The sequence below is a fragment of the Prosthecobacter sp. genome (assembly GCF_044222565.1).
Taxonomy (GTDB): Bacteria; Verrucomicrobiota; Verrucomicrobiia; order Verrucomicrobiales; family Verrucomicrobiaceae; genus Prosthecobacter.
This window is the reverse complement of record NZ_JBGANA010000007.1, coordinates 230,686-346,028: the sequence shown is the minus strand read 5'-3', so window position 1 is coordinate 346,028 and position 115,343 is coordinate 230,686. Positions and strand designations below refer to the sequence as shown.

At 58.1% G+C, this 115,343-nt stretch carries 88 protein-coding genes and 1 pseudogene (1 of these 89 running past the window's edge); 24 read left to right on the top strand and 65 right to left on the bottom strand.

Annotated features, from left to right (window positions below; all coding sequences use genetic code 11):
• Window positions 1–4 precede the first annotated feature (4 nt).
• The 28 genes from ACILSR_RS13060 to ACILSR_RS12925 all read right to left on the bottom strand — a co-directional run bounded on the left by ACILSR_RS13060 (window position 5) and on the right by ACILSR_RS12925 (window position 31,654).
• Entirely contained in the window at window positions 5–994 is a 990-nt protein-coding gene (locus ACILSR_RS13060; RefSeq protein WP_395750218.1) for an NAD-dependent epimerase/dehydratase family protein, read from the bottom strand.
• A 229-nt stretch (window positions 995–1,223) separates the two neighbouring features.
• Window positions 1,224–2,393 carry a glycosyltransferase gene (locus tag ACILSR_RS13055; RefSeq protein ID WP_395750217.1) on the bottom strand — a complete coding sequence of 390 codons (1,170 nt, stop codon included), beginning with the start codon at window positions 2,391–2,393 and terminating at the stop codon, window positions 1,224–1,226.
• The gene (locus ACILSR_RS13050) at window positions 2,390–4,738 is read right to left on the bottom strand and encodes a glycosyltransferase (protein WP_395750216.1); all 2,349 of its coding nucleotides are present in this window, start codon (window positions 4,736–4,738) and stop codon (window positions 2,390–2,392) included. The genes ACILSR_RS13055 and ACILSR_RS13050 overlap by 4 nt, the downstream gene beginning before the upstream one ends.
• On the bottom strand, window positions 4,701–5,606 hold the full coding sequence (locus ACILSR_RS13045) for a glycosyltransferase family 2 protein (protein ID WP_395750215.1): 906 nt from the start codon (window positions 5,604–5,606) through the stop codon (window positions 4,701–4,703). The genes ACILSR_RS13050 and ACILSR_RS13045 overlap by 38 nt, the downstream gene beginning before the upstream one ends.
• Before the next feature lie 15 nt (window positions 5,607–5,621).
• On the bottom strand, window positions 5,622–6,785 hold the full coding sequence (gene glf / locus ACILSR_RS13040) for a UDP-galactopyranose mutase (protein WP_395750214.1): 1,164 nt from the start codon (window positions 6,783–6,785) through the stop codon (window positions 5,622–5,624).
• A gap of 7 nt (window positions 6,786–6,792) precedes the next feature.
• Window positions 6,793–8,352, bottom strand: a complete 1,560-nt coding sequence (locus ACILSR_RS13035) for a hypothetical protein (RefSeq protein ID WP_395750213.1) — start codon at window positions 8,350–8,352, stop codon at window positions 6,793–6,795.
• A complete protein-coding gene (locus ACILSR_RS13030) occupies window positions 8,353–9,069 on the bottom strand; it encodes a glycosyltransferase family 2 protein (RefSeq protein ID WP_395750212.1) in 717 nt (238 codons plus the stop codon).
• A gap of 78 nt (window positions 9,070–9,147) precedes the next feature.
• Entirely contained in the window at window positions 9,148–10,596 is a 1,449-nt protein-coding gene (locus tag ACILSR_RS13025) for a hypothetical protein (RefSeq protein ID WP_395750211.1), read from the bottom strand.
• Between the two features lie 101 nt (window positions 10,597–10,697).
• On the bottom strand, window positions 10,698–11,657 hold the full coding sequence (locus tag ACILSR_RS13020; RefSeq protein WP_395750210.1) for a glycosyltransferase family 4 protein: 960 nt from the start codon (window positions 11,655–11,657) through the stop codon (window positions 10,698–10,700).
• A 347-nt stretch (window positions 11,658–12,004) separates the two neighbouring features.
• Window positions 12,005–12,850, bottom strand: a complete 846-nt coding sequence (locus tag ACILSR_RS13015; RefSeq protein WP_395750209.1) for a hypothetical protein — start codon at window positions 12,848–12,850, stop codon at window positions 12,005–12,007.
• Window positions 12,851–12,982: 132 nt separating this feature from the next.
• Entirely contained in the window at window positions 12,983–13,768 is a 786-nt protein-coding gene (locus ACILSR_RS13010; protein WP_395750208.1) for an FkbM family methyltransferase, read from the bottom strand.
• Between the two features lie 162 nt (window positions 13,769–13,930).
• Complete coding sequence (locus tag ACILSR_RS13005; RefSeq protein WP_395750207.1) at window positions 13,931–14,827, bottom strand: glycosyltransferase family 2 protein; 897 nt, start codon at window positions 14,825–14,827, stop codon at window positions 13,931–13,933.
• A 167-nt stretch (window positions 14,828–14,994) separates the two neighbouring features.
• Window positions 14,995–16,083 (bottom strand): acyltransferase family protein, encoded by a 1,089-nt coding sequence (locus ACILSR_RS13000; protein ID WP_395750206.1) that lies wholly within the window; start codon window positions 16,081–16,083, stop codon window positions 14,995–14,997.
• A 25-nt stretch (window positions 16,084–16,108) separates the two neighbouring features.
• Window positions 16,109–17,170 (bottom strand): glycosyltransferase family 4 protein, encoded by a 1,062-nt coding sequence (locus ACILSR_RS12995; protein WP_395750228.1) that lies wholly within the window; start codon window positions 17,168–17,170, stop codon window positions 16,109–16,111.
• A 2-nt stretch (window positions 17,171–17,172) separates the two neighbouring features.
• Window positions 17,173–18,417 carry a glycosyltransferase family 4 protein gene (locus tag ACILSR_RS12990; protein WP_395750205.1) on the bottom strand — a complete coding sequence of 415 codons (1,245 nt, stop codon included), beginning with the start codon at window positions 18,415–18,417 and terminating at the stop codon, window positions 17,173–17,175.
• Window positions 18,414–19,553: a hypothetical protein gene (locus tag ACILSR_RS12985; RefSeq protein WP_395750204.1), complete on the bottom strand. Its 1,140-nt coding sequence runs from the start codon at window positions 19,551–19,553 to the stop codon at window positions 18,414–18,416. The genes ACILSR_RS12990 and ACILSR_RS12985 overlap by 4 nt, the downstream gene beginning before the upstream one ends.
• 27 nt (window positions 19,554–19,580) lie before the next feature.
• Window positions 19,581–20,225: an FkbM family methyltransferase gene (locus ACILSR_RS12980; protein ID WP_395750203.1), complete on the bottom strand. Its 645-nt coding sequence runs from the start codon at window positions 20,223–20,225 to the stop codon at window positions 19,581–19,583.
• 236 nt (window positions 20,226–20,461) lie between these two features.
• The gene (locus tag ACILSR_RS12975) at window positions 20,462–21,067 is read right to left on the bottom strand and encodes an FkbM family methyltransferase (RefSeq protein ID WP_395750202.1); all 606 of its coding nucleotides are present in this window, start codon (window positions 21,065–21,067) and stop codon (window positions 20,462–20,464) included.
• Between the two features lie 202 nt (window positions 21,068–21,269).
• Window positions 21,270–22,283: a glycosyltransferase family 2 protein gene (locus ACILSR_RS12970; protein ID WP_395750201.1), complete on the bottom strand. Its 1,014-nt coding sequence runs from the start codon at window positions 22,281–22,283 to the stop codon at window positions 21,270–21,272.
• A 46-nt stretch (window positions 22,284–22,329) separates the two neighbouring features.
• Window positions 22,330–23,337, bottom strand: a complete 1,008-nt coding sequence (locus ACILSR_RS12965; protein ID WP_395750200.1) for an NAD-dependent epimerase/dehydratase family protein — start codon at window positions 23,335–23,337, stop codon at window positions 22,330–22,332.
• 74 nt (window positions 23,338–23,411) lie between these two features.
• The gene (locus ACILSR_RS12960) at window positions 23,412–24,194 is read right to left on the bottom strand and encodes a TylF/MycF/NovP-related O-methyltransferase (protein WP_395750199.1); all 783 of its coding nucleotides are present in this window, start codon (window positions 24,192–24,194) and stop codon (window positions 23,412–23,414) included.
• 3 nt (window positions 24,195–24,197) lie between these two features.
• Window positions 24,198–24,947, bottom strand: coding sequence for a class I SAM-dependent methyltransferase (locus tag ACILSR_RS12955; RefSeq protein ID WP_395750198.1), 750 nt, complete (start codon window positions 24,945–24,947; stop codon window positions 24,198–24,200).
• Window positions 24,944–26,257, bottom strand: a complete 1,314-nt coding sequence (locus ACILSR_RS12950; protein ID WP_395750197.1) for a lipopolysaccharide biosynthesis protein — start codon at window positions 26,255–26,257, stop codon at window positions 24,944–24,946. The genes ACILSR_RS12955 and ACILSR_RS12950 overlap by 4 nt, the downstream gene beginning before the upstream one ends.
• Window positions 26,258–26,272: 15 nt before the next feature.
• Entirely contained in the window at window positions 26,273–27,742 is a 1,470-nt protein-coding gene (locus tag ACILSR_RS12945) for a hypothetical protein (RefSeq protein ID WP_395750196.1), read from the bottom strand.
• 70 nt (window positions 27,743–27,812) lie between these two features.
• The gene (locus tag ACILSR_RS12940; RefSeq protein ID WP_395750195.1) at window positions 27,813–28,571 is read right to left on the bottom strand and encodes a glycosyltransferase family 2 protein; all 759 of its coding nucleotides are present in this window, start codon (window positions 28,569–28,571) and stop codon (window positions 27,813–27,815) included.
• Between the two features lie 21 nt (window positions 28,572–28,592).
• Window positions 28,593–29,654, bottom strand: a complete 1,062-nt coding sequence (locus tag ACILSR_RS12935) for an NAD-dependent epimerase/dehydratase family protein (RefSeq protein ID WP_395750194.1) — start codon at window positions 29,652–29,654, stop codon at window positions 28,593–28,595.
• On the bottom strand, window positions 29,654–30,700 hold the full coding sequence (locus tag ACILSR_RS12930; RefSeq protein ID WP_395750193.1) for an NAD-dependent epimerase/dehydratase family protein: 1,047 nt from the start codon (window positions 30,698–30,700) through the stop codon (window positions 29,654–29,656). The genes ACILSR_RS12935 and ACILSR_RS12930 overlap by 1 nt, the downstream gene beginning before the upstream one ends.
• Before the next feature lie 33 nt (window positions 30,701–30,733).
• Window positions 30,734–31,654, bottom strand: a complete 921-nt coding sequence (locus ACILSR_RS12925) for a class I SAM-dependent methyltransferase (protein ID WP_395750192.1) — start codon at window positions 31,652–31,654, stop codon at window positions 30,734–30,736.
• Between the two features lie 110 nt (window positions 31,655–31,764).
• On the opposite strand from ACILSR_RS12925, the gene ACILSR_RS12920 reads away from it, so the two are divergent.
• A complete protein-coding gene (locus ACILSR_RS12920; RefSeq protein ID WP_395750191.1) occupies window positions 31,765–32,478 on the top strand; it encodes a glycosyltransferase family 25 protein in 714 nt (237 codons plus the stop codon).
• Window positions 32,479–32,501: 23 nt separating this feature from the next.
• Here ACILSR_RS12920 and ACILSR_RS12915 read toward each other — a convergent pair whose 3' ends face one another.
• The 10 genes and pseudogenes from ACILSR_RS12915 to ACILSR_RS12870 form a co-directional block, all read right to left on the bottom strand.
• Window positions 32,502–33,788 carry an ABC transporter ATP-binding protein gene (locus ACILSR_RS12915; protein WP_395750190.1) on the bottom strand — a complete coding sequence of 429 codons (1,287 nt, stop codon included), beginning with the start codon at window positions 33,786–33,788 and terminating at the stop codon, window positions 32,502–32,504.
• Window positions 33,785–34,759 carry a glycosyltransferase family 9 protein gene (locus ACILSR_RS12910; RefSeq protein ID WP_395750189.1) on the bottom strand — a complete coding sequence of 325 codons (975 nt, stop codon included), beginning with the start codon at window positions 34,757–34,759 and terminating at the stop codon, window positions 33,785–33,787. Before ACILSR_RS12910 ends, ACILSR_RS12915 begins: the two co-directional genes overlap by 4 nt.
• A 17-nt stretch (window positions 34,760–34,776) precedes the next feature.
• Window positions 34,777–35,394: a methyltransferase domain-containing protein gene (locus ACILSR_RS12905; protein WP_395750227.1), complete on the bottom strand. Its 618-nt coding sequence runs from the start codon at window positions 35,392–35,394 to the stop codon at window positions 34,777–34,779.
• A gap of 390 nt (window positions 35,395–35,784) precedes the next feature.
• Window positions 35,785–36,192: pseudogene (locus tag ACILSR_RS12900) on the bottom strand (glycosyltransferase family A protein); the annotation flags it as partial.
• 21 nt (window positions 36,193–36,213) lie between these two features.
• On the bottom strand, window positions 36,214–37,041 hold the full coding sequence (locus ACILSR_RS12895; protein WP_395750188.1) for an ABC transporter permease: 828 nt from the start codon (window positions 37,039–37,041) through the stop codon (window positions 36,214–36,216).
• Window positions 37,041–38,084 carry a dTDP-glucose 4,6-dehydratase gene (rfbB, locus tag ACILSR_RS12890; protein WP_395750187.1) on the bottom strand — a complete coding sequence of 348 codons (1,044 nt, stop codon included), beginning with the start codon at window positions 38,082–38,084 and terminating at the stop codon, window positions 37,041–37,043. Before rfbB ends, ACILSR_RS12895 begins: the two co-directional genes overlap by 1 nt.
• Window positions 38,084–38,815: a class I SAM-dependent methyltransferase gene (locus tag ACILSR_RS12885; RefSeq protein ID WP_395750186.1), complete on the bottom strand. Its 732-nt coding sequence runs from the start codon at window positions 38,813–38,815 to the stop codon at window positions 38,084–38,086. The genes rfbB and ACILSR_RS12885 overlap by 1 nt, the downstream gene beginning before the upstream one ends.
• A gap of 119 nt (window positions 38,816–38,934) precedes the next feature.
• Window positions 38,935–39,822: a glucose-1-phosphate thymidylyltransferase RfbA gene (rfbA, locus tag ACILSR_RS12880; protein ID WP_395750185.1), complete on the bottom strand. Its 888-nt coding sequence runs from the start codon at window positions 39,820–39,822 to the stop codon at window positions 38,935–38,937.
• The gene (locus ACILSR_RS12875) at window positions 39,819–40,115 is read right to left on the bottom strand and encodes a hypothetical protein (protein WP_395750184.1); all 297 of its coding nucleotides are present in this window, start codon (window positions 40,113–40,115) and stop codon (window positions 39,819–39,821) included. Before ACILSR_RS12875 ends, rfbA begins: the two co-directional genes overlap by 4 nt.
• 126 nt (window positions 40,116–40,241) lie before the next feature.
• A complete protein-coding gene (locus ACILSR_RS12870) occupies window positions 40,242–42,023 on the bottom strand; it encodes a carbamoyltransferase (RefSeq protein ID WP_395750183.1) in 1,782 nt (593 codons plus the stop codon).
• A gap of 272 nt (window positions 42,024–42,295) precedes the next feature.
• Here ACILSR_RS12870 and ACILSR_RS12865 point away from each other — a divergent pair, with 272 nt between their 5' ends.
• Together ACILSR_RS12865 and ACILSR_RS12860 are read left to right on the top strand one after the other, a co-directional pair.
• On the top strand, window positions 42,296–43,969 hold the full coding sequence (locus ACILSR_RS12865) for a formylglycine-generating enzyme family protein (RefSeq protein ID WP_395750182.1): 1,674 nt from the start codon (window positions 42,296–42,298) through the stop codon (window positions 43,967–43,969).
• 16 nt (window positions 43,970–43,985) lie between these two features.
• A complete protein-coding gene (locus ACILSR_RS12860; RefSeq protein WP_395750181.1) occupies window positions 43,986–45,764 on the top strand; it encodes a tetratricopeptide repeat protein in 1,779 nt (592 codons plus the stop codon).
• 543 nt (window positions 45,765–46,307) lie between these two features.
• Here ACILSR_RS12860 and ACILSR_RS12855 read toward each other — a convergent pair.
• The 3 genes from ACILSR_RS12855 to ACILSR_RS12845 all read right to left on the bottom strand — a co-directional run bounded on the left by ACILSR_RS12855 (window position 46,308) and on the right by ACILSR_RS12845 (window position 51,545).
• Window positions 46,308–46,688 carry a RidA family protein gene (locus ACILSR_RS12855; protein ID WP_395750180.1) on the bottom strand — a complete coding sequence of 127 codons (381 nt, stop codon included), beginning with the start codon at window positions 46,686–46,688 and terminating at the stop codon, window positions 46,308–46,310.
• Between the two features lie 211 nt (window positions 46,689–46,899).
• Window positions 46,900–50,952 (bottom strand): von Willebrand factor type A domain-containing protein, encoded by a 4,053-nt coding sequence (locus tag ACILSR_RS12850; RefSeq protein WP_395750179.1) that lies wholly within the window; start codon window positions 50,950–50,952, stop codon window positions 46,900–46,902.
• A gap of 29 nt (window positions 50,953–50,981) precedes the next feature.
• The gene (locus tag ACILSR_RS12845) at window positions 50,982–51,545 is read right to left on the bottom strand and encodes an RNA polymerase sigma factor (RefSeq protein WP_395750226.1); all 564 of its coding nucleotides are present in this window, start codon (window positions 51,543–51,545) and stop codon (window positions 50,982–50,984) included.
• Window positions 51,546–52,012: 467 nt separating this feature from the next.
• On the opposite strand from ACILSR_RS12845, the gene ACILSR_RS12840 reads away from it, so the two are divergent.
• From ACILSR_RS12840 to ACILSR_RS12820, 5 genes are read left to right on the top strand one after another with little or no spacing between them, the layout of a single operon-like run.
• Window positions 52,013–52,402: a nuclear transport factor 2 family protein gene (locus ACILSR_RS12840; protein WP_395750178.1), complete on the top strand. Its 390-nt coding sequence runs from the start codon at window positions 52,013–52,015 to the stop codon at window positions 52,400–52,402.
• Window positions 52,403–52,426: 24 nt separating this feature from the next.
• Window positions 52,427–52,888: a DUF5069 domain-containing protein gene (locus tag ACILSR_RS12835; RefSeq protein ID WP_395750177.1), complete on the top strand. Its 462-nt coding sequence runs from the start codon at window positions 52,427–52,429 to the stop codon at window positions 52,886–52,888.
• A complete protein-coding gene (locus ACILSR_RS12830; protein ID WP_395750176.1) occupies window positions 52,885–53,331 on the top strand; it encodes a GNAT family acetyltransferase in 447 nt (148 codons plus the stop codon). The genes ACILSR_RS12835 and ACILSR_RS12830 overlap by 4 nt, the downstream gene beginning before the upstream one ends.
• On the top strand, window positions 53,321–54,016 hold the full coding sequence (locus ACILSR_RS12825) for an alpha/beta hydrolase (protein WP_395750175.1): 696 nt from the start codon (window positions 53,321–53,323) through the stop codon (window positions 54,014–54,016). The genes ACILSR_RS12830 and ACILSR_RS12825 overlap by 11 nt, the downstream gene beginning before the upstream one ends.
• 5 nt (window positions 54,017–54,021) lie before the next feature.
• Window positions 54,022–54,780 (top strand): HAD family hydrolase, encoded by a 759-nt coding sequence (locus tag ACILSR_RS12820; protein WP_395750174.1) that lies wholly within the window; start codon window positions 54,022–54,024, stop codon window positions 54,778–54,780.
• A gap of 91 nt (window positions 54,781–54,871) precedes the next feature.
• Here ACILSR_RS12820 and ACILSR_RS12815 read toward each other — a convergent pair whose 3' ends face one another.
• Both ACILSR_RS12815 and ACILSR_RS12810 read right to left on the bottom strand, forming a co-directional pair.
• A complete protein-coding gene (locus ACILSR_RS12815) occupies window positions 54,872–55,909 on the bottom strand; it encodes a P-loop NTPase (RefSeq protein WP_395750173.1) in 1,038 nt (345 codons plus the stop codon).
• A 215-nt stretch (window positions 55,910–56,124) separates the two neighbouring features.
• Window positions 56,125–57,141, bottom strand: coding sequence for a glutamine synthetase beta-grasp domain-containing protein (locus ACILSR_RS12810; RefSeq protein WP_395750172.1), 1,017 nt, complete (start codon window positions 57,139–57,141; stop codon window positions 56,125–56,127).
• A 254-nt stretch (window positions 57,142–57,395) separates the two neighbouring features.
• Here ACILSR_RS12810 and ACILSR_RS12805 point away from each other — a divergent pair, with 254 nt between their 5' ends.
• The 5 genes from ACILSR_RS12805 (at window position 57,396) to ACILSR_RS12785 (ending at window position 62,901) form a co-directional block, all read left to right on the top strand.
• On the top strand, window positions 57,396–57,794 hold the full coding sequence (locus ACILSR_RS12805; RefSeq protein WP_395750171.1) for a serine/threonine protein phosphatase: 399 nt from the start codon (window positions 57,396–57,398) through the stop codon (window positions 57,792–57,794).
• Window positions 57,791–58,606, top strand: coding sequence for a PP2C family protein-serine/threonine phosphatase (locus ACILSR_RS12800; RefSeq protein WP_395750170.1), 816 nt, complete (start codon window positions 57,791–57,793; stop codon window positions 58,604–58,606). The genes ACILSR_RS12805 and ACILSR_RS12800 overlap by 4 nt, the downstream gene beginning before the upstream one ends.
• A 150-nt stretch (window positions 58,607–58,756) precedes the next feature.
• Entirely contained in the window at window positions 58,757–59,176 is a 420-nt protein-coding gene (locus ACILSR_RS12795; protein ID WP_395750169.1) for a CBS domain-containing protein, read from the top strand.
• Window positions 59,177–59,244: 68 nt separating this feature from the next.
• Window positions 59,245–61,866 carry a tol-pal system YbgF family protein gene (locus ACILSR_RS12790; protein ID WP_395750168.1) on the top strand — a complete coding sequence of 874 codons (2,622 nt, stop codon included), beginning with the start codon at window positions 59,245–59,247 and terminating at the stop codon, window positions 61,864–61,866.
• 297 nt (window positions 61,867–62,163) lie between these two features.
• A complete protein-coding gene (locus ACILSR_RS12785; protein WP_395750167.1) occupies window positions 62,164–62,901 on the top strand; it encodes an endonuclease/exonuclease/phosphatase family protein in 738 nt (245 codons plus the stop codon).
• Window position 62,902: 1 nt separating this feature from the next.
• Here ACILSR_RS12785 and ACILSR_RS12780 read toward each other — a convergent pair whose 3' ends face one another.
• Both ACILSR_RS12780 and ACILSR_RS12775 read right to left on the bottom strand, forming a co-directional pair.
• Window positions 62,903–64,204: a phosphatidylserine/phosphatidylglycerophosphate/cardiolipin synthase family protein gene (locus ACILSR_RS12780; protein WP_395750166.1), complete on the bottom strand. Its 1,302-nt coding sequence runs from the start codon at window positions 64,202–64,204 to the stop codon at window positions 62,903–62,905.
• Between the two features lie 39 nt (window positions 64,205–64,243).
• The gene (locus ACILSR_RS12775; RefSeq protein ID WP_395750165.1) at window positions 64,244–64,552 is read right to left on the bottom strand and encodes a plasmid stabilization protein; all 309 of its coding nucleotides are present in this window, start codon (window positions 64,550–64,552) and stop codon (window positions 64,244–64,246) included.
• Between the two features lie 326 nt (window positions 64,553–64,878).
• On the opposite strand from ACILSR_RS12775, the gene ACILSR_RS12770 reads away from it, so the two are divergent.
• Together ACILSR_RS12770 and ACILSR_RS12765 are read left to right on the top strand one after the other, a co-directional pair.
• Window positions 64,879–65,325, top strand: a complete 447-nt coding sequence (locus tag ACILSR_RS12770; RefSeq protein WP_395750164.1) for a cadherin-like beta sandwich domain-containing protein — start codon at window positions 64,879–64,881, stop codon at window positions 65,323–65,325.
• A gap of 9 nt (window positions 65,326–65,334) precedes the next feature.
• Window positions 65,335–65,562 carry a hypothetical protein gene (locus ACILSR_RS12765; protein ID WP_395750163.1) on the top strand — a complete coding sequence of 76 codons (228 nt, stop codon included), beginning with the start codon at window positions 65,335–65,337 and terminating at the stop codon, window positions 65,560–65,562.
• Here the strand turns inward: ACILSR_RS12765 and ACILSR_RS12760 are convergent.
• Window positions 65,549–65,767, bottom strand: coding sequence for a hypothetical protein (locus ACILSR_RS12760; protein WP_395750162.1), 219 nt, complete (start codon window positions 65,765–65,767; stop codon window positions 65,549–65,551). The genes ACILSR_RS12765 and ACILSR_RS12760 overlap by 14 nt on opposite strands.
• Window positions 65,768–66,157: 390 nt before the next feature.
• Here ACILSR_RS12760 and ACILSR_RS12755 point away from each other — a divergent pair, with 390 nt between their 5' ends.
• From ACILSR_RS12755 to ACILSR_RS12745, 3 genes are read left to right on the top strand one after another with little or no spacing between them, the layout of a single operon-like run.
• Window positions 66,158–67,387 (top strand): acyltransferase family protein, encoded by a 1,230-nt coding sequence (locus tag ACILSR_RS12755; RefSeq protein WP_395750161.1) that lies wholly within the window; start codon window positions 66,158–66,160, stop codon window positions 67,385–67,387.
• Entirely contained in the window at window positions 67,384–68,835 is a 1,452-nt protein-coding gene (locus ACILSR_RS12750; protein WP_395750160.1) for a sulfatase, read from the top strand. The genes ACILSR_RS12755 and ACILSR_RS12750 overlap by 4 nt, the downstream gene beginning before the upstream one ends.
• A gap of 54 nt (window positions 68,836–68,889) precedes the next feature.
• Window positions 68,890–71,535 carry an alginate lyase family protein gene (locus tag ACILSR_RS12745; RefSeq protein ID WP_395750159.1) on the top strand — a complete coding sequence of 882 codons (2,646 nt, stop codon included), beginning with the start codon at window positions 68,890–68,892 and terminating at the stop codon, window positions 71,533–71,535.
• A 103-nt stretch (window positions 71,536–71,638) separates the two neighbouring features.
• On the opposite strand, the gene ACILSR_RS12740 is transcribed toward ACILSR_RS12745, so the two are convergent.
• The 6 genes from ACILSR_RS12740 to ACILSR_RS12715 form a co-directional block, all read right to left on the bottom strand.
• Window positions 71,639–72,538: an HAD-IIA family hydrolase gene (locus ACILSR_RS12740; RefSeq protein ID WP_395750158.1), complete on the bottom strand. Its 900-nt coding sequence runs from the start codon at window positions 72,536–72,538 to the stop codon at window positions 71,639–71,641.
• 112 nt (window positions 72,539–72,650) lie between these two features.
• Window positions 72,651–73,895, bottom strand: a complete 1,245-nt coding sequence (locus ACILSR_RS12735) for an MFS transporter (RefSeq protein WP_395750157.1) — start codon at window positions 73,893–73,895, stop codon at window positions 72,651–72,653.
• A 145-nt stretch (window positions 73,896–74,040) separates the two neighbouring features.
• Complete coding sequence (locus tag ACILSR_RS12730; protein WP_395750156.1) at window positions 74,041–75,021, bottom strand: hypothetical protein; 981 nt, start codon at window positions 75,019–75,021, stop codon at window positions 74,041–74,043.
• 177 nt (window positions 75,022–75,198) lie between these two features.
• On the bottom strand, window positions 75,199–75,432 hold the full coding sequence (locus ACILSR_RS12725) for a hypothetical protein (protein WP_395750155.1): 234 nt from the start codon (window positions 75,430–75,432) through the stop codon (window positions 75,199–75,201).
• A gap of 31 nt (window positions 75,433–75,463) precedes the next feature.
• Window positions 75,464–79,996 carry a beta strand repeat-containing protein gene (locus ACILSR_RS12720; RefSeq protein ID WP_395750154.1) on the bottom strand — a complete coding sequence of 1,511 codons (4,533 nt, stop codon included), beginning with the start codon at window positions 79,994–79,996 and terminating at the stop codon, window positions 75,464–75,466.
• Between the two features lie 78 nt (window positions 79,997–80,074).
• Window positions 80,075–81,322: a substrate-binding domain-containing protein gene (locus ACILSR_RS12715; protein WP_395750153.1), complete on the bottom strand. Its 1,248-nt coding sequence runs from the start codon at window positions 81,320–81,322 to the stop codon at window positions 80,075–80,077.
• A gap of 248 nt (window positions 81,323–81,570) precedes the next feature.
• On the opposite strand from ACILSR_RS12715, the gene nagB reads away from it, so the two are divergent.
• Window positions 81,571–83,460, top strand: coding sequence for a glucosamine-6-phosphate deaminase (gene nagB / locus ACILSR_RS12710; RefSeq protein WP_395750152.1), 1,890 nt, complete (start codon window positions 81,571–81,573; stop codon window positions 83,458–83,460).
• A gap of 62 nt (window positions 83,461–83,522) precedes the next feature.
• On the opposite strand, the gene ACILSR_RS12705 is transcribed toward nagB, so the two are convergent.
• The 5 genes from ACILSR_RS12705 to ACILSR_RS12685 all read right to left on the bottom strand — a co-directional run bounded on the left by ACILSR_RS12705 (window position 83,523) and on the right by ACILSR_RS12685 (window position 94,025).
• Entirely contained in the window at window positions 83,523–87,227 is a 3,705-nt protein-coding gene (locus ACILSR_RS12705; RefSeq protein WP_395750151.1) for a polysaccharide lyase family 8 super-sandwich domain-containing protein, read from the bottom strand.
• A 155-nt stretch (window positions 87,228–87,382) separates the two neighbouring features.
• Complete coding sequence (locus tag ACILSR_RS12700) at window positions 87,383–88,828, bottom strand: DUF1501 domain-containing protein (RefSeq protein ID WP_395750150.1); 1,446 nt, start codon at window positions 88,826–88,828, stop codon at window positions 87,383–87,385.
• Window positions 88,829–88,861: 33 nt separating this feature from the next.
• The gene (locus ACILSR_RS12695) at window positions 88,862–91,909 is read right to left on the bottom strand and encodes a PSD1 and planctomycete cytochrome C domain-containing protein (RefSeq protein WP_395750149.1); all 3,048 of its coding nucleotides are present in this window, start codon (window positions 91,907–91,909) and stop codon (window positions 88,862–88,864) included.
• A 77-nt stretch (window positions 91,910–91,986) separates the two neighbouring features.
• Window positions 91,987–93,012 carry a PIG-L deacetylase family protein gene (locus tag ACILSR_RS12690; RefSeq protein ID WP_395750148.1) on the bottom strand — a complete coding sequence of 342 codons (1,026 nt, stop codon included), beginning with the start codon at window positions 93,010–93,012 and terminating at the stop codon, window positions 91,987–91,989.
• 35 nt (window positions 93,013–93,047) lie between these two features.
• Entirely contained in the window at window positions 93,048–94,025 is a 978-nt protein-coding gene (locus ACILSR_RS12685) for a DUF1080 domain-containing protein (protein ID WP_395750147.1), read from the bottom strand.
• A 379-nt stretch (window positions 94,026–94,404) separates the two neighbouring features.
• Between ACILSR_RS12685 and ACILSR_RS12680 the strand changes: the two genes are divergently transcribed.
• Together ACILSR_RS12680 and ACILSR_RS12675 are read left to right on the top strand one after the other, a co-directional pair.
• On the top strand, window positions 94,405–96,870 hold the full coding sequence (locus ACILSR_RS12680) for a PSD1 and planctomycete cytochrome C domain-containing protein (RefSeq protein WP_395750146.1): 2,466 nt from the start codon (window positions 94,405–94,407) through the stop codon (window positions 96,868–96,870).
• Between the two features lie 17 nt (window positions 96,871–96,887).
• Window positions 96,888–98,336: a DUF1501 domain-containing protein gene (locus tag ACILSR_RS12675; RefSeq protein ID WP_395750145.1), complete on the top strand. Its 1,449-nt coding sequence runs from the start codon at window positions 96,888–96,890 to the stop codon at window positions 98,334–98,336.
• A gap of 47 nt (window positions 98,337–98,383) precedes the next feature.
• On the opposite strand, the gene ACILSR_RS12670 is transcribed toward ACILSR_RS12675, so the two are convergent.
• The 7 genes from ACILSR_RS12670 to ACILSR_RS12640 form a co-directional block, all read right to left on the bottom strand.
• On the bottom strand, window positions 98,384–102,067 hold the full coding sequence (locus ACILSR_RS12670; protein ID WP_395750144.1) for a PVC-type heme-binding CxxCH protein: 3,684 nt from the start codon (window positions 102,065–102,067) through the stop codon (window positions 98,384–98,386).
• A gap of 7 nt (window positions 102,068–102,074) precedes the next feature.
• A complete protein-coding gene (locus tag ACILSR_RS12665; RefSeq protein ID WP_395750143.1) occupies window positions 102,075–103,595 on the bottom strand; it encodes a sulfatase in 1,521 nt (506 codons plus the stop codon).
• A gap of 22 nt (window positions 103,596–103,617) precedes the next feature.
• Window positions 103,618–104,937, bottom strand: a complete 1,320-nt coding sequence (locus ACILSR_RS12660) for a Gfo/Idh/MocA family protein (RefSeq protein ID WP_395750142.1) — start codon at window positions 104,935–104,937, stop codon at window positions 103,618–103,620.
• Window positions 104,938–105,012: 75 nt separating this feature from the next.
• Entirely contained in the window at window positions 105,013–106,533 is a 1,521-nt protein-coding gene (locus tag ACILSR_RS12655) for a sulfatase (RefSeq protein WP_395750141.1), read from the bottom strand.
• Window positions 106,534–106,545: 12 nt separating this feature from the next.
• Window positions 106,546–109,101, bottom strand: a complete 2,556-nt coding sequence (locus tag ACILSR_RS12650) for a polysaccharide lyase family 8 super-sandwich domain-containing protein (protein WP_395750140.1) — start codon at window positions 109,099–109,101, stop codon at window positions 106,546–106,548.
• A gap of 69 nt (window positions 109,102–109,170) precedes the next feature.
• A complete protein-coding gene (locus tag ACILSR_RS12645) occupies window positions 109,171–110,625 on the bottom strand; it encodes a FecR domain-containing protein (protein WP_395750139.1) in 1,455 nt (484 codons plus the stop codon).
• A complete protein-coding gene (locus tag ACILSR_RS12640) occupies window positions 110,622–111,197 on the bottom strand; it encodes a sigma-70 family RNA polymerase sigma factor (protein WP_395750138.1) in 576 nt (191 codons plus the stop codon). Before ACILSR_RS12640 ends, ACILSR_RS12645 begins: the two co-directional genes overlap by 4 nt.
• A gap of 244 nt (window positions 111,198–111,441) precedes the next feature.
• On the opposite strand from ACILSR_RS12640, the gene ACILSR_RS12635 reads away from it, so the two are divergent.
• The 3 genes from ACILSR_RS12635 to ACILSR_RS12625 all read left to right on the top strand — a co-directional run bounded on the left by ACILSR_RS12635 (window position 111,442) and on the right by ACILSR_RS12625 (window position 114,671).
• Window positions 111,442–112,467: an alkaline phosphatase family protein gene (locus ACILSR_RS12635; protein WP_395750137.1), complete on the top strand. Its 1,026-nt coding sequence runs from the start codon at window positions 111,442–111,444 to the stop codon at window positions 112,465–112,467.
• Window positions 112,468–112,534: 67 nt separating this feature from the next.
• A complete protein-coding gene (locus ACILSR_RS12630) occupies window positions 112,535–112,849 on the top strand; it encodes a transposase (protein ID WP_395750136.1) in 315 nt (104 codons plus the stop codon).
• Between the two features lie 397 nt (window positions 112,850–113,246).
• Window positions 113,247–114,671 carry a tyrosine-type recombinase/integrase gene (locus ACILSR_RS12625; RefSeq protein WP_395750135.1) on the top strand — a complete coding sequence of 475 codons (1,425 nt, stop codon included), beginning with the start codon at window positions 113,247–113,249 and terminating at the stop codon, window positions 114,669–114,671.
• Between the two features lie 255 nt (window positions 114,672–114,926).
• Here ACILSR_RS12625 and ACILSR_RS12620 read toward each other — a convergent pair whose 3' ends face one another.
• A protein-coding gene (locus ACILSR_RS12620) for a phospholipase D-like domain-containing protein (RefSeq protein WP_395750225.1) crosses the window boundary here: on the bottom strand, window positions 114,927–115,343 show its 3' portion. 408 nt of this gene lie beyond the right edge of the window; only the last 417 of its 825 coding nucleotides appear in the window; the start codon falls outside the window, past its right edge; its stop codon occupies window positions 114,927–114,929.

The window sequence follows — 115,343 nt, the reverse complement described above, 5'->3', positions numbered from 1 at the left end:
CGGCTCAAAGCGATTTCGCACCCTGCTGGATCTGATCGTAAATCCACTTGTAGGTGATCTCCAGGCCGTCGCGCAGGCGGGTGCTGGGCTCCCAGTTGAACACCTGCTTGATCAGCGTGTTGTCGCTGCTGCGGCCATTGACGCCCTTTGGCGCACTCAGATTGTAGCGGCGGTTGAGCTTGATGCCGGCGATGTCTTCCGCGATGTCCACCAGCTGATTGATGCTGACCATCTCCGCACTCCCGATGTTGATGGGTTCCACGAAGTCGCTGTTCAGCAGCATCTGCGTGCCAAAGACGCAGTCGGTGATGTACATGAAGCTGCGGGTCTGATCTCCGGTGCCCCAGATTTCGATGTCGTGATCGCCGCTGATCTTGGCCAGCGCAACCTTGCGGCAGATGGCGGCGGGAGCTTTTTCGCGGCCCCCATCCCAGGTGCCCAGCGGGCCATAAACATTGTGGTAGCGCGCCACACGCGTGGCGATGCCGTAGTCCTCGCGGAAATGGCGGCACATGCGCTCAGAGAAGAGTTTTTCCCAGCCGTAGCCATCCTCTGGAAGCGCAGGATAGGCATCCGACTCCTTGAGCGCGGGGATGTCATAGTTCTTCTGCTTGTCGCCATTGTAAACGCAGGCGGAGGAGGCGTAAAAAAAGCGCTCCACCCCGGCATCCTTGGCCGCCATGCAGAGGTGGGTGTTGATCAGCACGCTCAGCATGCACAGCGCCTTGTTGTTTTCAATGAAGCCCATGCCGCCCATGTCCGCAGCGAGATTGTAGATCGTGTGCGCCCCTTTGGCCGCCACCCGGCAGTTGGCCAGGTCCGCGAGATCAAGCTGCAGATTTTCCACTTCCTCAAATTTTTGATACCACTCGCTGAACGGCTTGATGTCGATGGCACGGATGCGCGTGTGCCCTTTGCGAAGAAGATCCGCGACAAGCGCGCCGCCGATGAATCCGCCGGCGCCGCCGACGGTGATGAGATGGTCTTGTGACATGTGGTTGAATTCCTAACTGCTTGGTGAAGATGGCTTTAGCCTAACGCGCTGCATGCTCAAACGAATTTCTAGGCGGCAGGGGCTGCGAATGAAAGCTTCTGATTCAGGGAAAAAGAAAGACAAAAACGGAGCGGACCTGATTTAGATATGGGAACAGCCTTTGTAGCGTCATCCGGCGGCTGCTCTTCCCCAGTGCATCGGCGCATTGGCGCGCAAGTGCCAGCCCGCATCAGACACGGGCTGCCGTTGCCTCGACCACCTCCAGAAAACGACGGCGTGCCTGCTCCACGCCGAACTGCTCCTTGTAAAGGCGGCGGGCACTGACTCTGGCAGCAGCCTTCTCGGCAGTGGACATTCGCTGCCAGATCTGGAGCAGTCGCAGCGTGCCCTCCACGGTGTCATCCGCCATCACCCCTGCCCCATTCGCGGCCACAGCAGGCGCGGTGTTCACCTTGTCGGACAGGAGCACGGGCACAGAGCAAGCCAGCGCCTCGGCTACGACGATCCCAAAATTCTCCTGATGCGAAGGCAGCACCAGTACCTCGGCGGCGGCCAGTTCGCGCCACTTGTCCCGCCCGGCCGCGTTCCCAGCGAAGGAAACGTCCTGCTCGATTTGCAGCCCCAGCGCCCGGCATTGCTGCTCCAGCTCGCACTGATACTGCGGGCTGTGCGGCGGCCCGACCAGACGCAGATGCACTGACCTGTCCGTATCTCCAATCGCTCTCCACCTGGCAAAGGCCTCCAAAAGCATGTCACAACCTTTTTTGGGATGCAGCCTGCCTAGAAAGACAAAAATCCGCCGTCCCGCGAGGGCTGCATGGGCGGCATCAAACTCAGCCTGTAGGACGGCGGGCGAGTCCGGCGGCTCCTCAACCCCGAGAGGCACGATGAACGGCTCTCCTCGAATCCTGCCCAGCTTTGGTGCAGCCAGACGGCGCTCATCCTCAGTGGTAAAACAAACACCGGCAGCCTCTTGGAAGACCTTGCGGTTAAACGCCCACCACGTCACGAGCTTGAGCCATCGCGACTGCCGCAGGGCCCAAGGGTCCAGCATCCCGTGCGGATAAATCAGCACCGGCACGCCTGCACGTCGCGCCGCTCTAAAGGCCGCCAGCACATGGTACTGCCACAACCCATGCACCACCAAAACCGCCCCTGGTTTCAGCAGATCGCGCAACCCTGCATCCCAGTTTCGAGTCCAGCCAAACTTCGTCTTCGCCGGCCCAAGCAGCCTCACCGGACAGGGCCATTCCTTTCCCCAGCCACACGCCGGATCATCCGCACTCAGCACCACCGACTTCACCGGCTCCAGTGTCCGCGCCAGCAGCCGCACAGCCTCCGTCGTCCCCCCATGGGCGGGATCGATGGAGTGGATGGCGTGGAGGATCGACAAACTCATTTCACAAAGTCTTGGCCCGGCTGAGGTGTCTTCAGCACAAGATCATAGACCTCGCACATCTGGGCGCAAAAGCGGGTCGTTGAGAACTCTTTGGCTCGCAGACGGCCCTCGACGGACTTCTGCTCTCGCCAAGCCTCCCCCTGATTCAGGCAGTCAGCGATGACTCCAGCGGCTTGCTCCACGTTCTCGGGGTCGATATACTCGACAGCTTCCCCGCCGACTTCCGTCAGAGGCGCACGGTTGGAAGCAAAGACCGGACAACCCCGGGCCATGGCCTCCAGCACCGGCCAGCCAAAGCCTTCTTCCAGCGAGGGAAAGATCAGCGCCTGCGCCCGATCATAAGCAGCCGTAATCCAGGATGTCGGAGGTCGGGGAACCCAGCAAACGCGGTCTTCAATCTTCAGCGACGCAGCGAGAGCAAGCTCGATGGGCGTGGCGGGCGCCCCCATCATGACCAGAGCAGGAACGTTCTCCGTGCTCATGCGCCGTCTCAGCGCGGCATAAATACACAGCACCCCATTCCGGTTTTTGTACCAGAGCCCGTTCCCGACGTGCAGCAAAAACGAAGCCGGCAGCGCACTGGTAACCCCAGCATGACCATGTTCCTCAAAAGCTGGATCAAGGGGATTGAGCACGACATGAAAGCGATGATCATGCCCCACAAGACGCTCACAGTCCTGGCGCGTTTTTTCAGAAACACAAACAATGGTGGAGGGAAACCTGAGCGCCCAAAAAATGTACCGCTGGAACCCCCCGCGCCACCAGCCCGCCCGGGGGATACCAGAGATATCGCCGATGGCGGCGCGCACGGCGATCAGATCGTGCACCGTCACGATCACACGAAAGCCTTTCATCCAGGGAATCAGCGGACCCATCCCCTGATCGGTGACGTGGATCAGACATTCCCCGCCCTGCCGAGACTGAAATACCGCATGCAGCCGGAGGCTAAGCGGAAAGAGAACATATTTGTCCACGTAACCGAGCTGCTTGCGCCAGCGCTCGGGCAGCCATCTCAGCCCGCCCAGCACCACCGGGGGCTCCATGCGCTCGACGACGCCCGAGAAGGTTGGTCTGACCGCAGCCTCCACGAGATCCGCGTATCTTTGCATGCTCTGCAGCCGGTCCGGCGCGTAGGTCCCGGTGATCAGCAGATGCCGTTCTTTGTCCTGCCTCCCTGCGCTCCGGCAGTGGAACTCCGCCATCGCCTCTCGTGCTGCCGCCACGAATCTGGCGCTTCCTTCTTTCAGCGTGTGGTCTTTGACGCTGTCCCGCGCTGCCACGCTGGTGCGGGCCAACTCCGTCGCAGGCAGCTCCGCGAGGTGGCGCAGGGCAGCCTCGATCTCCCCAGCCTCTGAACTTCTCAGCAGCCAGCCATTGACCTCATGAGTGACAAGCTCAAGCGCCGCCCCTGCATCCATTGTGGTGATCACCGGAACGCCTGCAGCCAAAGCCTCTGGAACCACCATCGCCCAGCCGTCATGACGCGTAGGAAGGCACAGTGCATCCGCCTTGGAATAAAATATCGGAAGTTCATGCCATTCACGGAAGCCTTCCCAGGTTACCTGAGCTGCCACAGGTGCGAGAATCCGACGCATCTGCTGCTCCAGAGGCCCGGCGCCCAGGATGATCAGGCGCAGATTGGGATGATCCCCCGCCGCTGCCAGAAACCCCTCTGCCAGCCCGACTACTCCTTTGCGAGAATTTAGCAGCCCGGAATAGAGCACCACCCGTTCCGGAGCATGCGCCACGCGCGGCTGATCGCGAAACCGGCTCAGGTTCGAGAAATAGGGCAGATTCACATAAGTCTTGTCAACGCCCCAGTCATTCATGTAGCCCACCACTCCGGCACGGCCAATGGCCCAGATCGGAGCGGCGCTTTGCGAAATCGGATACAGCAGGAGCAACCTGGCGAGCCGTCCGAACCAGCCCAGACGAAGGAAGCCCGGTCGCTCTCCCCAGAACACCCACGGGCGCGCACTGAGGTGCCGCATGTGCAGGGCAGCCAGCGCAAACCAGTGCGTATAATAATTGCAAACGGTCAGCGCCGCAACCAGCACCCACTTGAATGCCAGCCCGATAACCTCCGGGTGACCTTCCAGCACCAGATGCTCATGCTTCAGCGTTACCCTGCCCCACGGATGCTGCCCATGCTGACGCCGCAAGTAGATCACCCTCAGCCGAACCTCGCCCTTGGCGGCGATCTCATTAAAAAACTCCACCTGATACGGGGATGTGAGATAGGTGACGACACAGACGCTAAAGCGCTGCTCACCCGGCTGACCAACCTGAGACTCACGCGAAGCAGATTCAGTCATGCGAAAAAGAGAAAATGAAAGCAGCCGCACCAGCCACCCTCTGCGGTGCACGCCGCAGCAGCAGCCACGACCATACAGTGGCCGCGTGCACAGGCGCACGCAAAGGAAGATACCTGCGCAAGGCCCCGGGCAGCGCCCCCAGCGAACGCAGGATCACACGCCATTCCCCATGCAGCGCCAGGCGCAGCAGACGGCGCAGAACGCTGCCAAAGGCCTGCGGCAGCACTGTCATCGGATAACGCAGCAGCGGAAACACCACCGTATTGATCATCATCGCCACCTGGACTTCCTCTGTTTCGCGGGTGGGAACAGGATGATCGTGAAACACACGCAATGCGCCCGATTGCAGACAACGTCCGCCCAATTCGTGCAGCTGAATGCTCACATCCACCTCTTCAAGATTGTAAGCCAACGGCAGCGGCAGATACCCTTGAGTGCGCAAAAACCAATCCCGGTTCATCACATGCCCGCAGCCGATGTACATTGCGTGCAGCCACAAGCCCTGGGGATCAGGCGGGTTATCGACCGGCAGAATGGTGGCGGCAAAAACCGCTGTTTCCGGAAATCGATCGATCACCCGCCAGACTCGCGCGAAAAAATCCAGGTCTACCGGAAATGAATCGTCATCAAAATGAGCCACCCAAGTATTACGCGCCTCGTTCATCAGCCGGTTGCGTGCTCCGCCGGGCCCGAGGAGCACGTTTGAGTGCAGCAGTTTCACCTGGGGAAACTCTTCCTCCACCAGTCTTCGCAGACCCGAATCATTGCCGTCCAGATGCACCAAAATTTCCGCTGGCCGTGGCACACAAGCCTCCAGCCGCGACAATGTCAACCGTAGCTGGTCCAACCGCCGGCACGCCGGAACCGCCACGCTTATGGGGATCCTGGACACGGCCATCCTCCCCCCGTAGTTTCAGTATGGTTTCGCATTCAGCAACGGCTGCACCTTTTCAAACTCATGCAGGGCCATGCCCACCACCTGATCCATGTTATAATAGCGATAGGTCGCCAGTCTCCCGATGAAACTCACCCCCGCCGTCGTCGCCGCAAGTTCTGCATACTGAGCATACAGCCGGCTGTTCTCCGCCGTCGGCACAGGATAGTAGGGCTCCTTCCCCGACCGGTAATCGTCCGGGTATTCATAAACAATGGATGTGTTCTCACAGCGTTGTCGCGTGGCATGCTTGATCTCCACGATTCGGGTGTAATCATGCTCGTTCGGATAATTGACCTGCATCGCAGGCTGCCAGAATCCCTGCTTGCCTGCAATGCCTGACCGTGATGCCAGTTCATCACCTTCAAACGACTTCGTCTCGAATCGCAACGAGCGATAAGGCAGCGCGCCAAACCGGCAGTCAAAATACTCATCCACCGGCCCGGTGTACACCATGTGGCGAAACTTTACGTGCAGCAGCAGCTCCCGGTAATCCGTTCGAAGCATGATCTGCACACCAGGGCTCGCCTCAACCATGTTTTGGAACAGGCGGTGATATCCTGCTGCCGGCAGCGCCTGGAAAGTTTCCTGGAGGTAGCGGTTGTCGCGGTTCGTACGAATAGGGATGCGGCCGCAGACACTCGCATCCAGTTCGCGCGGATGCTTCTTCCACTGCTTGAGAGTGTATCCCCTGAAAAACTTCTCGTACAACTCCCACCCTACCTGGGAAACAATCACCTCTTCCGAGTTTTGTGGTTTGGGAATCGGCACTCGTTTGTTCTCCAGATACTCCTTGAACTCCTCCTCCGTCGCCGGCTTGCCGATCAGCTCCTCAAAGGTGTTAAGGTTGATGGGAAAGTGCCAGTAGCGTCCCTCCGCAAACGACCGGATTTCGTAGCTCGTCGGCAGCCACTCCGTAAACTGCGAGAGATAGTCCACCACCTTCGTGCTGTTGGAACGGAAGTAGTGCGGGCCGTAGACATGCGTTAGCACCCCGGCATCATTGTAGGCGTCATGGGCATTGCCTCCAATGTGCGCCCGCTTGTCCACCACCAGACAGCGCAGCCCCAGCACGTTGGAAAGCCGCTCGGCCATCACAAGTCCAGCAAAGCCAGCACCGACAATCAGAACATCCGGATTCATAGGGCGATCAAGGCACAGAGATTTTCCGAAAATGCACCACCACCAGCCGAGCACGGTCGATGGGTTCGGCCTTGTCGCCCGTGCCTGGATGGTGCTTCAGGTAACTCGCAGAAGCCATGGCCATCGGCACCACCTCGCCCCTCACGAACCCGGCCGCCTGCATCTGGCTCTCAACCCATGGCATGACAGTTGAATAGCTCACACTCGAACTGTCATGAATATAGACAGCTTCGGTTTTTCGCATGAGCTTGTCCTTGACCACCCTCATCGCATCTGCGGTCAAGCTTGAATAAAAGGGCAGCATTTTCATCTCTGCAACACGGTCAGGAGAGTGGCTCGCGACATTCATACCTACCGGGTCTTTACAATAAAATGCCACCACATTCGAATTGGACAAAATCACGCCATCCGGTTGTTGTCTTTCAATGTCGGCCACAGCTTGTCCAGTCGGGACCAGCCAGCGGTAGGTGAGCCAGCCCTCACGACGAACGAGATTGATAAGGCTTCCGGTCAACATGAGCCCCGCCGCAGCCAAAAACACCGTCTTAACCCTTTGCTGCCCACGATGGCTGCTGCGTGAGATGGACGCCAGCGCAGCACCCGTCATCAAGGCCAAAAAAGGCGTAAAAATCAAAAGGCGCTTGGTCCAGATAACGTTTTTAACCACCAACACTCCCAAAATGACCACCACCACGACAGTCAGAAACTGGGTCACTCGACGGGTTTGGACAGCCATCATTGCGACGGATAGTGCCGACACGACCACAGGAAGCGAAACCCACCAGTCATACGGCGTCGAGACTTCACCGGCCACGATGGCATAAAGAGAAGCCGCTGTAAGCGGGAATGAAAAGACCGAGCCCGAGAGGCCAAGCTGGCGGAAAAACACCGGCAACCAGGGTAGATAGCACACGCCAATGACCGCCCAGGCAGCAATGGTCCACAACCAGGGACCTTTCTTCAGCCCCATGGCCATTAACAAGGCTGCCCCCTGCCCCAGAAACACCACTGGCGCGCTGTAATTGCAGTACCACATCGCCGCTCCCGAAAAAACATACCCAGCAAAGGCCGGCCCATGAAATCGAAAGGGTTCCCTGGATCGATCATGGGGCAGATTCAGAGCACACAGCAGGCCGTATAAATTCCACACCGTCAGACCTGCAAACATTGAATACCAGCGTATGGCAGCAGGAAACATCCAATGGTAAGGCATCCACACCGCCACCGCCAGGACTATCCAACCAGCCCGCTCCCCGCCCCAGCGCATGCCACATTTAAACAGCCCCCACAGGGCGCCCAGCCAGCAGAGGATCGAAAGCAGGCGCAGTTTGAAAGGTTCAAAACCCGCCCACAGCTGCCAGTAATGCAGCGTCAGATCATACAGCGGCGGGTCCTCATGGACATTGGCAGACATCAGTTTCAACAGTTTCGGTAGCGGTTCCTTGGCTAGAAAAAAACCGTTGGTCTCATCATCCCAGACTGTTGTGTTCCCGGCATTCCAGCACAGCAGCGCCAGTCCGGCGAAGGTAATGAGTTGCAGCCAGCGGTTGGAGTATGGATTCTTCATTCAACGCAGGAGATCACGCAACTGGCGCACCATTTCGACGGCACGCGTGGCGAATTTGCCCAGAGGGACGGAAGGCTCGCCGCCATAGCGCTCCCGGAAGCGGATTGGCACCAGCCCCTCCATAATACCGGGCTGGTGCCGCAGGAGGACAGTCAAGCCGACATTCGCCAGGAAGAACTGCGCATGGATGCGGTTGATCGTGTCGGCGCACGCCGCCGTCCGCATGAGCCGGTAGGGCACGTTCGCGTCCGCGCAGTTCACACGAGTGAATACCAGAAGTGTCAGCCGCAGCACCATGCTGGCTATCACTCTCCGCCAACCATCGTCACGGCGCTTGCGCACCCCGTAAATCACATCAAATTTATTCCTATCCCGCCAGAATCTAAAGAAATATTGCGGATCGCATTGGCCATCTGAATCAAGCTGGAAAATAAACGGAATCCCCCGCTCAATCGCCAGTCGATAGCCCTGCAGGCAGCTCTGGCCGTGTCCACGGTTTTCACGGTCCACAATTTCCAACCGCTCGCCAAATTTTCCCCGCAACTGCAGCAGAATGTCACCCGTCCCGTCCGTCGAACCATCGTTGATGGCGAGGAAGACAAACTTTCCTGTCCAATTCTCGATCTCGGTAAACCATTCGTTCACGACCTTGCGAACAGACGCTGATTCATTATACACTGGCATCACCACCAAAAGCTCAGGAGGATCACTGCTCATGCTGGAATTGATCGGACTGAATTTCGTTGTTGGGAAGGCATGTTGGAAATGGTCAAATGATGAGACATGTCACAAAAACTAGCTGTGCAGCCTTGGGACACGGGAGCCACGCCCACGAAGAACCTGCCGCTGAGGTAGCGGATCCGGAACCGACCGTGCCCGCCGCACCAGTGTCTCAAGATTGGGAATCATGCAAAAGCCCCAGGCAGCGCAGGCAAACACATTGGCGGTGTGGTTGAGAATAAAGCTTCCCGTCAAAAGGAGCAATTCGTAGCAGAAAAATCCTAGCGCCAAGGAGCGAAACATGGAAGGCGGAGAACGCCGAAACGCCAGCCAGCACTGCCAGACCATTGCTGTGCGAAAAACGTACCAGACCAGAAAGCCTGGCCAGCCCAATTCAGCCAAAACCTGGCCGGTTTCAGCATCATAGACGGGACAGCGCTTTTTTGGCGGGTCGATCTTCAATGCACTGCGCATAGCTCCGGAAGCCGGATGGGACATGCCAATGCCAAAGCCCATCAAATCCACCTCTTTAGCCGCCTCCAGTACTGAATTGACCGGATACATGATTCGCCCAAGCGTGGTATCATCGGAATAGGTGCGTCGTGTCTCGAAAGCTTTCAATGCCTTGCTAAAGAATACATTCACCCCGATCATGATCAGGACCGCGCCGAGCAGAAGGTAGGGGAGGGTACTGCGGCTCTTGCTCATTTTGGAGACAGTGGAAGTGGCTCCCACCACAGCCCCCACGATGAGCATGCTGTACACGGCACCACGCGAACCCGCCATCAGTCCATTGGCCACCAGCAGGGGCAAATTGCCCAACAGCAGAATCCAGCGGCGCTTGTCATCGATGCCTGTCAGCAAGCCCAAGGACAAAATGAAAAAGAACTGCACAAACACAGCATGGCCGGAAATATAGGAGAAGGTCCCCGTGATACGAGCCGTTGCCTCCTGCCCTGCTCCAAAGGTGGCCACTTGCATTTCCACATAATCAGTAGCCGCATACACATTGAGCCAGGACCCCGGTCCAGCCACAAACTGCGCCGCCCCCAGCAGGCAGATGGGAATGGCAAACAGGGAGTAACGGAACAGCATTGTGGTCATTTCCGCCTCATTGCGGAAAAGCAGCGGCAGCATGAAGCCCAGGGGGATGTACCAGAGGTAGATTTTGAGACCATATCCGGCCAGCACAATGGAACCAATGTTCGGATTCAATGCCCCAAACATCACCAGAGTGATACAGACGATGGAGATCAGCGTAACCGGCCCGTTTACCCGCCAGGCCCGAATGTCGGGATCGGGAAACATGAAAAACTTGATGTAGGCCCCGAACAGAATGATGTCCTTGAAGAAATAAACCAGTTCCGAAGCCTGAGGTAAAATCCATTTGCGAATGGCCCCTTCGAACAGCGCCACGATCAAAGCGGCATAGACCGCCCTACGCCAGTTCATCATGGCCAGAAGGACGATGACTGCCGTGCCAAAAGCACCCAGCATCATCATTTGTTGAACAGTCAGCTTCATGTCAAAAGGAGTTAACGCATATGAACCACATTGAGTTCATCCTGCAATTTGTCATTGCCTGCAAATTTCAGGTGAAAAACAGCACCTTTCGCGAGCAGGGGTTAACTGGTTGCTGACGTTATTAGGGCTAGGAGATCCTCCCGGTAACGCCGCCATGAATGTTTCTGGCTCCACACCTGAGCCATTTGTCTCATGCGTTTCAGGCAATCCGCATCTCCCACCAACTGTCTTAAGCGGTCATGGATGGCGGTGGCGTTGCGAATGGGAACGAGAAAAGCCTCCTTGCCATCCTGGATCAAACCCGCCAGACCTGAATGCGGTGTGGTGATGACCGTCATGCCACAGGTCATGGCCTCCAGCAGCACCAGCGCCAGTCCCTCATAGAGGGTCGGCAGCACCAGAACATCATGCTGCCGCATTTCCGCCAGTACCTCCTCGTTACTGAGACCGGACCGGTGCCGATTGGCCGAGAGAAAACGATCGAGCGCCGCACAGGGTTCAACGCTGGTGCGCGAGCCAATCACGGTCAGCGTGGCCACCTCCTCCAGTCCAGTCATCCCTTCAGCCAGATAAGCCAGGCCCTTTCCCTGATTCAAACTGCCCACGTAAAGAACGCGAAGGACCGAATGCGGCTGCGCCACGGGCGAAGGGAGATCGGAGATCGGAACTGGAAACTCCGGACAGCCATAGGGGACTACGTGGACCTTGGCTTTAAAAGGAGGAGCCAGGTTGAGGCTGTCACGCACCAGATCACTTGGGACAATCACCCAATCCGCCAGTTGCAGTTCGCGATCCCGCCGCCGCATGGACTCACTATTCTCATCCATCACCGGCAGCGTCACGGCCCACTCAGGCTGGTGTTTAGTTTCCGATGCGACGATATCACGGGTGAAGCGCCAGTAAGGGGTAGGCAGTTCGTAAATTGTGCGGATACCACGCTGCCGTGCCGCCAAAAAGGTCTGCTCTGCCGTGTCCATGTAGGCATGCACCGTACTCAACCCGCTTCTTCTTTCGACAGCCCGACTGACGGCTAAATCGAAACGCCGCACGGCCTGGTCCAAGGTCCCGTACCGCTTCCCCACAGGACTGCTTCTTAATCGGGCAGAACTCCGGCAGGCAAGTCGCAGCAATTCGGGGAACGGATGCGCACGCAGCATCGGGCGGACCTCATTCGGAAACAGACGCCTATTCCAAACTCCCTTTTTCCAGCCCAGTCCCACACTCAACCTCCGCAGCCAGCATGGAATCACAAGGGAAGTATGGAACTCAGCCAGCATACCAGCTTCCGCATAAGCCTGGGCGGCGGCATAACTGTTCAAATTCCCGGTAAGATGAGAGATTAAAACCTGCACGAAATTGATAATGTAGCTTCGCGGCCATGCTCTTCATGGAAGCGCCCCCTCTATTTTCAGAGGGAATCTGCCGCTTTAGGTCTGATAAACAGCCACTTTTGCCAAGGGTAACGCGGCTCACCTACTGCCAAGGTAAGTTCAGAAGGGTTTAAAAATGACAAATCCATACCCGTTCTTTTGCTTCGATCACCCGGGTCAAATGAAATTTCGTCCACCTCGTGCGTGTCCCGAAAACGCTCGATTAGCTTACCGTGTTTCTCCCAGGGGAAAGCGTCGTGTGATTCAATGATCATTGTCGCAGTTTTCAAATTCGGAATACTCTCCGGATGAAACAAAATAAACTCGTACCCTTCACAATCGCTGATGATGAGCGAATTGGGAAGCAAATGAGATGACATCCACTTTGGAGAGCAATAACCCAGCGCTTCCACGTTGTGAACGTTGTTCATCTGAGCAAAATCGCGCGTTGCCTTCTGCGCCCATGGGTCCGTATCAAATGCAATCACTCGGGTCGGCGGAAACCATTGTGCCAGACCAACCGCATAAAATCCAAACTTAGAACCAATATCAAGAATCATCGAAAACTGGCGCGATTTCAGCAAAATGAACCAGGGCGCAATTTCCTGCTCGTAAGTTCCAAGCAAGAAGGGGCCCATCTGTTCGCTACGAAGAAAGTTCGGCAAAACCATGTCAGGAAAAAGCCCTTGCACACATCGATTGCCAAAAGCTTTAAGCAACTTATCATTGACCTCCGGCATACCCCATTCACGAAGTCGTGCATGGCTTAAGCGCCTTGATCGCACTGACCAAAAAAGCACCTGGATTCGCTCCGGAACAAACCAGTTGAATAGCGTTTTCAACCACCCACGAATCGCTGCGGTGTTAATTTTTATGTTGGTCACTTCCCGATATATTTAAAGTTTTGGCACTTCGATAAACTGGGAGAATAAACGCAGAGAATATTAATGTTTAAATCGCCAGCCATCCAGTAGCAGACAGTCTAGAAGACTTCAAATCTGGTAAATCCACGTGGCTCACTTCCACACAAAAATATTTTCACCGACCCATTTTTCGTTGGGCAAACTATTAATTGAATTATAAAAAACGCGACTGCAACCCACTTTATAGCAGTCATGTAGTTCTATGACGATTGCTCCAACTTTGTGAATCCACGCTTCGCTCGATTCAAACACCTCTTTTTCCGCACCTTCAATATCCACCTTGAGGAGATCAATCTGACCGGTGACGAAGTGTTTCAATAATGAAGGCATTGAGATAGCAGGCACAGCGCCTTGATTGCCATGATCCTCGGCTCGTTCGTTCACCTGCATCCCCCAGGCACCGATACCCGGGTCAACCAAGTTGATTTCACCATCATTTTTCCAGACTGCCGCTTGAATCAATGTGACGCCTGGCAAGCCAGCCAGTTGCCGCTGCAACAAAGCATAATTAGCCGGGTCTGGTTCGACAGCCACGATTTGCGCAGCTGGGAATTGGATATGGAAAAAGAGGGAGGCGAGCCCAGTGTTGGCACCAAGATCCAATATGGTTTTCGGCTGGAGTTCAAAGGGCAAATCGTATTCCCGATTGATGAAGATTTTCTTGTATACTTCGAGATCTGAACTGCCGGCGCGCAATGCGATAGGGCTTTGCAATCCTGAAACATCGATAAAAATCTCAAATTGCTGTTTTAGCACTCGAATGCGGAACCAAGCTATCAACCCTCGTACTACTCCAAGAGACAAGACATGGATATAACACTCTCGAATCCGAAGATCAACCCAGCAGGCAAAGCGGCGTAAATGGTTATTTGAAGGCATTTAGTGAGTGATGTATAATTTCAATGAATTTAATCTCAAAAGAGGTGCTGTACTTTTTCACAGACGAAGGCTTATGACAATTCGACAGGAATTATTTCGATAATACTAGAAATCACTTGAGACGAAACCGGGGCATCAGCAGAGCGCACAGAAAAGATGCCGTCATCTCGCATAGTCCTTCGTAACCGAAGTCAGAAGTTGCCAGCGCGTATTGAGTTTAGGCCTGAGTCGCCGGGCCAATGGCGTAAGACAGATAACTGCAAGCGCAACCACCTCCATGCTATGACGCAACATCAGAAGCAGTTTGGCGGGCACCAGCCAATGCACACGCCCATGTTTGCAAAGGAGGCGCCATCGATTGCGATGAAAGCGCAGGACACGCTGACCTGTACTTTGCGGGCTACCGCCGCCAGGATGAAAGCACAGGATCTCAGGTGTGATCCTTGTATTCCAGCCATGCTCCAGCAGTGACCAACTAAAATCCATGTCCCCATCCAAAAAATCAAAGCCCTCGTCGAACCCACCCACCTGAAGGAACGCTGACCGGCGGACCGCCATGCAACAGGAATGGATGCACAGACGCCTGCCTGCAGGCAACATCCGCCGCCCGATAAAAGCTGGCAGGCGGCTAAAAAAAGCTGGACCGATCAGGAACTCAAGCAATGTGGGCGTGGGTTCACCCGAAGGCCGCAGGAGCTGTGAATCGTCTGTCTGGGTGAAACCCAAAGCACCGAGTTTTTGGTCCACGTCGAACTGACGCCGCACCTCCTGTGCGAACGCAGTGAGCGGGCGTGCATCACAGTCGAGCAGGATGACAACATCCACCTCCATCAATGCCATTCCCACATTCACGCTGCGAACGTACCCGAGATTTTGAGAATTACAATGAATGGTGACCCGCTTATCCTTTTCCCACATGGAAGGAGCATCCGAAGCATCATCAACCACAGTGATCTGAGCCAGTTCAGAATCATTCGGACAAAGCTCGATCACAGCTTCAAGCGTGGCCAGAGTTGTTTGCCAAGCTCGGTAGTTCGTAACAAGGACGCCTAATGTCATAATATTAACTTCGATCCTTCATGTTTCCACCTACAACAGCAGCCAATGCCCCGGTCTAGAGGCAAGCGATTGGCAGACCAAGCATTCGGGATGCACAGACTGTTTAACAGCAACCTGCTTACCACTAGACAGAGCGTAGCCATACAAACATAGAATCGGTCCGGCATTCACGGCATAAACCGACTTCGTGAAGGAAACATGCGCTCACGAAAACGAATAACTGGCATTTCGACACATTTAGAACAGAAAATTCCGAGAGTGAGAGAGCCGCAAATGTAGGCTGTAAGATATGCCATCCACCAAAAGAAATTTTTTGGCAATTGATTAAAATAATTCGAAGCCCCAATTTCTACTACCATATGCCAAAGATAGATCGAATAAGAATGGGAGCCTATGTAAGCTATGGCCTTAACACCTGTGCGCGTCGAATTTTTTGAATTCGCGGCCACCAAAACCAAGCAAGCACTTCCAATATAGGCAAGTGTATAACCCCACGTGTAGATGAAGGGCGAAGACTCAAGGTCAGCTATAAACGGCAGTGACAACAGCGCAGTTCCTACTCCCACCAAAAAAATCTTGTGTCTTGCGATGCGTTCAACAACTCTCAACTTGTACTGGCACAAATACGCCAAATAAACACCAATCCCCAGGCTGTCCATCCGCAGATGGGTCGGGAATGTGTGCGTCATATACTCAAAAGCATGCTGATTAGCATTTGAAATACGAAGATACAGGCAAGCCGCTGCCACAAATGCCAGCACCCCGGGTAGAAACCGAAACGGTCGATCTCGATACATTCGAGTCATCCAGAAAATTCCCACCGCGGACAAGAGGTAGAAATGCTCTTCAACCGCCAGCGTCCATGTTTGCCGCCAGATGCCCGGCCAATAGTTTTGAAAAAACAAAAGTTCCGCTCCGATTTTATCCCATTCCAAACTCTGATGCCGAATGACTCGGAGGCAGATAATAAAAACCATCAAAGCCCAAAATGGAGGGTAGATCTTCAGGGCTCGACGAAGAAGGAATCGCCCGATTTGAATTCGCCCCCAAACGTTATACTCTTTAAAAAGAAGGCCTGATATCAAAAAGCCGCTCAAAACAAAAAATAGATCGACGCCGACCCACCCCCCTCTATGCCAAAATTCAACTATCGTTAGCACGAGGTCTGACTGCGTTGGAAATATATCGATATGCCGACCGAGAACGAGAATCACGGCAAAGGCTCGAAGAATATCGAGGTAATAATTACGATTCACACAGCCTGTTCATAAAGAAGTTTTTTTAATTATTACTTGTTCGGCATTGAGCCAGCACCGTCGGAGAGTTTTGTCGAAGAGCCGACGAAAACACAGCGATGTATTTCTGGGCAACCTGGAAAGGTATGTGTTGGGCGAGATGAGCGCGAGCAATTTCAGGATTTGTGATCTGACCCGGGAAGTCATTGAGCAAATGCAGCAGTTCCGAAGCTAGAGCTTTGACATCACCATTTGGAAAGTTAGTTCCACATTGACCTATCGCTTCCGGCAGTCCGCCCCCCGACGAGCCGATCACAGTGCAACCACTGGCAATGCCCTCAAGTGCCACTACACCGAAAGGCTCGTTCCAACGCGAAGGGACCACCATGATGCGGTGTTCATTGAGCAATTGCACCAATTTCTCTCCCGACTGAGCCCCCAAAAAAGTGATTTGGTCGCCCACTCGGCATTGGACAGCCAGTTCTTCCAAGGGCTTACGCTCTGGACCGGAACCGATGATCGTGAGGCTTGGGCGCACGCCTTGTTCGCCCAGAAGAGCAAGCGCCCGGATGAGCAGATCCGCTCCCTTGTCAGAGACAAGGCGACCGAGAAAAACCAAGTCCCGCGTTTTGGGTATGTTCTCCAGGCGGCGAAATTGCCGGCTGTCATACGGATTGGGAATGACCACACCCTTCACACCGAGAAATTGATCCACCGCATGGCTCACTGAAATGTTAACGGCGGCAAAACGGCAGAGCCACTTTTTAAGCCGGTTGAGCATGGTCACCGGCCTGCCAAAGTCCTCATACCAGCCATGGTGGGTTGCCACCCAGGCGGGACGCCGCCAACCGCAAAGCAGCCAGGGCAAAAAACCCCAGAGACTCACGTTAGCATGCACAAACACGTCACATCCTCTTACGGCATTGACGACTTCAACAATGCCTGCACGGCGCAGCACCTTGAACGGGAAAACGTCCGGCTCAGTATTCACTGCATTCGTGACCACCGTCACCGCATGCCCCAGACGGCTCCACTCCGCTGCCAGCACTTGCACCACCGTTTCCAGCCCCCCGAGCATCGGATGGAATGCCGGCGAATAAATCACCATTTTCACCGTAAAGAAGCCTCCGGAATTCCATCGAGCAGGCCACGGTACACTGCTTTGATCTGGTCTCGATAACGCCGAGGTGTAAACTGCGCGGCAAACAAACTGGCCTCAAGACCGTCCTTACCTGCACGTTCACGATCCTCTGCATACCAGTTCAGGCGTTCCGTGATCGCGCCACTGTCGAGCGCAGGCACCCGCCAGGCGGGATCCGGCACGGGCAGCCCGCAGTGCGTAGTGACGATCACCGGAAGCCCGCAGGCCATGGCCTCCATGGCCACCAAACCAAAAGAGTCTCCGAGCGAAGGCATGACAAGCACGTCTTGAGTATTGAAGAAGTCACGCAGTTGTGGCCGGCTCATGTAAGGCAGGCGCTTGGGCGGCACCGGACAGCGCTGAAGCAGGGGCAACATCACCGCATCCACGTGCCCCACCAAGGTTAAAGAGATGGAACCCTTCAATGGCGCAGCAGCGGTAAGCAAATAGGGCAGCCCCTTGGCGAGGCTGCCGCAGCCGACAGCTGCCACTTGAAGAGGCTGATCCATGCTCCTTTTTCGCGGCAACGGTTTCCAGAATTCGGTATCCACCCACAGGGGCGCGGTTTGACACTTTTCCGCAGGTACGCCTAGGCGCACCCAGTGTTCCCGTTGCAGTTCGGAACAAAACAGGATCACGTCAGCCAATGCTCGTTCCTGCTCCTTGTGAGCGGTCATTGCGGCAGAGTCACTTGGCGGAGGAATCGACAAATCAAATTCAGCGGCAGCCCGCTGCACGGCAGCATCCAGAAAAGGCGCAGGAATGCCGTGACTGTCCAGCATGCAGCGCATGCCAAGCTCCTTGGCCGCACGAAAATACCCGAGTGCGCAAGTCTCCGCCGCCACAGCAATGCGGGCATTGCTGTGACGCAAGCGCCGCGCCGCCTGTCGCTCAAAAGCCTGGAGGTAAGGCAGCGGATCAGCACGGCGGCGTTTGAACACTTTCTGCATCATCTGCCGCGCCATTTGGGGCAGCGGTAATTCATGAACCTTGCCCGGTGGCAGCGCCTTACTACCCAGGGGGAAAGCAGAAGGCAGGTAGGCAAAGCGGGAAAGAAAATGCCCCCACTTGCCCGGTGCATCAAAGACCGAGCATTGGAGACCAGAGAGGCACCCCAGTTCCTCCGCTGCAATGGCCATCTGGAATATTTCGTGTACACCGATGTAGGCAAGCTCGACCCCACCGGAAGGATCGGATGCCAATGGAATGCTCATACCCCTCCTCCCACAAGTCGATGGCCATCCAGCAAGCCACCATAGACTTCAGCAGTGGCCGCAAGGCTGTGGGGTAGATACCACGCCTGCACATTGAGGCGGATCTGCTCAAAATAGGCGGCAGCATCGGCAGGCAGCGAGTGCCGGAGTGCGTGAAAGGTTTTGCCTTCAATCAGACCGTCCGGTAGCACATCCGAGTTTGTTTGAATCAAAGGCACTACTCCATGAGCGGCAAAAGCCGCAAACACGCCCGACTTTCCCAGCAACAGCGGGCCATGAAACACATAGCCGAAGGCTGAGTCCGCCAGAATCGCCGAAACCTCCTCTGCTGCCAGAAAGCCGGGCTGCACTACTTGAAAACTCAATCCGGGCGGCACCTCCACAGGACGTCCAATCATTGTCACTGTCGAGGCTGTGACGATGCCCGCAGCAGCCGCTAGTTCCAGCCAAAATCTGGCAGTAGGTGCCTGTTCGCCAAAATTGGAATTGAACACCACGATTCGGCGTACTCGCTGCACCCATGAGGCTCCACTGCTAACCTCACCAAAATTGGAATACACCGGCTGAACGACCAATTTCCGGCGCTTCATTCCTGGCAGGGTTTCCAACACACGGGCATTCACCTCACAATTGGTCATCTCCCTGTCGGACAGCGCTCTCAAACAGAGGGCCACGTAGAGTTGTAACGGGCGCAGCCAAAAGGAGCTCGTGGACACCGGCCCCGCAGCCGCCACCTCATGAAACATCGTGATCAGCGGCACCTGCGGAAAACGCCTTCGAAAGGACCGCAGCGTGCGCACCAGCCATAGTGGAGCCCCCCGCCGGGCATAGCCGTAACCCGAATACTGAAGTACAACGCCCGAGAGCGGTTGTCCAACCAAGTCCGTCCAGTCTTCACAGACAGAACGCATCATTCGCCGAGCCCCTCCGCTCTCCGGCTGCTGAGAGCCGGACCAATGCTCGTCGGCCACCAGAAAGCTTGATACCAAGCCCGGGCGGCGCTGCCATTCAGCAGCGAGCAAGCGCGCATAATCCCCCACTCCGCAGGCAGTGGGAAAAAATCGTGGGACGATTTGGACCACATGGCGCGTTGCATTCATTGGCTCGACGCCGTCCAAGCAAAGAATTTTTTTCACCACTCGGCCAGCGCGGCCCCACCCCATTCATTTTTTGTGAGCATGCCAGTCGTTGGCGTCGATCTGCTCGCAGCAAAACCCCAATCCCCGCAAGATTTGTTGAGATGCATCCATGGGTATTCCCAATGCCAACTGCCGGGGTTCGTTCACTTCAAAAAAGACATTTCGCACCATTGGTCGCGAGAGCAATTCCTTAGCTCCTTCCATCACCCAAGAATCAGCGCCTTCGCAGTCGATTTTAACCGTGATCGGACCATCCGTTTCATTGAACATTGGATCAAGACGCCGCACTGGCACTTCAATAATTGCCTTGGATTCAGCCGATGCAATGCCGCCCCATCCCGACTGCTCTGACTGGCCAGTTTCGAAGGCGATCACGCCATCGGTCCTTCCAAGAGCATGAGCATGCAGACGAATGAGGTCCTGCATTTCATTTATCTCAATGTTCTTTCGCAGGCGGTCCACATTTGCCGGAAGTGCTTCGAATGCCTCCGCGTGATTGGCCCTGTTTAAGCCGCACCAAAGCAGGGAAAAATACCCGGCATTGGCCCCCACATCGACCAAGCAGCCTCCCGCTCTCGCCAGCTTAGCCATGCGTTTGGTTACAGGCCATTCGTAGATTCCCGTGTAAGCAATTGGCTGATGGCCGCAATCCTTTGGAAGAAGATTCATTGTCACTTCCGGAACCAGAGCCAAAGGCGCCCTTGCAAAGAGCTGAGGCCGGCTTGCTGCAGCGTGTGTAAACATCCGATAAAAAACAGGAAGTCGAACCGCACATGGAAGGTAACGAAAGAAGGGTAACATATTCAAGAATGGTTGGCAATCATCAGGACGCCGCCTAGGGGGCGCAGTTTTTGCGGATGTTGGAGCCTTTGCGGATGGGCGTTCGGCGCTGCATCACTCCTAAATCATCGCGTATGAGTCGCCCAAACGAGTCCAAAACCCTGCTGGTCGATCTGGCGGGTGATGTCAAACGAGAGGGCGTTCAAAGCGTGTCGAACATCTGCGACAGTGCGTCCGTTCGTCAGGTGGTATTCCATGCGCAACTCACGGACGCCGTGCCAAGCATCCACGGCTTTAAAAATATCCCATTCAGCCCCTTCGCAGTCCATTTTCAACAAATCCACCTGCCCCCCGAGCCGCTCAATGGCCGTTGCTAGATCCACCTGTGCAATCCCCCCTTGGTCGGCGCTTCCGAGCGCTGAAGTTTGCGCCTGATTGGAATCGGACTGGTCGATCATCGACACCCATCCTGCAGCAGCCCCCACCGCTTCCGGATAGAATTGAAAACCACCCGCGAGCGAATTTGCGTGCAACGCGTCCAGGACACGGGGATTGGGCTCGTATGCGTGAATTTGAGCTTCGGGGAAAATACCCCGGGCGGCCAACGAGAAAAAGCCCACGTTTGCTCCGATATCTAGAATAGTCCGTGGTTGCGGAGCAAGCTTTGTCAAACCGTAGACATCATCAACGAAACAGCTGAAAAAGTCTTCTTTGGTGCCATGATCGCCCATGTGTTGAAGGGGAACCCGACGGCCATCAAGACGAATGGAGGAAGGGACCTGAAAAGATCCGCGGCGCAAAGCCACGACTCCGAACCGGCTTGACCGCCAGATTTCAACCATTCGACGGATAAAATGAGATAGGTATGTCATTTCTGGCAGATCATTATCAGCTATGAAGCATGGGTCAAAGCGTCCAGGTGTGAGCGTATCCTTACGAATCGGCCTCAGCACGATTGTCCCTTATCCGCGAGTAATCGAACGCCGAGTCTTTGAAAAAATTCTCACCAGGTTTCGACTGATTTAAATTCCAATGTGCGCTTCTGTATTTCGAGAAATCTGGCAAACGTCGAAACGTTAGACTCAAGGCTTTTAGATCCAACAACAGGAAACCAAAGCGTCCTTTGAGCAAATCACGGACACTCCGGTCCAGCCACACAAAAAACACTAATGGCACGTGACTAAGGCTAAAGTACTTAAGCCCCAACCCCATGAAGTTAGAAAGAGCATGAATATATCTCTTTTGTCCGACTTTCGAGCGAATGTTGGGCAAAGTTTGGGCGTTGCTTGCCCCGAGAGCATGCCCCACGATAGCGGCAGGAACTGAAAGGCACTTCCATCCCAACTGCCACAAGCGGACTCCCAGATCGGTGTCTTCGTCGTCCAGAAAAAAGGAAACATCCCACCCTCCAGTCTCCTCATAGACGCTCCGCTTTATGAGGCAGGAACCAGCATTCGCAAAGCTTACTTGCACCGTACTACTTATACGGTGGTACTCGGGCCTCAGAAATGGGTATGGAACTGCTCGGCACCAAGTCGTTCGCTGATACCAGACTCCGCAGTTCAGCAAGGTCTTGCCATCATAAAGACATTGAGTCGGCATCACGGCCCCCACTTTGTCATCGCTCAGCAGCGCCTCGACGCAAAGCCTCAGGCAATCGGGAGCGTACCACATGTCCTCGTTGGAAAAATACAGCAGATCGTGACTGGCGACCTTGAAACCTTCTGCATAGCCTGAAACAAGGCCCTTTTCCGGCGGGTGCTGAATAACTTTGATCCAAGGATTTTGTGCGTAAAAGGCCGGCGAATCATCCGTGCTTTGACGGTCCACAATAATGAGTTCGACAGCGACTTTTTCCTGCTCACGCAGGCTTTGGATGAGGCGTGGCAGGTATTTCCCGCCATTGAAATTGCTGACGATAAAAGAAACAGGCGTCGAGGCTGACATGGTGCCGGCGTGAAAAATGAGAAAGCAAATAGAAGACCTGATTGAATCAGGGCCGCCAGGACTGTGGGAGATTTTTAAGAACCTCAATATCCTCAAAGCGCACCGGCGTTGCAGGCCCCTGCGACCTCACCCACTGGGCCATGCGCCGCAGTCCGTCTCTGAGTGTAACCGCAGGAGGAGGCGAGAAAACACGCTGAACCTTGGCATGGTTGGAGAAAGCATGCACCACTTCCTGCCGGGCTTCCAGATGCCGAAGCTGGCACGGCACCGCAAACGCACGCGCTATTTCCTCCGCGAGTTCCTTGACACTGTAGGCCGTGTCAGCCCCAACGTTAAACACCTGGTTGCGGGCTGCTGGAACCAGCGGAGCGCGAGCGATAATCGGAGCTACGTCATCCACATGGGAAAAAGCACGAGTCTGCAGACCGTCACCAAACACACTCATCGGCAAGTCCTGCAGCACTTGATTCATGAAGATGCCAATGACATTGCGGTACTTGTCCGCGATGTTCTGGCGTTCGCCATAGACATTGTGCGGACGAAAGATCACAAAATCGAGACCGAACATCTCGTGGGCAGCAGCGAGGTCGAGTTCAACCGCATATTTCGAAATGCCATACGGATCTTCGGGCTTAGGTGTCATATCTTCTGACATGGGGGTCTGACCGGCTCCATAGACAGCAATGGACGAGGTGAAGACAAAGCAGGAAGCTGCGTGGTTCACCGCCTGGTTGATCAGATTGATGGAGGCCACCAGATTGGTTTCATAATTGAACCGCCGCACAAAATGCGAAAGACCTTCGGCAGCGTACGCTCCCAAATGATAGATCGTATCAAAATGCCTCCCATCCCAGAGCGATGCGACAAATACGGGATCGCGAAGGTCTCCCTGGATAAACTCACAGCCATCCGGAACATTGGCTAGAAAGCCTCCCGAAAGATCGTCCGTGGCAACGACTTGAAAGCCGAGCTTGAGGCAATGTTCCGCGACATGGGAGCCGATAAAACCGGCCGCGCCGGTGACAAGAACGCTGAGTGATTTTTGATTGTTCATTAAAAAGAAAAACTTTAACTCCAGTGGCCACCTTTAAATACTACGCATTTCAGCAAAAGCTCCGCCGAAAGACATCAGGTTTCCTTAGCTCGATTTTCAGGCAAAAAGGTTCCTGAGCCTCCCTTGAGCATGATTCCCTGCCCGGTTGGAAGGGAAAGAATAGGCACACCATATTGTTGAGCGATATCATTAAAACTTGAGTAAGTCTTCTCAAACCCACTATAAGCGTAATCATCAATGAGAACCACAGCGCAAGGCGCAAGCTTGGGCCAAAAGAATTCAAACGCAGCCACATCCGCTTTTGCGCTGTTCATGTCGATTGAGAGAAAAGCCACGTTATCGATATGAATTGAAGAGAGCGATTCAGGCACTCTTCCACGAATCAGATTCACCCTTTGAAATTCAGAAAAGTTATCAACAGCATCTTTATAGCAATCACTATATTGCTTATTAAAGCTCAATCTGCCCGCATTGATTTCTTCGGACGAAAGCAACTCGGTTGCGATCCCTTGAAAGGTATCAAAGAGAAAAAAACTGCGGTCAAGACTGTTCCAATCAAGGTATTTCATGATAGCTGACGCCAGAAATCCACGGTTTACGCCGCACTCGACAAAGTCACCGCCGAGTCTCACGGCGTGAGATGCTGCCCAAAGCGCCACATGTAGTCTCCAGGTCATGAACCCGAGTGTCGGATCTGCCATCAATGCGCGGGCCAAAGCCACTTGATATTTTGGATCGTCTAGGAATTCATGGTTGTGCAGCGTCTGCATCCCATCGCTGTCGTAGCGCTTGATGCCATCAATTCGCGTGAGCCGAACGCCCAAAAAATCCAGTAGTTTTTTTAAAACACTCTTCATTGATCAGGAAACTTTGCACTCACTTTGAGTCAATTTGATAATCCCGATACCTCCCCAGCCTTGGTCGGGATCTTCGACGAATTCAAAAAAAGGGAACCTCACCTTTAACTCCGTCCAAAGCTGATCCACTTCACATTTTTCGACATGTTTATGACGTAAAATGTCATGAAAAACGACGTACCCCTCGGACTTGACCAAAGGAGACCAGAGTTCAAAATCCCTTTTAACACCTTTGTAGGAGTGATCTCCATCAATAAAGAGGATGTCGAGCTTCATACCAGCAAGCGCCACTTCGGCTTGCTGCCTCGTTTGTTCCGAATGGCTGTCATCCTGAATGCAGGTGAGAGAAACCTCGGGGCGGTCGAACAAAAATTCTTGATACAGCTTTTGTTTGATGGCGGGATAACCGCCACCATGAATGCCCCCTGGAAGATCCACAGAGACGATCTTCTTCGACGCTATTCGGCACCACGCCAACAATGTCGCACCTTTGGCTGTGCCAATCTCAAGCACACAAGCGGGCTTGATGCCCATGGCCCAATCGATCATGCTGATGAATTCCGAAGGCACCTGCCATGACCTCAATTCTGAAAACCAGCCTGATCCGGCAAAAGAGTCTGTTATCTCCACAAGCGACTTGGCCGTGTGATCAGCATTTTTCAGCCGTTCATGTAGTTGAGTCTTTGCGAGCTGGAAGTGCAATGGAGCAAAAATGTTTCGGTAGAAATTCCCAAGTCGCGTGCGCAGTTTCATGAGTAAATTTTTTTTGATGTTTGGCGAAATACTGACCGCAGTCCACAAATCGCAACTCCAACAGAATGCAGCAGTTGCCCCGAGCACACCACAATCACCATCATGGCCACCCCGGCCACAGTATCGACCCTGAAGACAAGGACTCCAACCACCTGCAACACCAGGGAGACGGGGACGTTCAGCCATGCATATCGAGTCCAGCCGCGAGCAAAGTTCATACACCACATCGCGGAGTTCATGCCACCAAGGCTGGCAGCCACCGTCACCAGCAACAGTTCGTGGTGCAAATGCGCATAAGCTGGACCGAGCAGCCAGAGAAACCAGCCCGATTCGAAATAGATCAGGCATAACACGCCACTGGCAAAGACTGCGTAAGCGCCTGCCACCAGTCCAATCATCCAGCCAAGACGACGTGCGCTCTGACATTTGGCGATTCGTGGCGGCACCAACTGAGCCATTGGTGCCCCGGCGATGGTGAATACAATCCCAAGCCGAGTCAGAGCCCCCAAATCCGCCACCTGACTGTTGCTGGCAAAGACGCTAATAAGCATGATCGAAAGCTGTCCCTGAAACGCCACGAAGAGGCAGGACGGCAACATCTGCCGCATGATCCGCCGAATGCGTGGAGCAAAGTCTTCCTCATCAGGCATTGCCGCCCCATGGACCAAAAGAGGCTCTACTTGGCGTTTGACCATTCGAGCCTGAAACCAGTGGCTAACACACATGGCCCCCATCGCCACGATGGCACTGCCATAGCCCATCACGGTGGGCAGAATGGTGAAGACTGACCTTGATGACGCGGCAGCAAGCTCAGCTATTTGAATCTCGCGGGTACGGTGATGCATGCGATTTACCACGGTTAGGACCGAAATTCGGGTGACCCAACCCAGCGGCAACACGACCAGCACGGTGATCACAACTGCCGTCAAAACAGGCGCATGATTGCGGCACAAAAGATAAAAGGTGGTAGGCAGCAAAAGAACGACGGCAAGGGCACTCGAACGGACGCGGGCACAAAGAGCTGCCGCCATCAGGTCTGCAAGCCTTTTGCCATTCTCCCACACAGAGCCGGCCAGCGACGTCACCGCCGACCCGATGCCTGAATCCGCAAGAATAGAAAGCCCGGCCGTCATACCACTAGCGATGGTGAACCAAGCATAGTCCTCCTTCGTGAGATGACGAACGAGGACAAAACCGGTGAGAATGCTCAAGACCTGAACCAATGCCTGCACAGCAGCAAAGCTCATCACCAGCGAAACCCAGCCAAATATGCGGGAACGATTGTGACGAGATGACAGCCATGAAATCATTTGATCAATCAATCATCACCGCCCATGCGCGTCTTTCCTGCGAAACACCGCCGGGGCAGGACTGAAGGTGCTGCGGAACAAAGGAATCCCTAACAGCGACGGCAGTGATGGCCCGGGCTGGGAGTGGATCAACTGAAAGCGTTCACCGCCAGCAAATGGAGGCAGTGATCCGTGCTTATCAGCACCACCCGAGCCGATGCCAGTCACAACGACATAATCCACCTGATCCGCCTGCAAGGCGGCATGATTCAACAGATCATAAACCTGGTTCCGATGGGCAAAGAGCCACCAATAGTCTCCCCCGCATGCCACGGAAGCCCCTTCAGGAACGAGTCCCTCCACTGTTTGCCTGAACGCCTCGATACGTTGGTCCGAGGGGGTCAAATATGCGCCCAGCATCATTCGAACATTAAGCCCTGTGAGCGGTAAAAAACCCACCAAGAGAATCGCCAACGTACACCGGGGCACCTGCGGGCCATACAGATGAAACTGTGAGAGCGCCGCAATGAGCCAAGGAATGAAAAACCAGTAATATGAACCTTGAAACGTGCTCTTGAGAAAGAAGAATGCCAATGGAAGGGAGATGGAGCCATACCAGACCAACCAGGACACCACCTGTTCTTTTTGCCGTAGTTTCAAATTTACGAAAAGGGCCATGACCCCGGGCAGCATGAAAATGCCAACCGCGATGAGTACAGGATACCAATAACGGAACAAGTGGCCCAGCGATGTGCTGAATGTATAACCCGTGATCGAAGCCGTAGCATTCAAGTTCTGCGCCAATGCGCCATGGTGATAAAGCCAGACCGGCAGGACGATAACCAGAGCAGTGGCAGTAGCAACTCCGCATATAACAACAAAGCGTTTGAACGTCAGTCCAAACACTCTGTGCCTGCGCAGCATCAAGGCCACAAGCAGGGGCGCGAGAGCCACTGAGCATGGCACGCTGGTCCCCAAACAAAAGCCGAAAAGCACCCCCGAAAGCACAAGCCGCCGCCACCCACACTTCTCATCCAGCCCGAGTATTAAGGCGAGTGCGCCATATCCAAAGCTCATGGCGAGCTGGTCAGGACGCGGCGGGTAGCCTGACAAGAGAAACAGCCAGCCTGCATTCCACGCCATCCCCTGCTTTGATGGTGCGGCTGAACGCAAAAACAAAATAAGAACTCCCGAAAGAAGGATGTGAATGACTGCATCATATCCGGCGCAAACGCGCCAGCTGAAGCCAAAGATCTTCACGCAACAACCAAACAGGAAAGGATAGACCGGAGGGTAACTGGCGAAAACTTCATTCAAGGGCGGCTGCCAACCACCGTAGTGCGGCTCTTCAGGTGAACGCCAGCCGGTGCCCGAGGCCCAGCTTAACCCAGGAGACTTGAAGAATATCTCATCCACCTGCGCGGGCTGGCTGACGGTCAGTTTGAAGGCAAAAAGGAACAACGCCGTCAAAACAAACACAGCAGGATACAGCTTGGTACATTTCATAAATTACAGCTTTCCTTCCATGCCGCCCTGCCGTTTTCGTCGTCCGTTTGCCTTTGCCAAGCCTCTCAGATCATTGCTGCCGGTAATCCCCACGGCTGAAGTACTTTTCCAGCCACACATAAGCAACGATGAAGAAGTAGCGGCTGCCCATCTCCCGAATTTTGAGCTTGGCAACGCCGGTGCGGCGGTTCCTCCACGTGATGGGCATGGTGGTCCAAGTGAACCCACGCACAATGGCTTTGAGAGGCAGCTCCACCGTAAGATTGAAATGCGGTGACAGCAGCGGACGGCAACTGTCGATGACCGTCCTTCGGTAGGCCTTGAAAGCGTTGGTGGTGTCGTTGAGCTTGATATTGAACAACAAGCGCACGAAAAGATTGGCAAGCCGGTTGATGCGAAGCTTCAGCCACGGGTAATCAATGATGCCCCCGCCTTTCATGAAGCGACTGCCAAAGACGCAGTCCCAGCCTTCATTGAGAAGATTCCAGTAGCGCACGACATCGCGGCAGTCATCGGATTCGTCGGCCATCATAATGACTGCAGCATCTCCTGTCATTGAGTCGAGTCCTTTGATAATGGCGCAGCCAAAACCGTGACGGCCTGTGTTTTGCACAGGATGAAGTTCTGCCAGCTCTTTGCCAAGGTCCGTGAGTATGGTCCAGGTGGCATCGCTGCTGCCATCATCGACGACCACAATTTCATGGGGAACGTTCTGAAGCTTCAATTCCAAGTTCAAATGTCTGACCGTGGAGGCAATGCAGCCCTCTTCATCTCGCGCAGGAATGATGATGCTCAAAAGGCCGAGCCGGGTGAGGGTGGTGGGCGACATGATGGAACGAAAAGACGGATTTTAGCCGATTTTTTGCAGCAACGTATGATGTTCCACAGCCCACGCCATGGTGTCAGCTACAATCCTCCGGAGATCTCTGGCGGGCCGCCAGTCAGTGCGCTGAAACAGATGAGTGCAATCAGCAACAAAAAGGCGCAGGTCGAACGGGCGCTGCGCACTGTCAGACCGGACGGAAATCGAATGTCCGCCGAGTTCTTTACACAGCTGGGTGAGTTCCTGGAGAGAAATGCTTTGGACCAAGCCGCCGGCCACATTTCCAACCCAGCCATCCCAAGCATCGAACCCGGATATTTGCAGGGCGATGAGTTCACAGAGGTCCTGAACATGAAGTACGTCGCGAACCTGTTTGCCATTGCCGCCATAGCCAATGTAAGAAAGTGGGCGATTAAACAAATGAGCCATTGCCCACAGAGCGATAACACCCTGGTCCACTTTGCCAAACTGCCACGGTCCAGCCACCACTCCACAACGGTTAATCACGGCCCGCAGCCCGAAACTCGCACGATATTCTTCGATTAATTGCTCCGCTGCCAGTTTGGTGAAACCATAAAGAGAGCGAGCGCCCCGGAGGTCCAAGGCCTCACTCACTCCCTGTCTGCTGATGCCCGCCGTGCCTTGCTCCAACCAGCGAAAACGGGTCTCGTCTTCAACCCACCCGTGCGCCTCCAGTGGTGCAACGGGATAAACCCTGCTAGTCGAAAGAAAGATCACACGCGAGTTCCACAGCCGGGCCTTCTCCAGGCAGTGATACGCTCCTACCAGATTTGTTTGGAAAAGGTAATCGGGAGAGCCGTCCTGCCCGGCAAGCACGGACGGTTCCGCCGAACACTCAATGAGCACCTCGAAGGGACCCGTTGGAAATTCTGCCGGGATGCGGATGTCTCCAAGGTGAAACTGAATGCTCATTTCCTGCAGCCTGGAAATATTGATCTCGGATCCGCGCCGGTAGAGATTGTCCATGCACACAATTACAGCACGGGGATACCGTGACCGCAGATGGCAGGCAAGGTTTGAGCCGATAAAGCCCGCACCACCAGTGATGAGGATGCTTTCAGGATTCATCACAGACTGGCCAAAGTGGCGCTATAAATCTCCCCAAACACATCATCCAAATTTTTGGTGATGTCCCAGCCGGGGTAGTGGGCTTTCATCTTGGAGAGATCACTGAGGTAGCAAATGTGGTCCCCTTCCCGGTTTTTGTCCACGTACTCCCATTGCATCGCTTTGCCGGAGAGCGCGGCGATGCGATCGAAGGCTTCGAGAATCGAAACGCTGTTCGCGCGGCCACCGCCGATGTTGTACACCTCGCCACAGCGTGGGTTTTCAAAGAAGGCGTGGATGAAGCGCGCCACGTCCAGGCTGTGGATGTTATCCCGCACTTGTTTGCCCTTGTAGCCATAGACGTTGTACTTTCTTCCCATGAGATTGCACTTGATGAGATAGCTCAGGAAGCCGTGCAGTTCCACGCCGCTGTGGTTGGGTCCCGTGAGGCAGCCACCACGGAGGGCGCAGCATTTCATGCCAAAATAGCGTCCGTATTCCTGCACCATCACGTCCGCAGCCACCTTCGAGGCGCCGAAAAGACTGTGTTTGCTCTGATCAATCGGGAACTCCTCGGTGATGCCGTTTTCATACGCCGCATCATCATAGTCCCAGCGGGTGGCCAGCTCCTTGAGCTTGATGGTGTTGGGCCGGTCGCCATAGACCTTGTTGGTGCTCATGTGAACGAACACCGCCTCCGGCGCGTGCAGGCGGGTGGCCTCCAGCAGGTTCAGCGTACCGACGGCATTCGTGTCAAAATCATCGAAAGGGCGCGAAGCTGCGAGGTCATGGCTGGGCTGGGCGGCGGTGTGCACCACATGCGTGGGCTGCAGCGTGGCAAGATAGGCGAGCACAGATCTGCGATCGCGGATATCGAGCTCATGGTGCTGAAAAGCCGCATGTTTTGCCTTGAGGCGCTCCTGATTCCACCGGGTGTCTCCCTGGGGGCCAAAGAAGTCGGCGCGCATGTTGTTGTCCACGCCATGCACCTGCCATCCCTGCTGACAGAAGTAGTCAACGACTTCGGAGCCGATGAGACCGGAGGATCCGGTTACGAGTAGTTTCATAGAAGATAAGCAGGTTGCCGCAATGGGAAACCTTCAGGGTGAGACAGCATCCTTGACCGTTGCAAAGAGCATCTCGACGTGATCGAGGCTGCCGGCGGATGTGCCTGGCTGCTGCTGCCATTCGCTCACCGCTTGCAAATGCACGGGGAAATTCCAGTGCAGGAGGGGGGCGGAGTGGAGGAGGAGAGGCTGTTTTGGGAAGGATTGCTGGAGGAAGACTTCGTCGATGAGCTGGGGATGAGACTGGCCCCACATGAGGTGCCAGTCACGCGGGGCGCGGTGGCGGAAGGTGAGGGAGCCGTTGGGGCAGAAGCAGACGAAGAGGCCGCCGGGCTTGAGCAGGCGCATGCCGGTGGCGATCATGGCGGCGGGCGAAGGGACGTGCTCGATGACGTGGGCGGAAAAAAAGACGTCGTAGCTGGCGGGTTGGAGCGTGTCCAGGGCGGGCATGGAGACACCGAGCTGGGCGCGGGCGTAGGTGGCGCGGGGGCGGGAGATTTCGAAGGCGTCCACCTGATAGCCCGCAGCGGCGAGTTGATGGCTGCCGTAGCCCCAGGAGCAGCCGTAGTCGAAGAGCCGGGCGCCGGGGCTGATGCGCAGGGCACGTAGCACGGCGATGTAGTGGGCGTAGTTTTTTTCGGAACCGGCAAACTGGGTGGCGATGAGATGCCGAATCTCCGTGGGCGAAGGAAGATCGGTGGTGAAGCCTTCGGTGTAGTCTTCCTGGTAGAAGGTTTCATTCTCCTGGGCATCGGAGGTGGGGATGCGGTAAAGGAGCTTGCAGCGAGAGCAGCGGCAGAAGGTGGTGACGAGCCATTTTTGATCGAGCTGCTCGGCGGGGGCGGAGCCGCAGGAGGGGCAGTTGCGATGGCCACCGATGAAGTGCTTGGCTGCGCTGGAGAGCAGGTAGCTGGTTTTGTTGCGCAGACGCTGCAATGTGCCGGAGGAGGTCATGGGAGGCAGGATCTCCCCTGCCCTGCAACATGGCCCTTTTTGGGTTTTTCTTCCGTGGTCAACTGTGGCAGAAGTGCGGCGTGGCGAATGATGTGACGCAAACCCGACCTGTGAAGTTGAACCCGGAGAATCTGCGGGTGCATGTGATTCACTACACGAAGTTCACGGAGCGCCGGGCGCACATGGAAAAGACGCTGCGCGAGCATGGGCTGGACCGTTTCCCGATTAGCTGGATGACGGCGCATGATCGCGAGGAGGTGCTGGCGGGTGGCGCGTATGAGCGTGGGGAGTTCGGAGATCCGAAGGTCATTTCGGCGGGCTCGGTTTCGCTGATTTTGAAGCACCTGCAAGTTTACCGCGCGGTGGTGGCTGAGCCGGAGTGCTGGCATCTCGTTCTGGAAGATGATGTGCTGATCCGTCCCGGCTTCCTGACTGCGCTGGAGGGCTGCATGAGCGAGCTGCCGAGCGAGTGGGATTTGTGCTTTGTGGGCTTGGGCTGCGATCTGCATGTGCCGTGGTGGAAACGGCGTGCGGGCAAACGCATCTACTGGCGTGGCTGGAAACGCGGCCTGCTGTGGGGTGGCGGTGGCTGCTCGCGCTGCACGGAGGCTTATCTGATTCATCCGCGCTGTGCGCAGCGGGTGCTGGGCAGCCGGTTTGCGCATCCGCCGTTCAGCCGAGCGATCGACTGGCATCTGAATGCAGCAGGGATGGAGTTGCAGATTCATTCCCTCTGGGCCGAGCCGCCGCTGGTCACGCAGGGGGCTTTTGAGAGCTGGATGAAGGACGCCACGCTGAATCCGCCGGGGCAGTCCCAGTATTGAAGAGGCGCTGGTATGCGTCTGCATCATGGGGCCACGGGTAAGGAAGCGACTTTGAAGTCCACGAGAGGGACGATGCAGCCGCTGAAGGTCTCCACGCCATGGGCGGCGGAGTCGGTGGTACGCACGACTTCAAAGCGCACCACTTCGGGCAGGTAGTCTTCAAAACCGCGCGGGCTGCGCATGCCGAGGCTGAGGTGATAAACACCGGGGACGAGGCGGAAATTCTGCCAGCGAAAGGAGAAGGCGGTGAGGCCGGGCTGGATGGGGACATTGCCGCCGGTGACGGCGCTGGTCCATGAGGCGATCTCAAAGCCTTTGCCGGAATGCACGGCGACGCCGGGCTCGATCTCATGCACGGTGCCGTTGCTCTGCACGGTGATCTGGAGTTCAAGGTCCACGCCGTAATCGATCATCCATGCCTGCTGTCCTTCGTTGTGCGAAGTGAGGCTGATGGACATGAGTTTGACACCGGAAAGCACGGGCTGCGGGCGATGTTTGTCGGAGAGATTAACGACGGCACCCGTGGTGGGGGCGAGGCCGGAATAAACTTCAATGCCTTCCTGCGTGGGACCGTCAAAGACGAGCCTGCCGTGATCCAGCACGATGACGCGGGAGCAGAGGCGTGAGACGGCGCTGAGATTGTGACTGACGAAGATGACGGTGCGTCCTCCGCCCTGCGCGGACTGCTCCATCTTGCCGAGGCATTTTTTCTGAAACGCGGCATCGCCCACGGCGAGCACTTCATCGATGATGAGGATTTCGGGATCGAGATGCGCGGCGATGGCAAAGGCGAGGCGCACGTACATGCCGGAGGAGTAGCGCTTCACGGGCGTGTCGAGAAATTTCTCCACTTCGGCAAAGGCGACGATCTCGTCAAACTTTGCGCTGACTTGCACACGGGTCATGCCGAGCATGGCGCCATTGAGGAAGATGTTTTCGCGGCCGGTGAGTTCGGGATGGAAGCCGGTGCCCACTTCGAGAAGAGAGCCGACGGTGCCGCGCAGAGTGATGCGCCCCATGGTGGGCGCGGTGATGCGGGAGAGAAGCTTCAGCAATGTACTCTTGCCTGCGCCGTTGTGGCCGATGATGCCGACGACTTCGCCACGGGTGATTTCAAAGCTGACATCGCGTAACGCCCAGAAGACTTCGCGGGTGGTTTGCGGCTTGTTGCGCGAGAGCCAGCGAAGCGGAGCTTTGGCGGAGTGGACCAAGGCATCGCTGAGGCGCTGATAAGGGGCGCGCTCGGTCTGGTGGCTGAGCAGGTAGCTTTTGCCAAGAGATTCGATGCCGATGATGGACTCGGGTTTCATCGGGGAGGGAGGGCAAGCACCTGGGAGGCGGCGGCCATGATGGCATCGGCGCTGATCTGCTGCATGCAGGCGATGTCGTAGGGGCAGCCGGTTTCCCAGTGGAGGCGGGGCGTGCGATGGTGGCAGCCTGCGCAATCCACCTGCGCGGAGAGGGCGCGCTGGCGTGGGGTTTCAAACATGCGGCAGGAGGCGAGCGTGGGGCCAAAGATGGCGACGAGCGGGGCGCGCGTGCCTGCGGCGAGGTGAAGCATGATGGAGTCGATGGTCAGCACGAGAGCGCTTTGATCGAAGAGATTGCACAGGGAAGCGAGTGGTGCGCCGATCACGAGTTCATCGCAGCCAGGGATGGTCTGTGCGGGTGAGGGATGAGGCAGGACATGCAGCACACAAAGTCCTAGCTCGCTTTTGAGCCGGGGGATCACGGCGCTCCACACCGCCATGGGAGCCTCGCGCACGGGCCAGGAGGGGCCGGTGTAGATGCAGGCGAAGGGCTGTGCGGCACGGAACAAGGGTACGCGCTCGAAGTGCCACGCTGGATGTTGCATTTCCTGCGGGCAGCCGAGTTGACGAAGATAGGTGTGCACCATGTGGGTGCCGGCGGTGTCGTGGGGCTCGTACTCCATTTCCACCACTTCGCAGAAGCGCCGGAGAAGCGACTGCATGTGGGGATTGGGCAGGTGCGGGGCGATGACCGCAATGTCCGGCGAAGCGAGTCGCACGGCCTCCAGCATGGCGGGCTGGGTGAGAAAGAGCAGCACGTCCTGCGGTGAGTGTTTCGCGGCCAAATCTGCGGCTGCGGCGGCCCAGAGCACATCGCCAAGACCGCCTGCGCGGGCGAGCACTCGCACGCGACCGCCGCGCTGATGGGCGCTGCGTTTGGCACGGCGAAGGGTGCGGACAACGCTGAGCGCTTCCCAGGGTCGGCGGCAGAGCCAGGCCAGAACTTTGAGAGCGGGAGAAAGCCAGGGCATCGGTGCGTTGGAGGTCTTCAGCCATTCTTTCTGACGACAAGTTCCCAGCTGTATGGACCCACGGCATCGTTCTCATAGACGAGGGTCGTGGCGTTGATCTGCTCCAGGTGGCGTTTGACGAAGCTGAGCGAGAAGTCGGCGTGCACGTGGTGCTCATTCCGCGGATGGCCCTGGGCGGTGCAGTAGGCGCGATAGCGGACTTCATCGGGGCAGCCGATGATAAGAAGGCCGCCTGCTTTGAGGACACGCAGCCATTCGCGCAGCACGGCGGTGGTGTCGGGAAAATCTTCGAGCAGGTGGGAGCTGAAAATGTAGTCCAGTGAGGCATCGGCAAACCAGTGCAGCTTGGTGGCGTCTCCGGCAAACTGGGTGGGAAAGATGCCGGTGGAGTAAGGGCTGGGGAGATCGATGCGGACAGCGGTCTCATTGATGGGATCGCCACCGAAACCGAGATCGATGCCATCGCCTTGGCAATACTGGGCGAGGTTGGGACGATGGATGGAAGTCTCGCTGGCGAGGGGGCTGGTGCGGATGCCGGAGACCCAGCCTTCGCGGGAGAGGATGCCGACCAGCACATCGCGCACGGGCTTGATGGCAAGCGTGCGGGTGAGGAGCTGTTTGACGGCGGACTTCATCGCGAATGGCTCAAGCGCGCAGCAGTTTGCCGAAGCCTTGCAGGCAGCCGGAGAGGACGGGGAAAAACTGGCCGCGCCCGGAGCGCTTGAAGAGCAGTGAAGTGAGGTAAAAGAGATGCAGTGGTCGGCGGTGCGGGTGAGGCTGCTCTTGTGGTCGCCACCTTGGGAGTCGTGAAAGCAGCGGGCATCGCGCACATGCACCAGGCGGTGCGTGCGGCCGACGCTGAGAGAAGCGGCGAGGTCTTCGCCCAGACCACCGGCTTCGAAATGTTCGGGCACGGCAGGCACGGGCAGCGCGGATTTGCGATATAGGGAGCAGCAGCCGATGAGCCATTCAGCGTTCACCACGGGCGAAATGTCGGACGAGGTGTCGGGCATGAAGGTGCAGCAAGGGCCGACACAAGCTGCGGCGTAGGTGGAGCGCACGCGGCCATGGTCGAACCAGCGCATAAGGAGCGTGGACCATTTGCCGGGAGCTTGGTAGCCTTGATTGGTGATGGTGGCAGTGGCGCCGCCGATGCTGGCATCTGCTGCCATGGTGGCGTGCAGTTGTTCGAGGCATTGCGGCTCCAAGATGACATCGTCATCGAGAAACCAGACGTAGGGCTGGGAGGCTGCGGCCACGGCTTGGTTGCGCTGCGGGGCGAGGCCGGTGCGGACGGCCTTCTCGTAGCGCCAGACGGCGGCGGGTTCGCCCCACATGCTCTCAGCGGACTGAACTGCGGCGTGGGTGCTGTTGTCATCACTGGCATCACAAACGACTATCTCGGCGGGTCTGGCGGTCTGGGCGCGCAGGCTTTCAAAGAAGCGTGCGCCACACTAGATGACATCCGCAAAGCTCTTCTCCATGCGCCGGAAGCAGACGATGGAGATGAGGAGGAAAATGAGGCTGACCGCTATGGAAAAGAGGAAGCTTTGCCAATGCAGATCGGTGGTGCCGCAGATGGCCCAGCGGAAGCCGTCGATGATGCCGACGACGGGATTCAGCGCGATGAGCAGGCGGCCCCAGTCGCCGTAGCGTTCCGCGATGGCGGTGGTGCTGTAAAACACGGGCGATACGAAGAGACCGAACTGCACCACAAAAGGAATGACGTAGCGGAAGTCGCGATACTTCACATTCAGGGCGGTGAAGAGCAGGCCGGGCCCCATGGCGCTGACGAAGGCCAGCAGCGTGAGCAGCGGCAGGGTGAGCAGCCGCCAGGTGGGTGCCACGCCATACCAGATCATGAGCGCGGCGAGAATGACGAGGGAAACGGCGAAATCGACAAAGGCCACGACCACGGCGCTCATGGGGAGGAGGAGGCGGGGGAAGTAGATCTTGGAAATGAGGCTGGCATTGCCCACGAGGCTGTTGGCGGACTCGCTGAGGGCGCTGCTGAAAAAGAACCAGGGCAGCGTGCCAGCACATACCATGACGGCGTAGGGCACACCATCGTCCGGCAGGCGGGCCAGGCTGCCGAAGATGCCGGTGCCGATGAGGATGGTGAGAAGCGGACGGAGGACGGCCCAGGCGACGCCGATGGCGGTCTGCTTGTAGCGCACCAGGGTATCGCGCCAAGCGAGGATGCCGAAGAGCTCGCGGAAACGCCACAGGTCGCGCCAGTAATGCGCTTCGCTGCGGCCTGCTTCGATGACGAGTTCTTCCATCAGTGGGTTGGAGATGCGGTCACGGATTTGACCCAGTCCTGGTGCTGCACATACCACTCCACGGTTTCGCGCAGGCCGGTTTCCACCGTGTGCGCGGGCCGCCAGCCGAGCTCGAAGGTGAGCTTGGCGGCGTCCATGGCGTAGCGGCGATCATGGCCGGGGCGGTCGGGGACGAAGGTGATGAGGCTGCGCGAGTTGCCGCCGAGGGCGGGCTGCAGGTCATCGATAATGTCGCAGAGCTGTTGGACGAGGTGGAGGTTGGCGTGCTCGTTGCAACCGCCGATATTGTAGGTCTCGCCGGGCACGCCCTGGGTGAGAACGGTCCACAGGGCTTCGCAGTGATCGGCGACGTGGAGCCAGTCGCGCACGTTCATGCCATCGCCGTAAACGGGGACAGGCTGGCGGGCGAGGATGCTCTGGATGGCCACGGGGATGAGCTTTTCAGGGAACTGATACGGGCCGTAATTGTTCGAGCAGCGCGTGATCATGGCCGGGAGGCCGTAAGTGTGGTGGTAGCTGCGCACGAGCATGTCACTGGCGGCCTTGCTGGCGGAGTACGGAGAGTTTGGCGCGCAGGGCGTTGCCTCGGTGAAGGCGGGGGCGTCGGGAGAGAGGGAGCCGAAGACTTCGTCGGTGCTGACGTGGAGAAATCTCGATGCTGGATCCTGGATGCTGGATGCTGGATTGAACCAATGAGCGCGGCAGGATTGGAGGAGGTAGAAGGTGCCTTTGATGTTTGTGGTGATGAAGTCGCCGGGGGCGGTGATGCTGCGGTCCACGTGCGATTCAGCGGCCAGATGCATGACATGGGTGATGTCGTGCTGGCGGATGACGCGGGTGACTTCGTTCTGGTTGCGGAGATCGACTTGCTCAAAGAGGTAGCGCGGATGGGTGGCGTGGATGCCTTCAAGATTTTCGAGATGACCGGCGTAGGTGAGGCAGTCGAGATTGACGAGCTTGGCGATCTCCGGCTTGTCGATGACATGGCGGATGAGATTGGAACCGATGAAGCCTGCGCCACCTGTGATGAGGAGGTTCATCATCAGGCTTTGACGGCGGCGTATTCGCTGAAGACGTTCATGCAGGCGATGCGGCGGGCGTCTTGGAATCCGGCGGCCTTGAGGGCGGAGACGACGGCTTCAGGGCGCACGCAGGTGTCCATGGTTTCCCAAAAATACACCATCATTTCTTCGGCCTTGGCGCTGCGGGTGAGCAGGCGGGCGAAGAAGGGATAGACGATGCCGAAGTAGAGTTTGAAAAGCGCGGAGCCGATTTTGCCAGCCGGGCGCGTGGCCTCCATGATGAGGACGCGGCCGCCGGGCTTGAGCACGCGGTGGAATTCACGGAAAGTGGCTTCAAGATCCGCAAAGTGGCGCAAGGCGTAGCCGACGGTGAGGAAGTCGTAGCTGCTATCCTCAAGTGGCATGCTTTCGGCGCGGCTCTGGATGAAGCGGGCGTTGGGCAGTTTTCCTTTGGCGACGGCGAGCATGCCATCGCTGGGCTCCACGCAGGTGATGGTTCTGTCGCCACCGAGCACTTCGCTGGCGGCGACGGCGACGAGTCCGGTGCCACAGGCGACATCGAGGTGCTGCATGCCGGGCTTCAAGCCATGGCGGCTTTGCGCGGTCCTGCGGTAGAGATTGCCCGTGCCGAAGAAACCCCAGCCAACGATGGGATCGTAGTGCTCAGCGCCCTGGTCGAAGAGCTGCTTCACATAGCCCTGCCGTTCTTCAGGTTGGGCGTAGCGATGGGCGAGGACCGGGTGGGGAGTCATGAGGGAATTCGGGAGAGCCGGAGTTACACCGCAGAGATTAGAAAAACGCAGAGGTTTGTTTTTGAAAATCTCTGCGTTTTTCCAACCTCTGCGGTGCAATGATTGGTTTAAGCGTTTGCTTAGGCGCTCTTGATGCCAACTCGCCGAACTTCGGTGCCGACTTCAGAAAGGTAATCGCGGTATTCGCAGCGGGGCATGCTGGAGACGAGGGTGTCGAACTGGTCGAGCGAGAGAAAGCCGCGATACAGGGCGGCTTCTTCGGGGCAGCCGAGTTTCATGCCCTGGCGTTTTTCGATGGTCTGCACGTAAGCGGAGGCTTCGTGAAGGCTGCTGCTGGTGCCGGCATCCAGCCAGGCGGTGCCTCGGCTGAGGCGCTGCACACGCAGGGTGCCGCGACGGAGATACTCTTTGTTCACGTCGGTGATTTCGAGTTCGCCACGTGGTGAGGGCTGCAGGCCCTGGGCGATGGCGACGGCGTCGTTGTCGTAGAGATAGACGCCGGGCACGGCGTAGTTGCTGCGCGGCTGCGCGGGCTTTTCTTCGAGGGATACGGCGTTGCCTGCAGCGTCAAATTCCACCACGCCGTAGCGTTTGGGATCGTTGACGTGGTAGGCGAAGATGGTGGCGCCGGATTTGAATTCGGCGAAGGCGCGCGGGAAGGCGTCGCCGCCGAAGAAGATGTTGTCGCCGAGGATCAAGGTGACAGCGGATCTACCGATGAAGGAAGCGGCGATGATGAGCGCCTGCGCGATGCCTTCGGGATTAGCCTGCTCGCGGTATTCTATCGTGATGCCCCACTGGGAGCCGTCGCCGAGGAGCTGCTGGAAGCGTGGCAAGTCATGCGGAGTGGAGATGAGGCAGATCTCGCGGATGCCGGAAGCGATGAGCACCGTGAGCGGGTAGTACACCATCGGCTTGTCATAGACCGGCTGCAGCTGCTTGGAAGCGACCTGAGTCAGCGGGTAGAGACGCGAGCCTGCGCCGCCTGCGAGGATGAGGCCTTTCATGCGGCGTGGGATTTCTGGTGCTCCAGCGATTGCTCAAAGCTGATGAGACGCCGCAGCAGAGAGTTGTAGCGTGAGTAGGCATCGCCGGGTTCGGAACGCAGGATGGAATACAATTGCATTTCTGGTTCAGGAAAGCGCTCCGGGGTTCTTGCAGGCATCGGCAGGCCGCCGCGTTGCAGCCGGGTCCAAGCCACCGCAAGCAGGCAGGACTCCTTGGTCACGCGGCCTTCCGCGTAATCGGTGAGTCCGCGAAGAATGAGTTCGCTGCCGGGGAGTTGATCGAGGGGGATCATCTGGAGTCTTATATCTCGGCTCAGCTTGGAGTGTGGGACAGCGCTTCTGGTTCTTTGTATTCTAGTACCGGCTTTAGCCGGCTCTTCGACGGACCGGCTAAAGCCGGTACTACAATACGGGGAAACTCACCGCGTAATCATCCAATCATTCAGCACCAGCACATCCATATTCGTGCGCAGGAAGCAGTCCAAAGCTTCTTGCGGGGTGCAGACGACGGGTTCGTTTTCGTTGAAGCTGGTATTCAATACCATGGGCACGCCGGTGATTTCGCGGTAGGCGGAGATGAGGCGGTGGTAGCGGGGGTTGGTTTCTTGGTGGACGGTCTGCAGGCGGCCGGAGCCATCGACGTGGGTGGTGGCGGGAATCTGGGGGCGTTTATCCACGCGCACCTGGAAGACTTCCATCATGAAGGGGACGTCGTCGTCCTGCTCGAACCATTCGCTCACGTGCTCGCGCAAGATGCTGGGGGCAAAGGGGCGGAAGGACTCGCGGCGCTTGATCTTGAGATTGAGGATGTCCTTCATGTCGGCGCGGCGGGGATCGCCCAGGATGGAGCGATTGCCGAGGGCGCGCGGGCCCCACTCCATGCGGCCTTGGAACCAACCGATGACCTTGCCTTCGGTGATGGCGGTGGCGGTGAGCTTGCAGAGTTCGGACTCGTCGTCGATGCGGCGGACGGTGCATTGCTCGGACACGATGTCGGCGTTGCGGGAGTCGAGGAGGGTTTTGATTTCGGCGTCGGAGGCCTGCGGGCCGACGTAGGCGTGGTCCATGACGTAGCGGGTGGGTGAGGCGGAGGCGGAACTGCGGGCAGGAGTGCCCACATCACTGCCGGAACTGCGCGCCACCACAAAGGCGGAGCCGATGGCGCCGCCGGCATCGCCTGCGGAGGCGGGGAGGTACATGCGCTTGAAGGGGGAGTTCATGTACACCTTGCCATTCGCGACGGAGTTCATGGCGCAGCCGCCGGAGAGGGCGAGGTTGTCGCAGCGGTAGCGGGCATGCAGGGACTGCAGCATGGCGAAGAAGGCTTCTTCATACATGGCCTGCGCACTCCGGGCGATGTCGCGGTGTTTTTGCTCCAGGGCATCGCCTTTTTCACGCTGGGGGCCGAAGAGGGCCTCCATGGGTTCCTTCTTGTACAGGGTGCCGACTTCCGGGCAGCAGTTGTCCCAGGTATAATGAACGTCGTCGCTGTGGTGGCGGAAGTATTTCAGGTTCAGCTTAAAGGTGCCGTCGCTCTGCACCTGCACGAGTTCGCGCATCTCCTTGAGGTACTTGGGTTCGCCATACGGGGCGAGGCCCATGACCTTGTACTCATCGCCAAAATAGGGAAAGCCGATGAACTGGGTGATGACGGTGTAGAAAATGCCAAGCGAGTGCGGGAAATAAATGCGGCCGTCGATCTGGATGTCGTTCCCCTTCCCCATGCCCCAGGCGGAGCTGGCGAAGTCGCCAAAGCCATCCACGGAAAGGCAGACGGCCTCGTCGAAATCGGACACGAGGAAGCCCGAAGCGAGATGGGCGAGGTGATGCTCCACGCGATGCACCTCGGCGCGGAATTTTTCCCCAGGGAACGCAGCCTGCACGGCGTCTTCAAAGCTGCCTGCACGCTTGATGTTGCGCAGGCGTTTCATGATGAGGCCGAGGCTGGGGCGCTTGCGGAGAACGAAGAGGGCGCGGCGCAGGTTGTTGACCTTGGGATTGCGATTGATGGCGATGTGATCGACGTCGCCGAGCGCAAGGCCGGCATCGGCGAGGCACCATTTCATGGCTTCGGTGGGCAGGCCGGACCAGTGCTTGATGCGGCGGAAGCGCTCCTCTTCTGCGGCGGCCACAAGTTTGCCATCTTTGACCAGGGCGGCGGCGGAGTCGCCGTGATAAGCATTCAGTCCGAGTACGATCATGCTGCCAGTAAAATAAAGCCAAGCTGCCGCCAATGGTCGCTTACACGGCGGCCGGGCTTGATTGCCGAGGTTGGGACGGCATTTTTCACAAAAAGGAGGGTGACTGTACCATGCTGATTCACAGCGCAAAGGATAAAGTGTCTTCCGGTGTTAAGAGTTTGACACCATCCTTTCCTGGAACCTGCCTCACATTTTCGACAACGTGAAAGCATCCATTGCTCGACCTATTTTTTTTGGATGAACCAAATCTCGTTTGCAGCTACCAAGTCCTGATGCGCCTTCTCCAAATTTCCCTGTCCGCCCTGGTCCTGTCCCTGGGGGCGTTTACCTCCGCTCAAGGACAAACCCCTCAGCCCGGTGGCAGCGAGGGCGTGGACCATGTGAGCAGCCTGGGCACCAAATTTACCAGCGTGCCTGGCACCACCGTAATGTTTGCCATCTACGAGACGCGGATCTCGGAGTGGAATGAGTTTCTGCGGCAGAAGAAGTATCCCTGGTCATACCAGACTCACTTCCAGCAGACGCCTGAGCATCCAGTTGTGGGCGTGAACATGCAGGACGCCGTGGCCTTCTGCAACTGGCTCACCGAGACGGAGCGTGAGAAACGCTTGATCGACAGTTCGCAGAGCTACCGCCTTCCTACGCCGGAGGAGTGGGACTCGGCGGTGGGTCTGGCCCGCGGACGCAAGAAGCTCAGCCTCAGCACCGAGGAAAAGCTGCTGGACGACCGCGTCTTTCCCTGGGGCGAGGACTGGCCGCCGCCCGCAAAGGTGGCCAACTTTGCCGACGGAGAGATCCCCGGATACAACGACGGCTACCCCTACACCGCGCCTGTTGGAAGCTTTGCCCCGACGAAGGAAGGCATCTATGATCTTTCCGGGAATGTCTGGGAGTGGACGCAGCCGGCGGAGGTGCGGGCACAGCCCACGGGCATCCTGCGCGGCGGCTCCTGGGCCTACTTCCGGCCGGAATGCCTGACCTCCACCTATCAGTATGTCGTGCCCGCGGATCTGCGCGCACCCACCACGGGTTTCCGGGTGGTCTATGAGGACAAACGGCGCACCGCCAGCCTGCTGGCCGCGTCTGATGCCGAGAAAAAGCAGGCCCTCGATGAGCGCATGAAGGAGATGACGGCGAGCCGCAAGGTGGATGCCACGGCCGTGGAAGCCCTGCGCAAAAAGATGCAGGGAAAGGATGACAGCGGACTGCCCGACCCTTCCACACTGAAGCCCGCCGCAGCGGATGGCAGCAGCTTCATCAACGCCCTGGGCATGCGCTTTGTGCCGCTGGCTGATAAAAGCACCGCGCTCATCTGCGCCACCGAGACCAGCGTGCGCGATGTCGAGACGTGGATGACTGACACCAAGCGTACCTGGACGCAGAAACCCTCCTTCCTTTTGGGGGGAAATCACCCTGCCGCCGGCGTTTCCTGGGACGATGCCAAAGCCTTCTGCGCCTGGCTCACGGAGCGCGACCGCGCCAGCAAACTCATCCCCGCCACGGCTTCGTACCGCCTGCCCACCGATGTCGAATGGAGCCTCGCAGCGGGATTGAAGGATGAGCCTGGAGCCGACCCCGCCGCGCGAAGTCTTTCCAACAAGACCCACTATCCCTGGACCCCCAAGGCGGACGACTGGAAGCCACCGGCACTCATGGCCAATCTGGACGCCACCAAGATCCCTGGCACCACGGACAGCTATTCTTACACCGCGCCGGTGGACAGCGCGCGGACCAACGCCCTTGGCCTGTATGAAATGGGCGGAAACGTCTCCGAATGGTGCGAAGATTCATGGCCTGGCGCGGCGGAGGAGCACGTCATCCGCGGTGGCAGCTGGCTGAGTTTTGACAAAGATGCGCTGCTAACCTCCGCCCGCAACCATGCGCTGAAAAGCGTAACACGTGCAGATTTAGGTTTCCGCTGTATGTTGGATCTAGGCATGCCTTAAGCTGCCTCGAATGGCCATGAGCCAGCCACCCCTCACCTCCCCTGACACTCACCCTGATGAAGGAGGCGAGGAGGGAGTCCATCTCCGCCGGGAACGCAGGCAGATTTTGCTGCTGGCCCTGGGCATGGTGGTGTTTGGCACGGCCTGCTGGTATTCCTACCCGCACATCACCCCGCTGGTCAAAAATTGGCTGGCCCACCGCCACTTGCCAGAGACGCGTCGGCAAATTCAGCAGAAGAACTGGATGGAGGCCGCCACCTCTCTGCGTGATGCCCGGCGTTGGGCGGCGGATGACCCGGAAGTCCTCCGGGTCACCCTGGAATTCCTCAACGCCGCCGCAGCCGAGGACACACGTGCCACGCTCAACATCCTGCTCCGTCTTCAGGCAGCAGGGGCGGCCACGCCTGAGGACCTCACGCTCATGGGTATGACGCACCTTCGCCAGGGGGAGGTGGCCAGGGCCAGGCAGATCTATTCACAGCTCCCGCCAGAGACGCGCCAGCAGCGGCAGGGTCTTGAGCTGCAGGCGGAGCTGCTGCATGCAGCCGGTGACACTGCCAAGGCCGAGGCCGTGAGGCGCCAGGCCCTGCTCTGCGATCCCGACGATCCCGAAAGCCTCAGGCAGCTGGCTGAGATGGATCTGCAGAGTCTTGAACCATCCCGCCGTGAGGCCATGTCCGCGCGCCTTTGGCAGGTGGCACGCGCGGGCAATGCGGCAGCTCCTGTCGCCATCGAAATTTTGGCCGCTTCCACCGCGCTCACGGTGCCGCAGCTTGAGGAACTCTCCGGTTTGGTGGAGGCACTCGCAGGACCGGCCAGCGAACGTGAACCGACGCGTTTCAAGGTGCAGTCCGCCCGTCTGCGGCTCCAGCCACATCTGCGCAACGAATTCATCGACCAGGAAATCAGACGCTGGAAAAACCGCACGCCCACGCAAACGGCTCCGCTGGTGCTGTGGCTGGCGGCCGAGCGGGAATACGACCGCATCCTGCGCCTGGTCCCCGCGCAGACCGCTGCACGCCATACCGATCTTCTGCCGCCGTATGTCGATGCCTTGAGAGCCAGAAAAAAATGGCAGGAACTCAACACCCTGCTGACCACCGGCGGGATCGACGCCGCCTACTCGAAGCTGAGAATCCGCCTCTGGCAGGTGGAGACCCAGGCGCACCTCCGCCCGGACAACGACCGCATCCGCCAGCTGCTGCTGGGCATCTTTGAAGACGCTGGCCGCGGGGACGATCCGGTCATCACCCTGGACGTTGCGAGCCTGTCCGAGCAGCTCAATCAGTGGGACCTCGCGGAAAAGTGCTATGCCACCGTGATCACGAAACACCCCCGGGCAAGCCCTGCCCTGCTGCCCAGGCTGTATCAGATGGCCGCCTACCAGCATGACGGCCCTGGGATGCTCAGCGCCAGCGCCCGCCTGCTGGCCTGCAAGCCCGACAACCCCATGATCCTGGCTCAAACGCTGTACCTCCAGCTGCTGCTGGGGATCGAGCTGGAGCTGGCAGGGGAGCAGCTGCGGAGCGTCTCGAGGGACACCGCAGCGCCCTCGGACCGGCTATGCTTGTTACAGGCTCTGGCCGCCTTCCGTGCAGGGCAGTTGCAGGCGGTGAACGATCCGATCAGCCGCGTGGCCAAGCCTGAAGCGCTCACCGCGGGCGAGCGCGCTGTCTTCGCAGGTCTGCTCAAGCTCTCCGGCGGAGACAACGGCCAGGCCTTCCGCCTGGTGGAGCGAATTTCCCCGGGATTGCTGCTGCCAGAGGAGAAAAGGTTTATGAAGAGGGCATTGTGAGGGGGCGACGCATTTCTGCACGCACATTTCCTATGAAGCCCCGCAGCAAACTATACTCCACACGCTCAGAGGCGGGCGGGCTTTCGCGACACCGCCCCTAATGTCGAGCCCAAGACGCACGCTCTGGGTGGTATGCCGGCGGTGGTGAAAGAGACTTTGTTGATTCCTTGGCCTGCCGGTTTGGGTGGTGGGATCTAAGATCACAAGATCCGCACCCAAATGTGGGTGCGGATCCTATGATCCTATAATCCGGCCGGGATTATGGCAGTCATGTTAGAACGCTTTGGTCCTTGATCCTGAAAGGTTTGTGGTGGGAAAGCAAACATTTCCGCAGGCTGCGGGAGCGGCGGCTCGGAGATCTCATGACGCTACTTTAACGTTACTCTATCGTTACATTTTATGCGATAAGGCTGCATGTCTATCGTCTCCTAAGGCTCCCATTCGAACGCGGATTCCGGCTGAAAGTCAGGACAACGCAAACTGCATGGGGTATTCGCAGCCGCAGTTAGGCAACCACGAACGAAGCCCTGCCAAAGCAGCTGCTCAACCCAAGGCGGCGATGACCTCAATCTCCACCAAGGCACCGAGGGGGAGGCCGGCGACGGCGACGGTGGAGCGGGCGGGCTTGTGGCCGGCGAAGGCGGCTTCGTAGAGGGGGTTCACCTTCGGGAAGTCGGCCATGCTTTGCAGGAAGACGGTGGCCTTGATGACGTCGCTCATGCGCAGGCCCTGGGCATCGAGCAGGGCGCGGATGTTGGCGAGTACCTGGGTGGTCTGGCCTTCGACATCGGTGGCGACGATCTTGCCAGCGGCGGGGTCGATGGGGATCTGGCCGGAGCAGAAGAGCAGGCCGCCATGCTTCACGGCCTGGGAATACGGGCCGACAGCGGCGGGGACGTTGGGGGTGTTGTTGATGAGGTCCATGGATGCCCTTTAGCCGGGGGTGGAGGTGGGGCAAGCTTGGATGCGATGGGAATGATGGGGCAGACTGAAGCAAGGCAGTGCGCGTGCCGTAACAACGATGGATGGCAGAGCCATCCCAGAACCAGAATGCAACCTTCCCCACTTCCTCTGCCCTCATGTGCCTGCGAACCTCGCAGACACCCCGCCCCAGTTGCGGCGCAACTGGGCTACTTTACGGCCGCGTTTCCTTCAAGCCGCGTGCCTTGTCGATGAGTTGCAGGAACTCCCCACGATAGCCGAGTTTGTCGGTGCCTTTGCCGTCGAGGGCGAGGCGGCGGACGGTTTCCCAGCTGAGATTGCCTTTGTAGGCGGAGTCGCGGAGGAGGAGGCCGAAGCCAGCAACGGCGGCGCTGAATTTGAATTCTTCGCTGCTGGCGGTGAGGGTTTTGCCTTCGTCCTTGGTGGGCACTTCGATGAGCTTGCTGAGGTCGCTGTCGGGGGCTTTGTAGCGCAGCTTCACGGTCATGGTCTCGCCGCTTTTGGCGGCTTCGGCGAGCTGGGCGGGGGAGAAGACGGAGGGCTGGGTCTGGTATTTCAGGGGATCCACGGCGGAGCGGCCGTCGGCTCCGGCGGGCAGATTGGCGGGGACGAGTTCGTAGAGAGCAACGACGCTGTGGCCGGCGCCGATCTCGCCAGCGTCCTTGGTGTCGTCATTGAAGTCTTCCTTGGCCAGCAGGCGGTTTTCATAACCGATGAGGCGGTAGCTGCGCACGGCGGCGGGATTGAACTCGACCTGGATTTTCACGTCTTTGGCGATGGTTTCCAGTGTGCTGCCCATTTGCTCGACGAGCACTTTGCGGGCTTCGCTGAGGCTGTCGATGTAGGCGTAGTTGCCATTGCCTTTGTCGGCCAGGGTTTCCATGGTGCGGTCCTGGAGATTGCCGGTGCCGAAGCCGAGGACGCTGAGGAAAACGCCGGTCTTGGCCTTGTGCTTGATGAGTTTTTCCAGCTCTTCCGGGGAGCTGACGCCCACGTTGAAGTCGCCATCGGTGCACAGGATGACGCGGTTGACGCCGCCTTTGATGAATCCGGCCACGGCCTGCTCATACGCCAGCTTGATCCCGGCGCTGCCGTGGGTGCTGCCACCGGCGCTGAGGCGGTTGATGGCGGCGAGGATTTCGCCTTTTTTCTCGCCATTGGTGGGAGGCAAAACGACGCCGCTGCTGCCGGCGTAGACGACCATGGTCACGCGGTCCCCTTCCCCGAGCTGCTCGGTGAGCATGCGCAGGGACTGCTGCACCAGCGGCAGCTTGGCGGGCTCGTTCATGGAGCCGGAGACATCCACGAGGAAGACGAGGTTGCTGTGCTTGCGGTTCTTGTCCATCTCGCGGCCTTTGATGGCGATGCGTGCGAGGCGATGCACCGGCTGCCATGGGCAGGGAGCCAGATCCACCCGCACGGCGAAGGGTTCTTTGGCTTCATGCGCAGGGCCTTCTTCGGCGGTGGGGAAATAGTTCACCAGTTCCTCGATGCGCACCGCATCGGGCGGCGGGATCATGTTCTGATTGAGGAAGCGCCGCACATTGGCGTAGGAGGCGGTATCGACATCGATGGAGAGCGTGGAGAGCGGCTCGCGCTGCACCTCCTTCATCTCGTTTTCGATGATGCGGGTGTAGGATTCGCCTGCGACATCCTGTTTGCGGAAGGAGGCTGCCTCCTGCTTCTGCGGCATGTCTTTGGAGAAATCAGATGCCGAAGAGGTGTCGATGCTGAAGTAACGGGTGTCTGCTCCAGCCGTGTCCACGATGGCCCAGGGCAATGGGGTGGCGGGGGAGGCGGCGGTGGCTGTGACGACGTTCGCGCCCACGTTTGGATTCGTTGGCTGTGGATTTTTCCCCTGAGGAACAGCGGTGGTGGTCACCGTGGTCACTCCTCCAACTGTCTGGCTCGTGGTGATAACACCCGCACCGGAAAGGGTGACAGTTCCCAAAGCATTTGGTCCGGGGGGAGCGCTGAGGGTAGCAAAGTTCGTGTTTCCGCCAGCCTGGCGTGTGACAACGGGGTCAGTGATTACCAGGGACTGCGGCTGCGGATTGTGCACGATGGGCGCGCCTGCGTGCGTGGTGATGACACCACCGAAAGTCATCGAGGCCGTCTGCGGCTGCGCAGGCGTGGCGGTGGTGAGGGTATTGGCCCCGGAAGTGGTGAACGTGACCGCACCCGCCGCTGGTGCCGTAGTGTTTACCGCGCCGCTGAGTGTGAGCGGCGAGGTAGCGGTTGGGACCGTAGAACCGGCTGCAGTCCAGCCCAGTTCGCCGCTGCCCCTCAGCGCAAACTCAGGCTCTGCCGGAATTGCTGCGGCATAACCGTTCAAGTCATAGTTGGAACTGGAGGACAGAGCGGTGGGCCCAAGATTGGTAGAAACGCCCAAGGTCAGCTGCTGGATGTCGTTCATGCCGTAGCCACCAGGGGGAGCAAACGAGTTGATACCGCCGCCGCTGGCAAGCTGGCCCATGTTGTGAACGAAGGCGTAGCCGAAGCTCACGCTGGTGGCGCCAATGTCATCACTCGGCATCGTGGGAGTGATCGTCGGAGAAATGCTGTCCACAGCGGGTGCGGCCGGTGCCTGGCTGGTAGCAGTCCTGCTCAACCTGCCGCGATCGAGACTTTGATCGCCCACGATGAACCTGTTTGAGGCCATGTATTTTCTGATCTCTTCGACGGATTTGATGTCGGGATGGAGGAGCGCCCCAGAGCCACCGGCTGCCATGGGTGCGGCAGGTGCCAGGCTGGCGACAGGGGGGGCGGCAGCGCGGTCGAGGCTGAGCGTCCCGGCACTGACGGTCGTGGCACCGGAGTAGGAGCTGGTGCCAGCCAAAGTGAGAGTGCCTGCGCCCGTCTTGTTCAGAGTCTTTGATCGATCATTCTCCGCCGTGAGGCTGAGGTCACCTTTCGCGGGAGCAGCAGCGGTTCCGGCCATGGAGGAGGCGGGGATCGCGGAAGTGCTGTTGATCGTTGTGGTGGACGAGACACCTCCCGCCACGCCGCCATTAATGGTGACGCCTCCGGTGAAGTTGTTTGAGAGCGAGTCTTTTGAGGTGAGGCTCGTCACGGTAACGCCGGCAGGAATGGCAGTACCTGAAATGGACTGGCCCACCTGGAACTGATTCTTTCCGAAGGCAACCGGCGCAGATTCAGCCGGTGCACGAGGAAGCTCGCGTAGGATCGTGTCGTCAGCGGGGTAGGTCATCTCGCGTGTGACATTCACCGTGGTCCTCGTCCCCGACTTGATGGTGATGGAGGGGCTGGTCATCAGATCGACGGGCGGGTTCGCACCCGCCATGCTGCCGGTGACCGTCAAAGCCACCTGCCCCGTGCCCTGACTCACGAGGCCGTCGGAACCGGAAATCGTACCTCCCAGCGTGGTACCCGTCTGCTCTGCGGCGGAAGCCGGTGTCATGATGGGACTGCCGATATTCACGAAACCTTCAAACTCCATGACTTTTGGTGACAGTGAGAGATCGATGGTCGTCGTGCTCGAAGCATTCGCTGCGGGATTGGTCTTGCTGGCATCGCCGAAATTCAGCGCGTAGGCATTTTGATCCTGAATCTGCTTGAGCTTGGTCACATCGCCCGGGGTCATGACGCTTTGCTCTTTTTTAAGAGCGATCGTGGGCAAGGCAGGCGCGGTGGCTGCCATGGGTGAAGGGGGCGGCAGTTTGCCCGGAGGCTGTGGTTTCACCACGGTGGCCTTCACCGCCTCTTTTTCCGCCTGCGCCATCATGCGCGGCTCCGCCGCTTTCCTCTTCGATTCCGGGAGCTGCACCTTGATGTGCGGGTCCGTCGGAGCGGCAGGCGTGGGGGCCATGGCCAGTTGCGAGGCGCGTTCTGATTTGTGTGAAAAGGTCTGCCACGTCCAAAAGCCGCCCAGCACCGCGCAGGCGGCGATGCCGAGGCGGACGATGACGCCGAAGTTCCACCGCGTCTCCGCTGGCCTGGGAGCGGACTTGGGCTGGGGTGCAGGCGTCCCGCTTGCAGAGGGCATTCGGGACGATGGCTCTGCTTCCTTGGGACGGGACGCGTGTGCGACAAGGCGCTCGCGCTGTTTGTCGGTGAGGGCGAGGGAGTCGTCCCGCAGTTCGCTCAGCAGGAAGTCGCAGAAGGCTTTGGTTTCATCGGCCTTCTGTTTGTCCTGGGGATTTTCGAGCAGCGCCGCCTCGAACTGCTGGCGGTCTTCGGCGCTGGCTTCATTGAGCGCCCAGGCGGTGATTTGTTCCGGTTTCATGATCTGCAAAAAAGGTGAGAGGGTGTTTTTTAAGCGAGGGCGTGCTTGAGCTTCGCGGCCTGCGGAGGCTGCTCATGCGCATGCCATTTGGTCTTCAGCGCGGCGACGCCGTGGTGAATGAGGTAGCCCACATTGCCGATGCTGGTCTGCATGGCGGCGCTGATCTGCTGGTAGTCGAGTCCGGCGATGAACTTGAGGCGCACGGCCTCACGCTGGCGGACCGGGAGGGTTTCAATGAGTTCACGCAAGGCCGTGGCGGTCTCGCGCTGCTCCATGGCATCGTTGGGCGCGGGATCGGCGGAGGTTTCGAGGTCGAGAGTTTCGGTTTCCATAACGACGAGGCGTTGATGTTTGCGGTGATGGTCGAGGGCACGATTGCGGCACACGGTGAAGAGCCAGGGGGCGAGCCGCTCGCGATCAAGAGTGGCGATGTGCTGGCTGAGCTTCACAAACACGTCCTGCACGATGTCCCGCGCGTCTTCCAGGTCGCCCGTGTAACCATGCGCATAGCGGATGAGGGGCCGCTCGTAGCGCTGCAGGGTTTCGAGAAAGAGGTCGTGCGGTTCGCTCATGTGGGTGTGTTCGGCGGGCATCACGGATGGAATGGGAATATCTTGGAAGATTTTTTCGCGGATGGCGAGAATGATCGCCCGGGCACGAAGGCAAAGCGCCGGACGCTGGAAACAGAATGCAGCAAACGTTGAATGTCCCCAACCGTGCTTTATCGGCTGTTGCAGGAGCTGCGGCAGCAGGTGTGGCTTTCGTGAAATCGGCATCCGCCGCAAATGCGCCAGTAAAAAGCGAGTGAACGCGCCCCCTTCCACGCCAGATTATCATGAACCCATGGCAGCATTGTAGCATTCATGCCCCGTCGTCAGCTCATTCACCACAGTTCCTCACGACTCGCTGGACTCGCGTCTATCTTGCCAAGGAGGAAAACTGAAGGGTGGCGCTGCGCGCTCACGGACCCGGAGGCGCGGCGCTGCTGGATGATCTTCAAATCCTTGCCCGTCCGCTCCCGGCCGCCCATCTGTCCAAAAACTAAACCTCATTCACCCCCTTGATTCTCTCGATCACTCCAGAAGCTGTCGTGCAGCGCCAGCTCGATGCCTACAACGCGCGCGATGCGGACGCGTGGCTGGCGACCTATGCCGAGGACGCCCGGCAGTTCGAATATCCCGCGACGCTGCTCACCAGCGGCACCGCCCAGATGCGCGAGCGCATCGCGGATCGTTTTCGCGAGCCGAATCTGCACGCACGGCTCATCCACCGCACCGTGGTTGGGCAGGTGGTGATCGACCACGAAGAAGTGACCCGTACCTTCCCTGAAGGCACTGGCAAAATCGAGCTGGTGGCGATCTACGAAGTGCACGATGGGAAGATCGCAACCGCCCGGTTCATCTCCGGCATGAAGACGCTCGACTCTGAAACTCGCCGCCTGACGGCATGAGCCAGGCCATCACCAACCACCACCATGAAACTGGAAGGAATCAAAGGATGCTTCGAGAAGACTCGCGGCCTGTTCTATTTCGCACGCATGTGCTCCAAGATTCGGCTGCACGCCCAGGGCAGCCTGCCCGTCGAGTATCACGACATGCTCGGCCAGGGTTTTGAAGGACGCACCTGCCGCTACCTGCGTGTCTGCTACGAAGATGTGAAAGCCCAGGTGCTCTCAGGAAAGGCTGACGAAGAGGTGCTCGACTGGTGCTTTGCCAATGGCCGCCTTCTCAACGAGGAGGAAGTGCTCATCTACAACAGCTTCATGAGCAAGCGCGGCTGGCACGATGACGAGACCGATGGCTTCATCCCGGCAATGATCAGGCACTACGGCCTGCCGGACAACGGCACGGTGCTGACGGACTTTGACCTCATCGAGATGGACGAGGGACGCTGGCACCCCGACATGTGGAGGGACGCGTGGAAACAAGCTTTATGACAGCAACGATCACACTCTTCAACAATCAAGCTCATCGTGATCAGGTCATCGCGTTGTGGGAGTCTGTCTTCGGCCATGAAACAGCCCACAACCGTCCTGCGCCGGCCATCGACAAGAAATTGGCGGTCGAGGATGGGCTGTTCTTCGTCGCGATCATCGGGAACAAAGTCATCGGCACCATCATGGCTGGATATGACGGGCACCGCGGCTGGATCTACTCCGTCGCGGTGCATGCTGAATATCGAAAGCAGGGCGTTGGCTCGCAGCTTGTCGCTCATGCGGAGCGTGCGTTGACAGAGCGTGGATGCATGAAGATCAACCTTCAGATCGTGGCGGGCAATGAGGCCGTTGCCACCTTCTACGCATCGCTTGGATACGCTGTTGAGCCGCGCGTGAGCATGGGCAGGCGGATTCAGGCAAACATTCCATCGCATGACCTCTGAGCACCAGATCAGCAGCGCCCTGCTGGACGCGCCACGCCAGGTGCGGATTCACCACGCTGAGAGAGCGGACTCCTGCCTGCTCTTTCTCGACGGTGAACTCTACGCTGACCGCGTGAAGTCCCCCGATGTCATCACCCAGGCTCAGGCAGCCGGAATGCTGCCGCCGCTCACCTGCGTCTATCTTCCAAATCTTGGCGCTGCGGACCGGCATGAAGTTTACACCTGCAATGATCGCTTCGCCTCGTTTGTGGCTCTGGAAATGCCGCGCTGGATTGAGCGCGAAGTGGGTGGATTTGGGCGCTTGTTCCTCTGCGGGCTCAGCCTGAGCGCACTTCAGTCCATCTTCACCGCGTTGAAGCATCCGGACATCTTTGCCGGAGTGCTGGCGCAATCACCTTCCGCCTGGTGGCAGAACGAGCGGCTGGCGTCTTCGCTCGACCAGCATCCATCATCCCGTGGGCGCTTCTGGCTCAGCGTAGGCACCCGTGAAGTGGCAGAGAGCGCTTCGCATCCTCCCACGCCATTGATTCAAAGTGTCAGCCAGCTGGCATCCGTCCGCCGGCTGCACAAACGCATGACCGAAGCCGGACACGATATGCACCTGAACGAATACGATGGAGGCCACGATCCTGCATGCTGGGGCGTGGAGCTGCCCCGGGCTCTCCAATGGCTTCTGAAGCTATGACAGACATGCACGACCACGCCTGCAGCGACACCGGTCCCCGCCCACGAACCATGATCGTCTTCGATGCCGACGGCACCTTGATCGGTGGAGAATCCACCGACTGGGCGAGCTTTGAGGCGGCGTTCCTCGATGTGGCGGGCTTCGCCCTGACCGGCGATTTTTACGACAGCATCAACGAAGTCACCGCCAAGGCCCTGGTGCATCAGGCGCTGGCTGATCTCGATCCTGCGGCGCGCCAGCTCAAAGAACAAGCCGTTGCCGAAGGCTTCCTGCGCCGATTGAAGGCCGCTCACCAAGAAGATCGTGAATGCTTTCCGGCCATCGAAGGCGCTGTGGCGCTGCTGCACGAATTGAAAGCCGCAGGGCTGCGCATCGCCATCGCCACAGGTGACTGGCGTGAATCCATCACTTTCAAGCTCTGTGCCGCTGGCATTCCGCATGAAGACATTCCCATCGTGACCTCCTCGGAGCATTACTCGCGCTCAGACATCGTCCTGGCCGCTGTGTCCAAGGCCGGCGGATCGCTCGATGAAGCGGTTTATGTTGGCGACGGCCTGTGGGATCTGCGGGCCTGCGAGCGTCTGGGGATTCCCTTCATCGGGGTCGGCCGCCGGAAGGAACGACTGAGAAAAGCAGGCGCCCGGCATGTGCTGGATGATCTGCGTCCAATGGAATTCTGGCGCGCACGAGACGCCATCCACGCAGCCGCCACAGGAGTTGACGCACATTACCATTCACCGCCAGCTCTCGCTCGCGGTGGCTGATCTCGAGCGGTCCGGCGCATTAGGCGATCCGACGCTTGTATAGCGCCGCGTCTGGGAAGATGCGTAGTCAATTCCTGGCCGCAGCAGCGCCCTACTTAAGCTTCGCCGCGATGTCGCGGAAGGCTTTGGAGGAGGCTGATTTTTCGATGTCTTCCAGCGCGATGGGGTGCCCTTCGTCGCCGCATTCGCGGACGTGCATTTCGATGGGGATCTGGCCGAGGAGCGGGACGCCGAGACGCTTGGCTTCGTGCTCGCCGCCACCTTGGCCAAAGATGTGATAGATCTGCCCGTCGCTGGGGCAGAGGAAGTAGCTCATGTTTTCGATGATGCCCATGATCGGCACATTGACCTTCTGAAACATGCCCACGGCCTTGCGCGCATCGATGAGCGCGACTTCCTGCGGCGTGGTGACAATCACCGCGCCATCGAGCGAGACGGTCTGCACGATGGTGAGCTGGATGTCGCCTGTGCCAGGTGGCAGATCGAGGACGAGGACGTCGAGATTGTCCCACGCGACCTGCCGCAGAAACTGCTGGGTGTAGCGCGTGGCGATGGGGCCGCGCACGATGACGGGAGAATTGTCATCGAGCAGGAAACCCATGGAGATGAGCTGGATGCCGTACTTTTCAATGGGGACGATCTGCTGCTCATCGTTCTGGTAGGGGCGCTCGTCGGTGCCAAACATGTGCGCGATGCTGGGGCCGTACAAGTCGCAGTCGCACAGGCCGACGCGGAGGCCGCTCTGGCTCAGCGCCACGGCGAGATTGGAGGCGACGGTGCTCTTTCCCACGCCGCCTTTGCCGGAGGCGACGGCAATGATTTTCTTCACACCGGGGATGCTGGATTTGCCGAGCTTTTCAGAAGCGGTGGCGCCTGCACCGGGCGGGTCTTTGATGTCGAAATTCAGCTTCACCTCGCCAATGCCGGCGACCTTTTTCAGCACGTCCGTGGCCTGCTCATGGATGAGGCGTGGGATGTTCGGATCCTTGGTTGCGATGGAGATGTCGATGGTGACGTTTTTGCCTTCGATCACGATGCCTTTCACCAGGCCGAACGAGAGGATGTCGCGGCTGAAGCCGGGGTAGCGGACGTTGCCAAGGGCGTTGCGGATGTCTTGTTCGGTGGGCATGGGGGTTGGGATACGTCTCAACTAGCGCGAGAAGACAAAAGTGAAACGACTTTTATCCTCCACTTCCTCTTACTCCGCCTCTTCCTCCCTGAACTTGAGGCACTCAAAGGTCGAAAAGGCAGCAAACCAAGAACGGAAAGATGAGGCGCGCGACCACAAAAAACGCCGCCTGTTTCCAGGCGGCGTTCGTGGAGAGGTGATGCCTCGGCAGCCAATTAAGGCTTCGGCACTTCGGAGATGGTCTTGAGAATGCGCGAGGCGATCTGGTAAGGATTGCCCTGGCTGTTCGGACGGCGGTCTTCGAGGTAGCCTTTCCAGCCATTTTTCTTGAAGCTGTGTGGCACGCGGATGGAGGCGCCGCGGTCGGCGATGCCCCAGGAGAACTTGTCGATGGACTGGGTCTCATGCAGGCCGGTGAGGCGCATGTGGTTGTCCGGGCCATACACGGCGATGTGCTCGGCGCAGTTCTTGTCAAACTGGGCCATGAGGGCGAGGAAGTAGGGCTCGCCGCCGGTTTCACGCATGTACTTCGTGGAGAAGTTGGCGTGCATGCCGGAGCCGTTCCAGTCGGTGGCGCCGAGGGGCTTGCAGTGGTACTCGACGTCCACGCAGTACTTTTCGCACAGGCGGTTCAGGATGTAGCGGGCCACCCACACCTGGTCGGCGCAGGTCTTGGAGCCTTTGCCGAAGATCTGGAATTCCCACTGGCCCTTGGCCACTTCGGCGTTGATGCCTTCGTGGTTGATGCCGGCGTCAAGGCAGAGGTCGAGGTGCTCCTCGACGATCTGGCGGGCGATGTCGCCCACATTGGTGTAGCCCACGCCCGTGTAGTAAGGGCCCTGGGGGGCGGGATAACCGTGCTCGGGGAAACCGAGGGGGCGGCCGTCCTGATAAAGGAAGTATTCCTGCTCAAAGCCGAACCAGGCGTCCGCATCATCAAGGATGGTGGCGCGGTCGTTGGAGGAGTGCGGGGTGCCATCAGCATTGTAAACTTCGCACATGACGAGCACGCCGTTCTTGCGGCTGCTGTCAGGGTACACGGCCACAGGCTTCAGCACGCAGTCAGAGCTGCCGCCGGGGGCCTGTTTGGTGGAGGATCCATCAAAGCCCCAATCGGGCAGTTCTTCCAGCTTAGGGAAGCTGGCAAAGTCCTTGAGCTGAGTCTTGCTGCGAAGATTGCGGACCGGCTGATAACCGTCCAGCCAGATGTATTCGAGTTTGTATTTGGCCATGGTTGAGTGTGTGGATTTAGTCTTGCTGTTGGCCTCTGGAGACCTCTCCTCGGCGTCGGCAAGGCGGGATTTGAGCATGTTGCATGCCAGAAGCCAGATGTTTTTTCGGTTTTTGCGACTTCTCGGGGTGATGGAAGGCTGTGATTCAGGCCAGCCCCCTGCCCCGCGCACCCGCTCCCCTTCTCTGCTAAAAAAGAAAGTCGCGGGCTCTTGCGCATCCTTGCCTCAGGCTGGAACGTTGCCCTCTCACCGCCATGCAAGAAGCCAAAAACACCGCCCGCGCCATTGTGCACATTGGCTATGACGGCAAGGTGTACAAGCAGTTCAAGGGGCACAATGCGCAGGGGCGCTTTGAAAACGAGGTGCGGGTGCTCAAGGTGCTGGAGGAGCGCGGCTGCAACTACGTGCCCCACCTGCTGGAGGCAGACCCCGCGGCGCTCAAGATCGTAACCACGAACTGCGGCTCCATCGTCACCCACATCAGCGAGAAGCGGGTGAAGGAGCTGTTTGACGATCTGGAACGCGACTATGGCGTGCGCCATGAAGATGCTTTTGCCCGGAACATCACCTACCGCGGCACCGACGGCAGGTTTTGCCTGATCGATTTCGAGCTGGCCACCGTTCTTGACCAGCCGCCGAAGCCTGCTGCATGACCGAACCAGAACCCAACCAACCGCCAAGCCACATCCGCTGGTCCGGCATGACCCACCGTGGTCGTGTGCGCCAGAACAATGAAGACACCTTTCTGTGCCTGAACTTTGACGCGCATGAGGTGCGCTATCTGGGCAAGATCGGCGACTCCAGCCTGGAGCGCGGGGACTTCGTCTTTGCGGTGAGCGATGGCATGGGCGGGGCGAAATCCGGGGAGTTTGCCAGCAAAATTGCGGTGGAAAAAATCACCCAGCTTCTGCCGAAGAGCTTCAAGCAGTCAGCGCAGCACATTGCCATCGGCCATGGCGATATTTTGCAGGAGCTTTTCAGCCGCATCCACGCGGAGCTGATCAAGCTGGGGCGCTACTACGAGGAATGCCGCGGCATGGGTGCGACGCTGAGCCTGGGCTGGTTCACACCCGGGTGGCTGCACTTTGCCCACATCGGAGACAGCCGCATCTACTGGCTGCCCAAGGCGGGGCCTATGAAGCAGCTCACGCATGACCACAGCTATGTGGGCCATCTGGTGCGCAAAGGGGAGCTCAATGAACGGCAGGCGCGCACGCACCCGCGCAAGAGCGTACTGATGCAGGTGCTGGGGGCCAACCGCCAGTTTCTGGAGCCCCACGTCGGCTCCGTGAATTGCGAGACCGGGGACCGTTTTCTCTTCTGCACGGACGGCGTGATCGACGGAATCTGGGACCACCGGCTGGCGGACATGCTGGCAAAGGATGATGCAAAAGCGATCGTGGAATACGCCGTGGCCGAATCCGGCAAGGATAACGCCAGCGCGGTGGTCGTTGAGGTGCAGTGAGCATCGGAAGCCTCAGGCCGTGAACACCGGCACGACGGAAGGATGAACTTGCGCTCGTCTCCAGCCTCCGCCCCGCACAACATCGGCGTGTGCATGCCCAAGCGGCGCGGAGCAGGGCGCTTCAACCTCCTCCATGTTTCATCACCAACCATGAAACGCAACGACCCCATTTCCCACCTGATGTCCCGCCAAGTGATCACCGCCCACCACGGCGATGCCATCTCCAAAGTCCGTGCCCTTTTCCGCACAAACGGCATGCACCACATCCCCGTCGTCAATGGCGAGCAGCTTGTGGGCATCATCACTTGGAGCGACATCCTGCGGGTAAGCTTTGGCGATGCATTCCAGACCGATGAACGCACGGTGGACGCCACGCTGGACCACACCCTCACCCTGGAGCAGGTGATGCGGAAAAACCCAGTGACACTGGCTGAAACCGGCACTGTGCGGGAGGCGGCGGAGCTGCTGGCAGGCGGAACTTTCCACGCCCTTCCCATCGTTTCCGGCAGCAAGCTCGTCGGCATCGTCACCACGACCGACCTGATCAAGTATCTGCTCGACCAGTTTTAAGACGAGGCGCCGCAGAGGCAGCATTCTTCTTTGCCGTGCAGCGAATGCTGCGATAGGCTCCCCGCAGCATGCCTGAGTCCCGGAGTTTTCTATTTGCAGCAGCCCTTCTTGTTTTTCCCGCCGCCCTTGGTGCCGCAGGTCTGGAGGACGCGCCGGAGTTTGTCTCGGCGCAGCAGGCGCTGGCAGACGGCCTGCCCGGGGTGGGCGGGGTAAAGGCTGAGCGGCTTCTGAAGCGCAAAGGCTGGACGCGGGTGGAGACGCGGCAGCTGGCCACCTTTGCGGCGGAGGCCTGGACGCGGGCCGAAGAAGGCGCGCGCGTGCTCGTGCTGGCGGATGCCTACGATCTGGATGACGAAGCTTTCTGGCGCGGCCAGGCGCTGGCCCTGGCAGGAGATCTCCCGGCGGCGCGCGACGCTTTGGCGGAAGACGCTGAAACAGCCCGCCACCCCCGCACGCAGCTGCTGCTGGCGCAGGTGCTGGCTGCCCTGGGAGAAAATGCCGAGGCACGCGACACCCTGGCGCCTCTGCTGGCGGACGCCGCTGACGCCGGACTGCAAAAGCATGCACGCCTGCTGCAGAACGAGATCGACATCAACGAGGGCAAGCCCGCCACAGGACTGTCTGACACAGCGGAGGACGCGCCCACCCGCTTCCTGCGTGCACGCACGCTCTTGCAAAGCGGGCAGGTGGGGCCTGCGCAGGAGATTCTGCAGTCTGTGCTGGAATCCTCCAAGGGGGGGGAGCGCATGCATCAGGCCGCAACTCTTCTACAGGCAGAGGCGCTGCTTCGGCAGCGGCTTGTGGCGGAAGCGCAGGCGCATCTGCTGAACTTTCTGGACTCCACGGCAGAAAGCAGCCTGTGGGTGGAGGCCTTTGATCTGCTGAACCACGTGCATGAGGAGGCGCCACAGTCCACGACCCTGCCGGAGGGCGTCCTGCGCTGGATCTCCTCCGGAAACAAGGCGCAGCAGCTGCCTGACCCGCCCCCGGCGCTGGCGGCCGCCACGGCGGAGTTTCGCGGCCATGCGATGTACCTTACCGCCCGGTGGCTGGCTGAACAGAAGCGCGATGATGAGGCCGTGGGCCTCCTGGAGGCGCTGATCCAGTCCCATTCCAGTCACCCGCGCCTGAGCGAGGCGATGAGTCTGGCCATGGAGATCTACGCCAGCCACCACAGCGACGAGCGCGTGATGGTGCTGGCGGATGCGTGGCGGGAGAAATTCAGCCGGTCCTCCGTGCCGGTGGATTTTGCCGTGGGCAGCCTGCTTTACCGACGTGGAGACCATCAAGAAGCCGTGGAGGTGTTTCAAAACGCCGCCAACCTGGCCGCCACGCTGACGGAACGCCGGCGTGCTCTCTTCAATGCGGCAGTGTCGGCCGTTGCAGCGAGCGATTTCACCTTGTACCAAAGCCTGCTGGGGCAGCTGGAAATCCTGACGAACACCTCCGCGACAGGCGTGGACAGCAACGACTCCGCCGCCACGCTGGAGCTCGAAAAAGCCCTGGCTCAGGCCGCCGGTCGCAAACCGGAGGCGGAGGCTGCACTCCGCACCTTTATTCGCGCCCACCCGAAACACCCCCGCTTTGCGGAGGCATGCGTGGCCCTGGCGGAGTGGCAGCTGATGATAGTGCCGCCCCGCATCGATGAAGCCCGGAAGGCGCTGGACAATGCCACCACTGGCAAAACCGCCCTGTCACCAGCGCAGATGCAGCGCATCGACTACACACGCATGTGGCTGAGCGATGCAGCCGGAGACCTGAAGACACTCGTCACCCAGGGAGCCGCTTTCACCAAGGCGTGGCCGCGAAGCGCTCTGCTGCCGGAGGTGCGCATGAAGATCGCCGGGGCGTATTACCGGCTGGAGGACTTTGCCAATGCGCGCACGGAATTTGAGATCATCGCTCGCGACGCTCCCGATGGCGCCCAGGCGGACTCCGCCCTGTATTTCGCCGCGATGTCCGCCAGTTCGGTGATGAGTGTGGAGGGGCGGCAGCGTGCGGTGGAAATCTGGGAGGAACTGGCGCAGAAGAACGGTCCGCTGGCCGTGGCCTCACGCCGACAGCAGGCGCTCTCGGAGCGGCTACAGGGAAACCACGCCGCAGCCCTCGCCGCGCTGGACAAGGTTCTGGCCATGAAAGCGCTGGATCAAGAAGAGCGCCTGGCCACCATCTGCGAAAAGGCCGAGCTCCTGCTGCTGCTGGGCAAGACTGAACCCGTGCGCCTCGATTCCGCGGCGGATCTGCTGGACGAGTTTCTCACCAATCATGCCCTGCCCTTTCTGTGGAAGGCACGCGCGGGATTCACCCTGGCGTCCATCCACCATGACGCCAAGCGCGACACCGAAGCTCTGGAGGCCTGCTACAATGTGCTACGCGAGGCGGACAAGACACCGCCCGCCAGTCCGGCGGACTATCTCTGGTTCTCCAAGGCCGGTTTCTTCGGCGTGGACTTGTTGGAAGCCTCGCGCCAGTGGGAGGCCGCTGCACGCCTGGCCGAACAGATCGCCCAGCGTCCGGGAGACAGGGCCGTGGAGGCGCGTGACCGCGCCACCAAGATCCGCCTCGAGCATTTCTTATGGGACGGCCCCTCTCCCACGCCGCCCAAGGTGCTAAAATTTGATGAAGAACCGGAGAAGCCGGCCCCCGCCGAGAAACCCGCGGCGAAAGGCACGAAGAAGAAGGCGAAGTGAAGCCAACGGCTATTGAAAACGGATCTATTTCAGCGGGCGTGATACCAAAGTAAAACCCGCCGCGCTCGCGTTCGCACAGCGGCTCGCAACATCGATTCCACGACTCCTGAGTGCGATACTCTGGACTGAGAGTTGGGGGCAAAGCATGCCTCGGCACCAGACGTAGGTGGAACTGCTCAGCGCTGCTGCATGGCTTATGGATGAAATATCGGCCAGTAGTGGGAGCAGTGCTTTCTCGGCATCACTCCTAGTTTTTTTTGCAGCATCCGGCGAATGGGATTGGGGCGATGTTTGGGCATGAGATCCCGTCTGCGTGTGATGACCTACAATGCGCACAGCTGCGTGGGCACGGATGGTGAGCTCAGCCATGTGCGCATCGCCGAGGTGATCGCCTCGCAGGACCCGGACATCGTCGCGATTCAGGAGCTCGATCTGGCGCGCATGCGCAGCGGACGTCTGGATCAGGCGGCGGTGATTGCGGAGCATCTTAAAATGCGGTTTCACTTCCACCCTGCCCTGCGGGTGAAGGAGGAAATGTATGGAGACGCCATCCTCAGCAAATGGCCGCTGACCCTGCGGCATGCGGGGGAGCTGCCCACCGTGAAGTCGCGGCTGGCCTTTGAGCCGCGCGGCGCGCTGTGGGTGACGGCTGCCTGCGGAGACCATGAGGTGCAGATCGTCAACACTCATCTGGGCCTGAGCCTGCGAGAGCGCAACGCGCAGGCTCAGGCGCTCGTGGGCCCTGAGTGGCTCGGCCATCCCGGCTGCCGGCAGCGGGTGGTCTTCTGCGGAGATCTGAACACTCCCCCCTGCCTCGCGGCGTATCGCACATTCAGCCGCGTGCTGCGGGATTCGGCGCTGCACACGCGCATGCGACGCCGCGCCACCTTTCCTTCACGCTTTCCTCTGGTGCGGCTGGACTACCTGTTTGTCTCTCCAGACATCCGCGTGGTGGATGTACGAGTACCGCGCGATGAACTGACACGAGCAGCATCGGATCATCTGCCGTTGATCGCTGATCTGGACATCACCTGAATCACATCTGCGTGCGCAGCACGGATCCGAGCAAGCCCCACACTTTCTCCCGCATGGGACGATGGCGCCAGGCCTTCAGCGTGATCTCACGCGAAGCCGCGCGATCTTTTGCAAACAAGCGCTCATGCTCTTCGGCGAATCCGGTGTCGTGCACATTGAGATTCGCTTCCGCATTCAGACGCAGCGAACGGTTGTCCAGATTAGTGGAGCCCACCGAGGACCAGCAGCCGTCCACCACCATGTATTTGCAATGGTAGAGAGCGGGGCCGTATTCGTAAATGCGCACGCCTGCTCGCAGCAGGGGGCCCCAGCGTGATACGCTCACCATCCGCGCCAGCTTCTCATCGATCAAAGGACCGGGGACCACCACTTCGATCTCGACTCCGCGGCGGCGCGCGGCCACCAGTGTCTGAATGGTCAGATCGTCGGGGATGAAGTAGGCATTCCCGATGTGAATGGAACGACGTGCGGCGGCGATCGACAGCAGCACCATCAGCCGGGCGTTCTCCCCGCCATCGCTGGCCGAGCTCTTGAAGACCTGGCAGGTGGTTTCTCCCGCTGGTTTCAGCGCAGGAAAGTAGTCATCGCCATGAAGAACGACGGCGCGCGTCTCCATCCAGTTGTCCATGAAAGCCTGCTGAAGCTGGGCGACAACCGGGCCCTCCAGTCGGTAGTGCGTATCACGCCAGCGCGTGGGAGCATCCGCATCACCATCCCAGTCGTCTGAGATGCCCACTCCACCTGTGAAACCGACGCGGCCATCGATCACGAGAATCTTGCGATGGGTGCGCTGATTGAAGCGCGTGAGCTTCATGTAGCGAAAAATCTCCACCTGAACACCCGCGCGTTTCATCATGGCCATCTCCTCACCGTGCAGGCAGTTGCAGCCCATCGCATCCTGCAGGAAATGCACCTTCACACCCGCACGCGCGCGCTCGGCCAGCGCTCGGGCAAACCGTGTGCTGACCTTCCCCTCGGCAAAAACAAAATTCTCGAAGGTGATGGTTCTCTGCGCGCCTGCGATGGCATCCAGCATCGCGGGAAAAATCTGCCGTCCGTTTTCCAGGGTTTCCACCGTGTTCCCAGCGATCAGAGGCGGCCCGAGCAGGTGGCTCACGGTGCGGCAGAAAGAAGGGTCTCCCACCGAATAGGTCGGATCGATGAGGTGCTGGATCTTTTTGTCCGTCTCAAAGAAATTGCGGGCGATGAAGACACCCGCAACTCCGCTGATGAGCAATGAGGCGGCCAGCTTAAGCCCCCCCCTTGCATCGGCGTCACGTTCGTGTCTGTGTCGTCTTTGCATGGAATTCGAATTCTTGGTGCAACACGCTGCGGTGCGGACCTAGGACATGGCGGCACTTCTCTTCCGCGTTGCCGCCGCTTTGCGCGCGGAAGCGGAGCGCTTTGAGGCAGGGCGGCTGGCAGCAGCTTTTCCGCCGAGTTTGCCCCCCTTGCGGGAAGGAGCCTTGTTTTCTGCCTTTCCTCTGCCTGCACCGCTTTTCTTGCCGCCCCCGGAGGTTTTATTAACCGTGGCCCAGGCGCGCTTGGCAGCCACCTTTTTGGAGACGCCCCGCTTTTCATAGCCCTCTTCAATGTGTTCGGCTTTACGCTTCTGTTTGTCCGTGTAGGTGGATTTGTCTCCTCGTGACATAAGGATGAGTTGGTTGTTATCGCCTTATCGCTTTCAGTGACGGCTGCGGATGTAGCGCGTCATCGCCACCACCTGGCGCAACGTGGCTGGCGTTCACCACGAGCGCGAAGTTCCAGTCCGGCATCAGCACCAGCTACGGCACCGACACGGTCGTTATACTCGGGGCCCCGGGCAGCACGACACCGCAAGACTTCAGCACCACTCTCATCGGACTCGCCCCAGGCAAGACGTATCACTTCCGTGCCAGCGCCACCAACGCCGGAGGCACAAGCACAGGCAATGATCTCACCTTCACCACGCTCGACGCCTACCTCAGCGGCTTCACATTGTGCACAGGGGCGCTCAGTCCGGCCTTTGCCCCCACGACCAACGCTTACACCAGCAGTGTGGGGAACAGTGTCACAAACACCACCGTCACCGCGAACGCATTCAGCGGAGGCTCCACGCTTCAGCTGCGCATTAACGGCGGTGCTTACTCCCCGCTCACCTCTGGCGCTGCCAGCGCTGCTCTCTCGCTCAATGTGGGGGACAACACCATTGATGTGCTCGTCACCGCAGCCGACTTGGCCACGGTCAATACCTACACCATCACCCTCACGCGCCGGACCCTCCTGCAAGACTGGCAGCTTGCCAACAACGCCGCCACTCTCACGGGGGATGATGACGGCGATGGCATCCCGAACCTCGCAGAGTACGCCTTTAATCTAAACCCTCATGGCAGGAATCCCCTGCCCTACAGCCAAACCACGGCCATCAATCCCGGCGATGGATAAAAATACCTCATGTTCACCTACCCGCGCCGCATCGCAGCCAGCGATCTCACTTACACGGTGCAGACGTCGCCGGATCTCAGCAACGGAAGCTGGGGCACTCCGGCCGGCGAAGTCACGGAGATTGGTGCCACTCCGAATGGAGACGGCGTAACAGAGACAGTCACCGTTCGCATCGGACCAGCAATGAGCAGCGGAAACGCACGACATTTCGTGCGCTTAAAGATCACCTCACCTTGATGTATCCTTGTTGATCCACGATCGCAATTGCCGCGCTGCTGACATCCTTTATGACAACGTGGAACGTGTTCCACTCGCCAATCGGTTTTTCCGCCTTCACTTTAGTTGTCACCACGCCATGAATCTTGGCAACATAGGCTGGAGCGGTCCTGTAGCCCCCAAGATCCAACCGAAGAGCACCAATAATCCGTGCTTTTTTGTTCACATTTGGACGCATTCTTGATGCGTCAGTCCACCCACAGCTCAAAGTCTGCATAGACCGTTGTCGTCCACAGCTTTCGGTCCCCCTTGGCTTCCCCATGGGGAGCGCAGTCAATCACTCAAGCCGTGGTTGTCGGGCTGTGTGGTGGTCCTTCCCGTCCGATCCTAACTTTTGAAGTGTGAAGTGCTGACTTTTTCTGCATGGCTGCCGGGGTAAGAATGAGCTGTACTGATGGACATCGCGAGGAAAAAAAGGGCCATGAAAAGCAGGGAATGCCCACATTCCGCGGTGTTGCTGAGTTTAGGCAGCACCACCAAATCTTGGAATTTACGAAACCAAAACACTGATCGGAACATTTGCCTTGGCGACAAGCAAACCTTCTTCTACCCGCGCATGAACGAACTGTCGATCACCCCAGCCACGCCTTCCGCCCCAAGGCCAGCACGCCTCGTTTCGGTGGATGCGCTGCGTGGCTTCGACATGTTCTGGATCATCGGAGGAGAGCAAGTGGCGCACGCGCTGGAGCAAACCAGCGGCGGCCCCCTCATCTCCACCCTCGCCACCCAGCTCCAGCATGTGGAGTGGGCCGGGTTTCATTTTTATGACGCCATCTTCCCCCTCTTTCTCTTCCTCGTCGGCGTCGCCATCGTCCTCTCGCTGAATCCCGCAAAGACGGCGGACGGGCGCAGACCCGCGCTCATGCGCATCCTCCGGCGCAGTGCGCTTCTCTTCGGCATAGGCGTGTTGTACTATGGCGGCATCGCGCGCCCATGGCCGGATGTTGCGCTTTCCGGCGTGCTGCCACGCATCGCGCTCTGCTACCTCTCCGCCGCCACACTGCATCTCTTTCTGCCGCGCAAGGGCATCATCATGGCCGCGCTCGCCTGTCTCATGGGTTACTGGGCCCTGCTCACCTTCGCGCCCTTTCCCGATGTCAGCCTGAAGCACCCGACGGTGGGGAAAAAAGGCCCGCCAGCCGATGCCCGGACACCCGCGCAGCTCTTCGCTGGCGCCGCCACTACGCACGGCGTTTTTGAGGAAGGCCGCAACTTCACCCACTACGTGGACGCCACGATGCTGCCTGGCCGCAAGCGCAACTTCTACTACACCAACGAAGGCCTGCTCAGCACCATTCCCGCAGTGGCCACCACCCTGTTTGGCATCATGGCCGGATGGGTGCTCACCACCGCAGGCTGGAGCGGGTACCGCAAAGCCGCGTGGCTGCTCGGCGCAGGTGCGGTCGGCGTGGTGCTGGGTCTGCTCTGGGGGCTCGACTTCCCCATCATCAAGCGCATCTGGACCTCCTCCTTCTGCCTCCTCGCCGCCGGCGTCTCTTCCCTGTTCCTTGGGGTCTTCTATCTCGTCATCGATGTCTGGCGCTGCCAGCGCTGGGCCACGCCTTTTCTCTGGATCGGGGCCAATGCGCTCACTGCTTATCTCCTCGTGAGCGTGGTGAATTTCGAAGAACTCGCCGCTCGCTTCGTCGGCGGGGATGTTCGTGTGTTTCTCGATACTCACCTCGCTTCGGGTGCGGGCCTGCTCACCATCGCCCTCGTTGGTCTCCTGCTCCCCGTGCTGCTTCTCCGGTTCCTTTATCAGCGCAAAATCTTCATCCGTTTATGAGCTCTCCAGCATTTCTCCGCCGCCTCTTCATTCTCGGTGCAGCCCTCATCATGGGCATGCCGCTGCGCGCCGCTGATCAACGGCCCAACATTCTTTTCATCCTCGGCGACAACTGGCGCTGGCCGAATGCCGGTGCACTCGGAGACACTCACGCGCACACGCCAGCCTTTGACCGCATCGCCCGCGAAGGCGTCGTCTTCACCCACACTTTCAATCCCGTGCCCTCCTGCTCGCCCACGCGCTCCTGCCTGCTCACCGGCAAGGCCGCGCATCAGCTCGGCGAGCGCGCCAGCCTCTGGAGTGCCTTTCCCAAAGACACCCCCGTCGTCACCCAGATGCTTCGTGAAGCCGGCTACGACATTGGCTACACCGCCAAGCCCTGGGCCCCAGGCAATCACGCCATCTCCGGCTGGGAAGAAAATCCCGTCGGCCCGAAGTTCGCCAGCTTCGCAGATTTTCATGCCAGGCACGACGCCACAAAACCCTTCTTTTTCTGGCTGGGAAACACCGACACCGCCACGCACGCCGGGAAGATGGACTTCGCCCAATACGCCCGTGAAGAAAATATCGCCCCCGCGTCCCTGCCCATCCCACCAGAACTCCCCGACTGCCCCGAGCTGCGCAACGACCTGCTCAACTACTATGGCGGCATCATCAAGCTCGACCGCACCGCCGCCGCAGCCCTCGCCGTGCTGGAAAAAGCCGGACAGCTCGAAAACACCGTCATCATCTACACCAGCGACAACGGCTGGCAGATGCCTCGTGGCCTCGCCAACTGCTACGACTCCGGCTCCCGCGTGCCCCTCGCCATTCGCTGGGGCCGCCAGGTCACCGCCGGGCGCCAGGTGGACGACTTCGTCAACGTCGCCGATCTCTGTCCTACGTTCCTCGACCTCGCTGGCATCTCTCCTCCATCCGAGATGAGCATGCACAGCCTCAAAAAACTCCTCCTCGACCAGCCCGATCCCACCGTGCGGGACGCCGTCTTCATCGAGCGCGAACGCCACGCCGATGTGCGGAGGGACAATCTCAGCTATCCCATCAGAGCCGTCCGCACCCGCGACTTCTTGTACATCCGCAACCTCCGTCCCGACCGCTGGCCCGCTGGAGACCCCGATGTATTTTTTCTCCACGACCGCCCTTTTGGAGATGTTGACACCACGCAGGTGAAAGACTTCCTGCTCAAGCACCAAAACGACGCCGCGTACGCAAACTTCATCGCGCTCATTTTTGGCAAGCGCCCCGCTGAGGAACTCTACGACCTCCGCGCCGACCCCGCGCAGATCCACAACATCGCAGCCCAGCCCGAAGCCGCCGCAACGCTCCAGCTATTGCGCGCCCGCGTGGATCAGTGGATGAAAGACACCCACGACCCGCGCCTCGATCCCGCCTACGATGGATGGGACCACTTCCCCTACTACGGCAAAGCTCCGAAAGCGCGTGAGTGAAGAGAAAAGCAACCGCACCGCCGGCCCGGACATTCACAGGGTGCCCCCATGCCTATGAAGACTCTTTGCGCCGCCCTGCTGGGCCTCACTTTCCTGCTGCACGCACATGCCGCCAGTCCGGCCCCCTCGCTCGTCGTCGAGCAGGATCAAGCACGCATCCTAGCGCTGGCGGAGAAGGCGCTCTTCATGCCGCCGGACAGCCTCACCCAGCATCCCTCCCCGCTCAATCCCGGCACCGCCCATGAGTTCTTCTCCATGAGCGACTACTTCTGGCCGGACCCGGACAAACCGGACGGCAGGCCCTACATTATGCGGGACGGCCAGTCGAACCCCGAGAACTTCAACGAGCACCGCAAAGCGCTCATGGCCATGCGAGATGCCACCTCCGCGCTCTCCTCGGCCTACCTTCTCACACAGGACGAAAAATATGCGCAGAAAGCCGTCGAACTGCTCCGCGTGTTTTTTCTCGATCCCGCCACGCGGATGCATCCCAGCCTCGATCACGCGCAGGCCATCATCGGCAAGTCCACCCCCGACCGCGGCACTGGGCTGATCGACACGCTCCATCTCATCGAAGTCCCGCTCTCCATCCTCGCGCTCAAAGACTCCAAGGCCATGACGCCTGAAACCTTGGATGCCCTGCGCCAGTGGTTCACCGATTATACAAAATGGTTCGTCGAAAGCACGAAGGGCAAAAATGAAGCCAAGGCAAAGAACAACCACGCCGTGGCCTACTGGCTGCAGGTGGCCGCCTTCGCCACACTCACCGGAGACGCCGCGCTGCTCGCCGAATGTCGCCACCAGTTCAAGGAAGTCTTCCTCGCTGTGCAGCTCGCCCCCGATGGCGGCTTCCCTTTGGAACTCGGCCGCACCAAGCCCTACGCCTACTCCATCTTCCAGCTCGATAACATGGCTGCGCTCTGCCAGCTACTCAGCACGCAGTCAGACAATCTGTGGACTTACACCGCGCCAGACGGCAGGTGCATGGCCAGGGCCGTGGCCTATCTCCATCCCTATCTCGCGGACAAATCCGCCTGGCCCTTGAAGCCAGACATCCACGCCTGGGCAGGCTGGCCCGTGCGCCAGCCCGCTTTGCTGTTCGGCGGCATCGCCTTTCACGAAGACAAGTATCTGCAGCTCTGGCGCACGCTGAAGACCGACCCGCAGGACTTCGAGATCCGCCGGAACAACGCCATCACCCAGCCCCTCCTCTGGACCACGCTGCTGCCTCCTTCTTCCCCCGCCTCGGCGGCCGCACCGAAGAAACCCAATGTGCTCTACATCTTTGCGGATGATCTGACTGTGCGCGCCGTCAGTTGTTACCCACAAGCCAGCCCTTGGGTCAAGACGCCGAACATGGATGCACTCGCCGCCAAAGGAGTCCGCTTTCACAGCGTTTACATGGCCGCGTATTGCATCCCGTCCCGAGTCAGCATGATGACAGGCAACCTGCCTCATGCCGCTCAAGGGAACTTCACCGGACCTCAGCTCACTGGCGAATCCTTGAAGCAAGAAATCGCTCAGCATCCTTTCTGGCCTCAGCGCCTGCGGGAAAGCGGCTACCGCACCGGCATCATCGGCAAGTGGCACATCTCCTCACGTCCACCAGCCCTGGGCATCGACTGGGACACCGCCATCCATTGGAGCAAAAGCCTCGTCAATGCCTACTACTACGGGCAGAAGATGATCTTCAACGGCAGCGCTCCCACCAGTCTGGACGGCTACAGCGTGGACCGCCACACCGATCTGGCGATCGACTTCATGAAAGCCCTCGGCAGCAAGGACAAGCCCTGGTTTCTCTGGCTCTGCTACTCCTCCCCTCACAAGCCCGCAGACCCCGCCGAGCGTCACAAGGGCGCCCTCGCGGCGGTGACCGACATTCCAGAACCCGCGAGCATGAAGCTGCGCGATGGCAAGCCAGCCTACATCCGAGACTACGGCATGCCCCGTTGGAAAGGTGTTCAGGAGGCCATCCGCCAGTACCATGAGTGCGTCATGGCGATCGATGAAAATGTGGGACGGCTCACGAAAGCTCTGCAGGAAACCGATCAGCTCAGCAACACCGTCATCATCTTCACCGGGGACCAGGGACTCGCTCACGGGCAGCACGGCCTCGTCAGCAAAAAGGACGCTCCATACGATGCCGCACTCTGCTCCCCTCTCATTTTCTCCTGGCCTGGTCATTACCCGCAGGGCCGCGTCAGCGAAGAGCCGGTGAGCGGACCGGACATGGTCAAAACCCTGCATGAGATCATGGGCCTCACACCCCTCGCCTCCATGGATGGCACCAGCCTGCTGCCAGCCGTGAAAGATCCCGACTGCAAGCTGGCTCGGGACGCCATGCTGATGACCAACGTGCAAAACCACATGGGCGAAAGAATCCCCGAAGGAGTGAAGAAAACTGAAAGGATCATCGCACGCGGCGGCAAAGGCGAAGCCGCCATGCCAGACTGGGCGATGATTCGCAGCGGCGTCTGGAAATACGTGTGCTACTGCGGCGACGCGAAAGAGGAGGAACTCTACAACCTCGCCGAAGACCCGGAAGAGATCATCAATCTCGCCCTCCTGCCCGCTCATCGCGCCAGGCTGGAGCAGCTGCGCCTCGCATGTGCGCGGCAGTTGCGTGCCACACAGTCGGGCTTCAGTTCCGGTCATTACATCGACTTCTTTCCTTTGCTCAAAGACCTCCCTGCAAATTAAAAAGTGTCCGCTGGAGTTGCCCGGAAGACATTGAGGGCAACTCAAGGCCAGAATCTTCGGTCCCACGGAGGTGTCCGGCCTCCCGCTCATGGATCGAGAAATATTATCTCGTCATGGCAGGCCGGGGACGCAGCCGATGTCCATGATCACTCTGATGCTTGGGCCCTGCCTTGTGGTGGGCCATTTCAGTTGCAGGACGCTTGATCAATGAACGAGATCCGCCAGTGCCACGGAGATCTTCGAGGAGCTCAGCCACCCCCTCCATGACGCAGGTAGGCTGGTACACATAGTCGCGGATGTCTTCCAGACGCGTCGAGCCCGTCAGCACCAGACATGCCTGCATGCCCACCTCAATGGCTCCCCGAATATCCGTTTCCATCGTGTCTCCCACCATCATCACCTCCTCCGTCCTGCGCTGCAAAAGTCGGCGCGCACGTTGAAACATGTACGGATTGGGTTTGCCAAGATAATATGGCCGCTGGCCTGTGCTGGCTTCCAGATAGGCTGCCAGCGCACCCGCTCCCGGCCGCGTCACCTCGCCTTTGACCGGACACCAGTTGTCCGGGTTCGTCGCGACAAGCCTTGCCCCCTTCTCGATCAACTCGTGCGCCTTGGAGAGCTTCTCGTTGGATTGCATTCCCTCACCCACAACCACATACGTCGGACGGATCGAATCATTGGCGATCCCTGCTTTTTGGAGTGCCAGCGTCAGCCCGGCATCTCCGACGACAAAGGCCGTGCAGCAGGGATGCGTCTGCGCCAGAAACTCAGCGGTGTTCATCGCTGCGGTGTAAAAATGACGCGCCGCAATGCCCTTGATGCCGAGATGGTTGAGCTTCACCACCAAGTCCTCAGGCGTGGGTGCCGAGTTGTTCGTGACGAACATGAACGGCGTGGATGATTCCACGAGGTGCTGGATAAATTCCGCCGCTTTCGGGAGCAGATGGTTTTCTCGATAGATAACCCCGTCCATGTCGATGAGTAGTCCTTTGGTTTGAAGCATGGGTCTGGATTTTTGTTTCGGGTGGGTTCTCTGACGATCACGGGCATGCCTGATATCTTTTGGATGTCCCTGACCAAAGGCTTCTCAATTGGGCGAGGCTTTCAGATCGCCTTCACGCATCCTCGACCACGACAGGCAGAGCATGGCTCTCGCGGAAAAAAGCGGCGAAAAAGATCCACACTCCCACGGCACACCACGCGGGAACCTGCCAGATCAACTGCCATTCATGCAGCAGGCCGACAGCTGGAGGCGAAAGCGCCTTCCGCTGCAACACCTCTCCAGCCAGCAGCGTGCCCACGAAAGAACCCGCCCCCCAGGTGACAAAAGCAATCAGCCCCTGCGCAGCACCGCGCATGCGTGCACCGGCCGTCTCGTCCACATACAACTGGCCGGCGATGAACAGAAAGTCATAACAGGCCCCATGCAGCAATATCGCGGCAAAGATGAGGGCTGCCTGTGAAGTTCCGGCTGAAACACTGCCCGCGAGCAGGAAATACCTCACCACCCAGCAGGCCGTCCCCAGGAGGATCGTCTTTTTGTAACCGAGACGCTGCAGAAACCAGGGCAGCAGGAGGAAAAACACCACATCCGAAAGCTGCGCGAGGGATGTCTTTACCAGCATGTTCTCCCATTTCAACTCAGTGAGATAGATGCCAAGGTTCACAAAATAGAAGTACAGCGGGATGCAGAGAAAAAACATGGCAATGATGAACACGGCAAATGAGGGCCTCTTCAGCAAGGCCAGCGCATCCAGACCGAGCACCTCCCCCAGCCGGACATCCCCGCCCTTCTTCGGCGGCGGTGTGTGGGGCAGGAAGAAGGCCATGATACCCAGGAGCAGCGAACCGCTGCCCGCCAGATAGAACTGAATGCTCGACTCCGCACCGTCCACCAGATTGAGAACGACCAGTCCCGCGATAAAACCCACGGCGGAGAAAAGCTTCACGCGGGGAAAATCCCGCCTGGCATTTTCAAGGTGGTGCAGCGCCAGCGCATTTCCACAGGCCAGGGTGGGCACATACAAAATGCAGTAGAGAATCAGCACTGGATAAAAAGCACCGAAATTTCGCAACTGCGGGATCACCAGCATGACCAGTCCGCCCAGCAGACCAAGCACGCCGATGATGTGCTCCGTTGCAAACCAGCGGTCGGCGATCAGCCCGGTGATGAAAGGAGAGATCATGGCTGCAATCGCAAATGCTCCGTAGGCCAGGCCCACCTGCGCACCGTCAAAGTGCAGAGTGTTCACCAAATAGGTGCCCATGCTGACATACCAGCACGCCCATATGAAGTATTGGATGAACATCACCCATGACAGACGTGCGCGAATGGAAGACTGGCTCATTGAAATGCTCATGGCTGTTCTTCCAGCTGGTTTTTAGATTGTGTATTCTGCTTCATAGCCTTCATCAAAAGCGCCGCCGTCTCCAAGCTCTTCGCAGAACGGATCTGCCTCACGCCAGCGTCATAAGTTCCAAGGTCTGGCCACCTGCCGACGGCATTCAGTGTGCCTTCAAATCAATCATTTCATCAGCCTGCAGCAGTTCTTCTGAAAGCAATTGACTCATGAGCGATGGCTGCTGACCTCTGGCCAGGGAGCGGACCTCATTGGCGGCCAGCGGCTGTTTCTTCACTTGAAAGTCTTCGGCCTCACGAAGCCCCGAAATGTTTCTTCCCTCAAGGTGAGCCTGCATGGCAAACACGGCCCGGCGAAAAATAAAACTCTGATTGGCTCCGCCCCGCGGCAGGCTTTTAACGGTCGTTTCCCCAAGCAGAAAACGGCGCAGCCGCATCGCCGGATGATCTTCTGTCAGCATCGTTCCCGTGCGCACACCCTCCAAAAATTCGAGCGATTTGACGGCGTCAATTTCATGATACAGCACCGCGGCAGAAAGGAATGAAGCCTGGCTCAGGCCACGGGTGTTTTTATTGGCCCCTTTCATCGCGGCAATGACTGCTCGAATGTGTTCAATGTGGCATTCAAGAGTCTGTTTGACCAGAAAGTCGGAGGGCACCACGCCACTCTCACTGCGGACAAATCTGCGCGTGAGGCATGCGGCAATTTCCACTTCCTGACGACTGATGGCCAGACCGGCGAGATACAAGGCATCAAACAGTGTGCGACGCCGCTGGCGGTCCACCTTTTCCTGACTCGAACTGGGCAGCCCCAGTGTAATCAACATCGGGACAGCGGTTTTGGCGCGGACGATTGCATGGAGTCTGTGCTGTCCATCCACCAGTTCTCCCTTGTCATTAAAACCTATGCCTGCTGGAGTCAGACGCCACTCACCCGCCTTGATTTCCATCACGTATTTTTGCACCACATTCTCGGAAAATTTGCGGTTGTGGACGTTCCGCTCCAAAAGTCTTTGCGCAGTCGAAACAGTCAACCAGACCGCGACACAACGCACACCAGGAATGGCGTCGAGCTCTTCAAGATTCACCCTGGGAAACTGGCCGTTGAGAACAAGAGTTGGTTTCATGAATGGGACAAGAGTGGGGTGTTCGAAGTGTGACAGGCAAATGGATCTGAAGAATGTCGCGAAAAGTTCCGGCCAAAGAGGACCGCATGCGAGACACCAAATTGCTGAACGGCCTTTTCGCGGCGCGCCCTGGCTGGTTTTTCCTGGTTTCAGCTTGAGGTGTCTTCGCTCTTTTCCTCATAGAAGTCGGGATGCCTTGATGGGCTTTGCACGATTGTGGGGCATGCTGGGAGGAGCAGGCGGATAGAGCAGATTGAGCGTCTGCTCCCTCAGCCATGCGGCCAGAGATGTTTGTTTAACGCCCAGCCGCAGGGCGATGACCTGGCGCGTGACACCCGCACGCTGCATCTCGCGCGCCATCTTGAGAAAGCTGGCTTTTTGTTCCGCAGAGTATTTAGGAGGAGGAGGCATGGCTTAAAGTAGGAGGGTTCATCTTGATTCCTCATGCCACACGTCGGCGGCGCGCCAGCAGTCCACCAATGCCCAGGGCTAGAAACAACATGCGCCCCGGCTCCGGCACGATAGAAATGGTGGAAATGCTGCCGTTGATCATGAAATTCCTGATGTCCCACGCGAAGCCGGAACCGCTGATGTCCGGAAGATCAAAACCAAGATTGTCATCTCCGTTTCCCAGCAGATAGCCGGCGTAAGAGCTGGCACTGAAGCGGCTGTCAAAGCTTGTCGTGTTCACGTTCGACCAGTCGATGAGGTCAAAAGTGGTGGCCTGCACCGGCGTGTAGCCTGAAGCAGTGACCGTTAGATTCCCATTGAATGAAAGCGTGCCGGCTGAAAGTCCGTCGAAGACCAGCTTGTCTCCTGTACCACCCGGATTGATGCCTAGAATGACGGAGCTTCCAGATTGGAAGCTGAAATTGCCGGAACCGGAAACTGGCGTAAAAGTGAGTGTTCCATAGTTGGACTGAGCTGTGCCATCCCCAGCCTGCACCATTGCTCCGCTGCTGGCCGTAAAAGAGGCGCCTTTGACAACCCCTGTTCCTAATATTGTGCCACCGTTCTGCACGGTTACGGCTCCCGTTCCAGTAGCCCCGACACCGGCGGTGCCAACCTGCAGTGCTCCGCTGGTGACTGTCGTTGTACCCGAGTACGTGTTGGAGTTGCTGGTAAATACCGTGGTGCCGGTGCTCGTATTTGCCACCTCAACGGTCCCGCTGCCAGTGATGGACTGGGTAACTGCCAAACTATCGCTGCGGCTGGTTTTGAGACTGGCTCCGCTGGCAATGTTAATCCCACTGGTCGAGTTGATGCTCCCTGTGGTCCCTCCATTGCCCAGTTGCAGCGTGCTTTCTGCAATGTTCGTCGCGCCGGTGTAGGTGTTGTCCCCTGTTAGCGTGATCAGCCCGGTGGCGGCCCCTCCCGTTGCAGCCCTTCCAATCGTGAGCTGGTATACCCCCTGAATCTGTCCGCTGATAGTACCTGATCCGCCTCCGATGGCTGAGTCGGCTTTGAGCGTGATCGTTCCGCTAAGCGTGGTGTTGGTTCCCAGCCGTATCGCAACCGCAGTATCCACGCCTAAAACTGATCCGCCTCCCGCGATATTGAAATCATTGGAGATGGTGGCATTGGTCAAATTGACATAGACCTGAGCTCCGGCACTCACGTTGACAACTCCCGTTCCGAATGCACCCGAGTTATCAATCCGGACTCGCCCAGAGTTCAGCCATGTGCCACCCGAATAGGTGTTCGCACCGCTAAGGGCGACGCCGACATTTCCACCATTGTATTGACCGATCACCAGCCTGACCGCCCCCGTTCCATTATCAACAATGGTGGACTTAACAGTCACACCATTCGACGAACCGGCCCCGAAATCCAGGATGGCAATCTCCCCGGCAACATTGTCTGCTCCTCCGGCAGTCAGCTTGCCGTTGCCCACGACATTGCCAATAGACAGGGTGGTGTTTGAAGCCGTCCCCGAGCCGATGAGAATACCGCCCTGCGCACCGAGCCTCAAAATGCCAGTGCTGCCAGTGCCCGCTGCTCCCACCGTAATCGTGTTCGCACCAGAAGCCCCCGTGCCAAAGCTCAGAGTTGCAATGTCGGTGGTCGCCGCATTTGCCGTGGACGCACTGATTGCGGCCGTGGTCACCCTCGCATTGCCTGCTGCATTGCCGGAGATCGTTCCTCCTGTTGCCAATGCCGTGTAGCCCGTGTAGGCGACAATGTTGCTGCCGCTTTTAGCCGCATAATCGTTGCCGCCCACGGCCGCCCATCCGCCTATGATCCCGCTGGTCGCGTCCACAGCCGTGCTTGTTGTGATGCCATTGGTGGCAGAGGCGGCGCCTGTGGGTGTGACAAAATTCACCAATCCAGCCACGTTTCGGGTGATCGCTCCCAAATTTAAAACGATCGGATTCGCCGTCGCATTTGCTGTGACGGAAACCTGGTTGCTGGCGGCATTCAACGTCAGGCCGCTGATCGTCTGGCTGTTGGTAGTGCTCGCCTTGCCTGTCATCGAAAGCGTAGGCATCACGGTTGCAAGCCCAAGCTGGCGCTGAGACGTGATCGGACCTCCAAGGATTACAGCCCCTGTGCTCGAGAGAAGATTGGTGGCGTTGTTTGCAAAATCCAACGTCAGCGTTCCATACAGAATCGTCGTGCCGCCGGTGTAGGTGTTGATTCCACGGAGTGTTTGTGTGCCCGAACCCGTTTTGACCACGGCCACTGTGCCGGTGCCTGCGGTGTTGTTCACAATCACGCCCGCATAAACCGCCGTCGCATTTCCGTTTCCAAGGGTAAGCGTCTTTGCGGTACCCGTTGCATTATTCACGACCCTGCTGTTGGAATTGTTGTTCGCCTGGACCAGACCGTTGATCGATACATCAAACCCATTCAGGTCAAGGGTGGCAGTTTCGAAGCTGTCAAATACCACGTTGCCTTTGCCCGCACCGAAAGGAAGAGCACCAGCCACGCCTGCTTTGAGAGTACCTTGGTTGATGGTCGTATTTCCGGCATAAGTATTCACGCCTGTAATCGTCAAAATATTGATTCCCAGCTTCGTGAGCCCCCGCGTCGACTGCGAAGTACTGTAGGTGAAGTTTCCCGCCGTGGTATCAATGCCCACGACAGAGGTCGCGTTCATGCTCACCCCCGAGAAGGTGTTGTTCCAAAGAGAATCAACGTCCGCGGCAGAATAGAATCCCGCGCCGCCAGTCCCCAGACCGAGACCTCCTGATGCTCCAACGCTAATGGTGCCGGCGCCGGGCTTGGTTGCTGTGTTGCGCAGTGAAACAATACCTGCGGATATCGTGATTCCACCGGTGAAAGTGTTGTTCGCACCCGATAGATTGAGCACTCCGGAACCTATCTTGCTGATGCTGGCGCCCGCTGCCTGCTCACCAATGCTGCCGGTGACTGTCAATTGACGATCAATCGTGTCAAAAGTAACAACACCCGTCAAATTGACAGGACCTGAAAAATTATTCTGCGTCGTGACTCCATTTTCACTCTGCAGAATGGCGCCATTAAGCAAATTGAGAGTCCATGCGACTGCGGTGCCCTGTGCAAAAACAGACAGAGTGGCTCCGTTCCGAACAGTGATCGTGCTGGCGGCAGTCCCTCCCGTCACTCCCGCGAAGTTCAGCTCCCCCTGAACCACATCAATGTTTCCCGTATTGCTGAACGCTACCCCCACAAGGCCTACATAGTTTGCCCCTGTCTTGGTCAGGGTAAAACCGTTCATATTGAGCGACGGCGAATTATTTCGAATGTCCCATCGGCCGGCTCCTCCGATGGTCGCGTCGGATCCCAGGGTCAAAAAGCTCAGCGCGTTGCTCTGTTGAGTGGCAGTACCGCTCACTATCGCTCCGTTCCCGCCCACACCAGATCCAAAAATTGTAATTGCTTCCAATCCCAACATTTTCGCATTGATATCCAAGGTGGCTCCGTCGCTCACCACAGTCCCCGAGGCATTGGTTCCCAGTGCCGATGATGTGGAGCCAGAGGATGACGCACTCGCCCCTGCTTTGAATATGCCCTCATTGATGACTGTTAGTCCTGTGTAGGTGCTGACGGCGTTGACACTGAGCGTACCAGCCCCCGATTTGATCAAGGAGGAAGAACCGGAAGCGTTGTCACTCACCAGATCCGAGAAGGCCACATCCCCGCTGGCAGTGCTTACCACTAACTCTTTGCTGGCTCCGATGTTGACCCCATTGCCAAAGGTAAGAAGGCCGCCGCCGACGTTCAAAATTCCATTCGCCGTAATTGCCCCCGTGATTGTGCCCGCCCCCCCGGTGTAGCGAACCGTGTTGAATGAGGCTCCAGCCCCAGAAGCGCCAGCGGCAGCCAAGTCATAATTGATCGTCCCTGTAGTATCAGTGATGTCTGCCGCCGTGATCGCAGCAGTCCCGGTATAACCTGTGATGTTACCACCGCTCACCATTGCATACTGCGTGGCCCCTCCGGTCCCCAGACTGGCCCAAGGCCCGATGATTCCGGTGGCATCATTGGAAATCGTGCTGGCAGCCAGGGTTCCTGCCCCCTGGATATTTAGAATGGAACCACTCCCCCGGGTAAAAAGCCCCGTATTGAGAGTGAGCGTCCGCCCTGCCGCGACATTCCATGTCTGGGCTGCATTGCCCAGCAAAGTCAGGCCCGATGTGATGGTCAGGTCTTGTGTCGCTGCACTCATGTCAATTCCTGCGCGCCCAAGCGTCAGAGTATTTCCCGATCCGATGGTGACCAGCCCGGAAGGCGCCAAAATGGAAATACCCTGCCAGCTTGTATTCGCCCCGAGAAGCACCGTATTGGACGAGCTCACCCCCGCGGCCCAGCGCGCCACATCTCCCGCACCTGGAACGACCCCGCCCACCCAACTGGAAGGTAGATTGAGATTATCCGCATTGTCCGCCTTCAAGATCACCGCTGCTCTCAATTGCGCAAAAGACAAGTTCAACGTGAACGTGATGCCCATGGCTATCCGGCAAATTTTTTGAGTGTTGTCGCGTCGGCTCATAATTGATCAGGCAGTATTCTTTATGCATGTTGTGGTTGCCCCATCAGCAGGGATGAACCATGAACATTGGCGTCATCCTTATGAACAATTGCGTGACCGATGAGCTGATGCCGCCCCCGTTCTGAACACATGCATCTGCCGATGTCTGCCCGGCGGATGCCCCATGACTTTTTTGAATACTTTGCTGAAGTGCTCCAGATGCTCGTAGCCGCAGCGCTCGGCTATTTCGATCATGGAGAGATCGGATTGCTCAAGATGCAGGCATGCGTGCTCGCATTGCACGCGCCAGATCTCATCCAGCAAAGTGCGATTCAGCAAGCCTTTGAATCGCACCTCCAGCTGACGTCTTGAGATTGGCACACGATCCACGAGATCGCTGACACGCAACCCCCGGCAAGCCTCTTTCTGGATGATGCGCAACGCACGGCCCACATGCGGGTCTTCGACCGCACATACATCCGTGCTTCTTCGAAAGGCAATTCCCCTCGGGGGCAGCGCTGAGATGATCCCGCTTGGGGGTTGATGCCCCGCCATCCAGCTATCGAGGGTCTGGGCGGCCTTGTAGCCCGCTCCTTCCCCGTCCAGAATCACGCTGGACAACGGAGGCGTGCAGATTTCCACCACTGAAATGTCATTGTCCACTCCCAGGACCGCCACATCTTCCGGCACGCGAATCCCCTCTCTCAGACAGGCATTGATGACATTGATGCCCATCTCGTCATCGCCCGCCCAGACGGCAAGCGGGCGCGGTTGTTTCACCAGCCAGTTCAAGATGAGTTTCGAAATTCCTTCCGCGGCAAAATCATCCGGATGGATCAGCAGTCTTGAAAGCTCTTTGCCTCTCAGCCCAAGCAGATCTGACAAATGCCGGCACCGCTCCAATGACCACTGCTGCTGCGATTCGCCTACAAAAGCGTGATGTCGAAAGCCTCGGTCCTCAAAACATTTCAAGGCCATTTTGGCCGCAAGAAAGGGCTCCTGCACGAAGGTTGGAAAAAATGGATTCTTTAATGCCCCGCTTACATTGACCACCGGCAGCCCGGTCTCCTTCAATGATTCCTCCACCTCCAGAGAATCCACCCGCGCGATGACACCCCGGCTTCCCCATCGCTTCAAACACTCAGGAGGCGGCTCAAACCTGCGACGGCGGATGATGTAAAGACTCCAGGGATGAAGGCTCTGCTGCTGATACCGGCTTATCCCACGCAGCAGGTCACGCGCGTATGAATTGGTATCGTCGATAAGTACGACGACTTGCAGGCCTGCGGCTTTAGCGGGTTTTTTGACACCAGAAGACTGGAGGTGATGCTGTAACTGGGAGTGCAATAACAGTTCCGGGGTTCATCTGCATATGTTCACCCCCTGGCTCCGGTTGCTGGAAGGCAGCATCTTTTTTGATTTTAACGGAATCCTCCGGCCCGAAAAAAACGGTCACAAAATCACACAACCGTTTCAGCAGCGAGACATCTGCAAAGTCCCTTCCAATGCAGTCAGACCCGCCGGTTTAAACCCACCTTGGCGCGGCGTCCTGGCGCTCTCTCCATTCATCCTACTGCCGTCGTTTCTTCTCACCCATGTCATCCGCCCCCCGTTCTCACGCTGAGGTATTCGAAAAAATACCGACCTTCATGTTCGACAGTCCCGTCGAGGCAGCTCGTGAACTTGCCATCCAAGTTCGCGAGCTGCTGGAATCGCGTCACCAGAAGAATAAAACCGTCGTGCTGGGATTGGCCACGGGCTCGACCCCCCTCCCATTCTATCGTGAACTCATCAGGCTGCATCGCGAAGAGTCACTGAGTTTTAGAAACCTCATCACCTTCAATCTTGACGAATATTATGGCCTCAAGGAAGACCATCCCGAAAGCTATGCCAGATTCATGGCGGATCAGTTGTACGACCACATCGACATCCAAAAGGACAACATCCACATCCCCAAAGGCAGCATTCCTGGCGATCAAATCTTCGCCCACTGCCGTGACTATGAAGAGAAGATCGAAGCCGCCGGAGGCATCGACTTGCAGATCCTGGGCATCGGCCGCACCGGACACATTGGGTTCAACGAACCTGGCTCCACCAAAGAAACTCAGACAAGGCGCATCACCCTCGACAGGCTGACACGGCTGGATGCCGCCGGCGATTTTCGCGGCGAGGAAAACGTGCCCCGTTTTGCCATCACCATGGGAGTTGGCACCATTCTACGTGCGAAGAAAATTGTACTGATGGCCTGGGGAGAGGGAAAAGCGGCGATCGTGGCCCGCGCTGTTGAGAAGCCCGTGACCGACGCAGTTTCGGCCTCATTCCTTCAAGAACACGCCAATGCGTGCTTCTTCATTGACCACGCGGCCGGGAAAGAACTCACCCGCGAAAAGCTGCCCTGGCTGGTCGGGCCGGTGCAGTGGCCCCCGGCAGAGACGATGCGTGCAGTCTGCTGGCTTAGTGACAAACTCAACCGTCCCGTTCTCAAAATAACGGATGAAGACTACAATGAACACGGCCTCTCAGACCTCCTCAGCGATCAAGGCCCGGCCTATCAGTTGAACATCCGCATTTTCAATCGCCTGCAGCATACCATCACAGGGTGGCCGGGTGGCAAACCCCGCGAAAGCGACACCTTCCGACCTGAGAAAGCCCACCCCTACCCCAAGCGCTGTCTTGTCTTCAGTCCCGAACCTCAGGACGCTCTCATCGCGATGGGGGGCACCATCGACCGCTTGCAGGAGCAAGGCAATGAAGTCTGGCTCATCTGTCTGACAAACGGCTCTTTGAGGGTCAATGACAGCGAGGCGGAAAAATTCGTCAGCACTCTCGCAGAACTAGCGGCCACCGGCTGCGGCGGAGATTCCTGGGCGGTGCAAAAGAAGTATGCCAGCGATCTGCTCGAAGTCGTCAAGGCCAAAGGCGAGTTCGGGGAAGATCCACCCTCATTGCGTCAGCTCAAAGGTCTGGTACTTCGCGGAGAGTCCCGCGATGCATGCAGCCTGCTCCGCATTCCTGTCGAACGCGTCATTTTCGCCGACCTGCCCTTTTATGAAAACGGCCGCTACCGCCGCTTTAGCACCGGCCCGGCTGACGTGGACAAGATTGCTGCCATCTTACGTCAGGTGAAGCCGCACCAAATCTACCTCACCGGCCACTCGGCTGATCCCAATTCTGTCCCCGCCCTGACTTTTCGTCTAATCGAAGCAGCCTGGTCTCAGTGTCAGGATGCAGAGTATCTGCAAACTAGCTCGACATGGCTGTTTCCAGCCAAGGAAAAAATGTTCGAACCCCATGAGATTGACATGGCTGTGCCCATGAGCCCGCTTCAACTGGAGACCAAAAACCGTTCGATCAACCGCTTCCAGTCACTCAGCAGCCAGGAACGATCCGTGCCTCAGCAAAACCGATCCATGGCCGCTTGCTACGATGCGCTCGGACTCGCGCAGTACGAAGCCATTGAATGTTTTAGACGATGGAAGAGGTAGCAAAAAAGCAAATGCCCAGGCCCGCATGAGTTTGCGGACCGGGGCATCCCTCGTGGCCATGCTCAGGGCAGGTTGGGTGCGGACACCCGCCAGGGCTGCCGCACAATCTGAAGCTCCTCCGGACTCAGCGCCCGGTTATAAAACCTCACCTCATCTATCGCACCGCGAAATCTGCGGGCGGCACTGTACGTGTCCCATCCCAGCTGGATGGCGGCATTGAAACCACCTGGAGCGTGAGCGACATTATGCACTGACGTTTGCATCCCCTGTCCGCCATCCAGGTACAAAGTGGCAGATGCGGGCTGGATCACCAAGGCAACGAACGTCCATGTGTCATCTGGGACAATGAGACCTGAGCCCCAGTTGTAGTCCCCCCCTTTCCATGAGTAGCGCAGTTCATTTCCGGCGCCCAGCATCAGCCCGCTGGTGTAGGCTGCGTTTCGTGAAAAGATCAGACCCGCCCACTGAGTTTGACTCCCGCTCCGTTTGATCCACCCAGTGATGGTGAGGGTGTTGGTGCTTAAGTCTGAAAGCACAGGCGTCGTCACTGTGTCATCCAGGCCATCCAGGCTCACCGCGCGCCCCTGTGCTCCGCTGGTCCAGGCCGTCCCGTTGACAAGCGTGCCGTTCAATCCGTTGCCGGTCACATCCTGAGATGCCGTGCCGCTGTTCTCATTCAGCGGCAGGTAGTGCACCAGCCCAGTAGGAGCAGGCACTGAGGGGATGCTCACATGCATGGGAACACCCGCATACAGCTCTGCCTGGTAGTTGAGGCTGGCATCATCCGTGGGATCCGGCAGCGGAAATTTCACCGTCACACCATTGCTCACCTCCTTCACAGTCACAGCTTCACCCATCATTGGATATAACCCGGGTAGAACATTGGAATAACTGCCGGCTTTGAGTGACAAGTTGAGGGTAATGTTGATTTCAGTGTTTTCGTAGGTGGACGTGGGGTCGCTGGCACTGACCTCCCAGTTGTCTCCGTTGCGGCGTAGATGCACCAGCGCCGCACGATCTACAGACACCTGCAAACCTGTGGATGTCATGACCGACGTTGGAGCGTGAAAGGCCAGTTGCACGGTGCCAAGAGCATGGTCGTAAATACCCTGCACACCGTTCCCATTGCTGACCACTTCGATGTTACTTTGTACCACAGCCAGGTAAGCCGGCATTTCTGCAGCCGTGATGTTTGGGACAATGATGTAATAATAATTGGTGAGACTGGCAGCAGCAGGATCCCTCCCGTGCTCAAGCGCCAGGTGGATGATGGGCGTGGTTGAAGTATCGGATGTGTCGGTGTCCACCACCGCCGCACCTCCGCAAATGTGCAGAGGCTGCTGTCCCTGGGGAAAAATGACATACCCCGTGCTTCCTTGATGGACCCATGTAGGCCCCGAAAGTGGAAGACTGAAATCGACCGAAGTCCCCTGGATAACAGTGGTGGGAGTAGCATTATTCACAGAGTAGGTCAGGTTAGAGACCCAGGCCGTCTGATCCACGGTGGTGATGATCGTCCGCCCCTGGCCCGTGGCGCGGCGTGCCACGTTGGCCCCCAGGGCGATGGCTTCGGAACCCGGGAAGAAAAATGCCTTGTCCGCCTGCGCCACGGAATAGCTTTGACCTGAATAGGAGCGGTATTCCATGGCGGCAAAACCAGTGACGCCGTCTGATGCCATGCCTGCAAAATTGCTGCCACCAGCCTTGTTTTGATCTCCCGAGGGGATGGCGTCGTTTCGCCACTCCTCGGTGACACCCGGCAAAGCGTGCCAGTCCCAGCGCTTCTTGACATTGACGTCGTACTCAGCACCGCCGACCTTGCATTGCAGAACTCCGCTGCCGGCATGCCAGGACTTGCCGACCGAGTCAAAATCCTCCGCGCCGGTAGTCAGATCACTGGCCATCTTTACAGAAAAGAAAAACGAGGCGGGATTCGAACTCGCCCCGCCATTGCGGTGCACCATGTAGTTCCCGACCCAGAAAGGAAAGTTTCCAGTGGCCTGCTGCGCACCTTGGGTGATGGAAGTTCCCCAGGCTGACAACTGTGCTTCGTTTGTTATCAACGTTCCCGGCTGCTTGGCAGCCAGCAATCGAGTGATGTTGCCAGGCATCGCGTTTACAAATTTATTTTTAAAGTCCGCGTAGTATCCGCGCCCTGATACAGTGAAATCAAAGTCTCCACGATAGACCATTTTGTCATACGTGTAGAGATAGTGGTCCGAAATAAACTGATACCCATAACTCCCAAGATCGAATCCGCTGCCCTGCAGCATCTGGTAACTGTAAATGGGCTCGATCATCCATTCTCCACCGTAAGCGTTCATGGCAATGTCTGTCGCAAAATCAGTGTGATGGGACACCGTTCCATCTGGCTGAAAGCCGGACTGCACATACATGTGCGCATTGCGAAAAGCATGCCGCACCCAGAACACAAAGTCATCGAGAACCCCGTGAGGGGTCCATCCGGGCATGTATAACGTGCCGGGATACTGTGTGTAATAATCCCCATACCAATAAGGCATGTAGGTGATCGGACGATTATAGTCTGCCCAAACAGCAGGCAGCATCATCCAGCCTCGAAAGCGGTGCCCAAGATTGGCGTCTGAGAATGCACCTTCCGTATGCTGCGTGTCCGTTAAATTGCCCCATCGAGCATCAGGACTGTCAATGATGCGGTAGGACGGCTGGTTACCATAGCAGATCTGAAAGAAACGGACCAGCCTTTCATGCAGATCGGCGGCAGTCTGATCTCCTGTGCGCATTTCGGCAAGAAGATCCGCCATGATCCAAGCCGCAGGTCCCAACAGGGGATCGGTGAACCTCCATTGATGGGTCAGATCATTATAACTGACGACTCCATATTCACTTAGTCTGTAGAATCCATCTCCATAATCCGTGCCAATGGGATGCGCTGGCACCAATACATTATTGACAGTCATGCTCGGAACTATGACAGCGGCTGGATCCAGCATGATCCGGTCGAGGAATGCTCGCATGGCGGAATAGATGGCAGATTTCAGCCGGGCATGGTCCGTCACGGTTCCACCCGGGCCATACTTCGGCGAAGTTGCATAGGCTTTGCCCAGCCCCCCTATTTTTGAGGCAACAGCCGCCCAGTTGTCCCCCTGGTAGGAGTGGTTGGCGATGAAAGTCGAGATTGGAGTGGTATAGAAGGCATAGACTTGAGGCTGCCCGTTCACCAAAGGTGCGGCAACGTCGATAAACCGGCCGCCATTGTTCTCCACTTCCGTGATCAATGAGGCCACGGCGCTGTCAATGTAGCTCGTAGATCCATAAAGCCGGGGCTCCCCACGAGCTCTGGACTTTGCAGAATCTAAAAATCCATCATACAACGGGCTGCTTACCGCATGAATGACCACATTTGCCTGGGCCACGGAGTTGCTGCCATCGAGAAGAGACACTGAGACAGGATAATCCAGCGCATTCGCTGATACAGAAAGCCCCGTCTTGACTCGCAGCATCCCCCACAGCCGTGAGATGGAATCCCGCTGGTCCACCACCTCAAACAGCCCGGACGGATCACTCGTGATGACAAAGTGATAAGTGGAAGGCACCGGAGTCTTATGTGCATCTTTGTTGCTGAGAAGATGGATTTTACCATTCACCTCCGTCCTCCCCGCGCTTCCTGTTTTAATGTCGAAATAATTGCCAAACAAGGTTTCAGCCCTCGCCATTGTCATGCTTGCGCAGGCGAAGGCTATTCCAAACAACGCTGACGTATATCGGTGATGTGGTAGTCGTTTCATGGGTGTTCTCATGCTCCTTTGATGAATAATATTCAGTCCATCAATCCCTCTATTTTTGAATAATAGATTGATTTCCACTCATCGAATATCACCCGTATTTCCGAGTCAATCCAACCGCGCAAAACGCCATAAAGATGACGCTAAAGATCCAGTCATCAGCCGAGTATCTTCTTCACCACATTTCCATGCACGTCGGTCAGACGAAAATCACGTCCCTGAAATCTGAAAGTAAGTCGCGTGTGGTCCACCCCGAGCAGATGCAGGATTGTGGCGTTTAAATCGTGCACATGCACCGGGTCGGAGACGATGTTATAGCAGAACTCATCCGTGCTTCCAAGGGATGTCCCGGCCTTGATGCCCGCACCGGCCAGAAAAGTGGTGAAGCAGCGAGGATGATGATCCCGGCCATAGTTGGTTTCAGTGAGAGTTCCCTGTGAATAGACGGTGCGGCCAAATTCCCCCCCCCACACGATGAGCGTGTCATCCAGCAGACCTCGCTGCTTCAAATCCTTGATCAGTGCTGCGGTGGGCTGGTCGGTGTCATGACACTGCCCCTGAATGGCTTTGGGCAGGTTTGAATGCTGGTCCCACCCCATGTGGAAGAGCTGGATGCAGCGCACGTCACGTTCAGCCAGGCGGCGGGCCAGCAGACAGTTGGCGGCATAAGTTCCCGGTGTTTTTACTTCAGGACCATACATGTCCAGTGTGTGCTGGGATTCGTCAGAAATGTTCACCAGATCAGGCACACTGGTCTGCATTCGAAACGCCATCTCGTACTGACCGATGCGTGTCTGGATCTCAGGATCACCAAACCGGTCATAATCCCGATGGTTCAAGGCCGCCAGTTCATCAAGCTGCCCGCGCCGCAGCGCACGATCCAGTCCCACAGGATTGGAAAGAAACAGCACCGGGTCCCCTTTGTTTCGAAACTTCACGCCTTGATGCAGCGTCGGCAGAAAGCCGCTGCCCCAGAGGCGGTCATACAGTGGCTGGTCATCTTTCCGCCCAGTTCCGAATGAGGTCAGCACCACATAGGCTGGCAGATCCTGATTTGTACTTCCGAGACCATAGCTGAGCCACGCGCCGATGCTCGGCCGCCCGGCCAGCTGGGAACCCGTCTGGCAGAACGTGATCGCCGGATCATGATTGATGACTTCGGTATGCATTGACTTGATGAAGCACAAGTCATCCGCCACACCCGCGAGGTGAGGCATCAGCTCGCTGATCCAGGCCGCGCTTTGGCCATGCTGCTTGAACGAAAAAATGGAGGGAGCCACGGGGAAGGTTTTCTGTCCTGCCGTCATGCCAGTCAGACGCTGCCCCTGCCGGATCGAAGCCGGCAGGTCCTCCCCGCGTCGCTTTTCGAGTTCTGGTTTTGGGTCAAACAAATCCATCTGAGACGGAGCACCTGACTGAAACAAATAGATCACCCGTTTGGCGCGTGCTGGATGATTTTGCATCTGTCCTGGTATTGCCGCACCCGCGGCCCTGCCAGGGGCGGCCAGGAGCGAGGCCAGCGCGGCAGAGCTCAAGGCGCGGGCGCTTTGTCCCAGAAACATGCGCCGGTTGATCTGATCTCGCAGTTGAATGGAGTCTTTCATGGTATGTCTGTTGAAGTGGACGCAGGGTTGATTTCAATCACGTGTGACGACTCGATCCAAGTTCAGGAGCACCGCAGCGGTGGCAGCCATGGCTGCAGCCTCCGGCGAGCCATGGTCGCTGTTGCTTCCACCGAAGGATAGGAATGCAGCCGCCTCTGCCGGATGCTCTTTGAAATGCCTCAATCTCTGGCGATGAGCTGCGGCCATGAGCTCAAGGTCTTCTTTCACGATCGTATGGCAGGTGGCTTTGCGGTAGCCATAGGCGATCTGATCCTCCATCTGGCCGCACTGCTTTTGCATCAAGGCACCAAGCGCACAAGCCGCCTCCACGTGCGAGACTTCATTCAGAAGCGCCAGAGCTTGCAGAGGTGTGTCGGTGCGGCTCCGCTTCACCACGCAGGTTTCCCGGGACGGCGCGTCAAACAGCAGCATTGAAGGAGGGGCCGCAGTACGTTTCCAGATGGTGTAAAGGCTGCGCCGGTGCGCGCCCGGACCTTTGTCCATCGTGTAGTTGAGGAGGTTTCCGTACTTGCTCGTCTCGTCCCACACCCCCGCTGGCATATAAGGCCTGACACTGGGCCCGCCCACTTCACCCACCAGCAGTTCCGCCACATGCAATGCTTGGTCACGCACCGATTCGCCATCAAGGCGGAAACGCGGCCCGCGTGCCAGCAGACGGTTTTCTGGATCGGCCAGAATGGCTTCCGGGCTCAGCTTTGATGACTGCCGGTACGTGCGGCTCATGACCAGCATCTTTTGAAATGCTTTCATGTCCCATTTCATGCTCATGAATTCACACGCCAGCCAGTCCAGCAGTTCGGGATGCACGGGCCACTCCGATTGCGATCCCAGGTTCTCCGTCGTCTTGCACAGCCCGATGCCAAAGAACTTCTCCCAGGTGCGATTCACCCACACACGGGCGGTCAAAGGGTTCGCGGCATCTGTGATCCACTGCGCGAGGCCGAGCCTGTTCTTCGGCGCGGACGGTGGCATGGGTGGCAGAAAGGCTGGCGTGGCCATCTCCGCCTTGTCCCGTGGTTTGTCATACTCGCCACGCTCCAGCACGAAGGCATCACGCGGCCGGGGCATTTCCTGCATCACCATGACGTCCACCAGCCCTTTGCGAAAAGTTTCCACGGCGTTCCTGGCGGCCTTCAGCAGATCATCTGCAGCAGTGACAGGATTGGCCACATGAGTCAGATAATACGATTCAATCGCCTCTCTCTGCACCTTGCTGCGGCGTGCGGGCGCCAGCCTCATGGCCGCCACCAGCGCCTCACGTTCCTGCTCCTCCGTCAGGGTCAGCTCGCCCCGCCTCAGGCTTGACACCCCCAACCGAAAGCAACCGATGCTCTGCCCAGGCAGCGCCGACTGCCCTAGCGTGATCACCATGCGCGCGCCCGCGGGCAGCGGCTTTTCAAACACCAGCATCGCCCGCTGGGGCTTCCGATCTCCCGCCGGCACATTCCAGCCCTTTCGAATCTTTTTTATCCTTTCACCTGAGGCCAGCAGACCGGCATCCCAACCTTTCGCAGACGCCCCCGCCACCACTCTCGCAATGGGCGCCTGCATGGGATTGCCCGCATCGTCAGTGATCACATCCACACCGATGTTGTCGAGCACAAAGGCTCCCTTCGGCCCACGGCCCGGTCCGCCCGCGGGCAGGCTGGCATCTGGAAGACACTCGATCAGCAGGCCTGTGGTCTCAACCTCTGGCAGCTGGCCTTTGATCACATAGGTGTCACCTCGCGACACCTTGCCACTGACGAGATAACTGCCATCCGCACGTTGGCTCAATGTCGCACCGCCCTGGGATTCGACCGAATCGGCATCAAACCGTTTCCACACTTGGATGGCCTGCATTTTTTCAGGCGTCACCTTCGCTTCCCATTTTGAAACCAGCTGGCCAAGGGACTGGCGAGCCCTGGCCAGGTCGGCTTCGGCGTTTTTCACCGCAGCTTCCAATGCGGCCAGCTTCTGGCCCTGCTCAGGTGTCGTCACCTCCACCACAGGCGTGATGTTGCCGCTGCGCGTTTTCGACTTGTCGTCAAAGGTTCCTGTCTCAGGAACGTTGTTGAAGAATGCGAGGAACGAATAGAAGTCCTTCTGCCGGATCGGGTCATACTTGTGGTCATGGCAGCGGCAGCAGTTAAACGTCAGTCCAAGCCACGTGCTGCCAACGGTCTCCAGACGGTCAATGACGGTTTCGATGCGCCATTCTTCGCCAATGATCCCGCCTTCACCATTCAGCCGATGATTACGGTTGAAGCCTGTTGCAATGATCTGACTCTGGCTGGCCTGCGGAAGCAGATCCCCGGCCAGCTGCTCGATCGTAAACTGGTCAAACGGCATGTTGTGATTGAATGCCTGGATCACCCAGTCACGCCACGGCCACATCTGCCTGCTGCTGTCCGACTGAAATCCATGGCTGTCTGCGTAGCGCGCAAAATCCAGCCACTGCATGGCCATGCGCTCCCCGTAGTGGTCCGAAGCCAGCAAACGATCCACCACTTTTTCATAGGCGTCCGGCGAACTGTCTTTTTCAAACCTCTCGATCTCACTGAGCTCAGGAGGCAGCCCCGTCAGATCCAGCGAAACCCGGCGGATCAAGGTCGCACGGTCCGCTTCCTCGGAAGGTTTCATCCCCGCCTTGTCCAGTCGCGCGCGGATAAAAGCGTCCACTCCGTTTTCAATTTTTTCAGAGCTTTTGACCGCTGGCACCGCAGGCTTCACAAGCGGGGTAAACGCCCAGTGTCCCTGATACACCGCCCCTTCCTGAATCCAGGCCTTCAGAGTCTCCTTCTGTTTCGCGGTCAGCGGCTTGTGCAGCTTTTGCGGTGGCATCAAATCACTGTCGTCATCCGTCAGAACACGACGGATCAGCTCGCTCTCGTCTGGCTTGCCCGGAACAATGGCAGTCTCGCCTGATTTCGCAGGCTTCAGGGCCTCTTCACGCACATCCAGCCGCAGGCCTCCTTTGCGTTCTCCCGCATCTGGGCCATGGCAGTGAAAGCAGGTGTCGGATAGAATGGGCCGCACATCACGATTAAACTCCACTCCGGCCACGGCCGACAAAGGCATCCATGTGGCAGCCACCATCAGGTGAAGGGCTGCGGCTGAGAATGATTGAACGCATTTCATAAATCAAGAAGCAGTCGTTAGCTGGCGGAGGTCGCGGTCAAATGCCCGACGGTGATGCTGTCCATTCCTCGCTCGAAGCGCCGCATTCTCTCCGCGTGCCCGCCTGCATGGCCTTCGTCCTGGACGGCTTTGCCGCTGCCGCTCCGGCTGCCCATTTTGCGGATGAGCTTCCCCCGTACATCGAGTTCAAAACGATGAATGGCACTGAGGACGAAATCTGCGATGTCGAGACTGGGGGTCGCGACAAGGGGCGTGAGATCCATGGCATAGGCTACCGTGGTGGTCTCGTCGATGCTGTGAGCATCCAAAAAAGTGGCATTGGCGTGCTGCCTCCCGGTGACAGCGAGATCGTAGCGTTTGCCGCCCGCAATCTGGGAGTCAAAAAGGCTGTTGAGAGCCGCCGCGAGGTTGGCGTTGCCGGAGAGATTGAGCAGGACTTTCTCCTCATCGGGCATCCAGTCGAGGTTGCGCCACACCTCGCAGCCATACACCGCTTTCGGTCGTTTCTCAGCTGGCAGTGCACGCATGGCATCCAGGGCCGCAATGACCACGCCGATGTGGGTTTCATGCTTGTCCGCCGGATTGTGGGTATACACCACCTCCGGCTGCGTGTGCTCCAGAATGGTCAGCAGATCATCCTGCAGGCTCCTGTCACTGGAAGACTTCACGCTGCTGCTGGGATGCCCCAGCTGGATCATCGCGGCATAGCCGCCGACCATGGCCGCGGCGTTCTGCTCCTCGACACGCACCGCCTGCATCTGCTCGTCAGTGTAGTCCGCGTAGCGCCCTGCACGTGCGCTGCCGGCCCCGTCCGTGCACGTCACTCCCGCAAACCAGCGGTCCGTCCTTCGGTAGCAGTTGAGGATGCCATGGAAGGCCATGAACTCCAGATCATCCTGATGAGCGCCGATCCCAAGATGAGTGACTCGGCCCATCGCCTCTGCCTCAGGTACACGGTCTGGAATAAAAATCTGCGCTTTGGGATGATGCAGCTTCAGGCCGGAGGAAACTGGTGAACTCATCAATGGAAGGCTGGCTGTCATGTTTTGGAATGGTGGGAGGGCTCGTCGCCTGGCAGTTATTTCAGGACCGGGGTCAGGACCATGTTGCGGTAATCAATGTCGCTGTGGTCTCCTTGCAGCATGATCGGCCCGGGCTTGGTCACATCCCAGGTCAAGGCACCGCCCGTGCATCCCAGCGCAGGCTCGTTGTCAATCAGCGTCTGACCATTCAGCACCACGGTCACATGCTGGTCGACAAGGGTGATTTCCAGCGTCTGCCACTCACCCACGGCCTTTTCAGCATCAATGGCGGGAGTGAGGCGGCTGTAGAGAGCTCCCATGTTATGGGAGTCCAGCGGCTTCCCATGGCTGTCGATGATCTGAATTTCATACACGCCGCGCAAATAGATGCCGCTGTTGCTTTTGGGCAGCGTTCGGACCTCCGTGACAAGTCGGAAATCTTCAAAGACTTCCGCCGTCCGCAGGTTGGCACCGCGCACGCCCTTTTCGTGCACCACTCGATTCGAGAGCACGCCCTCGTTCACCGACCAAAACTTCGGCTCCACTCCATTGGAGGATTGCCATCCACTCATTCCTTCCTTTGCGATCAGGGAGACAGGACTGCCGAACTTCACCTGGCTGAGGTCGGGTTTGGCTGGCAACGGTGGCTGCCGATGGGCGATGAATTCACCCGTCTCTCCCGGGCTGCCATCTTCCTTCGTGAAGGAGCTTCGAACCACAAGATCATCGCCTTGCTGTGTCGCCACGAGCTTGTGCCGTGTGCTGCCCAGCTTGGTCTTCATCTCACGCTCCAGGATCAGGGTATCGCCCTCCATTTTGACTGACTCCACTGGTGTCACACTGCCACTGGCCCACAGCAGCTTGGCCGCCAGACCCTTCTCATCTTGCTCGATGCCCAGCCAGCCCGCGCGTTGGTTCGGTGTGAAGAAGCCCCAGCTTCCGACCATGGGATTGCTGGCTGCGCACCAGGAGACTGAAAGCAATGCCTGGGCTGCGAAACTAACGAGGAGAGTCTTTTTGAGGGAATGAATCATGGGCGGTGGATGTGTGTCCCTGAGCCAATGTCTCCACGATGATTACCGTTGCGAAAATCCTTCACCAACAGCGCAGATCATCCGCCTGGGCTGCTGGCTGCCAGTTACATCATGACAAGAAAGAAAATAACAACCGAAGTGAACGGCAGGACATTCGGCAGGGCTGCTTTCAATCATGCCGTCTCATTCCATTACTCCCCCCATTCTCGGACTCTTGCTCTGCACCTCCGGCCTGAAGGCATCGGACGTCGAGGTACAAGCCAGCATAGTCATCTATGGAGAAGGGTGGAGTGCACCCTGTCTCGAAAGTGCAGGCTTTCCCGCCTAGTTTCGCCATCTGCGCATTCGCAAACATCCCTGAGTACTTTTTCCCACCCTCATGAATTTGAAGTCCTCCTTGGTATCCAGCACGCTGGCTTTGATTGGCCTTATCCCCGCTTCACTCTGCCGTGCCGAGATTTCATTCAGTCGCGACATTCGCCCCATCCTGTCCGAGAACTGCATCTCCTGTCATGGGCCTGATGACAAGGGCAGAAAAGGCGGGCTGAGGCTCGATCTTGAGTCTCATGCAAAAGCTTCCCACGAAGGCTCTGTGGCTGTAAACCCGGGAAACCCTGGTCAAAGCACGCTCATCCAACGCATCGAAAGCACCGATCCCGATGAGAAGATGCCGCCACTCAAGCTGCACAAAACCATTCCCCAGCAGCAGGTGGCTCTGCTGAAGGAATGGATTTTGCAGGGAGCACCATGGGGTGGGCACTGGGCTTATGAACCTGTGAAGCGCCCGCCGGTGCCGCTGAACAATGGCGGCACCCCCATTGACGCATTTCTGGCTTCACGCCTGCAGAGGGAGAATCTCACTTTCTCTCCACAGGCAGACAAGACCGTGCTCATCCGCCGCCTGTCACTCGATATCACCGGCCTGCCGCCCACACTGCGGGAACTGGCTCAGCTTCTCCCGCTGCCGCATGACAAAATTGTGGCCTACTATCTTGCCAAACCTGCCTACGGTGAGCATTGGGCTCGTCAGTGGCTCGATCTTGCACGCTACGCAGACAGTGCAGGCTATCCCAGCGATCCGCCCCGTGAGATCTGGAGTTATCGTGACTGGGTGGTTCGTGCGCTGAACACGAACATGGGTTTTGACCAGTTCACCATTGAGCAAATCGCAGGAGACCTGCTGCCAAATCCCACCAAGGATCAGCTCATCGCCACTGCGTTTCATCGCAACACAATGACCAACAACGAAGGCGGCACCAATGACGAGGAGTTTCGCGTCGCTGCGGTGATAGACAGGGTGAACACCACCTTTGCTGTCTGGATGGGCACCACCATGGCCTGCGCCCAATGTCACACTCACAAATACGACCCCATCACCATCAACGAATACTACCAGGCCTACGCCTTCTTCAATCAAAGCGCGGATGCAGATAAGAAGGACGAATCCCCTGTGCTGGAACTCATCCCGCCAGACATCAAAACGCTGCGGGAAGCCTTGAAGAAGAAAAAAGCCGCACTGGAGTCTGCCTTTGCCCGGCCAAAGCCTCAATACCTCGCCGGGCTGGAGCAATGGTTGAAGTCCGGGCAGAAAGTCGACCCCGAAAAATTCCCGGCGATCAAAAAGGCGCTCGCCATCCCTTCACACGAACGCAGTCCGGATCAGGAGTCCATCATTCGGCGGCATTACGCACTGCGTGTGTCCGAGGCAGCCAGAGAAATACGCGCACAACTCGAGTCGCTGGAAGCACAGCTCAATGCCACCAAGCCCACGACAGTGCCGGTGATGATGGATCTGGCCGGAGAAAAGCGCCGCAAGACACAGGTGCAGCTGCGTGGCAACTGGCAGGCCCTGGGAGATGAGGTGCAGGAGGGTGTTCCTGCTGTGTTCCCCGCCCTGCCGCCTGACGCACCACGCAACCGTCTTGGCCTCGCCCGCTGGCTGGTGAGCAAGGACAATCCGATGACCGCACGAGTCGCTGTCAACCGCATGTGGGAAGCCGTCTTTGGCATCGGTATTGTCCGCACCAGCGAAGAGTTCGGCAGCCAGGGGGAGATGCCGCTCCACCCTGAGTTGCTCGACTGGCTGGCGGCAGAGTTCATGGAGAGCAACTGGGATGTGAAGCACATGCTCACGCTGATCTTCAATTCCCGCGCCTACCGCCAGGACTCCCGCAGCACACCAGCACTTGATGAACGCGATCCCGAAAACCGCCTTCTCACCCGCGGGCCGCGCTTTCGCCCTGGAGCAGAGGTCCTGCGGGACCAGGCTCTTTTAGTCAGCGGTCTGCTCAATTTAAAGATGGGTGGCATCCCGGTGCGCCCCCTCGCTCCTAAAACCGGCCTGGGCGTCGCCTTCGGTGGCCAAGGCAGCGACTGGCAGATCAGTGAGGGCGGGGATCAGCACCGCCGCAGCATCTACACCGACACACGCCGCAACAGCCCTTATGCCAGCTTCTCCATCTTCGACGCACCGAGCCGCGAGGTCTGCACCCTTCGGCGTGGCCGCTCCAACACGCCCCTTCAGGCCTTCGTCACGCTCAATGACCCGGTGTTTGTCGAAGCTGCCCAGTCGCTGGCCCGCCGTCTGGTCGCGGAAAGCGGCGACACAGCTTCACGCCTCCACCTTGCCTGGAAACTTTGCCTGACTCGCGAGCCAGATGCGCAAGACACTCGCACCCTCAGTTCGGTCTATGAAGAAGCCCTCGCTCTCTACCGCAGCAACCCCGCGCTCGCATCCCAGATCACTGCCGATCCCCATCACCGCGGCTACAAGGCCAGCTTCGCCGCATGGACTGCCGTCGCCAATGTCCTGATGAATCTGGATGAGTTCATCATGCGCCTTTGATTTCCCCCATTTCCCCCATGAACTCCCCTTTTCACGAATCCCTCAAAGCACAGACACGTCGCCATTTCTTGGGCAGCACCGGCCAGTTCAGCCTGGGCGCCCTGGCCTTGCAGGCTTTGGAGCTTGGTGCTGCAAAGGCCACAGCGGAGACCAGCTCTGGGGCACACCCGCCACACCAGCCAGCCAAAGCCCGCAGGGTCATCTACCTTCACATGTCAGGCGGACCGCCGAACCTTGACATCTTCGACTACAAGCCGGAGCTCGTAAAACGCAGCGGCCAGCCCTGTCCGGATTCATTTCTTAAAGGCCGCCAGTTCGCGTTTACATCCGGAGTCCCCTCTCTGCTGGGCACCCCGCGCACCTTCTCCCAGCACGGCAGCGCTGGCATGTGGATGAGTGATGCCGTGCCCCACTTTCACAGCATCGCAGATGACATCACTCTCGTGCGCTCCATGCACACGGATCAGTTCAATCACGCCCCGGCCGAGCTTCTCCTCTTCACCGGCCATGCACGCCAGGGCCGCCCATCCATGGGTTCCTGGGCCACCTACGGACTCGGCACTGAGAACCAGGATCTGCCAGCCTTTGTCGCGCTCATTTCCAGCGGCACTCAGCCCAGCGGCGGCCAGAATCTCTGGGGCAGCGGTTTCATGCCCTCCGTGTTTCAGGGCGTGCAGTGCCGCGGCAAAGGCGACCCTGTGCTCTTTGCCGGCAATCCCTCCGGCATCACCAGCGCTCTGCGCCGCAGCCAGCTGAATGCCATGGAGGAAATCAACCACCGCCAGTGGGAACGGCAGAGGCATCCCGAAACCCTCACCCGCATCGCCCAGTACGAACTCGCCTACCGCATGCAAACGAGCGTACCTGAGGTGATGGACATCAGCAAAGAGCCACGCTCCATGCTCGATGCCTACGGCGCCAGACCCGGCGAATCCAGCTTTGCCAACAACTGCCTTCTCGCGCGGCGTCTGGTCGAGAATGGTGTGCGCTTCGTCCACCTGTTTGACTGGGGCTGGGACTTCCACGGCACCAATCCGCGTGAAGACATCCGTGCCGGCCTGAGCACCAAGATGGCCGCCACTGACAAACCCGCCGCAGCTCTGATCCGCGACCTCAAACAGCGCGGCCTGCTGGAGGACACCCTCGTCGTCTTGGGCGGTGAATTTGGCCGCACCCCTTTCAGAGAGGGGCGCACGGCAAAGAGCCCGGTCCTCGGCCGCGACCACTATCCCGACTGCTTCTCTCTCATGCTCGCAGGCGGCGGCGTGAAGTCAGGTTTTGACTACGGCAGCACGGATGAGCTGGGCTTTTCAGGCGTGGAAAACAAAGTCCACATCCACGATCTCCAGGCCACCATCATGCATCTGCTGGGCCTCGATCACGAGCGTCTCATCTACCGCTTCCAAGGCCGTGACTACCGTCTCACCGATGTTCATGGCCATGTGGTCAAGGACATCCTCGCATGAGCCCCGCTCATCCGCAGGGCGATGTGACAAGTCATTCGAGAGCTGGATTACTTGTACATCATCATGTAGGCAGCCAGGTCCGCCACATCCTGCGCAGTCAGACCCATCTCCTCCGCCGAGAGCATGAGTGAGCGGTTCATCGGCGCGGTGCGGCGAAACAACATCGAACGGGGAATCATCTGCGTCAGGCCGCCCATCGAGCGCACCGTCAGAGGATCGCCGGCACTGATGAGGATGCCTTCCACCTTGCGCCCATCGTTGAGCGGCACTGTCTGCCCTTCGAATCCCAGCGCCACGGTATCAGATGGATTCACCACGGCTTTGATGAAGTTTTCCACCCCCTGCTGGGCAGCCCAGCCTTTGAGATCCGGACCATACTCGGCGCCATTGCCCTGGATGCGATGGCACATCGTGCATCGGTTTGCGATCATCTGCCCCTTGACCGCATCGCCTTTCAAACGTGCGATTTCACCGGCTGGCGGGAGCAGGCTCTCACGTGCCTTCGGCGGCATCACCACCTCCTGGATGACGACCTTCTCCGGATCATAGAGTCCTTCGTCTTTGAGGACTTTACGTCCTCCAAAGCCTTCCCATTCATCGGTCGCTCGGATCAGCAGCCATGCGGTGGCCAGCTCGGCGATCGCCGGTTCTGCTTTTCGCAGACGGACCATGGCATCCATGGCAGATTGAGTTTGGGTGAAAGCAAGGCTGTCCACAGCGAGCTTGCGGTCCTCAAAGGAAAGCGCAGTCGCATCGGCACGGGCGAGCAACGCAGGCACGGCCTCCACCGGCTGCAGCCGCCAGGTGATTCGCGCAAAGGCGGGAGACCATGACAGCTCTTTTGTTTGATCCAGTTCTTTGCGCAAAGCCGCCCAAACAGCCGACTCAACACCTTCTGCGGCGAGACCACAGGCTTCAAGATACACACGGTCCCTGCCATCATAGCGGCGAAGCAGTTCGACGACGAGTGTCTGCTTCAATGCTGCTGGCATGTCACGCAGCATCACCGCCGCTTCCCGGCGCACAGCAGGGCTGTCATCTCGTGTCACTTTTTGCCAGAGTTCGGTATTATCAGCCTTGGCCAGGCCTGCATTGCGCAGCACTCGCAGAGCCAGGATGCGCTGATCTGCGTCCTCGCTGTTCAACTTGTCTTTGATCCAGTCCACACCCGTGGCACCACGCCATGGCTGCAGCCACGCTGCGCGATTGCGAATCCAGGGATTCTCATGCTGCGCCAGCTTCTCGATGGCTTGAATGGCTGCACCGTCCCCCTTTTGCATCATGGCTTTGAGAGCGACAAGACCGTCATGCCGCACATTGGGAGCAGGACTCACCAGCAGGCGCACGGCTTGTTCAGCCGCAAGCTCAGTGCCGGGCGGGATGCCGGCAGTGTCGATGGAGGGACGGAACCCTTTGGTCGCTATCCTGTAAATGCTTCCTGAAAAGGCATCATCGCGGGTCCCATGTCCGCCCACACCCTCGTCAAACCAGTCTGCCACATACAGCGCACCATCCGCTCCCACCATCACATCACTGGGTCGAAAGAGCGTCTTGCCGGCTGCCTTGAAGAAATCAAAACGTTCCAACTTTTTGCCAGCCCCATCAGGCTTGGGATAATAGCCAAACACCACCTGTCTACGCGCCTCAGCGCTGAGGTAAAGTCCGCGGTATTTGTCTGGCAGGGCACCATTCTCGTAAAAGGTGACTCCAGTGGGAGAGCCCGCACCATAGACATCGCCCGGAGGCAGGGTGCCGGGATCTTCCTGACGCCACTCAGCCACCGGGACGGTCTGTCCACGGCGGCGGTCGGCCTCCCAGGTGTGCATGCCGCTTCGGGAGAAGAATCCCAAAAAACCGCCCTCCATCAGCCACGTGTTTCGGCACGCAGGCGGGTCGTCATTGTCGCTCTGGTAAACATCTCCCAATGAATTGACGCATTGCTCATAGCTGTTTCGGAAGCCATGCCCGATCATCCGCAGCCCTGTGCCATCCGGGTTCATGCTCGCGGCGAATCCGCCTGTCCAGATGCGTCCGTCATCGCTCCTGGCACCTGCGAGTTTTTGCCCTTCATGGTAAGGCCCGCCGACACGGTAGCGCACGCCCTCACGCGTGGTGAAATCCGCCCCCGTGTTGCCCTGGTTGAAATAATACCTGCCGTCAGGTCCGGCGACGACAGCATGCAGACTGTGATCGTGATTGTTCCCCAAAAAGCCGCTCAGCAGGTTCTCACGCTTGTCCTTCGTGGGATCAAAACGGAGATCACCATCCACGTCGGTATAGACGATCAAATGAGGAGGCTGCGAAACCACAATGCGGTTTCCCAGCACCGCGATGCCGAGCGGTGTGACCAGTTCAGGATCCTGCACAAACACATGCGAATGGTCGGCTTTGCCGTCCTTGTCCGCGTCTTCCAGCACCACAATGCGATCCCCCTCGGGCCGGCGGTTCTTTTTCTTTCGGTAGTTCACGCCCTCAGCCACCCAAATGCGTCCTTCACGGTCAGTATCCATGTTTGTTGGATTGAAGAACATGGGAGAAGTGGCCCACAGGGTCACCTCCAGGTCTTCCGGCACCGTGAAAGCCGTGGGAGGGACCACGCGAGGTGCATCACCAGCTTCGTTGTTGGGGGGGCTTTTCTCCGCATCGGCAGGTGCTGCCTTTGGCACTTCCGGCATTGCTGCCTTCGCAGCTTCTGGTGCTGCGGCTTTCGCTTTTTCTTTCCCTGCTTTTCCACGGTTTTCCTGCCGTGCTTTCCAGGCTGCGGCATGCTCTTCCGCAGTTGGTACGGGCGAATGCTTGAGCTTGCCAAGATCCGTTTCTGTCGGCAGCGCGAGATTCGCAGCGCGGCCCTTGTCATCGAGATTCGCATTGAGATCTTCGACTGTGATCGGATCTGATTTCACCCCGCCTTCGGGCACCTCCATGCCTGCCACCCAGACTATGGCATTCAGCACCAGCTTCCGGTAGTCATCCAAAGCCCAGTTCTTGTGGTAGTGCCCGCCGGTAAAGCCGGCACCGCGCCCACCATCCTCCCTCTGTGTACCCCATAGCAGCGTCTGCTTTTGATTCAGCCCTTCATAGCCGGCCTGAGTCCAGAGATTGTTCACCATCACGATGTTCTCCCGTGTAGGTGTGGCGGTCGCCAGATCCAGCACACCATTCTTTTCCGGGCGAAAACGCATGTTGTAGTAAAACTCATCGTAGGCTCTCACCGGTCCCTGGATGCCACGTGATACCGGGTGCGCAGGCAGTGGCTCCAGGTCTGCGATCCAGAAGGGGTTCACGGAGAATCCCGATTCAAAAGCAGCGCCGGTCCATGGGCGGTAATACTTCTCTCCCACCTGCGCGCTGGGATGCACGGCATAGTGCAGAAACATCACGCCCCGGCCTTCTTTGGCGAGCTTGTCGACTTCATCCAGGTGGCTCCCGATGCTTTTGGTGGCGCTGTCGAAGACAATGATGGCAGCAGCCGCTTTCAGCACAGTTGCGTCTTCCGGCCAGCCCGAAATGACTTCGGCTTTCACGCGCAGTCCGCTCTGTTCATTCAAGGCTCTGGCCAGCAGCAGACTACCGGCGCGGTACTCATGCTCTCCCGGCCCATGGCTAGGCCCTCCGGCGATGAAGACGATGCGTTTCTCGGCATCCTCAGCAGCAGCACTCTGGAAAAGTGCGCCACAAAAAAAACCTGCCAGAACCATGCTTTTCCAAAGGTGGTCGATGCTTGTTTTCATAAGGTCGTTATTTTGAATTGGTGCCACGCACGCGGGCCGCCGGCTGCATTTCCAAATCGAGTCGCGCGCGCATTTCCTCGAGTTTGCCGTGTCTTGTTTCCTCACGGGCAAGGTTGCGCCATTCGTGGGGATCATTGCTCAGGTCGTACAGTTCCTCGTCTCCACCGCTGTATCGAATGTACCGCCAGTCCCGCGTGCTGAGCGCCAGGTTGTCAGGATCAAAGGTGGTCACCACGGCACGATCTTCCGTGAAGTCAGGTTTGTTCAGCCATGGCACCAGTGAAACGCCGCTGAGCCCATCCTTCGGGGGCAGCCCGCAGAGCTCGATCAATGTCGGATACAGGTCAAGAAGGCTGGCAGGTTCCATGCACACGCGCCCACGCGTGGCACTCTGCGACCGCGGTGGCACCATGATGAGCGGCACGCGTGTGGACTGCCGCCAGCCGGTCCATTTGCCCCAGTGCTGTTTTTCCCCCAGCTGCCAGCCGTGATCACTCCAGAGGATGATCCACGTATTGTCAGCCGTTCCTGACTCTTCAAGCTGCTTGATGAGACGACCGATCTGCCGGTCCACAAAAGTGATGCATGCCAGGTAGGCACGCACCGCCTGCCTCCATTGGTCATGCTTCACCACATGAGCATGCGTACCGGCCGTGAGCGCCTCCAGGGCAATGCTCTTCGCCTGCTTCCCAAGATCCGACAAATCGTCTTCGATCACAGCAGGCAGCTCAATCTTCTCCACGGGCGGCAACCGGTCAAAATCCTGCTTCGGCGCGAACAGTGGAATATGGGGCCGGTAATATCCAACGCCCATGAACCACGGCTGCGCTCCTCCGGTTTGCAGCCTCTCCATCACCCACGTGGTGATCCGGGCATCACCCATTTCTTCATCTGCCACATCGGCAGGCCCCCAGTCAAAGGAGTCTCCTTCCGGAACATCCAGATGGCGTTCACTGACCAGCCCATGCAAAGGCAGAACCCAGTCGCGGTGACCAGGCCCGTTCTTCAGCACATGGCGCGGCCTGTCTGTTCCCTTGCTCGGCAGTTCTTCCGGAGTGTAGCGTGCCTGCTCCTGCGTGAAGGGACTCCAGCGCTGCTCCGTGGTGAAGTACTCATCGAAGTACCTCGTCGCATTGGCATGGTAAAGCTTGCCGGCCCCCAGCGTCTTGTAGCCCGCCGCAGAGAAATGCAGAGGCAGCTGCAGATCACTCGCAGGCGGCTTGCCCTGGGTTTCACCCCAGTTGCTGTACACTCCGGTTTTCTCTGGACGACGACCACTGAACACGGCGGTTCGGGACGCGAGGCATACTGGCGCCGCACAGTGCGCGTTGCTGAAAAGGATGCCTTGCTCCGCGAGGCGGTCCATGTTCGGCGTCAATGCCTGCGGATGCCCCTTCATGCAACCAATCCAGTCATTGAGATCATCAATGGCGATGAACAACACATTGGGCTTGCGGACACTGTCGGCCGCGAGGGCGGGCAGTGTCGCCAGACAGAACAGACCACTCATCAACAAGAAGGTTTTCATGGCAGACGGTACTTTAAATGACTTACAGCTCCCAGCCGGCACGGTACTGCCGCGTCGTCAGTTTGTTGGCTTCAGCGTGGTTGGATATTCTCCCCCCCTCGGCATCCCACTCGAGGCTTTCGCCAGGAAATGCCGTGGCGATGCAGCCCAGAAGCACCGCTTCAGTCAGCGGAGCCGCGTAATCAAAATTGGCTCCCGGCTTTTTCTTTCCACCTTCCAGGCAGCAGTCGATGAATTCAAACCAGTGATCTTTGGGCTCCAGTTTGGGATACTTGTAGCCGGCGAACTTTTCACGCGGATAAAGAAGCGGTGTGCTTGTGTGCTGATGCAGCAGCACACCTTCGGTACCGATGTAAAGGCTGCCCTGGTCAGGAAACTTTCCGGGCGCAGCGAGCGCAAGAATCTCTGCCGGTGGCCGCGCAGCACCGTCGTACCATGTCACCTTGATCGTCTCTCCCTCCGTGCGGGATGTTCCTTTGAAGGTGTACTCCACCACACATTCGGTGGCCCAGTTCGTGGCGTTCAAAGGAGCATTGCCCGTGGACTTGATTAATACGGGCGCCGTCAGCTCCAGCGCACGAAACCAGCCGCTGAACATATGGCAGCCCATGTCCCCCAGCGTTCCCGTGCCGAAATCACGCCGCCTCCGCCAGTTTTTAGGATGGTAGTAGTCCTTGATGTAAGGACGCTCTGTCACCGGCCCCAGCCAGAGATCCCAGTTCAGAGTGTCCGGCACCGGATTTGTTTCCACCGGCACGGCAGTCATGTCTCCCCATTTTTTTCCTGAGAAGGTATGCACTTCTTTGATTTTCCCGATGGCGCCTTGATGGATCAGTTCAACCGCATGCCTCTCGGTAAAGTCCGATGAAACTTGAATGCCCATCTGGGTCACCACACCCTTTTCACGCGCTCCAAGCATGAGCTTCCGGCATTCATGCAAAGTCTGCGCCAGTGGCTTCTGCCCGTAGACGTGTTTCCCGAGGTCCATGGCGCGCAGCCCCATGTGCGCATGCATGTGATCAGGCACGGACACATTCACTGCATCGATCGCATCCCCCTCTTTCTCCAGCATCTCGCGCCAGTCCTGGTAGAGCCTGGCATCGGGATGCCTCTCCTTCACTTTTCCGAAGTGGCTTGTGTCCACATCGCAAACTGCGGCAAGCTCCCATCTGGGATGGTTTGCAAAGGCGGTCATGTCATTCCACGACATCCCTGCGGCACCAAAGGCGGCGTGGCGGAGTTTCCCATTGGGAGATGCAGCCCTCAGTCCTGAGGTGATGAATGGGGCGGCAAAAAGTGTGGAGGCAGCGCCTTGAATGAAACGGCGGCGGGTGGAGGACATGGTGCGTGGAGACGGTTGGTTGGCTTGGTGAATGGGTGCTATTGAGACGATGAGGGGCAAGGAAACGGGGCAGAATCAGTCGCCAGACTTGCCCCCTTTGGCAGCGCCCTCGGACGGAGGGCCTCCGGCTTTCTGCTGTGCGATCTTCAGATTCGCCCGCATTTCAGCCAGCGTGGCCGCATGCTCAGGCCTGGCGGCCAGATTAATGAATTCTTCCGCGTCATTCTCATGATCGTAGAGCTCCTCACCGGCATCCCCCCAGGTGTTGTAGCGCCATCGCTCCGTGCGGATCGATTCACCGTGGGAATGTGTCACCGTGTAGGCAAATGTCTTTGGCCAGTCAGTTCTTGCAGGATCTTCCAGCAGCGGACGCAGGCTCTGGCCTTGCACACGCGCTGGTGTCTGCTCCATGAACCCCGTCAGTTCCAGAAGAGTCGGATAGAGATCGACAAGTTCGGCCACCGCCCCGGTGGAACGCCCCTTGCTCGCACCATGATCAGGGGAGGAAATGATCAGCGGCACTCGGGTGCTTTCTTCAAACAGGCTCAACTTCTGCCAGCAGTCATGTTCGCCCAGGCTGTAACCATGGTCAGAAGTGAACACCACAATCGTATTTTCACGCAGCTTCAGACGGTCCAATGCATCGAGAATCAGGCCCGCCTGCTCATCCATGAAACTGACGCTGGCGTAGTAGCCGGCTATCGCCTCCTGCTGCCCCGCCCTGCTCATCTTGTAGCGCTCCGCATTGTTCATTGAACGGGCAGGCACAGGCACATCAGCCAGATCATTTTCCGGCACCACTGGCAGGCGCATGGCCTCGGCAGGATACTTCCGATAGAGCCTCTCAGGCGCCACCAGCGGGACATGCGGACGCACCAGCCCCACCGCAAGAAAGAAAGGCTTGTCCGCCTTCAGCCGGCTTTTCTCCTTGTAGTCTCCTTGATAAGGCAGGACGCCGGCACGATTCTCGAGAAAACCAACCGCCTGCCTCGCGGACAGAACATCAGCCTGCGCTACGGCGAGTTCATCAGGCACTTGGAGCGTGGCAAAATTCGAACCCCATGCCAAGCGCTCCGGGGTCAGCAGCTTCAGCTTGCCGGGACTGTACGTTTCAGGCGCCAGAACATTGTAAGTCCAGTCCCAGGAATCCGGATCATCCCCGCCCGCGCTTCCCGCTTCCAATCCTCCTGGAATGCTCATGTGATAAATCTTGGAGATGCGTGCCGAGAAATAACCTTGCCGCCGCAGCAGCCCTCCGATGCTGGGATGATCCGCAAGCTCCGGATTGCTGACCTTGTAGGCACCCAGGTCCTGCCGGTTTCCCAGCATCTTTGTCGTGGCCGGATACAGTCCGCTCATGAAAGAAGCTCGCGAAGCGCCGCACACTGGAAACTGGCAGTACGCCCGCTCAAATTTCACCCCCTGACTCGCAAGGCGGTCCAGGTTGGGTGTCTTGCACACCGGATTGCCATAACAGCCCAGGCATGCCGTGAGGTCATCCGAGACAATCAGCAAAACATTTCGCGCCAGCCGCTCCGCAGCACCGACATCCGCCACGAAAATGGCGCACAATAACAGAAGAAACACACGCTGCATAAACAGGGACTTTTAGGGATTCACTTTGACCAGTTCAAAACCAATGCCCTGCGCATCCTGGCAGGGAAGCGTGATCGTGGTCACTCCTTCGGAGACCACACATTCCGCTCGATCCATCGGCTGCTTCAAATTCCAAAGCCCGTTGAGAGTCAGCGTTACTGGCATGGAAACAGGCCCCATCGGTTCACCGACCTCTTCCTTGCCCTTCAGGGCATACTGCTTTCCCTTCTCCCATCCTAAATCCGGATTGCACACACTCATGCTCCTTCCCCCATCCGGCAGTTCACGGGTCATGATCAGACAAGGAGAGGAGGCGCACTTCACCAGCGAGTCGGCTGTGTCAGTGTCCGCTTTCGCCACAGCATATCCGGTCACCCCCAGTCGATGATGTCTCACAATGTGCGCCACTTCGTCTTTGCGGAGCACCTTGTACTCATCGCCAGCTCGGGCGGCAAAACTGGCAAGGCCTTTCATCTCAGACCTCACTAAAATGACATACTCATAGCCCGCGTTGTCAGGCGAGGTGCCATGATCAAGCCAGGCCGAGGTAAACGCACCCTTCGTTTCGCGAGTGCCTGTGTCGTTCATGGACTTCTGGATCCGGCGCGTCAGCACCGTCTGCTGTCCTGCAGGGATGAAGTAGCCATTGCCCGCGGCATCCACCAGCTCCAAAGGCCCTTCTTCAAAACTGAACTCCTGGTCGGTCACTTCGGTTAGCGCCTCCCTTTGAATGAAGGTCGGAATTTGATCGTCCGGTAAATGGGTCTGAAACAAAGTCGTGCTGACCCCATGGCTGCCGTCTCCGTCACGTATGCCGCTGCCCAGCATCACGATCTGGTCATCAAAGAAAAAAGCTGTCTTCAGGGCCCGCAGCGGAGTCTTGCGCTCGTCCGGAGCCGCTTCCATATAATCGAGCACAAACATGCCCCACCGTCCTTCCAGAGACTGCCCGCCAGCGAAGCTTCTGTCACTGAAAGGGCGGTTATACTCCTCATTTTTGTCGATTTCCTTCCACTCTGCAGGCGTGAAATATCTTGTGGTGGTTCCTGGCACCCGGCACCAATCCCAGCCTCCCTTCGCATAGCCGCTGTCCTTGGCATTCACCCACGGTTCACCTCGCCCGTAAATGAAGAGACTCCCTGAGCTGTCGTGAAATCCGAAAACATTTTCCAGCCGCGCATCTTTGCGCGCATCCACAAGTGAACGCTCAAACGCCCACCAGTACCGGCTGTAGCCTTTGATGCTCACCATCCAGTCATCCCGGCGGTGGATCATCAGCGGCCCATAATTCAGCGCCCAGTTTCCTGATGGATCAGCCTCAGCTCCGACTTTGCGTGCATCTTCCAGGGTTTTCATGAAATGCAGCACCGCACCAGGTCCAGGCGAGACTTCGTCGCGATGACCTGCCAGGGCATTCCGTGGCAGCGGGCTCGACATGAAAGCTTCATCCGCAAGCCGGGCGAACATTCCCTGGCACTCTTTCCGCCGCGGCTGCTGCAGATCCGCCAGATACGCATACCCCAGCATCACATCAGGAATAACTTGGGTGCCCCCTAGCCGCCCTGAAAGAGCTCGGTGCATGTCATACTTCTGGGACACCACGCGCAGAGTTTCCATCCCCTTGCACAGGTGGCTGACCGTCTCAGCCTCGCACTCAAACTCCGTGCCTTGCAGCAACCAGGCAGCAAAGGCCGCCTGCGCCATCGTGTAGGCGGCATAGCCGCCGAAATAAACTCCCCGATGGTGATGCCCCAGCCCGTCCGGCTTGATCGTGTCCAATGCGTTGGATTCCATCATCAAGGATCGGTCGAGCTGCTTTTTGAGAAGTCTCAAGCGTTCGACATTGCCTTCCGCCAGCGCGGCAGGCAGGCTCAGGTTCAGCACCACCCGCATCCCGTCCGCCTGCAGGTAGTCTGCTGTCATGCAGCCTGTTTTTTCATCATGACTCTCGATGTCCCAGCAGGTGGCCAGTGCACGCTCCAGGCGGCCGGTCGCAGCCAGTTCATCACGCATCAGCAAAGTGGCCAGCGGGTAGCCGGACGTCCGCAGGATGAAGTCCACAATCATGGCCTGCTTCGGATCAGGCTTCTTGATCTGCCCTGGCTTCCAGGGCATTTGCATGGGATGGCGGAATCCGCGCTTGTCCAAGCGGTCAAAGACCCGCATGATCAGCTCCTTCACCTCGCTTTTTTGAAAGCATGGATTCTGGCACTGGTCAGTGCCCGGCAGGCAGAAAGCCACACTCAGCACCGGCAGCGCAGTCGTGACCAGAAAGCGCATCTCCTTGTCATCCGCCCCGGCTTTCGCTGTGTTGTAGAGCGCCGGATTTGACTCATCAAGCGGAATGCTTTTCAGCTCGCGCATCACACGCCCCGCACTCGACACGGCCTGCTTGAGTTTATGCACCGCCAGCGGGTGGCGGTAGCTCTCTGCGCCGCCGCCCAGCACCCACTGCAGATAACGTTCACGGACCACTCCGGCGTCTTCACTGGAATCTCCACGCGCATGGGAGAATGAAAGCAGCAGACCGGCGCAGAAGGAGCAGAAAGAAGACAGCTTGAACATCATCCTTTTAGATGTCGTGTCTGCAGAAACGGTTGCCAGAATCGCAAACTCTTTTAGCTCTTCCCGGCCGGCTCAGTTGCCGGAATCTTTGATTACGGAGACCCGCAGGCGATCAAACGAAAAATCCCCGCCGCGACCCGTGGCCACTCGGACTCCGTCAAAGCGCAGCCCTGCATCCGTTTTCCCAATCACGATGGGAAGCCCGTTCACCCCATCGCCACGAAACACATCAAACCGGCCGTCCCGCTGACGATAGCGCAGGGTGAAGGTCTCCTGACTGCCTTGTATCGCGAGGTCGTAAAACTTACGATTCTCCTGAACCCCTTCACGGCGAAACATCTTCCCATACGTCACCACGTTCCACGAGTAGGAGTCGCGCGCCTTGTCTCCAAAGAAGAACATCTCTCCATCGCCGTCGAACAAACTGATCCCCGCATAGCCCTCCGAGTGAAACAGCGTCATCGGCGAGACCGAACGGAAAGTCAGAAGAATCACCGCATTTTCACGCGGCTCCACAGCCCGTGAAAAACGGCCCATGAGGTGCGTAAATGGTTTCTGGCGGCCCACAAATTTGCCATTCATGATGTGCGCCTCTCCTGCCAGCACCTGCCAGCTGCCGATGAGCGGTTTGCGTTCCAAGAAGGACTGGTTCGGCACATGCGCCAGAATTTCCTCAAACAGCACCTCCTGCTTGTCCCCGGCCGAGTCAGGCTTGTATAAGGCCGTGCCCGAGACCACCTCCACCACGCTGGCATTCGCTCGGCGCATCAGCATCTCTCCGGCCAGCAGACGCCGCACTGGCTGGTCGCCGGTTCGCTGCCTCACCTCCACCGTCCCCTGCTCCACCTGCACCTGCTGCAGCGTTTCATCCGCCTGTACCGTGAAAACCGTTCCCAGGTCCACCACCTCCATCCCTGGCAGGTCCACCGCAAATCCCTTCGCCTTGGCTGGCACCCGGAACCAGCCGGTTCCCTGGTCAAGCTTGAACCGGTTCGGCCCTGTGATCGCAAATCGCGAAGGACTCTTCAGCACCGCTTCAACCCCGCTCGGCAGCCGGATGGACACAGTACCATCGCTCATCACCACCCCGTCACCAAATTGCAACCGACCGTCTTCAGAGATGGCTGGCGATGCCGTCTCAAAAACGGATGCCGCAGAAAATTGTACATCAGGAAGACCCTGCGTAGCCACTGCGCCGCCAGTCCCGGACGTCTGCATCTGCCACAGCCCCCCGAGTGCAAAAACAAGCGCCACAGCCGCTGCCGCAGCCCAGGCAAGTTGCCTTTTGTGGAAACCCCGCCACACGACCGGCCGCGGCGCCGCACTCTTCGTTTCGCCTGCCTGCCAGGCATGATCCCTCAGCAGGGACTCCATCCGCATTTTCTCCAGATACAGCCCAAGCAGTTGTTCGTCAGTCTTCAGCCGCTCCAGCAGTTCGTTCGCCTCCTCCGCGCTCAGACTTCCATCAATGAGCAGGTCCAGGCTGCGCGCCCACCGGTTTGATTCACTGGATGCTACTGTGTTCATGGTTTCAAAAGTCGACGTTCGATGCACGCGCGCAAGGCGTCCCGCAGGCGGAACAAGCGTGCCTTGAGCGTTCCCGGAGGGATGCCCGTCTTGCCTGCATATGTCTCCAGCGAGGTTTCGGTTGCATACCTCGCATGCAAAAGATCACGGTCCTCTTGTTTCAGTGCCTTCATGCACATCCCCAGCGCTTCGTGATGCTCGTCCGTGATCAGCGGTTCTCCCTGCTGTTGCCAGCGTTGATCGATCCGGTCTATGACTTCATCATCCAGCAGCACCTCATTTGAGCGCGCCAGTTTCCGCCGCTGATTCATCACGAGAAACTTGGCAATTTGAAAAGCCCATGCCTTGAAATGGGTCCCTGGTATAAACTGGCTCCTTTTTTCCCAGAGCTTGATCAGCGTTTCCTGGGCCACATCTTCTGCGCTCGCTTGTCCAGGCAGCAGCGATCGAACATACAGCTTCAACGCGCTCGTATGCTGCGCCAGAAGATCCTCAAACGCCCCGGCATCACCTGCTCCCGCATAGGTTGCCTGAATGTGGAAGCTTGATGATGAGGGTGCCGGATCGGCCATAGGTACAATTTAAAAATCCAATGCCACACAAGCACCCAATGGCTTGACCTGGCAAAACGATTAATTCTCACCAACGAGTCTCTATGCAGACAAACGGCGCATTCGCCAGGATTCGTTGGACTGTTGAATGAACGCGAAGAAATAAACTCAGAGAGTTGAAAACTCTTTCACCTTCCCTGCCGGCCACAGCCGATCAAGATTTTTTTGAAACCTCGCGAACTTCCGCGACATATGCAGCTCTGGCATGCATTCCAAGGTCAATACCATACTACCCACCCTGACTCTCTCGTTTCTAGTAGCATGTCTCAGTATCTTCATTTCACCTGAGGCTCACGCATCTGGACCGGGCAATCAGAATGACTTCCAAGGAAGACGCGTCCTGTTGATTGGAATCGATGGCTGCAGACGCGACGCCATGGCCCAGGTCATAGCCGGCGGCAGCGCACCGAATCTGGCCAGACTTTCACGAGAAGGTCATGCCTGCTGGAACATGGAAGCAGGCGGTCCATTGATCGGCAAAATGAATCAGCCGACCATTAGCGGACCTGGATGGTCCACACTTCTTACCGGCGTTTTTGCAAACAAACACGGAGTGCTCGGAAATGGAGAAAAATTTAAAAAGGGCAATTTTCAATCTTTCCCCCACTTCTTTCGCAGATTGCGTGAGTCGAAGCCCAATCCGTGGCTGGGTTCCGTGGTGGGTGACACTTGGCCTGAAGTGAACTCAATCTTGATCCCGCTGAGTGGAGAAATGCTGACCAGTAGAACCACCACCGTTCCATCCGAACAGGATGAGGAACAGGGAAAAACAAGAAGGCTCAATGACGGCAACGTTGCCAAAGAAGCTGTCCGCTGCCTCGAAATGGATGACCCCGACGTGCTATTTTTGCATTTTTTAGATGTCGATCATGCAGGACATCAATTTGGCTTCGGCCCGGCCAGTGATCCTTACATCAAAACTTTGCAACGCCTCGACTCACACCTCGGCGCCGTGCTGGAAGCCATGAAGAAGCGCCCCCGCTTCACTGAAGAATCATGGCTCATCGTGGTCATGACAGACCACGGTGGAATCAAGAAGAGTCATGGCGGTCAAACTCCTGAAGAGCGTGATATTTTCGCATTCTTTCATGCCGCTAGCTTTCCACCTGTTGAAGAGCGCAGCGGGAAAGTGTTTCAAAGCATGGTAGTCCCCACCATCTTGAACTATCTTCGAGTGCCGATCCTCCCCTCATGGGGTTTGGAGGATCAACCACTTTCGGAAACCAAATAACACGCCCCACACTAAATTGAGAAGGTATTGGATTGCGCAAGAGGGTGGGAAGATATCAGGCTGGGAGATGGATCAGAACGACCTGTTTGCAATGGCTTTGGAATTGAACGCGCCATGGAAGATTGTGCGCGTTGGTTTTGCAGGCAGCTGCCTACATGCGCAGGGGCCCCTGAAAACTTGGCGTTCATGGGAGATGCTCATTCTTTTGGCCGCCTTCAAAGAACTGGCTCAGAGCATCCGTGTCCAGTATAGCGGCATCCTTTCTCACTACCCCAATCGCACCACATCAGAAGCCATCGAGCCGATCAAAGGCATCATTCACACTGCCTGCCGTCGTAATCGCGGCTTCCGTAACTTCGAGAACCTCAAAGCCATTTCGTGATTTTCCTGTGGCGTAGCCCACACTGTGCTGATCCCCCCTTGGCGTCGACTTTTCAATGGTTCAGTGCTTTCCAGCTTTTGGCAGTGTCAGGGGCGGCACACCGCCATTTCGATAGCTGCAGATTTCAGCAGGCCCATCTTTTTTCAAACGCAACGTGCGATTGCACCGTTGCACAGAGACTTCCAATGCTGCCCCCGCTTTTTCGGGCCCGCCCCCTTCTCAACCCCTGCTGTAGCTTCTCTGAGTACCGGCGGTCGGACTCGAACCGACACATCCTCACGGATACAAGATTTTGAGTCTAGTAAGACCCCGTTTCAAGTTGTTCATGGACGTTTCGCATGCTAGACTCGCACCCATCGTAACCAATTGATACATAAAGTTTAACAAGAGTTCAGACATGCTCAAACAAAAAGAGACATTCTCAAACGCCGATGCAAAAACTGCCATCAAACTGCCATCAGAACTGATCCGCTATCCCAAGAGCCACATGCTCTACTGGAAGGAGGAGGGTCGGCTTTTCTGTCAGCGTGGCAGCACCGACTACTGCTGCCGGTTCTCGCACAATGGCCGCAGGGGGTTCTTCGACTTGAATACCTCCAACAAGGTCGAGGCTCAGAAACGAGCAGCCGAACGATACAAGTATGTAGTGGCGCACGGGTGGGAAAAGGCTGAGAAGAACCCTGACTTCAGGGTTCAGGCTCCCGAGCCGGAACGAGTGGTGCTCACCGTTGGTGGATGGATCAAAGAGGTGCGGGCGGTTTCCCTGGTCCGTGCTCTCACGCTGCTCAGCTATGAGCAAGCTCTTCGAAGAATTGCTGCTGAGGCGGTGCTGGGGCTCACCTACTCGATCAAGCAGCACGCTGGCTGGCTTGCCAAGGTGGATAAAGTTCCCTTGGAGAAGCTCACCACCGATGTGGTGGCCAAATGGATCAAAACCAGGCTTTCCAATGCCGGCACCGATCCCCGGGCACAAGAAAAGGCAAAGCATACGGTGAATCACGTCCTGCGTTCGGCCAAAGCCCTGTTTTCACAGAAGAAGGTGCTACGAAAGGTCGCAAAATCAAAACTGGACCATCTCCCCCGACCGACACCGCTTTCTGAAGTCGTTTTGCTCGAAGAAGACTCTTCGGCACGCTTCACCCCCTCCGTAGATCCAGAGGCTCTGTTGCTCTCGGCGCAGAAGGAACTGGGAGCACCTCGCGCTGGCAACGAGACTGAAGAGGAGTACGCCTTTCGAGAGCAGCAGTGGATTGCCTTTCTGCTGAGCTTCTGTGGAGGCCTCAGACGCAGAGAGAGCGACCTCCTTGCGTGGCAGCAGGTTCACCTGGACCACTCCTGTGGACCTCGAATCCAGCTCGACATCACCGAGCACTTCAAGGCCAAGAACAAGGCCCACGCAAAGTCCATCCCATTGGACCCAGAGATTGCCGCCTTGCTGAAGGCCTATCGCGAAAAGTCCCCCAAGGCAGAATTCGTCTTGAAATCGGATAATGGTGTCAACATCACAGGCATCGGCAAGCCGCGCTGCAACCTTACGTGGAAGGCGCTCAGGAAATGGCTTCGCGCCAAAGGCATCGAAGACGCCAAGCCTGTTCATGCCCTGCGCAAGTCCATCGGGTCACTCATGGCTGAAAAGCACGGAATCCATGCTGCACAGCGACTTCTGCGACACACGACACCCGCGATCACCTCGAAGTACTACTCGAACAGTGAAGCCGTAGAGGTGCCAGGGGTGGGTTCAATCCTGGCAATTTCCTCAAAAAGCGCTTCCGCCATTGAACCAGCCGATCTGCCCTCCACTCCCCTTCCCCAAGCCGCTTGATTTTTATTCCGCCAGGCTTTCAAGCGAACAAGTGTGCACGCACCTCTGCATCAGTCGTCCCGCCCTCCACAGGCACTTGAAGAAGCACCACTTGAACCCAAAGCGGCTGCCTGGAGGCCAGTTGCGTTTTTCCCACTCGGAGGTCGATGGACTTCTCACTTGTTGACGCGCAGGAGCTCAACTTTTTGCTATGCCCTTACACCTTCACACAAGCCCTCAAAAGTGTGAAAAATTCAGGGTGCAAACGCCACATTTTTAAGCATTCCAAGCGCGCAGCAGGGCTTGGGCGAAGACACCGTCTTTCACCGGGCCACTAACACTCAGTTTATTTTTGGCCCCGCGTCCAAGCTGCGCAACCAGATGATTGAGTGACTTTCTCCGGCGCTTGGGGCCCTCCACATGGACATACCAAACCGATTTTCTAGGGACCTTCTCAACGTGCAGAACAAACTCAGGCGGATAGACCCAGTAAAAACCACGATCCTCCTCCACTCTGACAATCTGTTGCCCCCTCTCAAATCCACATGATCCCCACCAACGGAAATTATCCAGGCTATGAGTGGAGCTTCGATGGAGACGCATTCTGGCTGCGGTAGCTTCCCCTTCGCTTCTTACCCTCTCCTCATCGTGGGGCAATTTGGCAGATGTGCTCACCTGCGCGAGCCGCAAATC

Excerpts from the sequence above, each read along its gene's own strand:
- ACILSR_RS13060 (WP_395750218.1), bottom strand. The coding sequence starts at position 994 with ATGTCACAAGACCATCTCATCACCGTCGGCGGCGCCGGCGGATTCATC.
- ACILSR_RS13055 (WP_395750217.1), bottom strand. The coding sequence starts at position 2,393 with ATGAGTTTGTCGATCCTCCACGCCATCCACTCCATCGATCCCGCCCAT.
- ACILSR_RS13045 (WP_395750215.1), bottom strand. The coding sequence starts at position 5,606 with ATGGCCGTGTCCAGGATCCCCATAAGCGTGGCGGTTCCGGCGTGCCGG.
- glf (WP_395750214.1), bottom strand. The coding sequence starts at position 6,785 with ATGAATCCGGATGTTCTGATTGTCGGTGCTGGCTTTGCTGGACTTGTG.
- ACILSR_RS13035 (WP_395750213.1), bottom strand. The coding sequence starts at position 8,352 with ATGAAGAATCCATACTCCAACCGCTGGCTGCAACTCATTACCTTCGCC.
- ACILSR_RS13030 (WP_395750212.1), bottom strand. The coding sequence starts at position 9,069 with ATGAGCAGTGATCCTCCTGAGCTTTTGGTGGTGATGCCAGTGTATAAT.
- ACILSR_RS13025 (WP_395750211.1), bottom strand. The coding sequence starts at position 10,596 with ATGAAGCTGACTGTTCAACAAATGATGATGCTGGGTGCTTTTGGCACG.
- ACILSR_RS13010 (WP_395750208.1), bottom strand. The coding sequence starts at position 13,768 with ATGCCTTCAAATAACCATTTACGCCGCTTTGCCTGCTGGGTTGATCTT.
- ACILSR_RS13005 (WP_395750207.1), bottom strand. The coding sequence starts at position 14,827 with ATGACATTAGGCGTCCTTGTTACGAACTACCGAGCTTGGCAAACAACT.
- ACILSR_RS12995 (WP_395750228.1), bottom strand. The coding sequence starts at position 17,170 with ATGGTGATTTATTCGCCGGCATTCCATCCGATGCTCGGGGGGCTGGAA.
- ACILSR_RS12990 (WP_395750205.1), bottom strand. The coding sequence starts at position 18,417 with ATGAGCATTCCATTGGCATCCGATCCTTCCGGTGGGGTCGAGCTTGCC.
- ACILSR_RS12980 (WP_395750203.1), bottom strand. The coding sequence starts at position 20,225 with ATGAATCTTCTTCCAAAGGATTGCGGCCATCAGCCAATTGCTTACACG.
- ACILSR_RS12975 (WP_395750202.1), bottom strand. The coding sequence starts at position 21,067 with ATGGGCGATCATGGCACCAAAGAAGACTTTTTCAGCTGTTTCGTTGAT.
- ACILSR_RS12970 (WP_395750201.1), bottom strand. The coding sequence starts at position 22,283 with ATGTCAGCCTCGACGCCTGTTTCTTTTATCGTCAGCAATTTCAATGGC.
- ACILSR_RS12965 (WP_395750200.1), bottom strand. The coding sequence starts at position 23,337 with ATGAACAATCAAAAATCACTCAGCGTTCTTGTCACCGGCGCGGCCGGT.
- ACILSR_RS12960 (WP_395750199.1), bottom strand. The coding sequence starts at position 24,194 with ATGAAGAGTGTTTTAAAAAAACTACTGGATTTTTTGGGCGTTCGGCTC.
- ACILSR_RS12955 (WP_395750198.1), bottom strand. The coding sequence starts at position 24,947 with ATGAAACTGCGCACGCGACTTGGGAATTTCTACCGAAACATTTTTGCT.
- ACILSR_RS12950 (WP_395750197.1), bottom strand. The coding sequence starts at position 26,257 with ATGATTTCATGGCTGTCATCTCGTCACAATCGTTCCCGCATATTTGGC.
- ACILSR_RS12945 (WP_395750196.1), bottom strand. The coding sequence starts at position 27,742 with ATGAAATGTACCAAGCTGTATCCTGCTGTGTTTGTTTTGACGGCGTTG.
- ACILSR_RS12940 (WP_395750195.1), bottom strand. The coding sequence starts at position 28,571 with ATGTCGCCCACCACCCTCACCCGGCTCGGCCTTTTGAGCATCATCATT.
- ACILSR_RS12935 (WP_395750194.1), bottom strand. The coding sequence starts at position 29,654 with ATGAATCCTGAAAGCATCCTCATCACTGGTGGTGCGGGCTTTATCGGC.
- ACILSR_RS12930 (WP_395750193.1), bottom strand. The coding sequence starts at position 30,700 with ATGAAACTACTCGTAACCGGATCCTCCGGTCTCATCGGCTCCGAAGTC.
- ACILSR_RS12925 (WP_395750192.1), bottom strand. The coding sequence starts at position 31,654 with ATGACCTCCTCCGGCACATTGCAGCGTCTGCGCAACAAAACCAGCTAC.
- ACILSR_RS12915 (WP_395750190.1), bottom strand. The coding sequence starts at position 33,788 with ATGAAACCCGAGTCCATCATCGGCATCGAATCTCTTGGCAAAAGCTAC.
- ACILSR_RS12910 (WP_395750189.1), bottom strand. The coding sequence starts at position 34,759 with ATGCCCTGGCTTTCTCCCGCTCTCAAAGTTCTGGCCTGGCTCTGCCGC.
- ACILSR_RS12905 (WP_395750227.1), bottom strand. The coding sequence starts at position 35,394 with ATGAAGTCCGCCGTCAAACAGCTCCTCACCCGCACGCTTGCCATCAAG.
- ACILSR_RS12895 (WP_395750188.1), bottom strand. The coding sequence starts at position 37,041 with ATGGAAGAACTCGTCATCGAAGCAGGCCGCAGCGAAGCGCATTACTGG.
- rfbB (WP_395750187.1), bottom strand. The coding sequence starts at position 38,084 with ATGATGAACCTCCTCATCACAGGTGGCGCAGGCTTCATCGGTTCCAAT.
- ACILSR_RS12885 (WP_395750186.1), bottom strand. The coding sequence starts at position 38,815 with ATGACTCCCCACCCGGTCCTCGCCCATCGCTACGCCCAACCTGAAGAA.
- rfbA (WP_395750185.1), bottom strand. The coding sequence starts at position 39,822 with ATGAAAGGCCTCATCCTCGCAGGCGGCGCAGGCTCGCGTCTCTACCCG.
- ACILSR_RS12875 (WP_395750184.1), bottom strand. The coding sequence starts at position 40,115 with ATGATCCCCCTCGATCAACTCCCCGGCAGCGAACTCATTCTTCGCGGA.
- ACILSR_RS12870 (WP_395750183.1), bottom strand. The coding sequence starts at position 42,023 with ATGATCGTACTCGGACTGAATGCTTATCACGGCGACTCCGCCGCCGCC.
- ACILSR_RS12865 (WP_395750182.1), top strand. The coding sequence starts at position 42,296 with ATGCGCCTTCTCCAAATTTCCCTGTCCGCCCTGGTCCTGTCCCTGGGG.
- ACILSR_RS12860 (WP_395750181.1), top strand. The coding sequence starts at position 43,986 with ATGAGCCAGCCACCCCTCACCTCCCCTGACACTCACCCTGATGAAGGA.
- ACILSR_RS12855 (WP_395750180.1), bottom strand. The coding sequence starts at position 46,688 with ATGGACCTCATCAACAACACCCCCAACGTCCCCGCCGCTGTCGGCCCG.
- ACILSR_RS12850 (WP_395750179.1), bottom strand. The coding sequence starts at position 50,952 with ATGAAACCGGAACAAATCACCGCCTGGGCGCTCAATGAAGCCAGCGCC.
- ACILSR_RS12845 (WP_395750226.1), bottom strand. The coding sequence starts at position 51,545 with ATGCCCGCCGAACACACCCACATGAGCGAACCGCACGACCTCTTTCTC.
- ACILSR_RS12835 (WP_395750177.1), top strand. The coding sequence starts at position 52,427 with ATGAAACTGGAAGGAATCAAAGGATGCTTCGAGAAGACTCGCGGCCTG.
- ACILSR_RS12830 (WP_395750176.1), top strand. The coding sequence starts at position 52,885 with ATGACAGCAACGATCACACTCTTCAACAATCAAGCTCATCGTGATCAG.
- ACILSR_RS12825 (WP_395750175.1), top strand. The coding sequence starts at position 53,321 with ATGACCTCTGAGCACCAGATCAGCAGCGCCCTGCTGGACGCGCCACGC.
- ACILSR_RS12820 (WP_395750174.1), top strand. The coding sequence starts at position 54,022 with ATGCACGACCACGCCTGCAGCGACACCGGTCCCCGCCCACGAACCATG.
- ACILSR_RS12815 (WP_395750173.1), bottom strand. The coding sequence starts at position 55,909 with ATGCCCACCGAACAAGACATCCGCAACGCCCTTGGCAACGTCCGCTAC.
- ACILSR_RS12810 (WP_395750172.1), bottom strand. The coding sequence starts at position 57,141 with ATGGCCAAATACAAACTCGAATACATCTGGCTGGACGGTTATCAGCCG.
- ACILSR_RS12805 (WP_395750171.1), top strand. The coding sequence starts at position 57,396 with ATGCAAGAAGCCAAAAACACCGCCCGCGCCATTGTGCACATTGGCTAT.
- ACILSR_RS12800 (WP_395750170.1), top strand. The coding sequence starts at position 57,791 with ATGACCGAACCAGAACCCAACCAACCGCCAAGCCACATCCGCTGGTCC.
- ACILSR_RS12795 (WP_395750169.1), top strand. The coding sequence starts at position 58,757 with ATGAAACGCAACGACCCCATTTCCCACCTGATGTCCCGCCAAGTGATC.
- ACILSR_RS12790 (WP_395750168.1), top strand. The coding sequence starts at position 59,245 with ATGCCTGAGTCCCGGAGTTTTCTATTTGCAGCAGCCCTTCTTGTTTTT.
- ACILSR_RS12785 (WP_395750167.1), top strand. The coding sequence starts at position 62,164 with ATGAGATCCCGTCTGCGTGTGATGACCTACAATGCGCACAGCTGCGTG.
- ACILSR_RS12780 (WP_395750166.1), bottom strand. The coding sequence starts at position 64,204 with ATGCAAAGACGACACAGACACGAACGTGACGCCGATGCAAGGGGGGGG.
- ACILSR_RS12775 (WP_395750165.1), bottom strand. The coding sequence starts at position 64,552 with ATGTCACGAGGAGACAAATCCACCTACACGGACAAACAGAAGCGTAAA.
- ACILSR_RS12765 (WP_395750163.1), top strand. The coding sequence starts at position 65,335 with ATGTTCACCTACCCGCGCCGCATCGCAGCCAGCGATCTCACTTACACG.
- ACILSR_RS12755 (WP_395750161.1), top strand. The coding sequence starts at position 66,158 with ATGAACGAACTGTCGATCACCCCAGCCACGCCTTCCGCCCCAAGGCCA.
- ACILSR_RS12750 (WP_395750160.1), top strand. The coding sequence starts at position 67,384 with ATGAGCTCTCCAGCATTTCTCCGCCGCCTCTTCATTCTCGGTGCAGCC.
- ACILSR_RS12745 (WP_395750159.1), top strand. The coding sequence starts at position 68,890 with ATGAAGACTCTTTGCGCCGCCCTGCTGGGCCTCACTTTCCTGCTGCAC.
- ACILSR_RS12740 (WP_395750158.1), bottom strand. The coding sequence starts at position 72,538 with ATGCTTCAAACCAAAGGACTACTCATCGACATGGACGGGGTTATCTAT.
- ACILSR_RS12735 (WP_395750157.1), bottom strand. The coding sequence starts at position 73,895 with ATGAGCATTTCAATGAGCCAGTCTTCCATTCGCGCACGTCTGTCATGG.
- ACILSR_RS12730 (WP_395750156.1), bottom strand. The coding sequence starts at position 75,021 with ATGAAACCAACTCTTGTTCTCAACGGCCAGTTTCCCAGGGTGAATCTT.
- ACILSR_RS12725 (WP_395750155.1), bottom strand. The coding sequence starts at position 75,432 with ATGCCTCCTCCTCCTAAATACTCTGCGGAACAAAAAGCCAGCTTTCTC.
- ACILSR_RS12720 (WP_395750154.1), bottom strand. The coding sequence starts at position 79,996 with ATGAGCCGACGCGACAACACTCAAAAAATTTGCCGGATAGCCATGGGC.
- nagB (WP_395750152.1), top strand. The coding sequence starts at position 81,571 with ATGTCATCCGCCCCCCGTTCTCACGCTGAGGTATTCGAAAAAATACCG.
- ACILSR_RS12705 (WP_395750151.1), bottom strand. The coding sequence starts at position 87,227 with ATGAAACGACTACCACATCACCGATATACGTCAGCGTTGTTTGGAATA.
- ACILSR_RS12700 (WP_395750150.1), bottom strand. The coding sequence starts at position 88,828 with ATGAAAGACTCCATTCAACTGCGAGATCAGATCAACCGGCGCATGTTT.
- ACILSR_RS12695 (WP_395750149.1), bottom strand. The coding sequence starts at position 91,909 with ATGCCTTTGTCGGCCGTGGCCGGAGTGGAGTTTAATCGTGATGTGCGG.
- ACILSR_RS12690 (WP_395750148.1), bottom strand. The coding sequence starts at position 93,012 with ATGACAGCCAGCCTTCCATTGATGAGTTCACCAGTTTCCTCCGGCCTG.
- ACILSR_RS12685 (WP_395750147.1), bottom strand. The coding sequence starts at position 94,025 with ATGATTCATTCCCTCAAAAAGACTCTCCTCGTTAGTTTCGCAGCCCAG.
- ACILSR_RS12680 (WP_395750146.1), top strand. The coding sequence starts at position 94,405 with ATGAATTTGAAGTCCTCCTTGGTATCCAGCACGCTGGCTTTGATTGGC.
- ACILSR_RS12675 (WP_395750145.1), top strand. The coding sequence starts at position 96,888 with ATGAACTCCCCTTTTCACGAATCCCTCAAAGCACAGACACGTCGCCAT.
- ACILSR_RS12670 (WP_395750144.1), bottom strand. The coding sequence starts at position 102,067 with ATGAAAACAAGCATCGACCACCTTTGGAAAAGCATGGTTCTGGCAGGT.
- ACILSR_RS12665 (WP_395750143.1), bottom strand. The coding sequence starts at position 103,595 with ATGAAAACCTTCTTGTTGATGAGTGGTCTGTTCTGTCTGGCGACACTG.
- ACILSR_RS12660 (WP_395750142.1), bottom strand. The coding sequence starts at position 104,937 with ATGTCCTCCACCCGCCGCCGTTTCATTCAAGGCGCTGCCTCCACACTT.
- ACILSR_RS12655 (WP_395750141.1), bottom strand. The coding sequence starts at position 106,533 with ATGCAGCGTGTGTTTCTTCTGTTATTGTGCGCCATTTTCGTGGCGGAT.
- ACILSR_RS12650 (WP_395750140.1), bottom strand. The coding sequence starts at position 109,101 with ATGATGTTCAAGCTGTCTTCTTTCTGCTCCTTCTGCGCCGGTCTGCTG.
- ACILSR_RS12645 (WP_395750139.1), bottom strand. The coding sequence starts at position 110,625 with ATGAACACAGTAGCATCCAGTGAATCAAACCGGTGGGCGCGCAGCCTG.
- ACILSR_RS12640 (WP_395750138.1), bottom strand. The coding sequence starts at position 111,197 with ATGGCCGATCCGGCACCCTCATCATCAAGCTTCCACATTCAGGCAACC.
- ACILSR_RS12635 (WP_395750137.1), top strand. The coding sequence starts at position 111,442 with ATGCATTCCAAGGTCAATACCATACTACCCACCCTGACTCTCTCGTTT.
- ACILSR_RS12630 (WP_395750136.1), top strand. The coding sequence starts at position 112,535 with ATGGATCAGAACGACCTGTTTGCAATGGCTTTGGAATTGAACGCGCCA.
- ACILSR_RS12625 (WP_395750135.1), top strand. The coding sequence starts at position 113,247 with ATGCTCAAACAAAAAGAGACATTCTCAAACGCCGATGCAAAAACTGCC.